Below are 115,343 nucleotides of genomic sequence, written 5' to 3'. Positions count from 1 at the left end.
TGAAATGAATGGAGTAGACAATCTCACCATTGTGAGACTCTCAAGTGAAGAATTTGTTGAAGCGATGTCTGGCGTCAGAGAGTTTCGTCGCTTGAGCTCTATTGATTTGACGAAATATGATTTTTCGACTGTACTAGTTGACCCTCCACGTGCCGGTATTGATGACAAAACACTCGATCTTATTCAGCAATTCGATAGCATTATCTATATTTCATGTAACCCGATTACGCTTGTAGAAAATTTAGAGAGCTTATGTTTAACCCATGAGATTAAACGTGCCGCAGTGTTTGATCAGTTTCCATTTACTGACCATATAGAAAGTGGTGTGTATTTGGAGCGTCGCCTATAAAGGTTGAATGCTACAGATTTCAACGAGAAGCGTACTTTACTGCCCCAAGTTGCACAAATCGAAGTTGAAGTTTGACTCGTTTTGCAGTTTCATCAACACATGGCTTATCCGAATCAAGGGCCTCGGCCCCAGCACTGAACACCAGCTTAACCATCGCCTCGGCCTGCATAGTGGCGATACTTCTGGGTAATTTTAATTGCAATACAATATAGTCACTTAGCTCCTCAATAAAGTGCTGTATTTCTCGGGCAACCGCGGCTCGAAACGCACCAGAGGTGCCTGTATGCTCACGCAACAATAAACGGAATACATTCTTATTATCCGTAATAAACTCCATAAATGTATCAACAGAAATGTCGATTACGCCTCCACCAGCTTCAATTCTTTGTCTAGCTTGTCGCATGAGCTGGCGCAATGCTAAGCCGGCCTCGTCAACCAATGTTAACCCTAATTCATTAATGTCAGTGAAATGCCCATAAAAAGAAGTCGGTGCTATTCCGGCTTCGCGTGCTACTTCACGCAGGCTCATTGCAGATAAACTTTTATCTTCGTTCAATAAACTAAACGCGGCATCAACTATGCGTTGTCTTGTTTGAAGTTTTTGTTCTTGTCTTTTCATATATAACTAGAATACATCAAAAAATGTAATTTTAAGAACTTTATTTCTTGCCAAGTAGGCCAACAAAAGTTAAATTGGCGTACAGTTGTAAGTTCAAATTTAAAGGTATCTCTTGAAAAAACCGCCCCTCATAATTACCAACGTTTTAATTTTTAGTATCCTGACGCTAATTGCATTGGTAGGGACACCAGTTTGGGCACTAACCTACGGTTTCGATTGGTTCGAAGTAGGTGCTGCCATTTTCTTATTCTATTTTACTGGCATGTCGATTACTGCTGGTTATCATCGTCTTTGGTCACATAAAACGTATAGCGCTCATCCTGTTGTGCGATTTATTTTGGCCGTTGGTGGCGCAATGACCGTGCAAAACAGTATTTTACATTGGTCATCTGATCATCGTGTGCACCATAAACACGTTGATGTTAATGATTCGGACCCCTATTCAGCAAAAAGAGGTTTTTGGTTTTCTCATATGGGTTGGATGTTGCGCGAATATCAGGCCACCCATTATGCAGACTACAGTAATTGCAAAGACCTGCAGAAAGAAAAAATAGTTATGTGGCAACATAATTATTACCTACCTATTGTGTTGGTGTCGAATTTTGGTATTACGGCTTTATTGGGTTGGTTCAATGGTGACATCTTAGGCATGATGCTACTCGCTGGTATTACCAGAATTGTGTTAGTTCATCATGTTACCTTTTTCATAAATTCATTAGCTCATATGTGGGGTTCGCGACCTTTTACTGATAAAAATTCAGCCAGAGATAATGGTGTTTTAGCTTTCTTTACGTTCGGAGAGGGTTACCATAATTTCCATCATATATTCGAATATGACTATAGAAATGGCGTGAAATGGTGGCAGTTTGATCCAACCAAATGGATGATAAAAGGCTTATCATTTTTAAAGTTAACGACAAACCTTAGAACGTGTACTGAAGAACGCATTGAAAAGGCTAAATTAGAAATGCAGCTAAAATATGCGCAAGATAAGGCAATACACTTACCAAACGCTGAAGAAATTGTTGCCAAAATTCAACATGAATATGACGTTTTGATGCATCGCATGGTTGAATATTACGCGACTAAAAAGCGCTTGGTGAATATGAAGAAGAAAAACTTAAAGGAAACATATGAGCGCTTAGAGCTTGATTTCAAATATAAAGAATTGAAACAAACGCTCGCTGTTCAAAAGCAGAAATGGCGAATAATGTACTCCTTTTACCTGGAGCCTCAATCAGCTTAATTAACATGATTAATAAAAAAGGATGCTTCAGCATCCTTTTTTATTTCTAAATTATTGCTCGGCCAATAGTTGGCGATATATGCCATACAGAACAAGCCCGAACTAGCGTTTGTTTTGAGACCAGCCGCATCGATAACGCCCTAAAAGCGTAACTGAGTAGTTTGTGAATACAACATTGGCCAAGCCATATCTCCCCAATCTTTGCCCTTGAATTAGTTGTTTACTAGTACATATAGACAAAAAAACCTCCAGTCAGGAGGTTTTTTATATCTTACGAACGCGTTTTTAGTTTTTTGCTAAATATGCGTCTCTGTGTGCCACAACATCAATCGACATTGTTTCAGGATTGAAAGTCATAGTAGCTATTGCTCTATCACTAACGTCGCTGGCTTTTTGAATGACAGCTTCTTCAGCTCGTATGAAGACTAAATTTGATGCTATTTGTTTACTCATACATTCGCTATTTACTTCAAATGTAGTTTTATCCATGCAATTGAACAACTTAGCTTCACCGGACTTTGCGTTCGCAGACATTGCTATCGCAGAAACTGTTATTAACATGATGGCTTTTAAATACTTCATATCAGTTCTCGGTGAGTTAACAGTGTTGTGAGTATATGCATTGATAACCTAAAATTCAAGCGGAATCATATAAATATTACATTTATATTACAGTTAAACGACAAAACAATGAATTATTAGTTCTTTTACGCTATTAATTGACTATTTAATATAATAAACACACTATTACATTAAGACATCAAGACTAGCTCCCAATTAAAAACTACTTTTAGGTATTATCAGAGACAACTTTGTAACTGTTGTACGACAGTACAATACTCTTTCAGATCGTTAAATGCCATTGGCTTAGCAAATTAGGTAATCAGGCACATCATCTTTTCCTAGCTTTAACATTTGGCTAGCTTGGATCCCACTCTCTGCACCTTGGGCAATAGTCATTAATCCGAGTTGCCTTGCGAGGTTAACAATAGCATGTGCAAAGAATAGTTTTCTTGGTCAACAAATTAACTTACTTTGAGAAAGCGATACTATCGGGTTATTCGCATAAAAAACCAGCAATCAATGCTTTTTTTTTTGTTTTATTTGTTTTATTACGTATAAATGTAGCAAGTTATATCAGCATTAAAACATCAGCTATCTTAAATGCCGTCGCCATCACCAAATTCATGTAAGCCACACTCACGCTTCAAGCCAAAGAATCGAGTATCTTGCTCTGTCATGCCTTCTTTTAACGCCGCACTCGTGTGCCAATCACCAATGGATACAAACCCTTTTTCCCACAGAGGATTGTATGGTAATTGATTCGCTTTGAGGTACTCATGCAATTGCTTGTTTGATTGATCGAGTATGGGATGAAATTTAAATTGCTTGCTTTGCTTTTGTAAGACCTTCAGTTTTCCACGCGAATCGGATTGGTCTCTGCGCAAGCCCGCGAACCAAGTTTTGACTTCAAGCTCATCAATTGCACGCTTCATTGGTTCGACTTTATTCAATTTATTATATGTTTCAATACCTTCTACGCCTTGTTCCCATAGTTTTCCATGCCGAGCTTCTTGCCAGCCCGAACTCAACTTAGCACTATACACGTGTAAATTAAGGTTTAACCGCGTCGTCATTTCATCGATGAAGGTATACGTTTCTGGGAATAGGTAACCGGTGTCAGTAAGTACCACAGGAATACCCGGTGCAACCTCATTTAGTAAGTGCAGCATCACTGCTGATTGTGCACCAAAGCTAGATGACACCATGTGATTGCTGGGTAAATTATCTAACGCCCACTCTACCCTCCTTATTAACGACATAGCTTCAAGTGTTTGATTTAACTCAGCGATAAACGTCGTATCAAGATTAAAATCCAGATTGCCTTGAGGCTTTATTTGCTGTGCTAAGTTAGTCATAAAAGTCCTTAGCCGAATCGACGACAGGCGCAATTATGCCCGCTCTAATCACATAATCACCAAACGATTCTTTTTTATTTCTTTCTTTAGACCAACGGCCAATTAACCCATCCAAAAGGCTCATAATTTCAGTGTCGGTGATGTTTTCTTTAAACATCCGAGGAATTCTGGTGCCTTGACGATCACCTCCTATATGGAAGTTATACTTACCCGGCCCTTTACCTACTAAACCTACTTCAGCCAACATTGCCCGACAACAACCATTCGGGCAGCCGGTCACTCTATAAATAATGCTTTCGTCCTGCATTCCATGTTTTGCAAGTAAGCCTTCAATTTCGGTAACTGCGGCAGGTAAATAACGCTCAGCTTCAGCCATAGCCAATGGACAAGTAGGTAAAGACACGCAAGCCATTGAGTCTTTACGCTGATTCGATACGCTTGCTTGCATCAAACCATGCGTAATAGCTAAGGCTTCTATTGTTGCTTTCTGTTCCGCAGATACACCAGCGATAATTAAATTTTGATTAGCAGTTAGCCTAAAATCACCTTTATGTATTTTTGCAATTTCGGCACAGCCTGTCTTTAGTGTTTTACCTGGGTAATCTAAAATTCGCCCGTTTTCAATGAATAGCGTTAAGTGATGCTTACCATCGATGCCGTCAACCCATCCAAAACGATCCCCACGGCTGGTAAACTCATATGCCTTGCTTGGTTCAAATTTCAAGCCCGCACGACGCTCTACTTCCGCTTTAAAGTTTTCAACACCAACGCGCTCAATAGTATATTTCGTTTTTGCATTTTTACGATTAACTCTATTACCCCAATCGCGCTGGGTTGATAACACAGCTTCGGCAACATCTAATGTTTTATGTAACGCAATAAAACCAAAATCATCAGCTTTACGCGGAAACGTTGTATGATCGCCGTGGGTCATTGCCAAACCACCACCTACAAGCACGTTGAAACCAATAAGTTCGCCCTTTTCTGCAATAGCAACGAAGTTCAAATCGTTAGCGTGCACATCCACATCATTTTGAGGTGGTATAACAACGGTTGTTTTAAATTTACGTGGCAGATAGTTTTTGCCCAAAATAGGTTCATCTTCTTGGGTTGACTCCACCTTTTCACCGTTTAGCCAAATTTCAGCATAGGCATTGGTCTTAGGCAATAAATGCTCACTGATTTTAGTCGCCCAATCCCAAGCTTGTTTATGTACTTGGGATTCAACGGGGTTTGATGTGCACAGTACGTTGCGGTTAACATCTCCCGCTGTTGCAATAGAGTCAATACCCGCTTTGTGCAGGGTTTGATGCATCAATTTCATATTTGGCTTTAGCACACCGTGAAACTGAAAAGTTTGACGAGTGGTTAAGCGAATACTGCCATAAATCGTGTAGTCACCTGCAAACTTATCAATAACCAACCATTGCTCAGGTTTAATAACGCCGCCTGGTAATCGAGCTCGCAACATCACGTTATGCAGAGGCTCTAGCCTTTGCTTCATTCTCTCTGCACGAATATCACGATCATCTTGTTGGTACATTCCATGGAAGCGAATGAGTTGGAAGTTGTCCGCTGTAAATCCACCCGTTACGTCGTCTTTCAAATCATCGGTAATCGTGCCGCGAAGTAAACTACTCTGACCTTTTAATCGCTCGTTATCAGACAGTTTACCTTCAACTTTGAACTTGCTGTCATCACTCATTAATAAACATCCTTCTGATAACGCTTTGATTTACGTAAATTTGTTAGGTATTCTTTTGCTTGCGTAGCCGTTTTATCGCCGTGTTCGGCAACTAAGGCCAATAGTGTTGATTCGACATCTTTGGCCATTCTTAAAGCGTCACCACAAATGTAGACGTGTGCGCCTTGTTCTAGCCATTCAAATACTTCTTTACCATTTTCTTTTAATCTGTCTTGGACATAAATTTTAGTCGCTTGATCACGCGAAAACGCTAAACTTATTTTGCTTAACAACCCTGACTTTAAGTAGCGCTGCCATTCAGTTTGATAAAGAAAATCCTGGGTAAAATTAGGATTACCGAAAAACAACCAGTTTTTACCTTCGGCTTCTGTCGCATCCCTTTCTTGCAAGAAAGCTCTAAATGGCGCTATGCCTGTGCCGGGGCCAATCATAATAATTGGCGTGTTTGGATCAGTTGGAAGCCTAAAGTTATCATTGTTTTCAACGTAAACATTCAGATTGTCGCCTTCTTCCAAACGAGTTGAAAGAAACCCTGACGCACCGCCCTGATGAGTATAACCGTTAGCTTCGTATTCAACATGAGCGACCGTTATATGCACCTCATCCTCAACTTCTGCTTGGCTTGATGCGATTGAATAGAGTCTTGGCACAATAGGTCTAAGCGCGTCAACTAGGGCTTGAGCAGCTATTTTTGTTGGATACTTTTCAACAATATCGACAATTTGAGAGACTGATAAATACTCTCTTAGTGCGGCCTTATCTGTCATTAAGGTAGCCAATTCTGCATGACCCGTGGTGACTTGATACGATTTCACAAAGCCTGGATAACTTAAGGTTAATTCTAATTTATTGATCAGAGCATCTAGCAGCGTAAGCTCCAGATCTGCCACCATTACTTTATCCTCAGCGCTTGTTGACGTGGCCAATAGTAAACGCCGTGCAACAGCTTCATCATTGCTAAACCAAACACCTAAGGCATCACCTGGCTTATAAACAATGCCACTGTCCTCTAAAGAAATTTCGATATGACGAATGTCTTTGACTGAATCACGTCCCGTTATCTTCAAGCCTGCACTTAAATTAGCAACAAACGGGTTTTTCTTGCTGTAAAGAGATTCAGCGACCGCGTTGGCAGCCGGTGTTAAGTTAATTATTTGTGCGGTTACGACTGGCGTTAGTTCATCTTTCAACTTAGCATTTAACGATGTAGTCCAGTCAGCCACAGCAGAGTCGTAATCGACGTCACAATCTAGCCTTTCAACTAACGCCGTTGCGCCAAGCGTAAGCAAACGAGTTTCGAAGTCTTTGCCTGTTTGGCAGAAAAATTCGTAACTAGTATCTCCTAATCCCACGACAGCAAATTTTAGATTAGGTAATTTAGGGGCTTTTTTACTGGCTAAAAATTCAAATAACTCTACTGCATCATCAGGCGCATCGCCCTCACCGTGAGTGCTCACAATAACAACAAGATGAGTTTCATTTTTCAACTGTCTTGGTTTGTAGTCAGCCATGCTTACCACATTTGCTTGGTAACCTTGTTCAAGTGCAGAGGCTTTGTAGTTGTTAGCAACACCTTTTGAGTTGCCGGTTTGCGAGCCATACAGGATCGTCAACGTGGACGTGGAAGCGGCATGATTTGTTGTTTCAATTGAGCTTGGCATTGGCAGTGCGCTTGCTGAACCAACTAAGCCAGCTAAAAAGCCACTTGCCCAGATAAGCTGCTCTTTATTTAAAGATGAAGCGGCACTCGAAAGCGACTGAAGTTGCTGTTCCGTTAATGCTGAAAAATTGTTGTTGCCGTTATTTGATGTCATTTATAGTTAACCTTAGCTAGTACACGACTAAGGTTAACTACTTTCTATCATAACTTGAAAGAATTAAATCAGATTTTTTATTACTTTTTGGACTTAAAAAAAAGCAAATAAAATGGTCTTTTTTAAAAATCGAATTCTAGTCCCACAAATACACCGGAAAACTCTAGGTTTGAATAGAGATTGTCTACGTCTTCAAGTTCTATTGTCATTGCTCTATAACCCGCTTGCAAGGTCATATCTAAAGCTAATGTTTCCACGAAACTGTAGGTTACTGCTGCTTGGAAGTCAGAGGCAGTATTATCGTCGATTGCTAAAAAACTACCTTCTGCATACAAGCCTAAGCCAGTGAAAGGTAAGCCAAGTTCAATTTTTGCGTAACCCATTGGGATAACACCAGAGAAATCTTCCGACGTCATCCTATTACCAGTGGCCTCAGAAACCAGAATAGTGCCATCGACATACTTACCATTAATACCAACATCAATACTAACTAGGTCATTATCAAGAATTTCATAATATAAAATGAAATCAGTGGCTGTCATTTCAAATTCAGTATTTAAGTTTGTAGTGGCATCATACAAGATATCGTTAAATTCGAACGATGTCGCAAGTGTCGTAATACCTGTCGTGTCCAACATTGTTCTACTTATTTTAATATTTGGTATAATTGGCACCGGATGTTCTAGTGCAACATAAAAGGAGCCATTTGTTTTATCATCAAAAGTAAAGTCAGTAAGCGACGATCCTTCATTCGAAAAACCACCCTCTACGCCCATATTCCATGCCTGCGCTCCAACATAAGCGCCTAGTAACGTATCAGCCTGCACTGGGGCAACGACTGTTGCAGCGAGTAAAGCACAAGCCAAAAGTGACTTTTTCATATTTTATCCTTGATTTAGTAGTTCTGATAATTCGATTAAAGCAGCATTCGCCCTTGAAATATAGTTCGCCATTACTAACGAGTGATTAGCTAACATACCAAAGCCGTCTCCATTTAGTATAACGGGCGTATACACAGTTTCTTGAGTTGCTTCTAATTCACGAATAATTTGACGCAAACTTATGGTTGCATTTTTATTTTCTAAAACATCTCTAAAATCAACTTCTATCGCCTTCAAAAAATGCAACAGAGCCCAACTTGCCCCGCGCGCTTCATAAAAATTATCATCTAACTTAAACCAACTGGTCTTGTTTCTAACAACAGGGTTTTGCGGCGTTGACTGCCTCGCCTCTGGGTCGCCGGCGAGTTCAGTGTTAATAACATCGGAACCGACGCTGGCACTTAATTTTTGTGACAAACTTCCGAGCCTTTTTTCAACCTGCTTTAACCAATCACGCAAATTGTCTGCTCGAGCATAAAACTGGGTATTCACACTGTCAATATTGCCAAGTTCAGCTTGATATAAATAGAGTTGCTCGATGGCTTTTTCATATCGAGATTCAGAGGAAGGCAAGATCCAGCGATTGCTATCATTATTATAATAAGGTTGTGCCTGCACCAATTGTGGACTTTCAATTGACTGCGACTGAGAGCGACTAAAATCTTTGCGCATCGAAAGCGCGAGGTCTCGACTCATTTCTAAAACGCCAAATTCCCATGCAGGGATATTGTCCATGAAAATACCCGGTGGTAGTACATCGTTAGTAATGTATCCGCCGTTTTTGTACAGCATCATCTCAGTGACTTTAATCAGTGTAGATGTTGTTGTGTAGCCCGTCACCATTTGATGACCCTTTTGGGCCGCCATGTCCTGTGCATTCTGGCGCACATTAAATGTATCTGGCGCAAAACTCCACCAAAAACCAAGCAATACAAACAACAGTACGATAATGGAGATGCCCGCAGAAACTGTTTTAGTCGAAAAAAACTGTGTCATAAATATCCTTTGACGTTTGTTAACCTGAGCCGAAACACCGACAGCCGGTTAATTAAACGGCTGAAAATAAAAACTAGGCCCCTAGAGCTTGTATTGTACAAGCGTACCTACTTGTATCGCAACAAAAGGATTGCTAAAACGTAAGCTAATGCTGTTGGAAAAGTTAAAAATATCATACTTATAATAGCACCGACTCTAACCCATAGCGGGTCGATACCTAGATATTTTGCCAAACCAGCACAAACCCCAGAAATAATAGCGCGGTTAGCGTCTCTGAATAGCCTTTTATCATTGATAACTGTTTTCATTGTAAGTGCCTCTTTTGTTGGTAAATTCTTCGCGCTGTTAAAATATTTAGAACAACTCTGGAGCGCATTGCCGTAACTGCTTTAGCTTTGGCCGGATGTAATTAGCTTGAAATGCTCAAGGCATATCACAACCGTTGCGCTACCTATGTAAAATAGGATAGGTGTTACTAGCAAACCGATAAGGTTGATGTGACTTAACATAACTCTCTCCTTGGTAAACAAAAAAATAGCGAAGCAACTAATCTGAAGATTTGTCTTCGCTATTTTCGGTAACAATTGATTCTGTAGACTTCGCATTCGCTGTTGTGTCTGCGATGTCGGTAATTGTTACGTGCGTTGCCGGAGTAGATGGGTCGACAGCCTTTGCAAAAGTTAAGTTATAAGCTGAAGTCAAAATTGATTTCTGAACTTCTTGATTAATTTCTGTTTTTGCAGTGCTCATTGCTTGGCTAACTATGTTTGATAAAACCTTATTAACTTGCAATTCATTTGCTTGTAATGAACCAGTTAACGCGATAGCAGCAACGAATAATGTAGTTAGGCCTGTTTTTTTCATGGACATGATATTTTCCTCAAAATTTAAAAATTATTGGCTACGTATACTGCTACGGAACCTTAAGTTAAGTGCCTTTACGGCAACGACACTCAGCTATAGCTATTGTTGTGCCAACTTTTAGAAAATATAATTTATTGTTTAATATCATATGCATAATGAATTCACATGCAATAGTGCAGACAATTCACAGATGTAATGAAGTGATGACTGGTTAAATTAACCAGTCGAGTTGGTAAAATTAACCAAATATTAAGCTTGTGTGTTTACGTTATTAAGAAAGCAAAGAAATAAGCGTATTAACTTTCGATTTTGCTCTCTCTAAACTCGCGTGCTTTGGTTTGTGCTTGCAGTACTTGTTCGTAAGCATGCAGCAAAAGATCCGTGGAAACGTCTTTCTGTGTGCCATTTTGACTTAAGTAACGACGCCAAATGCGACCACCGGCTTGTCCTTGAAACAGACCTAAAACGTGTCTTGCAATGTGCCAAACTTTTGAACCTTGTGCAACTTGGCCTTTGATGTAGGCCGTCATTTTTGCGACCACTTCTTCTCTTGTTATAGCGACACCTGTATCGCCATAAAGTAAAGAGTCAACATTGCTTAAGATGTAAGGGTTTGAATAAATTTCACGCCCCATCATTACACCATCAATGAGTTTCAAATGTTGTTGAGAATCCTCAAGTGTGGTTATTCCGCCATTAATAGAAATGTGTAACTGGGAAAACTCTTTTTTTAAATCATAAACTCGCTGATAATTTAGTGGTGGAATATCTCGGTTTTCTTTTGGACTCAGGCCTTGCAACCATGCTTTGCGGGCATGAATAATAAAATGCTCGCATCCGCCCTCAGCAACAAGAGAGACGAAACGACTCAAACCTTTATAGTCATCCATATCGTCTATACCAATGCGGCATTTAACTGTGACCGGAATAGAAACAGCAGATTGCATCGCTGAAACGCATTCAGCAACCGTTTCAGGCATTGCCATTAAACAAGCTCCGAAACTACCGTTTTTAACCCGATCTGACGGGCAACCAATATTAATATTCACCTCGTCGTAACCGCGCTGCTCGGCAATACTAGCGCAATGCGCCATTGCTTCGGGGTCACTACCACCTAACTGCAATATCACGGGATGTTCTTCTTTGTTGTAGCCTAAATAATCACCCTTGCCATGAATGATCGCTCCAGTGGTCACCATTTCGGTGTACAACACGGTATGTTTTGAGAGTAAACGAAGAAAGAATCGACAGTGGCGATCAGTCCAATCAAGCATTGGGGCTACAGAAAAACGATGGTCAAGTGGGTTAGTCGTGTTATTCAATTTAAACTCATGTTGTATATAATATTTTCAAACTAAATGTCTGACGCGACATTTCTCCCTTTAATTCCTCGTCTTGACCCTCTTGCGGTCCGATTTTTTAATTGCAGGAATTAAGCATGACATATAATAGCATTACCAGGCCACTAATGAGAAATACCGCTGTTTACAACTCATGGAATAAGAGCAAAATTAAACGCAGACTATTCCAGCTTAAAATAATTATTCGCTGCAAAATAAGGGAGTCTTTTTTCAACGCTATAACCCGTAAATAAATCGTTGAAAAGTGCTTTTAGATCTGCATTATTTTTCACCGCACTTCCCTTATAATAGCTGTGTTCACTATCTACTTCATGGGCCTCCGTTACATCAATATAAACCGCATGTTCACTGTTGAGACTTTTCAAATAATGTCCCAGACGCGCTCTTTGTTCTTTGCCCGGTTTTACCCGTGACGCTTTTAGTGCTGCATCATTCTCGTTAATAACAACATGAATACGGTTGCGAACATCTATTTTGTCTAACCAATTCGCGTGGTTCTTATTATTGGTATCGGCGGCAACTAGATTTATATTGTCAAACACTAATTCTGACGTTGCGTTATCACTGGTCATTAATGAATGTTTGAGCAGATAATTCCCCATACTGTGGCACAGCAGGTTTATTTTGACCTTACAGGCTTTGTCTACCAGATTGCTATACAAGGCGGCTGCAGCCATTGGATTATCTTTATCCTTATATTTTTGTTGGACGCTTTGCCTGATTGATTTTACGTTAGCGTCAGAAAGTGCAGTATGAAAGAACTGAATTTTTTCAACAAATCGGTTAAACGCACCGGAGGAGGCCCTTGCATCTGCCTTGTCACTCAAGTATGAAGCCGTGCCTGAAATAGCACCTCCACCATTAGCTGGCCAAGTAAAAGGGACCACGATTACCTTGTATAATGCCTCCAACTCCGTTGCTGCTTTCAGCACGTCATCTATATCGTTATTGTATCCGTGTACGAAAAATAGAACCGCCTTGTTTTCTACTTTTGCTCTCTTAAATACGTTACATGCAACTTGCAGTGAACCATACCAATCAGCCTTAATGTCGAAATTGAGATGATGTTCTTTATTTAGTTGGCTCACCTGTTCTTGCGTTAATTTGTTGTCTATTTCAAAGACTTTCCATTTGTTGTTTACTTTGTTTAATTCAAGCATTCTGAGTTCATTTGGGCCTGCTGGGCTTGGAGTATGGCCAAATACTTTTGTAGTTCTGCCTTTTCCAATGACGCGGTTAGTGACTACGTACATATACAATTCCTTCTGTTATCAGTGAATATATTTGTTCACTTTTTAAGCATAGTTAATTTTTCGACCGATGCCAGTTGGATAAGAGGTTATTCTAAATGTGTTTTAGTTAGCAGATTGCTATACAAGGCGGCTACTAACGCTTAAACGCGAGCGATATGATGCGCCAGAGCCGTTGAAAATGAGGCCTTTTGGAATAATATTAAAAGTGCGTTTAACCATGGCATCAAAAGCATTAAAAACATTAAAAACGATAAACAAGCTCAACAGCAGCTAAGGTCCATCGCTCCGATTCTTGCGTTACAAAACGAGGCACTGAAACTAGAGGTATCCATGCAGATCCATTTACGGTTTGAACTTTAGCGTACGCATGTAAACCTTCAAACACCGTCCAATTTATTCCCAGTTCACGAGCGCTTGAAGTTCGTGACTCATTGGCTAAGCTCCATCCTACTGGACGTAACATTTCACTAGCGTCATAACCGTCGTTATATGGATCGTGAAGGTGTGTCCATTGGCCAGTTAATTTCAGATCATTTTTTAATGTAAGTTGAAATTCGGTGAAGTAGCCGCCGGTCCGACTATTGACGAGAGAGGACTGATTACCGCTGTTTGAGTAATAACTAGCAGTGTCAATATCACTTAAAGAATCGACCGCACAACTTGCAGTCGAAATAAGAAATAATGGAAGTAGGCAACCTAGTTTGATTTTCATTTTGCACACTAATAATGATTAAAAAACGATCTACATAGTACCTTACTTCTGCCGGCCTAAAGCCTAAAATGGGTATTCTTGAGGTCGATTTGATATCAAATTAAATACGCAAAATAATCCGGATTTTATTCACCTGCAAACAAACGTGTCGCGTGAAAATATAAGTGTTCATCAATGAAACTGCTGATGAAGAAGTAGCTATGGTCATAGCCCGAACGCATATTAAGCGTTAGATGATAATCGGACATTTGTGCCACCTTAATTAAGTTATTAGGTTGTAGTTGGTCTTCCAGAAAATTGTCGTCCGTTCCTTGATCAATTAAAATTGGGATGTGCTTTGAAGCATTTTGTAAAAGATGACAAGCATCGTATTGCAACCAAGTCTGCTGGTCGTCACCAAGATAATGCGTAAACGCTTTTTGGCCCCAAGCACAGTTTACCGGATTACAAATTGGACTAAATGCAGAAATAGAAGTGAACACATCAGGATTTTTCAAACCAATAATAAGAGCACCATGCCCACCCATTGATTGACCTGATATTGCTGAATTTTTATTAACAAAAAACGATTGTTGAACACCAGGAAGCAGCTCATTTAGGATGTAGTCATACATATTAAAATGGGTTGACCATGGTGCTTGTGTTGCATTCAGATAAAAACCTGCACCTAAGCCAAAGTCATAAGCACTGTCTGGATCGTCAGGTACATCTTCTCCGCGCGGGCTCGTGTCGGGAGAAACAATGGCAATTCCTAGCTCAGCAGCGGCTCTGAAAGCGCCCGCCTTCTGCATAAAATTTTGGTCATTGCAGGTAAGCCCAGACAACCAATATAACACTGGAACTCTCTGTGCTTCTTTGCCTTTACCCAAAGCTATTGGCGGTAAAAAAATAGCAAAGGTCATTTCACACTTATTAGCGTCAGAGTAATGACTATATTGCGCATGTTCGCCGCCGAATACTTTATTCGAAGATAGTTTTTTCATCGCCGTTTCCCTTATATTTTTGGGCTAGGTTGAAAGTGCACAACCGAGCGAATGCTCTTACCTTCATGCATTAAATCAAAGGCTTGGTTGATGTTTTCAATGGGTAGGTTATGGGTAATAAAGTCATCTAAGACGATTTCGCCTTTAAGGTACTTTTCAACATAATCGGGTAACTCACTGCGACCTTTAACACCGCCAAACGCAGTACCTCTCCATACTCTTCCGGTTACTAATTGAAAAGGTCGTGTACTAATTTCTTGACCAGCCCCTGCTACACCGATAATAACCGACTCACCCCAGCCTTTGTGGCAGCACTCAAGAGCGCTTCGCATAACGTCTACATTGCCGATGCATTCAAATGAAAAGTCAACGCCACCATCAGTTAACTCAACAATATATTCTTGAATAGGTTTATCCACTTTCTTTGGATTAATACAGTCGGTTGCACCTAACTTTCGAGCCAATTCAAATTTGCTTTCATTGATGTCGATAACCAGAATTCTTGACGCCTTAGCCATGACTGCGCCAATTATGGCTGATAAACCAATCCCACCCATACCAAAGATAGCAACGGTGTCACCCTCTTGAACTTTGGCTGTGTTCATAACAGCACCAATACCGGTGGTAACACCGCAACCAAATAAACAGACTTCGTCCAGTGCCGCTTTCTTATTCACTTTGGCTAGTGAAATTTCAGGTAATACGGTGTATTCAGAAAAAGTAGAACACCCCATGTAGTGATAAAGAGGCTTGCCATCCTTATAGAAGCGAGATGTGCCGTCGGGCATGACGCCTTTACCTTGAGTTTCTCTAATTTTTTGACAAAGATTCGTTTTTCCTGATAAACAAAACTTACATTCTCCACATTCCGGAGTATAAAGAGGAATAACATGATCACCTACCGAAACACTTGTTACACCCTCGCCTACTTGCTCAACAATACCACCGCCTTCATGTCCTAATACGACTGGAAACAAACCTTCAGGATCCTCTCCCGATAGTGTGAATGCGTCGGTATGACAAACACCACTAGCAACTATCTTCACTAGCACTTCACCCGCTTTAGGCAGCATCACGTCAATTTCTTCCATTACCAGCGGTTGTTTAGGGCCCCACGCCACCGCTGCTTTAGATTTGATAAATTTTTGTTCCATGAGCTTTCCTTAATAGCAACTTTCGATACGTATAGTATTAAGTCTTTGCGGATTAAGATCAAACCTAATTGTAAAGCCAAGCGCTGTACAAAAATAAAGCAAACGCGCCATAAACGAGTATAAATCGATATAAAACTGTCGCAATCTCTTGATCTCGATACTCAAAGGATTAATATCAATGTGCGTAAAGTATTCGATTTGCGCTCATATTTACCGCGGTTTAGAGGAAGGGATTTTGTTATTAAAAAGTTAGTAAGCCATTCCCCTGCGCATTCAGAATCTGTTTTTTCAGCAGGCATACTTTTGTTTGGTCTCGGTTTTGGTATTATCGGAGCCCTAACCAACTACTTCCTAAGTATTCCTTTCTACGGCTATTTTTCACTTTATTTCGGTCAAATATTAGTTCTTTTGTGTCTTGTGGCACGAGGACTCAATGCTGGCATCATTGCCTCAGTAATTTCAGCAATAGCATTAGCAGTAAAACTAGACGACCCATTCTTATTTATTATATTAGTCAGTGAAACGTTTGCCGTTCACATGATGTTGCGCAATGGCAAAACGTTATTATTAGCGGATGTCATTTATTGGCTATTTATTGGAGTGCCGCTAACGTTGCTATTGCTGATGATAACAAGTGCAACCTCATCAGAATTACTAATCATTTCAGGCTTAACATTAAGTATTAACGGCATATTTGGAGCTTCTTTAGCAGCTCTTATTTATTCCTTTATGCCCATCAAAAACGTGTATAAAAAATACAGAGGAAAGCCGCCAAAGTTGGCAACCGTGATTTTTTCGCTTTGCATGTTGACGGTCACATTACCCACAATTATTATTTCCTTAATTTTTACTTGGCAAAATATAGATCAAAAGGAACAAGAGATAGCGAACACGCTCACACGACAGGGCGAACAAATCATGTATGTCGTAGATGCGTTTGTTGACAGCCATTTAGCCACTGTAAACACGTTTGCAACCACGTTTCCCAATTCTGGTTTTTCGCTCCCTGTGCAGACTGTTTTAGATGCTACTGCATTTTACGAATACGTCATTACTGATAAAAATAATATGATTCTATTCGCGTCACCAAAGCTTGAATTAGTGACATTGTCGCAATTTAGCTATCAGCCGAGTAAAAACTTACTAATAGACAAGATACCAGAACTCACTTTTCAGAATAATAAATACCTCTATTACCAGTCCATAACCCAGCATGAATGGACAATCACCGTGCTAACTTCTCCGAACATTGTCACCCAAGTTATCTCAAAAAACTTTTATATATTAGCTGCATGCTTATTTATTACTTTTGTTGTCTTTGCAATTATTGCGAACCAATTAAGTAAACGAATAACCCTACCTCTAGTTAATTTGGCAAACCATTTTAATGACAGTTCGGCTTCGGAAGATATGGTAAGCGAGGCTGAGATTAGTGATGAAATGAAGAAGGTCACCGATAAGTTAATTAACTCTCGTGAAATAATGTTGAATTTTCAACAGCATTTGAGCTTGCAAGTACAAGATAAAACGAAACAACTGACGACGTTAAACAATCAATTATATAATTTAGCGCAAAAAGACGGACTCACTAACTTGCTAAATCGAAGTGGCTTTGATGACCTTGCTAACACCACTTTTCGTAATTGCGTGCGTAATCACATTCCCTTGTCGATGGTGCTCATTGATATTGATGATTTCAAACAAATCAACGATACCTATGGCCACCCTTTTGGTGATACTTGCATTATTTCTATCTCTAAAACCTTTAACCGTTTTTGCAAACGTACCACTGATTTACTGGGTCGATATGGAGGCGAAGAATTCATTATTTTGCTGAGTGGTGGAAATATTGAAGAACATCATGAGTTGACCAAAAGAATTCACCGTGCCGTACAAAAAACAAAAGTAAGCAGCGAAGATATTGTTGTAAGAATGACCATTAGTATTGGTGTTAGTAGCATGGGCAGCAACTATGGGATGAGCTTCGAAGGATTAGTAAAATCGGCGGACGAACAACTGTATAAAAGCAAACGTACCGGCAAAAATAAAATCTCAATATATTCCCAGTAGCAATAAACACACTTACCAACTGTAACCCCCTAATTGATTTAATGTAAATTGTGCAAAATATAGACTTTTAATCTGAATAAGACTAGTGTTGTTACATAAATTGAATTAAAAACAATCAAGCTATTAGATGCTCAATATGATTGAAAAGCGGACTCAAGAAAGTATATTGCAAGGATTGCTGTTTGGTGTTTTTGCGGCCATTGCTAACTTGTTTTTATCAATTCCTATTTATGGTGCGCTAAGTCTATCTTGGGGCATGGGCCTGTGCATTTATGTATTGATTAGTTTTGGGATCAGAGCGTCCATCATTACTCTCGCATTCAGTATTATTTCAATGTACATATTGGACCAATCGCTCGCAGATATTGGTATAAGTCTCGCCGAGTTTATTACTATTGCATACCTTATCCATAAACGCTTTTTTGTTGTTATCGCCTCTCTTTGTTTTTGGTTATTTATTGGTAGTCCACTTTTCTGGCTATATTTAAACAGCTTTTCAAGCGCCGGCAATAGTCAAGAATTCAGCTTTATATTTGCCGCTATGCAAGGATTAAATGGACTATTTAATAGTTCGTTAGCCGCATTGTTGTATTTATTGACGCCTACAAGATGGATTTCTGAACGCATAAACTTAGTCAACAAAAGCCTATCGTCTAATATATTTGCATTAAGTGCGCTCACCTTGATTTTACCTCTCGTTACCATCTCCTTTGTGTTGGTTAGCACCGCAAGTATGCGCAATGAAGAACAGCTAATTAAAATATTGAGAGCTCAAGCCACTAGCGTTAGTTTAGCAACAGAACGTTTTATAGATGAACACTATGCGTTTGTAAATCAGTTGGCCAGAACATTGTCGAGGATCTCAGATGAGGATGCTAGAAAAAACATTTTGGTAGATGCGCAATCTAATTACCCTAACTTTTATAATCTGACTTTTATTAGATCTGACGGCTACACCAGCTTTTTTGCGCCAACTAAATATAATGAAGAAGTGAAAAATTTGCCAGAAAATCTCAGGTTTGTGGACGACCGCAATTACTTCATTCATGCTCGCGACAAAAAAACGCCCTTTATTTCTAATGCGATGATGAGTAGAGGTATCATTGCAGCCCCCATGATTGCTATGTCGAGTCCGATAATCATCGATGGTGAATTTGAAGGTGCTCTGCTCGGTGCAATGAACCTACAATTTATAACGAAGTTACATGAAAGAATGAAATCATCTCTGCTAACAGATTACGTCATCATCACGGACAAAGAAGACCGAGTAATTTACGCTTCATCTCCAACAAACTTGAATAATTTAGAAAAACACGTCGTTAACATTGGCAAAAGCAAGTTCACACCAGACTTTCCAGTACTATCTATCAACGGTAAAAATCATCCTTATCACTTGGCAAAGAACAGCTTTGATTGGAAAATTTATATCATTAAGCAACCCGCCGAACTCGTGCAACTATTCAGTCATCATATTTTGGTACTAGCGGCTACTGTCGTCAGTATTATTTTATTATTTCTATTTATAGCGCATAAGCTAGCTAAACAAATTACCGCGCCCCTTGTTAAGTTATTAAAGAATAGTTCTGAGAGTTACATTTCTAATTTTGAAAATACACAAGGAGCGACATCCAGCCAAGAAATTAATGAAGTTGCCGCTAAACTTAGAAAATCTCATAATTTATTACGTGACTTTGAGGGGCAATTGCAGCAACAGGTCACTGAAAAAACCACTCAATTAGAGCAGATGAATTTGCAACTTGCCGCCCAAGCAAGAGAAGATGGATTGACACAACTTCTTAATCGCAGTGGATTCGATGAGATTGCTTACAATGCAATTAAAACAAATCAACGCCTGCATCAGCCGATTAGTTTAGCGCTAATTGATATCGACCACTTCAAACTCATTAATGATAGTTATGGTCATTTAGTTGGTGATGAATGTCTCAAAGCATTCGCAGAATTAATGCAAGATAATTGTAAACGTGAAACCGATATCATTGGCCGCTATGGGGGCGAAGAATTCATTATATTGATGTCGGGTAAAGACGTTAGATCACACCATCAACTGATACATAATATTCGCCTACAAACGCAAAATATGTTGTTGAACTTTAAAGACTTGCAAACCCCTGTGAAGTTTACCATCAGTATAGGTATATGCAGTTTATTAGGAAATAGTTTATTGAGCTTGCATGAAGTGATCAATATAGCTGATGAGGAATTATATAAATGCAAACACAACGGACGTAATCAATTGTCTATCGTCACGATTGACGCCGAGTAGTTTTTTATACTTTGGATTAGATGCTTGCCAATAAATTTACGCTTTATTTGTTTCGGCACAAAGCCTGTGTTCGTATATACTTATCTCCATAAATTAAATAACACTAGGTCGTGCCCGCATTGCTTTCCTTCATAAACGGCTGTATTTCAGCATTCTGCTACTTTATTAATACCGTCTTCTGGGTTTTACCTATCGTAATTTTATCCTTGTTAAAGGTAATACCAATCAAATCTTGGCAAAAGCTAGTCTCTTTTCCGCTCGATGGCTGCGCAACGGCGTGGATAAGTATCAACAATATAAATCAAAATATATTTTCCAGAACTTGCTTTGAGATTAAGGGTCTGGAGGGGCTAACTACAAAAGAATGGTATTTGGTTATTTCAAACCATCAATCTTGGGTTGATATTTTAGTGCTGCAGCGCGTCTTTAATCGTAGGATCCCATTTTTAAAATTTTTCCTCAAAAAAGAACTTATTTGGGTGCCTTTTATAGGAATTGCGTGGTGGGCGCTAGACTTTCCGTTTATGCGTCGATACAGCCGAGCGTTTTTAAATAAAAATCCACATTTGAAAGGGAAGGATTTAGAAACCACTAAAAAAGCATGTGAAAAATTTCAACATAAGCCTGTTAGCGTGATGAACTTCATTGAAGGTACACGCTTTACTGAACAAAAACGGCATAAAACAGGTGGGGTATACTCCAAGCTTCTACTTCCCAAAGCGGGTGGTATCGCCTTCGTATTAAGTGCTATGGGCAAACAATTAACTCGACTCGTTGACGTTACAATTCACTACCCTAGTGGAGCGCCCACTTACTGGGATTTCGTTACTGGGAAAGTAGCTACAATAAACATTAGTATCAAAACAGTATTAATTGAAGACTTATTTAACAAAGGCATTTTTTCAGCAGCTTATTTTGACGATCCTGCGCAAAAACAAGTGTTTCAAGAATGGCTAAATCAGATGTGGCGAGAGAAAAACATGGAGCTGGAGTTTATGGAGCAAAACAACAAATGAAGTCGTTAAAATCATATTTTATTTTTCCAATCCATTTTGTATTACAAATGACTAATTTGGGTTTTTGGGGAATGATGATTTTTTGTTTCGGTATTATGCGCTTCATTATTCCAATTAACATTGTTAGTAAATTATTATTACGGCTGATGCATTTTTTCTATTTTACATTTAGTATTTTTAGCGTTGGAATGATTAAATTTTTTAATAAGGTAAATATTGAAGTAAAAGTGGATGAGGAACTTAGCAAATACAAATGGTATTTAATTATCGCTAATCATATTAGTTATTTAGATATTATATTACTCATTCGTTTTTGTGCAGAACATACCTCCCCACCAAAATTCTTCCTTAAAAAAGAGCTCATTTGGCTTCCTTTTGTCGGTATTGCTGCTTGGGCTTTAGATATGCCTTTTATGCGCCGGTACACGCAGGATTTTGTGCAAAAAAACCCGCATTTAAGAGGCACTGATATCGAAACAACTCGACAATCTTGTGCTAAATTTTTAGATAGTCCAACATCCGTTATTAACTTTGTTGAAGGTACACGTTTTTCACAGGCTAAAGCCCAAGAACGTAAGAGTCCCTTTTCAAATTTGCTGCGTCCAAAAGCGGGTGGGATCGCTTTCACACTTGCATCAATGGGCGAACAATTTAGCAACTTACTGGACATTACGCTTGCTTATCCACAGAATGCCGATCACCCGATGCGCGATATGTTAAGCGGCGACATGACTCATATTGTAATCGATGTCAGTGTTCACCCTGTGCACAAGAAGATAATTGGCGATTACTTTAATAACTCAGGCTTTAGGGAAAACTTCCAAGTTTGGCTCAATGAGCTTTGGGTCAATAAAAACCAGCGCATAAAAACCTGGATGAAAGGATAAAAGGCACAATAGAATGAATTATGTAATGACGGTTTTATCCTCAATTTTCACATCAACTGCGCCAGTAACAGAGGGTGTCACAGAGCCTATGCGCAGCCAAGTCGTTGCTGATTTTGTCGAGTTATTGATTGAAGCAGGTCAATATCTAGGAATGAAGTTAGAGCTTGGCAGTATTTCATATCAATTATTTGCGTTAGGTAGCATTTTTGCTGTGGCGATTATTGCATTTCTAATTGTTAAGTTTATCCTGCATTTTAAAGTACTAAGGTTCGTTGCTAAATCCAGTAATACATGGGACGACTGCTTACTAGAAGCCGGTGTCTTTAGACGTCTTGCTAGGATTGTCCCGGGCATTATTGTGTACTCTACATACAGTTTGTTTTTTGGGCCCGAAGAAAAGATATATAGCTTGTTGGCAAACCTGAGTGCCATTTACCTTCTATTTACCGTGTGGAGAACCTTAAGTGCCTCATTAACAGCAATAGAGAGCATTTACAGCAAAAGTCAGCTGGCTAAAAAAGCTCCTATTACCGGCTTTATTCAAGTCGCCAAACTACTCTTCACGCTTATTCTCATATTTTTAATCTTGTCGTTATTACTGGGTAAAAGTCCGGTGTTTTTATTATCAGGACTAACTGCTATTGCCGCAGTATTGGTTCTAATTTTCAGAGACACCATTTTGGGCTTTGTTGCTGGCATCCAAATTGCCGCAAACAGAATGTTCAATACAGGAGATTGGATTGCGATGCCTAAATATGAAGTTGATGGTGAAATACTTGAAATTGGATTAAACGTAGTCAAAATCCAAAACTGGGATAAAACAATATCGACGCTTCCTACTTACGCACTCACCACTGATGCAGTAAAAAACTGGCGCGGGATGATGGAATCTGGTGGTAGAAGAATAAAGCGAGCGGTATACATTGATATTCATTCTGTCGGGTTTGCCGATGCTGAGCTGTTGGATGAATGGGAAAGTATGAAATTACTAAACGGTTATTTAAAAGCTAAGAAGCAAGAATTGGTGGACGACAGAAAACTAAAAGACATAGCAGAGACTGATATTCTGAACTGCCGACGACTAACTAATTTAGGTACATTTAGAGCTTATTTAGCTGCCTATCTGAAGGGTCATGAATTCGTAAACCAAGATTTAATTTGTATGGTAAGGCAGTTACCGCCCACCGAAATTGGTATTCCATTGGAAATCTATTGCTTTAGTAAAGAAAAAGGTTGGGTAATCTATGAACGTATTCAGTCTGATATTTTTGACCACGTATTGGCAATAATGCCTGTTTTCAAATTACGTGCCTATCAGCGTATTTCTAGCAATAACGAACAGCCACAAAAAAAAGCGCCTTAGCGCGTTTTTTTATTTTTGTATCACTCTTTTAATTCGTCTTTTGCCCACAATTACAGCGAGTGTGAAAGCCGGACTTCTCAACCGCAGTTCATATCAAGCCGCTGCGTAAGCTAACAATAGTGTTATCGCCAAGCCTGACAAACCCATGAATCCATATTCAATTTTCTCACGAAGTCCTTCTGCACCTGTTTTACCAGTCAAGAACGCCATAACGATACAGGATAATCCTAAAACTAGCGCTACTGCAGTTGCACCAAATAAAAAGCCGCTAAGTATATCGTTCATAAAATTCCTAATTTGAAAGCCGAAAACGCGTATATTATGCACTAATCTGCAAAAATGTCACATCCTACACACTGGTTTTGTACTAAAGTTGATCTTGGTCAATATCACTAACTATTAGGTAAAAAACTAATTTAAATAGTAATTCATGTCTTACTTTAGAATTTAAAAAAACATAAGCAATTGACTTTTATATTAATTTTAAACTGGGAACAATCTTTGCATTTCGCACTCATATAAACTCAAAACACGTTAATCGTTTTCGAATTAGATTGAAGAAAACGATTATGAAGAGCTTATGAATAAAAATACGCATACCTATAATAAAGAATGCTAATTACAGAGTGACCTGTCAGCTTTTAATAGCGATATTTATAAACAGCGACTAAACTATAGCTTCACCAAAAGGATTACCCGAAATGAAAAAAGTAATGGCGACTACAATCAGTCTTTGTGCTTTAACAGCCTTCAATGTTGGCGCTAGTCAATATCGTTCAAACCAATGCGATATTAATTTAAATGGTGAGATACGCTTTGCAGAAAAGACACTAACGGTTAAAACAAAAGCAGATGATGAAGTAAAAATCACTGATAGTTACTTGGTCTATTTGAATGCTGAAAAATTACTACTTTCACCAGAAGAAACAACCTGGATTAAACACTACTACGACAGCGTTGAACAAAGCATTCCGCAAGCAATGACGGTAGCCGCTGAGGGTATGAAAATTGCAAACTATGCAGTTAGCGAAGTTTTACGAGAATTTTTAGGAGCTGAAAGTAAAGTTGCATCGCAACTGGAAATCAAGCTGGACGATTTATATGGAAAATTGAAAGATCATGTTTATCAAAATCCTAATTCACTCACGTTCGACTCGGCAAAACTGGAAAATGAGTTAGGTATTGGACCAAACTTCGAAAATGAAGTTGATCTGATAGTCTCCGATGTGATGGAAAATGCAATGGGTGAATTTTTGGTTCAAATGGGTACAAGTATGCTAAATGGCGAAGGCTCAATGGCATCATTTGAACAACGTATGAAAAAAATGAGCAAAGACATTGAAACCAAAGTCGAGAGCCAAACTAAAAACATTGAACAAGAAGCGAAAAAACTGTGTGAGATGCTAACGACGATTGATGATTCTGAAAGCAAAGTGCAAACAATTAAAGGCCTTGGCAACGTCGATATTGTGACTAAAAATAAGAATGCGTAAACATATTATCATTGGACTGGGCTGGTTAGGCAGTCCGCTAGCAATGCATTTTTTGAGTGCAGGTCTGGCGGTCTGCGGAACCACACGTAATTCAGAAAAAGCTAAATTCCTGGCCAGTAAAGGTATTCAAACTCTCTTATTTGACCTATATAAAAACGACATAACAGCAATTCCTTGCGATATTTTTCAAGACGCTAATGTGATAATTAATATCCCACCGGGTCGCAAAGATTTTGAACCTACCTTGTTTATTGAGCGCATGAAATCGCTATTCGATTATGTGCTTCTGCACCATGCACAACATATCTGTTTTATTAGCACGACATCAGTATTTGGTGCACTAGAGGGGCGAATTAACAATGATTCAGCGTTAGTTCCTAATACACCCTCAGGGAATGCTCATGTTGAACTAGAATTATATCTAAAGGACATAGCGATAGCATCTGCCACTAAACCTCAGGGCGATGCTATTAAGGCGTGTTTAGTCACCCCCCAGGATACTGAGTCGACGAGTGCCATTGGCTTTAGTTGTTCTGTGCTTCGTCTTGCAGGCTTAGTTGGAAAAGACAGACATCCTATTACCACTTTATCGCAGAAATCGAATATTGCATTGGGTAGCAATCCGGTTAACCTAATCCACCAGCAAGATGTCATTCAGGTGATTTGTGCCATATTGCAAGATGCAGAACAAAGGAAACATAATAGTCATTCATTGGAAACGACAAATGGTCAACTTGAAAGCAATTTTTATGCAGCCAATTTATGTAGTTTAGAACACCCAACGAGAGAAGAATACTATACATGGTGCGCGCAACAAAAAGGCATTCGCAATCCTCAATTTACGCCTGATACAAGAGAGTTCGTCAATGGAAAATGGATTGATGCTGAACAAACAATAAGCCAACTACAGTTAAAATTGCATTATCCAAGCCCTTATAACATGCTCGAATAATCACGGAGGTGGGCTTTAATCAGCCAACTCCCAACAAAATCAGTGCCTTTTGCATAGATTAGGCATGTGCTTACTTTTCTGAAATTCATAACTAGCGAAGCGAACGGATTTTATGGTTTTTATGGTTTTTATGGTTTTTATAAAAAGTGTTCGAAAGTCATTAATTGGCCATCATAAATTTACAGATCAGTATAGATAAAATTGGTTTTCTGCTTCGCCACATCACCATGCTGATTACTAATCACAATGTTAAAGTCTGTGACATCCTCAGCTAAATATTTGGGATCTATCGCAACGGTAATGGGTTGTCTTAATTGCAGGCTTGCGTTCACTGTTACATTGGTATCGCCAATAATGTAACCATGCGGCAAACCGTCCAAACTTATTTTATAGCGCTGTATAGTTTGTCCTTTATTTCGCACCACTACGTTATAAACATTGAGGATCTCACCTGAAAACGTTTCATTATATAATGTATTTCGATCGCGAATAATGCCTACGTCTAGTGTCTTCCTCGCAAAAACATCAAAAACAAGTGCACCTGACATAATAATTAGCACAACAAAATATGCAATCACGTTAGGCCTGATAATAGACGGTGGTGTGCCATTCAATGTGCTTTCTGAGGTGAAGGAGATCAAGCCAACAGGGTAATTCATTTTAGACATTACATCGTTGCAGGCATCTACACATGCTCCGCAATTTATACATTCATATTGCAGACCATTTCGAATATCGATACCTGTTGGGCAAACTTGTACGCACAAATTACAATCAATGCAGTCGCCAAGTCCTTTGTCATTATACTCTGTTTGACTTAGCTTTTTTGATCGGGGTCCTCGGCCTTCACCTCGCGCTTTGTCATAAGTTACGGTGTAAGTGTCTTTATCAAACATAGCCGACTGAAACCGAGCATAAGGGCAAATGTGCGTGCACATTATTTCACGCATCCATCCCGCGTTTGCATAAGTGCAGAACATAAAAAGCACAACGTAAAATAGCGGCCAAAAGGAGAGGTTAAACGTGAAAAAGTCATTAAAAAGCTCCCATATAGACATAAAGTAGCCAACAAATGTCAATGAAGTAACGAGCGCAATGCACAACCACAAAAAGTGTTTACTTGTTTTTTTGCTTAACTTGGCAATGCTAGCGTTCTGCTTGTCTAGATGAATACGTTTATGTCTAGATCCCTCTACGAACTCTTCAACCCACACGAATAGAAACGTAAATACGGTTTGTGGGCACATAAACCCGCACCAAACTCGGCCGAAAATGACAGTAATAAAAAATAGTGCGAAAGCAGCAATAATGAACAGCCATGCAAAGATTGTTAGATCTTGTGGCCATAGTGATAAATTGAAAAGATGGAAACGCTGCTCTACAAAATCAAGTAAGACTGCCTGTTGGTCGTTATAGGTGAGCCACGGTATTAGTAAAAACAGACTGAGAAATAATATTCCAACATACCGGCGACAACGTTCAATTACACCTTTAACCGCTCTAATATATATCTTATTATTTACGCTTGAGGATGCTGATTTAGTATCTGCTTCATGAATGTTGACGATGGGAATACTGTCTTGCTTTTTCATGTTCTTTTTATGACTCCTCAGATATATTTTTACTCTATAAATTATAGATACAAAAAATTATGGTTACAGGTATAGTTTGTAATATTATTATGGGTATAGAAATCGAGGGAGCTTAGGTGAAGCAGACAAAATACGGCGATTTAGTTCAATACATAGAAAACGATATCATGACGGGTATATTACAACCTGGACACAAATTATTATCGATTACTCGCTTAAGTGAACATTTCGCGGTCTCAAAAAATACCGTGATACGCGCATTACATTTACTTGAATCAAGAGATAAAATTGAGGCTAGGCCTAAAAGTGGTTTTTTCGTAAAACATCAGGTTCATCGAGAGCAACCCACTGCGCCTTCATTTCATAATATCGAACCTTCAAGAGTATTGGTTCCTGAACTTTTTCAAGACATTATGCTGAGGGGGTCTGCCTTTGATATTATGCCTAACGATGTGCTTCCACCACCTCATGCTCTAATGTGCAAATTACATCGCAATATTAATAAAGCCATTCGTACACAAGCGACTCAAAGAGCAATGTATTACGACGAACCATTAGGTTTATATGCACTGCGAGAAGAGTTAAGAGAACATTACTCTAGTGCCGGTGTCAGTATCTCAAGCACTGACGTGTGTATAACGTCAGGATGTCAGCACGCATTGTTTTTAGGGCTGACAGCAACATGCGTTAAAGGAAACAATGTGGTGATAGAAAGTCCGGGGTTCTATGGCGTTGTTCAACTGCTTGAGGAATTGGGATTAAACGCAATTGAATTGCCAAGCCATAGTGTTTCTGGAGTTGATATTAATGTATTACGGGAAACATTGGACAAATATAAAATCACAGCCTGTGTTGTAAGTCCTGCGTTTGCTACTCCCTCTGGCTCTTGCATGAGCGAGGACAATAAGAAGGCACTTATCCAATTAGCTAATAAAAATGACTTTGCCATTATAGAAGATGATATTTATGGTGACCTAGGCTTTACTTCGCGACCGAAACCCATAAAAGCATTTGATACCGAGGAACGAGTAATTTTATGCAGTTCTTTTTCGAAAACGCTGTCTAGAGATTTAAGAATTGGATGGGTAATGGGAGCCCGATGGCAATCAAAAATTAAAAAATTGAAGTTGGTGAGTAACCTCGCTTGCAGTCAGGCAATGCAAGCGGCGCTTGCTAGGTTCATGCAAGATGGAGACTACAAAAGGCACCTTGCTTATAAAAGAGGCACCTTGTTAGTGCAAAGAGATCAACTTGTGCAAGCACTTAACAAATATTGGAAAGGTGAACTTAAATTCACTATACCTAATGGCGGGCTAACTGTTTGGTTGGAACTTGATTCAGCGATAAATACGGGTGATTTATACAATGCTGCGGCCACTCAAAACATTATAATAGCGCCAGGGGCCCTATTTAGTCTTGCACCAAACTTCACTCACTTTATGCGTTTAAGTTTTAACCATCCAACTTTAGGAAATAGAGAAAAAGCAATTGCCAAATTGAGTTCAATGGTTTTTAAAAATCTAATAAGGTGATTGTCCAAATCCCTGGAGATCAGCCATATTAAGAGTTGGTGTTCCTTCAAAATAACGAGAATAGATCTGTCGCTGATTTTTTTCCACACGACATCGGTCTTTTTCTGAGCCATGGCTTTTATATACACAACGATCTATTCAAAAAGGTTTATCAATTTATGCACTATTCCATCATTATTCCTGCTTACAATGAAGAAGAACTATTGCCTAAAACTTTGGAAGCAATTAATAAAGCAATGGCAGGTATTGGTCGTTACTCTGGTGAGGTTGTTGTTACGAACAATAATTCTACCGACCGAACTGCAGAAATTGCTTGTGAATATGGGGCTAAGGTGGTTTTTGAATCTTTTCAGCAAATTTCAAGAAGCCGCAATGTTGCTGCAATAGCAGCAAAAGGTAAATACCTTATTTTTACAGATGCAGACACGATTATAAGTCGCGAACTGATTGAAAAGAGTTTGGACTTAATGGCTTCTGGGGATGTTTGCGCAGGTGGAGCACTTGTAGAATTTATTAACTCTGACTTGCAAACTAAAAAGTTAAGCAAATGGTGGAATGTATTTACCAGAAAAATGAAAGTCGCTTGCGGAGCTTATATTTTTTGCCATAAAAAAGACTTCATAGAAGTTGGCGGCTTTAACGAAAAAATTTATGCTAGTGAAGAAATCTGGTTTGGTCGAAAACTTAAAAAGTTAGCCCGCAAGCGCCATCAGAAATTTATAATAGTGTCGATACCAATACAAACATCAGCCAGAAAAATGGAATGGTTTAGTCCGTGGCAATTATTTTGGCAGGTCCTTCCAATGATATTTTGTCCATGGCTGGTGCGCAGTAAACGATTTTGCGATTTATGGTATAAGCGCCCAGAAATAAAAGAAAAAAAATAACACTTTAGTTCCCTATAGCTGCATAGATACGCCATCAGGAAAATGCAGAGCACAGCGTTAATGCGTCTCCGAAAAACTAGATCCGTGTACTAATGTGAGGCTACGAATTCAGCTGCATGCTCAATACGTGTAGTTTCATACTTTAATACAATTGCGCCGTTTGCGCTTACCCGCAAGTAGCAGTGGCTCTTTAAATGCCTTCGCACATAAAAAAACCTGAACATTAAGTGCTATTGTTCAGGTTTTTCTGACACTTTTTTACTCCACTATATGCATATTAAAAACAGCGCTTTAGATTAAAAAAGCTCAGTCAGCAAGGACACGCCAAAGTATTTTACTGCCACCGTATTAACAAAAATAACCAATAGGATGACCGGAATGAAAGTGCCTACCGAGAGATTTACATAGCGCTCAAATAAGCTCTTTTTGAACTTAGGTGCACCTTTGTCCAACTCTGCATTAAAGTTATGCTTTTTCCAACGGTACATAACAAAAATACAGATCAAGAACCCATTTAAGGGCAAGATGGTGTCGTAGAACACGTCGTAAACTACCGTGAAAAACGAGTTATCATTACCTGCATAGGTAATGAAGTTGGTAAAAAACTCAGAATGGCCAAACGACAGAGCACACATTACTGAAAATATGATCAACAACGAACCACAAATAAGGAGCGATGGTTTTCTTGCAAAACCCTGCTCACTCATTAGCGATGCGACGGGAACTTCAAAAATAGAAACCAATGAGGTAATTGCAGCAAAAAATACTAACAAAAAGAAAATACTAGCAACCGCGCTTGCTCCTACATAACCAATACTGGTTTGTAATTCTAAAAATATTTGCGGTAAATATGAGAAGATCATGCTTACCGAAGACTCACTTAGATCTTCCGGATTAATCTCTGGGTTAAACGAGAAGATTGCTGGCAATATCATTAATCCAGCAGTAAAAGCGACGGCCGTGTCAGTCAATGCAACTAACTTCGCAGACGTCGGTACATCAGCTTTGCTGTCGATATAACTTCCATAGGTAATCATAATCCCCATTCCTAAAGACAGCGAGAAAAAAGCTTGAGACAGCGCACCATTAACAACTGAAGCATCAATTTTAGAGAAATCAGGTATCAAGTAGAATTCAACACCTGCCATCGCGTTGTCGCGCGTTAGAACAAAAATAACCAGTACTATCAACATAAAAAAGAGTGCAGGCATGAGGATTTTAGCCGCTTTTTCGATACCCTGTTTAACCCCTCCTTGCAAGATGAGATAAACCACCAGCAGCACGCCAATCATATAAACAAAGATACTGTTGCCGCTAATGAATGCGCCAAAGGTGTCCGCATTAGCTAACTCGTCTAGGTTTCCGATCATTGATTGCAGCAAGTAACCGAATATCCATACGGTAATCACCAGGTAGAAAACCGCAATCATGAAAGGCGTAATTACCGACAACCAGCCGGCTATGCGCCATCCACCTGAGCGGTTGGACAGTGAGGAATAAGCTCCTAATGGATCTTTTTGACTATTTCTACCAACCGACATTTCGGCAAGCATAACAGGGAGACAGATGAAAACCACGAAGATGGCATACATTAACAGAAAAGCACCACCGCCGTTTTTAGCAGCACCAACGGGAAAACCAACAAGGTTACCAATACCAACCGCAGAACCTGCCGCAGCAAGAATAAAACCGAGTTTTGAGCCAAATTGCTCTCTTGAACCACTCATCATTAATCCTTCTTTTTATTTTTGTTTTTATGATGTTTAGCGGCAGATATTAACAGTCTATTTACAAAAAGTCTTGAGCTTAACGCAATAAAAATAGCCGGTTAAAACCGGCTATTGTAAATACGTCAGGTTCCATGCAATCAATTACCAGGGGATAGTTTCACCCTTCCAGTCTAAATAAAATGGGCTTTCTTCTGAATGTAGATTTTTGCATATGGTCAAAAGTTGACTAACTGTGAACTCGGGGGTAAATAATTTACCAGGTTTTACATTTGCTTGGAACGGTTTAGACAAGCCAGTATCCACAGTTCCCGGATGATAGCAAAGTAAACTCGTGTTGGGAGCTCGACGTTTATATTCAACAGCAGCCGTTTTCACTAGCATATTTAGCGCGGCCTTAGATGCTCTATATCCATACCAACCACCTAACGCGTTTTCACTAATACTGCCAACCCGCGCACTAAAGAAGACAATTTTTGCTCCTTGTTTATCAACAACATTGGCTAAGTTTTGTAGCCAAATTGCAGGCAAAATACTGTTAACACGAAAGTATTCTATGAGTTGTCTTTCATGGATATCCTCCAAGCGTTTTTCTGGTTTTAATGTCACAACATCGTCAGTACCTGCTGAGATTGACTGTTGATGCAAAATCCCGGTGGTGCATATAACTAGGCTGAGTTTAATCCCCTGTTCTTTTAACTCACTGACGAAGCTTTTTACAGCAACTTCATTTGCTGTATCCATGACTTTGTGGATAACCTGCGTTGCAGTTGTTGTACTATCGAGGGTGTAAGCCGCTTCGCTACGAGACAGCGTAAAAATCACATCAAATTGTTGCTGGGCACTTAACTGATTAACCACTTCTCTGCCGATCCCGCCATTTGCACCGATAATAAGTGCATAATTTTTTTCGCTTACTGTTTGTTGCATGCTAATCCTTCAATTCTGTTCGATAATGTTATTCGTCGACACGTTTACCACTGCGCTATTATTTTAAATTGCAGCGATTACTCTCGCATCTTTCTTTTCCTGTCAACCAATATGAGATTTTGTATCTGTGTTTAGCAAACACCAAGTAAAGTTTATCCGCAAACCATCTGATCACCGGCCAGCGAAGCGGCGCATATAACCAACTAACACCCACCAAACTCCATGCTTTGTGCGTAACATCGAGTCCAGTAATCATGGTGCCGTCATCTAATTGCCCGTGGATACGCGCGTTTAGCTCCTGCAAACATAAATTGGGATAACGCTGTGGAAAATCCGGTAAGGAAATATCCTCAAAGATAATATTCTTATCTTTGTCACGCTTTATCAGATGAGTCATTTCTTTTTCGCACAATGGACATAATCCATCATAAAAGAGCGTAAATGCCATGCTTGCCTCGTTTATTTACTTCTATAAATCTTGTACGTAAATTAGTTAGGAATAGATGACTTGAGATTTGGTCTAGATAATTTGGTCTAGATAGTCACACCTAATTTGGCCAACACATGAAATACGCACGCAATAGGACAAATCACAGGGTAAATCATCAATTAACTGCCAATCAAATCGGGTGGAGGATGGTCTTGGTGTTTAGAAACCGCATTTAATACCGTAGAAGCCACAACAACCGCTGATTACGCGATTCAAACCGACAATCCAAGAGTTGAAGTCGTTTGTAACCTTGGTGTCCTAGTCAAACCAACTATTATCAATTTTTATTTTAAACAGCAATGGCGCCATTTTCAAATATCGATATTTATCCTCAGGGCAGACAATATTTTTATGATAATTCATTTTCCATGGGTCATTGACCATCCATACATAATCATTCACAACAGTCACACCTTCAATTGAAGCATTGTTCATTACATGAGTGGCTTTACATGTCGTTTCAGTTGTATTTTGAGTCATAACCGAAGGGGCAGAAAATGCGAGTTTTATACGTTTTGTTGGCTTCTTTTTAGCTAAGTCTATGATCCATAGTTCATTATCGTTGCGTGCTACTGCCAACAAATAACCTTGGCTACTGGATGTCGGATAAAACACATCCATTGCGTTGATAGGATGGTTACCGTTCTCAAAACTAGGTAGCAATAGTTCGCTATCACGCACTTGGGCGAAACCTGACTCTTGCCAAAAACTATCACCTACGCTTATTTCAAAGACTCTTGGTTGTTTATTGATGTCTCGTTCTAATCCCAATAATAATCGATTATCCTTGGTGAATGTTAACCCTTCTATGCCATCATTTGGGAAATCACCAACGCCAGCTGCAGGCGGAAATTGAACTGGACGCACATGCGTTACTTCTAACTTTTCATCGTTAACTTGCAAGCGTACCAGCAGTGTCGGATAGACTGTAGAGCCGGTTTTTGCATATTGTTGCTGACATGTTTCGCTAAGTTGCTCTGAACGGCTGGCATCTTCAGTCACAAATATCCACGCTCCGTCTTCACCTGCGATTGGTGCAAGTCCTTCGTAATCGGGTTTGTTAGCTAGGTAGTCAAAAAAACAACTGCGCTTAACCCGCTCACTAAATACACTTGGTCCGAATTTGTTAACTATTTGACTATCTTTCATCGAAATCTGGTGCAATCTTAGTACTTGACTTATATCTGCACTTGCATCGGATAATGAGTACAAATATCCGTTCTCGTATTTCAGTCCTGACGTTTGCGGATTTAACATCACATCACCATCGAGATCAATAATCCAGCTTCCCAATAAAGGCGTAATAGCAGGAGGAGTAACAACAGAAGTAGCGTCAGTTTTTTCTGGCGCGCAACCAATGCAGAAAGTTATCATTATCGAAACCACAACTATCGTTATTAGCTTTTTCATTGTATGTCCTTTTAACTATATTGATTTTGATTAATAAACAAACTGTGCGAAGTATACATGCTGTACGCAAACTTATTTACCATAATTTACGTAGTATTTAGTGTTAAACTTGTTTGTATAGATTATCTTTAATCAACATAATCTATACAATTATACTTTCAAAGGCTACGGCAGTGGCCGACGCAAGGGAATACGAGAAACTTGACAGAATTACTCCCCACAGTCATCGCAGGTCCTATTTTACGTCATACTGATAACCAGCGTATCGTTTGGTGGCTGGTGACTTCAGTCGCAATTGATATAAAACCATTGTTAGCTGATGCACATAACAAGGTAATCGAATTGCAAAATGCAAAAGCGACGCAAGAAACATTTTGTGTCGGCAAGCGCGCATTCATTCAGTTAATTAGCGTAGAAGCAACCACCAAAAAAGCATTAATTCAATCAGGTGTTTTATATCATTACGATTTATTAGATGATCTGGGAAGTATCTTAAAAGATATGCCTCACTTGGTTTATGAAGGCCATCAACGACCCAACTTTCGATTTAATCAACATTTGACCAAAGTCACACACGGTTCTTGCCGCAAACCCCATTTTCATGGTCAAGACGCCCTACCACAACTAGACAATTTAGTCGCCGATGAGCTAACTAATAAAGTTAATGCATCAAAAACTAGCGAGACAACAAGCATAAACCGCCCCGATTTAATGCTAATGACCGGAGACCAAGTATATGTTGATGATGTCGCAGGGCCAATGTTATATGCAATTCATCAAGTCATTTTATTGCTGGGACTACACAACGAACGATTCGAAGGTGCCACCGTTGATGATTTAATAGCACTGATAGAGCATGAACATGGTTTTTACCAAAGGGAATTGTTATTACCCGCAGTTGAAGCTAATGAGAAGCTTACCAAAGCATTTTTCGCCGCCAAGCGCAAACCCGTATTTACCTCAGTAAATGCCAAAAATCATCTTATAGCACTTAGCGAAATGTTAGCAATGTACCTGTTGACTTGGTCGCCATTACTGTGGCGATTTGTTGATTTGAATAAGTCAGGGTTAAATCAAGATAAACGAGGGACTTATAACAAGGAAAAACAGTATATAGAGTCATTTCAAGAAGGCTTGCCGAAAGTTCATCGAGCCCTTGCTCATGTCCCAAGCTACATGATGTTCGATGATCATGATGTTACTGACGACTGGAATCTAACCCGAGGCTGGGAACAACAAGTTTATGGGAATCCTTTTTCAAAGCGAATCATTGGCAACGCTATTACTGCCTACTTTTTATGCCAAGGTTGTGGTAACCCTAGAGCAAAATTAGGAGCCTTATTCAATGAATTCAGTAACGTATTCTCAATAGGCGCGTTTACAGAAAACGCTCCCGAGACCGGCAATCTGGGGGTTTATAGCGCTTCACATAGCGAACTTATCGACACCTTATTTGCGTTTGACCAATGGCATTATGAACTAGCAACAACCCCCCCAGTGCACGTACTCGACACCAGGACTCAGCGTTGGCGCTCCGAGTCATCGCTGAATAAGCCATCCGGGCTGATGGACTGGGAAGCGTTATGCGAACTACAACAATCTATCATCGGCAAAGAAGCAGTTATCATGGTTTCGCCCGCACCGGTATATGGTGTAAAGTTTATAGAAACGATACAAAAAGTATTTACTATTTTTGGTGGTGCACTAGTCGTGGATGCGGAAAACTGGATGGCACACAGAGGCACCGCCAGTGTAATGCTGAATATATTCAGACATATTAAAACCCCACCAAACTTTATTATTTTATCGGGGGATGTCCACTATTCTTTTGTTTACGATGTGGGCTTGCGTTTTCGCCGAAACAGTCCGCACATTACCCAATTCACTAGTAGTGGATTACACAATGAATTCCCACCAAGCCTGCTAAAGTGGTTTGACCGCTTAAATAGGTGGTTTTACGGTCATCGCTCACCACTCAACTGGTTGACAAAGCGTCGGAACATGTCAGTTAGACAACGAGAACCGATTGATCACAGCGGTACGTTAGTCAATAGTTGCAATATTGGAGTGCTAACCATGAATCATGATGCAAGTCAGGTAGACTGCGCACTTTTATGCAGTGATGGTAGCTATATCAGCTTTTCAGAAACCAAGACCCGATTTAAAGCGCAAGCAAGGCTAGAAGCAGAATCACTCACCAAGGCAGAAACAAAGTAATGAATTTAGCAACAAAGCAAATTGCCATTTTTTATGGTTCAACAACCTGCTATACAGAAATGGCGAGTGAGAAAATACAATCTGAATTGGAGGCTATGACCCGCGAACAAGGTATCCAAGCCACTATAAGCATGTTTGACATTAAACAACATACTCTGGAAAAATCAACCCAGTACGATTTAGTGCTGTATGGCATTTCAACTTGGGATTTTGGTGAATTACAAGAAGACTGGGAATCAACTTGGGATGATATAAAAACACTGAATTTGGCAAGCAAGACGGTCGCTATTTTCGGCTTAGGTGACCAGCTCGGCTACGCCGATTGGTTTCAAGACGCCTTGGGAATGTTGCATGATGAATTGATAGTACTGGATTGCGATATTATTGGTTATTGGCCCAATCAAGGCTATGAGTTTACAGCGTCCAAAGCGCTAACCGAAGATGGTGACTTTTTTGTCGGCTTATCGTTAGACGATGAAAATCAGTATGATCTAACTGATGCGCGGGTGAAACAATGGTGTTCACAGATTATAGAAGAGTGGACTGAAGCTTAACCTCGTTGATTAAGGTAAGCGCCAATCCATTTATTCAGTTGTTGTACTTTTCAAATTAAACGCAGCTAGGTTATCCTTGCTGCTCCGGATTGAGAATTCTAACTTCACGTTGAGGGAATGGAATGTCGATACCGTGCTCTTTTAGTGTTTCAAGAATAGTCAGCATTAAGTCACCGCCAACACGGTTTTTACCATCATCAACGCCTAACATCCAAAATTCCACGAACATGTTGATGCCTGAATCGCCAAAACTATCTATTTCACAATCAGGGCGTTCTTCAAAAGGCACCTCTTCACCACTGATAACTTGCGGATGTTTAGAAACCGCAATTTTTATAATTTCAACCATACTGCGCACATCTGTTGCGTAGGGTACCGAAAAGTCGACGCGATAACGTTGCTTCGGATCTTTATGTGTCCAGTTAACTAAAAGGTCTGAAATAAATTTTTCATTGGGTACCAGAATATCTTTGCCATCATAGGTTTCAATGACTGCATAGCGCATTCTAAATTCGCGTACGAAGCCTTTTTGACCATCGCCTAATTCAACAAAATCACCAACAGTTAAGGAGCGATCAAGGAGAATTATAATACCCGATATAAAATTAGAAGCGATAGACTGCAAGCCTAAACCGATGCCAACACCGACAGCGCCACCGAACACTGCAAGCGTTGTCAGGTTGATACCCATTACATTTAATAAGAGCAATATAATAATACAAAATAACGTGACTTCGAATAACTTCGAAAACACCTCTTTAGTCGGTATATCTAGACTCTCTTGACGCTTTATGACGGCCTTACCAAAACTTCTTGACACGCGACCAAGCCAGAACAGAAAACCACCGAAAACCAGGACTCTTACTACGCCGTAGGCAGAAATATCGACATTCCCGACCTTAATTGATATTTCTTCCAAGGCTCTTATTATAACCGGCAACGACCCGATCAAATGCAAAAATAAAATAGGTAAACCAACCCATCTAAATAAAGATGCGGCATAGTAATGGGTAACGAATGCACGAATAATTGAGTTAAAAAACAACAATATCGCGAGAGACAACGCCACTTGTATTACCCACGGTGAATATTCAAAGTTTTCAACCGTTTTACGCGAAATTTGTAACAGAAAAATAGCAATAAGTGGAAATAAAACACCGCCAATTCTAAACGCAAATTTGCGGATTGGATGAGCTTGTTCATCAGGTTCATTGCACAGTATTGCAATGCTATGGCGCACTTTATACGCAATCGCAAATGCAACACTGTAAATAATAATCAGCATCGCTAACTGCACGTAAGTTTGTGTGCTTGATAGCAGCTCAAATCCTTTTTGATAATTACCATTAATGAAGGTTAAAACTGACGAATAATCCATAGCGAGACTTCCTTTGCAAAATTGTCTGAAATGATACGAGAACAGAGCTTTTTAGGGCATGCTTGCACAAGAGCAAACTGATGCCAATATATTTTTACATTTGGCATCAGAAATAAAAATTAAAAAATGATAACCTTTGTAGGTCCCCGAGTATAAAGATAAACGCCATGGATACCCTAGTAAAAATTGAAGCTAATGAATCAAACTAAATCACAACAAGGCGAGAACAAAAATAAAAAAGGTAGACTTTATAATCAATTCTATCGAAATGGTGACGAACACCGAGGGGGGGCCGATGTTAATTTTCAAGATATACTGCGCTTATTTCGATTCCGCTCAATTGAAATTGGTAAGTGGGTAACGCAAGAAGAAAAAAGAATAGCGGCAAATCTATTTTTTGATGCCCTGTGCGACCTAATGGATATATTGCAGGTGCCTGAAAATGTGATTTCTCTAAATGGTACTTTATCGTTAGGGTTTGGAGTTGGCGGACAGAAACACGCAAGTGCACATTACAACAGTGCAAAAAAACAACTATCTCTTGCCAAGAATGCCGGTGCCGGCGCCTTAGCTCACGAATGGTTTCACGCTTTTGACCATTACATTGCAAGTAAAATGTTCGCGGTGTCTGGGAGTAATCTTTTCGCTTCAGAAATTTGGCTACATGAAAATGCGCAGTTGAATGAGCATGCATTGAACAATCAGTTGGCGCTTTGTTTCAAACATATTTTTTTACAAAATAATGGCGCTGAGCCAAGCGAATTGATGCAAAAAAGTATTTTCGTTGACCATAAGCTAAAAAGTTTTTACTACGCACGGCCCCAAGAAGTTGCCGCGAGAGCTTTTGAAGCCTGTATCCAGCATCATTCGATTAAAAATGCTTTTTTAGTACAAGGGACTAAACAAAGTGCCGAAGCTAAGTTAGGTATTTATCCTAATGGTGAACAATTAAGCAATATAGCAGCTCAAATGGCAACTTATTTCAATTGGTTGGGTAAAGCCCTTGATCATAGCCTTCCTGACGAGTAAAGTTGTCGTAAGTAAAATCAATAAATTACTCGTTTTCGCGGGGCTAGCCCTAATATGAAGAAGTAATTGAGAGAGTAAACGCCTTTTTTTGTTAAATTCGTTTACAAAACTCTATGCTTTTTCTATTAAGCCATTATACTATAAAGAATTGCTATAGAGCAGAATTAGAAGGACTGAGTGTAAAGATGAAAAGAAAAAAACATACTTCCGGTGATGATGACGCAGCAGTAGACATGACGCCAATGTTGGACATCGTGTTTATTATGTTGATATTCTTCATCGTAACGACGACATTCTCATCTGAGAAAGGCTTGAGCCCAACTCGTCCGCCGAAGAGCGATACGCCAAACCCACCGAGTAAGTCATTGTCTATTAGAATTGACGCATCTGGTCAAATTCTCATGGCTGGTCGTATTGTCGACATTCGTCGAGTAGTTGCAAATGCGCAAACTTACTTAGCGAACAATGATACTGATAGTGCTGCTATTCAAGCGGATGAAGACACTGAACATGGGGTTGTTGTAAGCGTAATGGATCAAGTCAAATTGGCTGGCATTTCGAAAATATCGGTACTAGTTAAAGAAGATTAATCTTAGGTTACTGTATAAAGTTTAAAAACGCTGCTTAGTGCAGCGTTTTTTTTTGCTTAAAATTGCGGATTATTCCTTTGGTAGAACCGTCTTCTCAGCCAAGGCTTTCTTTTCGGCAGTAGAATCTTGATAAAGCGTATAAAAGATACTGAGTAGATTAGTAATATTAAACACAGTACCGAATATGCTGCCAACCATAATTGCGTAAGTTAAACCCAAGATTTCAGCCAGGATAAACCATTGACGGATCCTCTTCGCACTCGTCAACGAAATTGACCCTACCGTAAAAATAAGCGATGACGCATAAGCGATTATAATCGTCCAACTGTGATCGAGCCAAAACAGTTCGAAAAAGAAGAAACCAAGATTAGCTGTAACAAAAGTGATTAGTACCGTTAGGCCGCGATACTTAGTAGCAACAATATTACGAATACAAGCGAGCATACAGCCAATACCGGCAGCCATTGCACCTAGCAAAAAAAAGTGAATGCTAACGCTTAAAAGTGCGATAGCAGATATAACGCGATATCGATTGATATCACTTTGTCTGTACCCAATAAAATTAAAAACAACGGCTATTGCGCCAAAAATTTCTGCTACTGGTAGCATGTGTTCTCCGTAAATTACTTGTTAACCCACTATTGGGGTAGAACGAGAAACACAGCTAGAAGTATGTAGAATAAGCAACAAAACATTATTGGAACGAAGATTGGGTTTCAAACCAGTCATCGTATGACAGTATAATATGTTCATCCATATGATCAGCCGGATAAGCAAATAATCCAAACTGATTACCCTTGTGATGCGATATGACAACTGCCAACTTCGGCATATCAGACATATTTTGATGAAACGGATCCCAAAGCGGGATTAGATACTTGTCGACACGGATCAAAGGCACGCGAACGCCATTGATCAGCTTCCATTCGTCAGCTACTGGATTGGGAATGCATGCGTACACGCAATGAAAAGGGATTTTAATTTGCACCCCGTCCCACCAAAACTGCTCAATTCTTATATTTTCTATCAGTGTTTCAACATCTGTTGGAATAGCTGTAGCCATAACGAATTGCCTCCGAGAACTTCATAAAGGGACACAAACAGTATGTCCCTATTTAGGTTATCAATGCAAACTAAGATTAACTTTAGCTAAAATTCGGCGCGAGTATAATAATTATCCTTCTACACCACCAGCCCTATTTCAGAAAACTTGAAGTTGCATCATCTGATAAGCCACTTGATTCGCACTTACCGGCCGATATTTAGCTAAAGATCCAAGCATGATTGGAGAAAGTAATTTAACGATGCCAATACCCACACTTTCTGCTATACGTTTTTGAGTTCGATATCCTAATAAAAAGCTTGGTCGGACGGCCGCTGCATTATCTAATTGCGGCATTCGAAGTATCGCATTCTCTAATTCGCCTTTAACTTTTAAATAAAAACTTCTACTTTTAGCATTAGCACCAACCGAGGAAATCCAAACAAAGCTTTTAGCACGTTGCGCTCTGGTCAATTGCGCTGCAACATGCACAAACTGAAAATCTACACGCCGAAAATTAGACTGTGAGCCAGCCTGTTTAATGGTTGTACCTAAACAACAATAAACATGTTCAACTGAAAAGTAACCTTGATAATCTTGTAATTCCTCAAAATCGATTACAATAGCTTGGATTTTATTTAGTGGGTCGTGATACTGCGCTTTAGACAAAGGCGAGCGCACCAAACAAGTCACTTGGGAATAGCGTTCGTCCTGACACAATTGATTTACCAGTGCTTTGCCAACTAAACCTGACGCGCCAAGCACCAGTGCTTTGTATTTTGCAGTCATATTTTCCCTAGGTTGTGATACCCTTTTCAATTACTAAAACAATAATAATCTAAACGAAGATCAATTCATTATGAACAGACTAATCATTACTTTAGCTTGCGCGTTTGGGTTCAACTTAACCTCAAATGCAAATGCTGAGAACCTCACCATTGAGCGCATTCATCAGTCACCCTCATTATCAGGCAGTGCACCAATAAACATTCAAATATCACCCGATGGCCAACGAGTGACATTCCTGAGAGGCAAAACGGCCAATTACAATCGCTATGATCTGTGGGAATATCACATCCCTACCGGGAAAACACAAATTCTATTTGATTCGGACGATTTACATACCGGTCCTGAATTTTTATCGGATGAGGAGAAAGCCCGCCGCGAGCGGTTGCGTGTTTATGGTAGTGGTATTATTACTTACGATTGGTCAAACGACAGCAGTGCATTGATCTTCCCATTAGCAGGCGATGTCTACTACTTTAAAATTGGTGACAAAAAAGCAAAACGTCTATTGGAAACTGATGCTTTTGAAACCGATATTAAGTTTTCACCTAACGGAAATTTCATTTCCTATATTCGTGAACAAAATTTATATGTTATGAATGTAGAAACAGGTAAAGAGCAAGCTATCACAACAAAAGGTGGTGGCAATATTAAATACGGCATGGCGGAATTTGTTGCGCAAGAGGAAATGAGTCGTATGACTGGCTATTGGTGGTCTAAGGATGAAAAACACATCGCCTTTACCAAAGTCGATGAGGGCCCCGTGGATGAGATTGTGCGCTCAGAAATATATGCGGATTCCATCCGTACTATTGAGCAGAAGTATCCTAAAGCTGGCACAAATAATGTGCACATTGAACTTGCCATTGCCAACCTCAATAACGGTCAAGTACGTTGGGTAGATTTAGGCGACAATAAAGATATTTACTTAGCGCGTGCTCAGTGGATGAATGAATCAACACTGACTTATCAAACGCAGTCTCGCGATCAGCAAGTCCTTAACTTAAATGCCATTAATATTGACAATGGCGAGCAAAGAACGTTGTTGCAAGAAACCAGTAATACTTGGGTTAACTTGAATTTTGATTTAGGTTTTTTGTCAGATAACGAACATTTCGTATGGGCATCAGAACGCGACGGTTTTAAACACCTGTACTTATATCGCAATAGTGGCGAACTAGTTCGTCAAATCACTAATGGCGACTGGGTTGTTGAGGGCGTTAATGCGATTGACGAAACCAAAGGAATCATTTATTTTCAGGGACGCAAAGACACACCACTTGAAAGCCATATCTACTCAGTTGCACTAGACGGCTCTAACATCACTCGATTGAGTGATGCGGACCAATTCCATAGCGCGACATTCAGCTCTGACGCTTCGGTATATGTAGATTCACATTCAACCGCGAACACTCCCGCTCAAGTCAGCCTGCACAAATCTGACGGCAGCATGATCACCTGGCTTGACGAAAATAAAGTAGACCAAAACCACCCGCTATATGATTTTACCGACGATTGGGTTAAACCTGAATTTGGCAGCATAAAAGCGCAAGATGGCAGCGACCTGCAATATCGCCTTTATAAACCCACCAAATTGAAAGGCAAACATCCAGTTATTGTTTATTTGTACGGCGGGCCTCATGCACAAATGGTCACCAACAGCTGGGGTGGTGATCGTGGTTTATTAATGCAGTACTGGGTCAATAAAGGTTACGTTGTATTTACCCTTGATAATCGCGGGTCTTATAACCGAGGCAAAGCTTTTGAGGATCCTTTATTTAAGAAAATGGGCTTTGTTGAAGTTGATGATCAGATAACCGGTGTGAGATTTTTACGCACATTAAGTTATGTAGATCCTCAAAGAATCGGGGTACATGGTCACAGTTACGGTGGCTATCTGACCCTAATGGCGATGTTCAAAGGAGGCGATTATTTCGCCGCTGGAGTTGCAGGCGCACCGGTAACAGATTGGCGTTTGTATGATACTCATTATACAGAACGTTATATGGGCAATCCAAAAACTGATGACCAAGCTTATACTGACTCGTCGGTATTCCCGTACGCAAAGAATTTAAAAGGTGACTTGCTCATCTACCATGGTATGGCTGATGACAATGTATTATTTACACATAGCACGATGCTGTATAAACATTTGCAAGACTTAGCGTTGCCATTTGAGGTAATGGACTACCCAGGCAAAAAACATAGTATTCGAGGTAAAAATACAGGTATTCATTTGTATAAGACCATCACTAACTTCTTTGATAAGCATTTACAGCCAGTCAATACTGACGAGTAGTCGCTTTTACCAACAACATATTGGTACTACAGACATGTGCTTTACGATGCGCCTTCAAATACTGAAAGCGCATTTTTTATGCGCTAAACATCATATTGGCAAGCGTCTTTTGAACATCTTGCGATAAACCTGCTTTCAATTTAGTTTCTATCGGTTGTGATTGTCCTGAAACCCATATTTTAAGGTCGCAGTCCATATCGAAGTGACCTGCAGTTTCAACTTTCACTTGGGTAATTGCTCGATACGGCACGGACAGATAATCGACTTTTTTTCCAGTTATACCTTGTTTGTCTATAAATATGAGTCTTTTGTCAGTAAAAACAAATAAATCACGGACCATCTTATAAGCTTCTACTACCCTTTCTGACTCCGATAGTATGGGTGACAGCTCTTCAGTTACCGCTGAAAGATCAACTTTTGAAGCATTACCTAGTAATCTATCTAACAAACCCATTTTGGCATCCCTTATTCAAAACTATAGATACGGTATTTTTCTTTGACAATAGCAAGTTTTGAATAATTTGCCAGTATTTCAGGGCCGCGGTGCGCTTTCGCTGTGCATACACATATTGTGTTTATTTTTATGCGAACCCTTCATATCAAAACAAGATACGTTTAAACTGGGTGTAGACTAAGTCAATTTATTTTCGTACAAGGATATTTATTAGATGGTATCAATAGCTGACATAGAGGCAGCCCAATCACGCATCAGTAGTATAGTAAAACAGACACCAATATTTGAATCACGCTTACTGAATCATTGGCTAGGTCATCAAATTTACTTTAAAGCGGAGTGTTTGCAGCGAACGGGGGCATTTAAACTGCGCGGCGCAACCAATATTTTAGCTAAGTTACATGAGCAAGGCGAATTGCCGCAACGCGTTGTGGCTAATTCATCAGGCAATCATGCACAAGCGGTTGCATTTGCCTGTGCGCAATTTGGTATTCCAGTTTCAATTTATTGTGCCGACACTATTTCGCCAATTAAAGCTGCCGCAACCGAGTTTTATGGTGCAAAAATCAACCGATTTGCCAGCAGAGAAGAGGCTGATTTAGCGGTTGAGGAAGCGGGTGGTGAAGAAGGAACCCTATGGATCCCGCCTTTTAATCATCCCGATATCATTGCAGGTCAAGGCACTGTTACATTGGAAGCTTTGCAGCAATTGGCGGAGACTGGTGTTGAACCTGATGCCGTATTTGCTCCTTGTGGCGGCGGTGGTTTATTATCTGGGGCTATTATTGCAACAAACGCGCGCTTGCCCAATGCTGAAGTTGTGGGTGCTGAGCCGTTGAATGCAAATGATGCTGCTCGAAGTCTACAAAGTGGTAAGATTGAGCGCTTAGACGGCATACCAAATACATTAGCTGATGGCGCAGCGACACCTGCGATAGGTGAGCATACGTTTGAGATATTAAAAACCGTCGATGATTTTTATGAGGTAGAAGAAGAACAGATAGCATATTGGACGCAATGGCTGCATCATCTATTAAAGTTACATATAGAGCCGACCTGTGCTATGACAATGGCTGCCGTTGCAGCTTGGTTAAATGATAAACCACCTAACCAGAAGGTGCTAGTGTTGTTGTCAGGAGGCAATATCAGTCAGGCATCAATGCTAAAAATATGGCAACAGGATTATCTGACACAACCCCCTATAATGAATCCAAACGCTTAACTTGTTATACACACTATAAAATTGATATCAAAAGGATATGAAATGAACTCAATGCATAAAATACGGTTTTCAATAACACTCTTAGTGCTGGTGTTAACTTCAACTTCAGCCTTCTCACTTACGTTTATAGAAAACGTAAAGGGCTATACATTAAACCAACAAGGCAAGTTAATCACATTTTCCAATATTGCGTTTGAAGACGAATTTATTGTCGGCATGGATCTCGCCCAAGAACCGGGAGGTATTGTCACCAAAATAAATGGCGAAGGCCGCGTAATGTTGCCTGGTTTAATAGATGCTCACGGCCATATTTTAGGCTTAGGTCAAAACCTACTGGAAATTGATTTACGAGGAAGCCAAACTGAAGACGAAGCCGTTAAGCGTGTTTTGGAGTTTGTAAGCGCAAACTCACTATTGACAATAAGGTCAAAGAAAGAAGACACACGATGGCTAATCGGTCGAGGCTGGAATCAAGTTTTGTGGCCAACAAAAGCATTCCCAAATAAAGCGAGTTTAGATTCTGCAATAAAGGATCGCCCAGTCGTTTTATCCAGAGTTGATGGACATGCTGTTTGGGTCAATAGTGCGGCATTGAAATTGGCAGGCATCGATGCCAACACCCCTTCACCCGCTGGCGGCGAAATAGTAAAAGATAAAAATGGACAGCCTACTGGTGTGTTAATAGATAACGCCGAATACTTGGTAACCAAATTAATTCCAAAGGCGGATGTTGAGCAATTATCTGCGCAACTGAACGCTGCATCTGAACATTTATTATCGTTGGGCATTACTAGTGTGCACGATGCCGGTATTAGCAAACAAGTATATGACTTCTATCAGCAACAAGCACAAACAGGGCAGCTGAGGTTTCGGATTTACGCGATGATCTCTGCTACTGATCCACAAATTAGTGATATGTTAACAAAGGGACATATCAACACAGCAGACGACATGCTAAGCATTAGAAGCGTCAAAGCTTATGGCGATGGTGCTTTAGGAAGTCGGGGTGCTGCATTAATTGAGCCTTATTCTGATGACAAACATAATCACGGTCTACTAGTCACTCCACAAGAAAGCTTGCCGAGTTTATTTTCACAAGTACTCGCCGCCAATTTTCAGCTTAACTTTCATGCGATTGGAGACAGAGCAAACAGGCTGGCATTGCAGCAGTTTGCTAAAACCTTCAAAATATACCCTGAAAACACTGAGCGTCATCGCATTGAACACGCCCAAGTCGTTGCCGTTGAAGATATTCCTTTATTCAAAGAACTAGGTATTATTCCCTCTATGCAGCCCACTCACGCGACTAGCGATATGAATATGGCGGAAGATCGCATTGGCAAGGTTCGTTTAAAAGGAGCTTATGCTTGGAAAACCTTCTTAGAACAGGGTTCAAGAGTTGCATTCGGCTCTGACTTCCCAGTAGAACTTGCTAACGCATTTCACGGACTGCATGCAGCAGTGACACGCCAAACCCCAGAGAACGAACCAAAAATGGGTTGGATCCCTGAAGAAAAAGTGTCTATTGAAGATGCGCTTCGTGGCTTTACATTAGATGCAGCTTACGCCGCTTTTCAAGATGACAAACTTGGAACACTGGAAATAGGTAAGCGAGCCGACTTTATATTTATCGACAGAGATATATTTAAGCGTCCAGCTTCAGACATTCGAGATACCCAAGTATTAGAAACCTGGATAAATGGGCAACAAGTGTTTTCTAAATCACTGTAGGGGCGATTAACAGCGCAGAGTCATAAAGCGACAACCAGCAACGGCATTAATGCCCGTTGGTGTTGCAGACTCTGCAAAACCGAACTTCTCATAGCAAGCAATCGCGATTGTATTCTCGCTATATACGAATAAAGACACTTCTTTTAAATCGATTTGCTGTTGCGCATTCTCAATTAATTCTGACAACAACCGTCTCGCGAGTCCTCTTCCCCTGAAGTTAGGATTGATCGCGAGCCGAGCCAAATGCGCGCGCCCCTTTATCATTTGAATTTGGCCGAAACCAATAATATTTGTATGCTGGTTAAGAACAAATGAGTGGTATTGGCCTGTTCTTATATGAAGTGCTAACTGATTAGCGGTGCAGGGGTAAACAATATTGGGGCCAGCCCATTGACGAACGAATTTACTGACCTGTGATGCAGAGACTAATTTTATACCAACAAACCAATCAGCGACAGCCACAAAATCATCTTTTGCAGCTGTCTTTAGTTCGAGATCCGAACCTACTTGTATATCGTTCTTATCCATCGTTCTTCAGTGATAAAGTTCCATGACCAGTTTTTCCACTTTTCTTCAAGACCAGCTTCAACTAAATCATCTTCACTTATACCGGCTGCCTTTTTTGCTTGAACATAGGCATAGGTTTGCTTGATCATATCAAGAAAGCGCACGTAATCGGCCTTGTTAGCCAGCGCACCGTGTCCTGGAATAACTTTAGTGTCATCGCTAATCATGCCCAACAAAGTCTCAACTGCGGCAATGTAGCCAGCAACGGACCCACCTGAATCTAAATCAATAAAGGGAAACCAATCTTTAAAAAATAAATCACCTGTATGCATTACATCAGGTTGCTCAAACCAAACGGCGCTATCGCCATCTGTATGCGCATTGGCCAGATGGAATACATGCACCGTGTCACCATTCATGTGAAACTTAACGCCTTTTTCATACGTCACAACAGGAAGCATTGCTGGGTCGGTTTCTTCACCTGATGACAAACGAACGCGTACATTTTCATGAGCGAAAATCGTGGCATTTTTATGCTTACTAAAAAATGCATTAGAGCCGGTGTGATCGCCGTGAAAATGAGTATTAATAACGTAGCGTGTTTGTTCTTTACTGATGTCAGCTAAGCTTGCCGCAATTTTATCGGCTAAATCGGCATATTGATTATCCACAATTAACAAGCCATCCGGTCCTGCAGAAACAGCGATATTGCCGCCTGCTCCCACTAACATATACACAGAACCCCCAACCGCTTGGGCTTTGACTTCGACATCATCGAAGCGACCTTGCGATAATGCCGTGGATGCTACAAAACCAACAAGCGACAGCGCTAAGAGGCTTTTCCAAATTATTTTTTTCATGTATTAATCCTTAGTGTTTATTTTTATATAGCCCGTTACCACATTCTTTTTTAACCCGTAGTTCGACAAAGCAGCCTTCGATAATTAATTAGGTCTCTGCGACAAACGCAAACCGCGATATTGCTTGGCCGTTAACGTCTACGGTTTCAGTAAACATGGCCAAAGGACGAACCCATAAACCACGCTCACCATAAGTTGGCCTGTATACGACCAGCTCTGTTTCATCTTCAGAATGTGTTGCAACACCGATGACTTCATAAGTGTTGCCTTTATAGTGTTTATATAATCCGGTTTTCAAATCGATACCTATAAGTAAGTGTTTACAAACACGTTAACCGGCGCACCGGTTGGTTTACCATGTTGCCAATCAAGATCCTCTATACCACTGCCTGCAATATCGACATGCGTGAACGGCAAAGGCAGTTCTGAATTGGCTTCATGTTTATCCAAACCAGAAGCGATCGTCAAAAATGCCATTGGAAATTGATGGCCTCGCATTGTCGTAACCGAAGGTCCATTGTTCGACGATATGACATCATCTGCTTTTGTCCTTGGTTTAACAAAGTCAAAATCTTCACGACGCGACAATGATTGCTCTACCTGATCAGCGCATAATTCGCCATGAGCAAACAGTTTTTGGGCAATACCTTGGTCTCGGGCCGGTTTATTTTCGACCAGTGCAGTGTAAGGTCCCAGCGCAATGGCTGCATGGCCTGTTAATGTTGCAACAGAAAACAGTTCAGGGTTAATCGCATTGACTGCATCTTCGCGCAAATGTGAAAGTAAATCGGCGAGTAGCATTCTACCTTCAGCATCAGTATTGCCAACTCTTACTCTAATACCTGCGTGGCTGGTAATAATTTCGTCTGGGATGAATGCATCTGCGCCAATACTGTTTCGCACAGCGCCAAGCTCGGCAATGACCTTAATGCCTTTGGGAGCAAGTAATGAAAGTGTTTTCATAAAACCTGCAACGCCTGCGGCGCCGCCTTTATCACGGCTCATGCCCGCCATGTGACCGTTGACCTTTAAGTCTGCACCACCAGTATCGAAGGTAATACCCTTGCCGGCGAATAATAGTGTCTTAGTTACTTCACCAACCGGTTCGTAAACCATACGAATAATACGTGGACGGTGTCTTTTGACTTCAATTGAGGCTCTGGCCACCGCATGCAAAAGTGGGTATTCATGTCTAATTTGGGCATCATCGGTGATAACGCTAATGCTAACATTCGAGCCTTTGAATGCGTCAACACAGTAATCAGCAAAGCCCGGTGGTGCCATGCGTTCGGGTTCTGTACCACAGAGGTCGCGAGCAAGTCGTTTCCCGGCTTCTAACGCATTTAAGCGCTGAACATCAATATTGCCCTCACTTTCAATCAAGCCGACGCAATGGATAGGCTCTATGACATCTTCATCCAATGCTTCTCTTGCCTCAAGTGGTTGCCATAAGCCTTGGCACAGCCCCAGATAAGCGGCCTCAATAGCATTTTCAAATTGTGCTGTTTGATTGGCAGTTAGACCCGCTAAATTAATTTCTAGTAGTGGCTTACGGATACCCGAATCAATAATCATTTGAGCGGTATGTCGCGCTGCATCAAAAATTCGACGAACGTCGTCATAATCTCGAGTTAATTGACCGACAGGAACTTGCAACAATCTTTTTCCAGCTACATCTGCAGCTACGAGTGTTGCAGTTATACCAACGCGTTCATCTATTGATTGATGCTGCTCTAAAATTGTTTGAATATGAGGATAATGCAGACTTGATAGTGTGTTACTTATCAGCACGTAGGCATCATAAGTAGTACTTAATTGTGACGTGTTTGTTTCTAAAACTGCTTTAGGAAAAGGCATTTATGTCTCCGTTAGGATTTGCATACTGAAAAAAATACATTTCTACGTTCACACCAGAAGTATATTTCTCGCATATCTTATTATTATTATTATTATTATTATTATTATTATTATTATTATTATTATTATTTTTGCAAAGTATAGGGTTTATTCGACACTAAACAAGGGCAAATCCAATTGATCGGTATTCAAATTGTCCATCAATGATACGTGAAGGCCAACCAAACGGACTTTTTTCCCTTCTCCCCGAACAAATGCTTTGGCTAATAGCTCGATTAATAACTGTTCATTAACTACTTGCGATTGTTGTTCAACCGTTGTTTGTTGGAAGTCGTCAAACTTTAGCTTTACACCCACTGATTTAATTGGGCTATGTTTTTTTATACCAATTCTCTCGCATAACTTAGGCAGAAGCCGAATAACAACCTCTTTGCATTGATCTAAGCTGACAAGATCGGCATCTAAAGTTCTCTCAACACCAATTGACTTTCGTTTTCTATTAGTCGAAAGCCTTCGTTCATCAATTGCGTGTGCTCTTTTCCACAGTGATGCACCAAATTTACCGAAATATTTATGCAACTTTTCAATCGGAAATGATCGAATATCCTCACACTTGTAAAGCCCTAAGTTATTTAATTTTTCGAGTGTCACCTTACCCACTCCTGGAATTTTTTTTAATGGAAGGCCTTTCACAAATTCATCTAATTGTGTTGGGGTTATAACGCAAATACCGTTCGGTTTGTTTTCATCACTAGCAACTTTAGCCACAAATTTGATGGGAGCAACACCCGCTGATGCAGTTAGTCCAGTCTCTTCAAATATGGTACGTCGAATATCTTCAGCTATATAGGTAGCACTGCCACCAAATAAATCACTTTCGGTTACATCTAAAAAGGCTTCATCTAACGAAAGTGGCTCTATTTCATCGGTATAACGTAAATATATTGCTTTTATTTGCTCTGACACTTTTACATACTCATCCATTCTACCTTTTACTAACACGAGGTTTGGACAAAGTCGTAGAGCCGTTGCTGTTGCCATAGCCGAACGCACACCAAATTTTCTTGCGGGATAATTACAGGTAGCAATGACTCCGCGGCGGTCGGCACTGCCGCCAATAGCTATTGGTTTATGCTGTAATGTTGGATCATCTCGCATTTCGACGGCCGCATAAAAGCAATCCATGTCGACATGAATAAACTTACGCATTGAATAAACTTAACATCAGCATAATATGGACCTTCAATTGAACAGCCTGTATATAAAAACAGTATAAAACAATATTTGGCATTTACCAATCAATCATCGGCTTGTTTGATGTCTCCATTGACATCATTAAGCAAGTTTTAGTTGGTAATAGAGTGTGGGAAGAAACGCTAAAATCAGAGATATTGATTTTTAGATATGTTTAACATTAAGATCGCGAAAAGATAAAAAAAAGCGTTATTTTAAAGAGATCGTTGTAGGATTTACAAACTGCTATAACAAAGTAGACCTTCAATATCGCTGTAGATAATTAAAATAAAAGGCTACTCAGAAATCAAAGAATTTGATTATCCTGCCATTCTTTTATTTTTATCTGTCTTTTCTCTTCTCTTTCCATTCTGGCTTTTTTTCTATCACAGGGTTCTGGGCAGTCACAAGCTTTAGATATACCCAAAGCCCCTAAACCTCCGCAACTGCCGGCTATTGTTTTTCTTTGTAAAATAAAACCAATAGCCATGGCCGGTACCATCAATAAGAAAAGTGCAAATGCTAATATAAATGTACTCACGTTAACCTCTTAAAATTTCAATCTATTACGATATGAACCTACAAGACGATTGTATGCTCAACATATGAATAACTAATTTTGTTGTATATCCCTGATGAACATGGGTGAGGCATATTCTATAAAATCATCACCTTGCTTCATGATCATAAAAACAGCTAAGTCATTTCTTTGTGCAAGCTCTTTGGCTTTTTCTGCGCCCATTACATTTAACGCAGTTGCTAAACCGTCGGCAGTCATCGATGATGCATGTACTACGGTTACTGACACTAAATTATGAGTAATCGGATATCCTGTTGTTGGTTCAATCAAATGCGAATAACGGATCCCATCTTGTTCAAAGTAATTGCGGTAATTACCTGAGGTCGCCACCGCATTATTACCAATACTTATAATCTTTTGTATCGCCCGCTCATTACTTATCGGCTTTTCAATGGCAATACGCCAGTCGCTTCCATTTGCTTTTTTGCCAGCGACTCTCATTTCACCACCAATTTCGACAAGATAATCGTTTATTTGCCTTCCTTCAATGATATCAGCTACAACGTCAACACCATACCCTTTTGCTATCGTCGATAAGTCGATATATAACTTAGAGTGTAATTTCGTTACAACGCCTGAGTTCAATTCAAACTTATCAATACCAACAAAGTCTTCGATTTCTAGTAATTGTGATTTAGTTGGAATAACCTCGGCTCGTTTATCTGGCCCAAAGCCCCACAAGTTGACTAAAGGACCTACGGTCACATCTAAACTACCACCACTTAGATTATGCAGTCTGATGGCTTCTGTTAGCACATATTCGGTTTGTTCGGAAATCGCAAAAGGTTGTCCGGCTTCAGCTTCATTTAGCTTTGATAATTCTGAATCTGGGTCGTATGTCGACATCAAAGCGTTAACCTGTATTAGCGCGTCATCTATTTCGCCTTGAAGCGCTTTTACGTCTATGGGTGTTTCGGGTCGTTTAACAACCTTTATCGAGTAGGTGGTGCCCATGGTTTGCCCTGAAATAATAATTTCAGTGGGTTTGCTTGGCGCACAAGAAACGATGAATAATAACAAAAAGGGGAGTAAGAATTTCAATGCTATCCTCGCGATTTACAAATTGATAAGCACCCAATATGAACTAAATTCTTATTATGTGCTAGGCGACTTAACGTTGCAGTAGATTATACATGAATTTTTGATGATATAAAAAAAATGGCTAAAATATAAAGACATAGCGCGTAACAAAAACCAAAGAATAATTACCCTCTTGGCCTCTAGTAAATTTCTACTAGACAAGCATGTCTTGTGTGGGCTGATTGCATCACGAACATCGTGTTTGAAAGACAAAAAAGCGCCCTTGAGGCGCCTAATCTAGTCTTCTGCTTGGATGTTACAAATTAACCACCGAAATCGTCCAGCATGATGTTTTCATCTTCTACACCGAGTTCTTTAAGCATGTTGATTACTGCTGCGTTCATCATAGGTGGACCACACATATAGAACTCACAGTCTTCAGGTGCTGGATGGGTTTTCAAATAGTTTTCCAACAATACATTGTGAATAAACCCCGTATCGCCAGTCCAGTTATCTTCTGGTTGTGGGTCAGACAATGCAACGTGCCATTCAAAGTTGTCATTTTCTTTCGCCAACATATCGAAATCCTCTACATAAAACATTTCACGTGACGATCGAGCACCATACCAGAACGTTATCTTGCGAGGTGTTTTTAGTCTACGGAGTTGGTCGAATATGTGTGAACGCATTGGCGCCATGCCAGCACCGCCGCCGACAAACACCATTTCGGCATCTGTCTCTTTAGCATAGAATTCGCCGAAAGGACCAGATATGGTGACTTTGTCACCTGCTTTCAAAGACCATATAAATGAAGACATTTTACCAGCAGGCAAGCTTAGGTTCTTGGGTGGCGGCGTAGCAATACGCACGTTCAACAAAATAATACCTTCTTCTTCTGGGTAGTTTGCCATTGAGTAAGCACGAATAGTTTCTTCGTCACATTTTGACTCAACATCAAAGAAACCAAAATGTTCCCAGTCTTTACGATATTCAGCAGGCACATCAAAGTCTTTATACTTTATGTGATGAGGTGGCGCCTCAATTTGGATATATCCACCTGCTTTGAACGGAACACTTTCGCCGTCAGGAATACCTAGCTTAAGCTCTTTGATGAAAGTTGCTTCGTTACTGTTCGAAAGAACGTCGCATTCCCATTTCTTGATACCAAACACGTCTTCAGGTAATTTAATATCCATGTCTTGTTTGATTGATACTTGGCAAGACAAACGGCAGCCTTGCTTAGCCTCCCGCTTCGAAATATGATCAAGCTCAGTGGGCAATATTTCACCACCACCTGATTTAATATCAACAGTACACTGACCGCAAGAACCACCACCACCGCATGCTGAAGATACAAAAATGCCCGAGTCAGCTAACGCGCCCAGTAACTTGCCACCTGGAGAGGTGGTAATTGTTTTAGATGGATCGCCATTAATAGTGATTACAACATCACCTTCAGGCACTAATTTCGATTTCGCAAACATGATAATGAACACTAACGCTAATACAATAGCGATAAACATGCCTACACCGAGATAGATTTCAGTTGGATTCATTTTATCTATTCTCCTATTCGCTTTACAGCGAAATACCTGTGAATGATTGGAAGCCCAATGCCATTAAACCAGCGATCATAAACACAGAACCTAATCCGCGAATACCATCAGGCATATCGGCATACTTTAATTTTTCACGTATCGCAGCAAGCAAGATAATGGCCATTGCCCAACCTGCTCCACTGCCAATGCCGTATACGATACTTTCGGTGAAGTTGTATTCGCGTTGGACCGCAAACGCAACACCACCGAATATGGCACAGTTTACGGTGATAAGCGGCAAGAAGATCCCCAACGCGTTATATAAAGCGGGGAAAAACTTGTCAAGTGTCATTTCCAGTATCTGAACCAAAGCAGCAATTACACCGATAAAGGTCAAGAAACTTAAGAAACTAAGGTCGGCATCTGGGAAGCCAGCCCAATCTAGAGCACCAGGGGCAAGAATATTTACAAATATAACTTGGTTAACAGGTACTGAAATGCCCAATACCACGATAACGGCAACACCCAAACCCATTGATGTCTTTACTTTCTTTGATACGGCTAAAAAAGTACACATACCTAGGAACAATGACAATGCCATGTTCTCAATAAATACTGCTCTGATGAATAATGCTGCATAATGTTCCATGATTATTCCTTAGGCTCCACTTGTTCTGGACGAATAGTACGAATAAACCAAATCATACCGCCGATCAGGAAGAAAGAGCTAAATGGGAGTATCAACAGACCATTACCTTGATACCAGCCACCATTAGTAACCAGCGGCAATATTTCAAACCCAAGAAGGGTACCAAAACCCGCTAACTCTTTGATTGTACCAATAACAATCAGAATAAATGAATATCCCAAACCGTTACCAATACCGTCTAAGAAGCTCATCAGAGGAGGCGACTTCATCGCGTAAGCCTCGGCGCGTCCCATTACGATACAGTTTGTAATGATCAGACCGACAAATACTGACAACTGCTTAGAAATTTCGTAAGAGTAAGCTTTCAATATTTGGTCAACCACAATTACCAATGACGCGATAATAGTCATCTGAATAATAATACGCACGCTTGACGGTATTTGATTTCGTATAAGTGAAATAAACAAACTAGAAAACGCGGTTACTGCGGTTAATGCCAACGACATTACCAATGCGGTTTCTAGTTTTGTTGTAATTGCCAATGCAGAACAAATACCAAGTACATGCAAAGCAATCGGGTTACTGTCTAAAATTGGCCCAAACAGGGCTTGTTTCATTTCTTTAGTGTCAGCCATTGTGGTCCCTTATGATTTCCAAGATTGCTTTTTAAGATAATTACCATAGCCATTATCACTAGCCCAATACTCCAACGTATTTTCTACCCCATTGCTGGTTAGTGTGGCACCTGACAGCGCATCAACCGCATACTGGTTATCTCGGTTATCGCCTTTGTTAACTTCAATAGCCACGTTACCGTTCTTGAAAAGCTGTTTACCATTCCACTTAGCCTGCCATTCTGGGTTTTGAATCTCACCACCCAATCCCGGCGTTTCTTTGTGTTGATAAAAAATCAATTCGCGAATCGTGTGACCATCACTGTCAAGCGCTAGGAAACCGAACATTAAGTCCCATAGACCACTACCATGAACCGGCAGAATGATGCGTGATACAACGCCGTCGTCATCTTTAATTAAGAAGATGCTGGCAACGTTAGCACGCCTAGAGAAACCAGCGGGACTACCTTCTGCTTTCGTACTCGTTTCTGGGGCTTTAGAAACTCTTCCATACATATCGTAAGGTTTTGACTCACCTTCAGCAGGATTAGCGACATATTCACCAGTTGTTAGATTAACGAAACGCTCTACGACTCTTGCATCATAAACAATGCCAATTTCTTTTTTTGTTTTAGCTTCGCCAAGCAGACCTGCCGCAGCCAAAATATTTGATTGTCTATCGAGTGCGGCGTTAGCTTGCTGTAATTCACGCAAGCCAACGGCGGCTCCCGATACAATAATTGAACAAACTAAACAAACAGCAACGACAACACCGACTGTTTTACCTAACGTTTCTTTTTTAGCCGACACGTGCAACCCTCCGCTTTATATTGCTTTGCGCCACGAAATAATCGAATAATGGCGCCCACAAGTTAGCAAATAATATGGCTAGCATTATCCCTTCAGGGAATGCCGGATTAATAACCCGAATCAACACTGTCATCAAACCGATGAAGAAGCCATAAAACCACTTTCCTTGGTTAGTAAATGAGGCCGACACTGGGTCAGTTGCCATAAAGAACATACCAAACGCTAATCCGCCTATAACGAAGTGCCAGTAGAAGGGCATTGCGTAAATTGATGTTGGGTCGCTGGCAAAAAAGTTAAGCAATGTGCTAAAGAATATGACGCCGAGACCCACGCCTGAAACAATACGCCAGCTTGCAATACCCAAATAAATAATGAAAAGCCCGCCTACCATAATCAGTAAACTAGAGACCTCTCCTACAGAGCCTGGAATATTGCCTATGAATGAATTCATCCATAAGTCGGCTTCACTTATTGTTTGATTAACCAAGTTACCTGATGCATCTAATACTTGCATAGAAGCAAAGTTAACCGAATCTCCAAAGTTCATGGTTTGATTCGCAGCGTTGCTGAGCCAAGTCGCGCCAGAATATCCATCCGCTAATTGAGCCGCAATCCAGGGTTGATCACCAGAAATTTGAGCTGGATAGGCGAAGTATAAGAAAGCACGACCGGATAAGGCTGGATTTAGGAAGTTTCGGCCTGTGCCACCAAAGATCTCTTTAGCAATAACAATACCGAAGGTAATGCCTAGAGCAACTTGCCATAAAGGAATAGTTGATGGCAATGTCAATGCAAATAAGACTGAGGTTACAAAGAAACCCTCATTAATTTCATGTTTTCTAACTGACGCAAATAATACTTCCCAGAACCCGCCAACAATAAAAGTTGTTGCATAAATAGGAACAAAAAAGCACGCACCGTAAAGTAACATCGAGAATATGCCAGCATCACCGGTTAGCGTTCCACCTAATGCCGAAAATAAACCAGCCTGCCAACCATCGTACAACGCACCACCGGCCTCGATAGCATAAGATGCTTGCACACCGACATTGTACATACCATAAAACATGGCTGGGAATGTTGCCATCCACACCATGATCATGATGCGTTTTAAATCGATACTGTCTTTAACGTGCGTATTCGCGACGTTTACTTTACCCGGTGTGTAGAAGATAGTCGCAGCAGCTTCGTAAAGTGCATAAAACTTGTCGTATTTACCACCTGGTTCAAAATCAGGTTCAATTTTTTCTAAATAAACTTTTAATCCCATGACTTAACCCTCTTCTTCAATCTTGGTCAAACATTCACGCAACACTGGACCATAATTATATTTACCAGGGCATACGTAGGTACATAGCGACAAATCTTCTTCATCCAATTCCAGAGCACCTAAGCTACTTGCACCGTCACTATCACCCGACAATAGGTCGCGCAACAGCAGGGTAGGAATGATGTCTAAAGGCATTATACGTTCATAGTTACCGATTGGCACCATAGAACGATCAGAACCATTCGTTGTAGTTGTCATGTTGAAAAGTTTTTTGGGTGACAAATGACCTAGATAAGCCCGCGTCACAGAGTGTTGATTTGAGCCTGGCTTAGCCCAACCAAACAACTTCTTTTCTTTATCTTCAACCAAAAGCGATATTTGGTTGTGATAACGACCAACATAGGCTTGAGGACCTTGTGCCGTAGTACCATTCAAAATGGAGCCTGAAATAACTCTAACAGGACCATCAATTTTCTGATCAACAACGAGTTCATCAATGCTTGCACCCAATACAGTGCTCACTAATTTAGGCGATTTTGCTGCAGGACCGGCAATTGATAACACTTTAGTTGTGTCTAACTTACCTGTTTTAAGCAACGATCCGATAGCAATAACGTCTTGATAACCCACGTGCCAAACGAACTTTTTCATACCAACGGGATCAAGATGATGAATATGAGTACCCACAAGACCTGCAGGATGCGGCCCTGCAAACTCGTTGACATCAACAATAGCATCGCCAGTGTGAATATCTGCACCGGGCGCTTTACTCACAAACACTTTACCGTCGGTTAGTTTAGCTAATACTTTCAAACCAAAAGCAAAGTATTCTTTGCGACCAGCAATGATAATTTGCGGGTCGCCTGCCAACGGATTAGTGTCCATTGCAGAAACAAAAATTGAGGAAGGTGTTGAGCCAACTGCAGGATTTTTGCTATATGGACGAGTTCTAATAGCTGTCCAAGAACCTGATTCGACTAGAAGTTCGCTTATCGCAGAACGTTCAGCTGTTGCAAGTGAAGCATCATCAAATGTCGGAAAGGTTATTTCATCATCACCTTTAAGCTTAATAACCACTGACTGCAAAATACGTTTTGCACCCCGATTTACCTCGATAACTTCGCCCGCAGCAGGAGCCGTAAATTTTACACCGGGATTTTTTTTGTCTTCAAAAAGCAACTGCCCTTTTTTAACCGCATCACCTACCTGAACATGCATCGTGGGACGCATGCCGTTATATTCTTCCCCCAGGATGGCGACTCGGGTTACAGTTGGCCCTGGATGGACCTTCTGCTCCGGCGCGCCTTCAATAGGAAGATCTAAGCCTTTCTTGATTTTTATCATACGTAATTGACTACTCTAATTTAAAATACCAATTTTAATCAGCCTGTCTGCCTGAAAGCCGATTAAAATTTATATCTTGTTTGTATTATTGACCAAGTTATTGCTGTGATAATACCACTAGGTCAGTTAACTCAATCCCTTACTGCTACGCAAAATCTAAAATGCTACACCCGCTCCGATAAAGCTTTCACATAACGAAGTGAGTAGTGCCTGTAAGAAGGTCTACGCTCATCCGTGGTTTATTATTATTATGTGTAAACTCAAAATCACTGAGATGGTATTGTAAAGAAAACAAACTTCTGTTTTTGCAACTAGAAATGTGACAAGCGGATTTTAGCATTAATGAATGTGAAAATGCTATGTTATTAATACCAAAAACTGCAATTTAATTGTTGTATTGTGAACAAAATTTTCCACTTCGCAATCTAACGAAGCTAACATTTACTCATGCGGAGCCTATGATAGCTTCAAATCTGAGGATTCCTATACTCGCTAAGCAAATGCTATACCAAACATCGCTCTTTGGACCATAATTACGACCAAGTTACTACATGGTTAACATCGGCTTCGTAATCAACACCTTGAATGTCAAACCCAAAAAGAGTTAAGAATTCGTGGTGATAACCGGCATAATCACTTAATGCATGGAAATTTTCTTGAGTCACCTTATCCCACAATGCCTTTATTTTAGCCTGAGTTGCATTATTGGTTTCTTTGTCTTCCATATGATAACGATGCATATTATCCATTGCAGGATTGGATGCATAAAGGCAACGAGTGTAAAGACCCTCTATTTGCTCAATGCAACCTTCGTGCGTGCCTTCTTCTTTCATCACTTTGTAAATTAGAGATATATATAAAGGCATAACCGGAATAGCAGAGCTTGCCTGAGTAACTAAGGCCTTCAAAGAAGATACGTTTGCACTCACATTATTAGCGTTTAATTTAGCGATAATAGCCGACGCGGCGCGATCTAAATCTTCTTTCGCCAAACCGATCGTTGCCTGTCCGTAAATAGGCCAAGTAAGTTCTTTGCCAATATAAGTGTAGGCTGTTGTTTTCGCGTTTTCTGATACCACACCAGCGTCATTCAACATGACTAACCAACGCTCCCAGTCTTCCCCTCCCATAACTTTTACAGTCTGGTCGATTTCGTCCTGATTAGCCGGTTCAAGCGTTATTTCATGAACTTTATCTTTGTCAGTATCGTAAGTTTTGGTGGTGTAACCTTGACCCACAGGCTTTAGTGTGGATTTATAAACTTCGCCAGTATCTGGATCGGTTCTTCTTGGAGACGCTAAACTGTAGATAATCAGGTCAACTGAGCCTAAGTCTTTCTTTATTTTATCAATAACGGCTATTTTCATATTATCGGAGAACGCATCACCATTCATCGTTTCAGCATACAAGCCAGCCGTTTTTGCTTGGTCATGAAAAGCCGCCGTATTATACCAACCGGCCGTGCCTGTTTTGCGATCTGTAGGCTCTTTTTCAAAACAGATACCAAGGGTTTTTGCAGCATAGCCAAATGCAGAAGTAATTCGAGAAGCTAATCCATACCCAGTAGAACATCCAATTACCAGTACATTTTTGGGACCAGCAAGTTCAGACTTGGCCTTTACGTCTTGTGACTTTACATAGTTGATTTGGTTTTCAACACTCTTTGCACAACCCGCAGGGTGAGCATTGGTACAAATAAAACCTCTAATTTTTGGCTTAATGACCATAATAACTTCCTTTTTTATCACGCATAAAAAACGCGCGATTGATTAATTGGCTAATTTAGTAGTGCTTGTAGCCCAGCATTCTACTCAAAATTAGCGGTTATATCTAACAAACGCGCGCATTCTAGTGCCATTCGGTTAATAAACAAATCAGATCAGATAGAAAATCTATTCTCTATTTTCATAATACTCTTGCTCTGACACTTTGTGATAGGCTTTTACTTCTTGAAAAAAAGCATCATACGATGCGTAAATTCGATCAAAGTCTGCATCGTTTGCACGCTCTTGCTTAATCACTTTTGCTGTTGCCACTTTTAATGCTTCAAGCACATCTTTAGGCAGTGCGCGCAGTTGCGTGCCATACTCCACGAGTTGTTTCAGTGCTTTCGGGTTTCTGGCTGTATATTCATCTAGCATGTCTTGATTTGTCGCTCGTGTGGCTACTTCGACTATTTTTTGTAAGTCTGTTGGTAACGCATCAAATGCCGCTTTGTTAACAATAAATTCAAGCAATGTTCCAGGCTCATGCCAACCGCTGTGATAGTAATACGTTGCCGCTTTGTGCAGGCCAAAAGCCAAATCGTTGTATGGGCCAACCCACTCAGTTGCATCTATCACACCGGTTTGCAACGCCGTAAACAACTCACCGCCAGTAAGCGTTATGGGTAAACCACCAACTTCTTTAAACACGTCCCCACCCAAGCCAGGAATACGCATTTTTAGGCCTTGGAAATCTTCTAAACTATTAATTTCTTTTTTAAACCAACCTGCCATCTGAGTACCCGAACTGCCGCCGGCGAATGGAATAACGCCATAAGGCGCATATAGCTCGCGCCATAATTCCATGCCTCCGCCGTAATGCAGCCAAGCATTCATTTCTGTCGCATTCATGCCAAATGGAATGGCACTAAAAATTGGCGCAGCTGGCATTTTACCTTTCCAGTAATATGCGCCTGCGTGACCCATTTCGACACTACCACCAGACACTGCATCAAATACTTCGAACCCGGGAACTAGCTCCCCAGCGCCATAAACTCTCACTTCCAAGCGACCACCAGACATCTCGTTCACATATTCTGCGAAGGTCTCTGGTCCTTTACCTAAGCCTGGGAAATTTTTCGGCCATGAGGTAACAAGCTTCCACTTTATGCTTTCAACAGGCGCTTTAACGACTGCGGTTGAGGTATTTTCTTCACTTTTACCGCTACAAGAAGCAATCGCGAACATAGCCGCAGCAGCAAATAGTAAACTAAGCGATTTTTTCATTTTTTTCTCCTTTCAAATAAGATTAGTTGGCGCCATAAAGGACTGAAGGCAACCATGTGATAATACCTGGCCAAATTGCCATTAGAATCAACAAACAAAGCTGAATGATAATAAATGGGATCACGCCTTTATAAATTTGTTCTGTCTTGACAGTATCGGACGTGACACCTCGAAGATAAAACAATGCAAAACCGAAAGGTGGTGTTAAAAAACTGGTCTGCAAGTTGACTGCAATCATAATGCCTAACCAGATAGGATCGAGCCCCATCATAAGTAAAATAGGTGCAATAATTGGGACTACTACAAAGGTGATCTCAATAAAATCGAGAATAAAGCCAAGAAGAAAAATAACCACCATTACTAACAACACAGCGGTAAATACGCCGCCAGGTAAATCGGCAAAGAATGCTTGTAAAAGCTCTTCACCGCCAAAACCACGAAACACGAGGGAAAATATCGATGCACCAATTAGGATTAAGAAAACCATTGATGTGATTTTGGTGGTTTCCCGCACCACATATTTGGTATTCTCACCATTGATTTTCTTCTTCAATAACGCCAGAAAAACGGAACCAATAGCGCCAACAGCGGCAGCTTCTGTGGGTGTTGCTTTGCCCGTTAATATCGCCCCTAATACAGCAATAATCAGCAATAACGGAGGCAGTAACGCAAGAAGAAGTGATTTTAAGTTAGCGTGCTCACTTTCTTGGCCATGCGCTGGCACTTGCGACGGGCTAAACTTACTGACAGCCCATAAATAAAGTAAGTAAAAAATAACCAGAATAAACCCCGGAACAATAGCACCGACAAATAAGTCGCCTACAGAGACACTGTCGGGCGAAAATATTCCCATATCAAGCTGTGCTTTTTGATATGCACTAGATAACACATCGCCCAATAGAACGAGTGCGATAGAAGGCGGAATAATTTGCCCTAACGTACCCGTTGCACAAATAGTTCCCGTAGCTAGAGAGGGCGAATAACCTCGTTTCAGCATAGTGGGCAATGAAAGTAAGCCCATTGTTACTACTGTAGCACCAACAATACCAGTACTGGCTGCTAGTAACATACCGACTAATACAACCGATACACCGAGGCCCGTTTTAAAGCGACCCAATAAACCTGACATTGCGACTAACAGGTCTTCCGCAATTTTGGAGCGCTCGAGCACAACACCCATAAAAACAAATAGCGGAACCGCAATAAGAGTTTGATTTTTCACAATACCGAATAAACGGCTTGGTGTTGCTAGCAAATAACTACCGTCAAACACGCCAAAGAAAATACCAATGCCAGCGAAAACTAGGGATGTGCCAGCAAGAGTCAATGCGACAGGGTAACCAATCAACAAGAACAAACAAACCACAAGAAACAGGACCAGAGAGAGAATTTCCATTATTTGGACACGCCAGCCAATATTAAGCTTTGTTTAATCGCCTCTGATACACCCTGCAAAAACATGGTAAATGAAAATAATAAAATGAACGACTTCAACACATACAAAAAAGGAAGACCGCCAGACTCCATAGAACCTTCGAGCGTTTGCCATGATTCGAATACGTAATGCCAACTAACAACAGTAATAAAAATCATCACCGGCAATAGCAAAAATAATGTGCCGACTAGATTAACCAGTGCTTTTCGCCGATGACTAAAGCCTCGATAAAATACATCAACACGAACATGACCATCATGTTGCAGGGTGTAAGCACTACCAAGCAAAAAAACGGCGGCATGCAGATAAACAACTGACTCTTGCATGGCTATCCAGCCAAGATTAAAGCCGTAGCGTAAAACCACCACGGCGAAAGTAACTGCAGCCATTAAGAAAGTAAAATAACTAACACATTCGCCTATTCTTTTATTAATGACGTCAATTGTTGCTGATACGGATGAAACTGCGCCGACTAACGACATGGCATACCCTCGCCTATTGGCCATTCTTTAATAAAATGTTAATGAACGTATTCTGGCACATATAAACACCTGACGTTAAGTATTTTTTGACTTGATAGAGTGATCTACAAGCACACTTTGCAAACCTATTCGAAGAAAATATGAGTGCTTATTTTAAACCAATGACGGCTTGATCCAAAAGCAAGTTAATATAATAGAAATTAAGATCTCAAAAGAGAGAATTATACTGTTCCTATATTGTTAAAAAACTAATAAGCGTTTTTATCAACAAATCCTTTAAATATGGTCACTGTAATAATTTTCATGTCCAACCAAACTGACCAGCGGTGAATATACTCCAGATCATATTCGACTCGTTTAACCATTTTATTAACGGTTTCTGTCTCTCCTCTGAAACCGTTAATTTGCGCCCAGCCGGTAATCCCAGGTTTGACTTTGTGTCGCAGCATGTATCCTTCAATCAACTTGCGATACTGCTCATTATGCGCAACGGCATGCGGACGAGGACCAACGATCGACATTCTGCCTTGCAATACATTAAAAAACTGAGGGAGTTCGTCTAAAGACCGGCGACGCAGAAACGCACCAAACGGGGTCACTCGTTTATCATCCACTGTTACTTGTTCTACCTTTTCCCCATTATCTTCAGTGAGCATCGATCGAAACTTATAAATTTTTATTTGACGACCGTCTAAGCCATAACGATTTTGTTTAAAAATTATGGGACCTGTTGAGGTCGCTTTTATGCCGATGGCGATGAATAACATTGGTATTGCTATTAACACTAAAATGCAAGCACTAAGAATGAGGTCTTCAGCTCGTTTTAATACATTATTAGCACCTTGAAAAGGAGTATCAAATACACTGAGAGTCTGTACGGAGCCAACGGTTTGCCATCTTGCATTTAACAGATTATAAATAAAGAAATTTGGAATAATATAAACGCTACAGGTGGTATCACTGCAGCGATTTAGTATATCCATAATTCTATTTTCAGCGCTCATGGGCATTGCGATATAAATGAAATCAATTTCACCTCTATTGGCAGCTTCTAACGCAGCTTCAATAGTGCCAACCACATGGCTTTGCAATTCATCCGGTAATCGACTGGCTTCTCTATCATCAAAAATACCTTTTAAACGAATACCGAGATGTTCATTCTCAGTAATTTGTTGGGATAAATTATAACCCGAAGGAGTTGCGCCAATAATCGCGGCATAACGAGAATTACGACCTTTTTTACGCAAAACAAACAGGAACTCACGAAACACGATACGCCAAGCAGACAAAGCAGGATAGGTAGCAATCAGCCACATTAGTATTGTTATTTCACCGTAGGCAGCTAATGTGGGGAAAAAGTACGCAAACGCTATAATACCGATGCCGGTTATTGTCCAAGCAATAGATGTATATTTAATCAGCAGGGTGGTTGACTGTGTTCGCCAAGATCTATATAAATCGAGTCCTTCTGCCGTGACGTTAAAACCGATGATGCCAACAAATAGTAAAATCATACTTGAGGGTTCAATATCAACTCGGCGAAAAATCAGGATTAGAAAGTAGAGCAGCGCAATAGTAACAAGATCGACAAGCCGATACAGAGTAGAAAAACTACTCTTGTTCGATTGAATAACTCCTGCACCTCTGTATCTACCTGTTTTTGTTGTTTTTTTCATTCTCACCCTTGCACAACGATTGACAATACCTTATTTAACTTATTTATTTGCCGCAATATAAGGTGTTTTTTTAGTTTAGCGATGCTGTTTTTTGCTTTTACAATTTTGCAGAAAACAAACAAGCTCAGATTTATTACTTAATATATCACGGTCACCTTGAATAAAAATTAACAACATAGTCGCAGCAGATACATTACGAATAATTTAAGGTGGTTAGTATTTGTTCATTGTTTTGGACATAACGGATAGGATACAATACTATTTGCTTCGTTGTCCTTGCCCGCAAGCATCTGTATTAAATTTAACAACAGATGACCTGCAAACGGCTGATAATAAACGATAGAAGTGGTGTTTCTTAAGACAGCTAAGAACTTAAAAACGAGATAAACACAGCGTTAATTTTTATTTATTTGGATTGCATAAATAACAAAGAGTTACACCAAAAGGGACAAAGGGATGAAAGTATTAAAAGTTACCTCCGTGATTATGTTGGTAATTGGCAGCATAAGTGTCAGTGCACAACAGTTTCAAAATCCAGCAAGTGTGGAGTTCGGTAGTTTCGACATCACTCCAACTGTCGATTTTGGCTTGCGTTATGACGATAACGTCATTCGCTCAAACGTGAATAAAATAAACAGTTGGTCGCAAATAATTTCACCACAAGTATTTATGTTAGACACCTTTGGAGAAAGCCAAGTTCGAGTTGGTTATCGTTTGCGCAACGAGCGGTTTTTTAGTAGTTCAGAAGACAACTACACTGATCACTTTTTCAATGCCGCCGTTGATTTTGAGCTTAATTCACGCAACCGGTTCGATATAGGTATCGACTTCATCGATGGTCACGAGGACCGAGGTACTGGCTTCTCAATTGGTAATGCCGAACCATTGACTAGCCCTGATAGCTATAAACAAAGCGAATTCGATATGCTGTATTCGCATGGTGCTTTTAATGCCGACGGCCGTTTGGATATTAACTTCAATATTACTAATCGCGATTACGATATAGATACACCGCAGTATCGCGCACGTGATAGAGCATTCACGAATGTAGGTGGTACATTCTTTTATCGTATTGGCGCGGTTACTGACGCTACTTTTGATATTATTTATAGAGATGTTAATTACAAATTTGACTCAAATGCATTGTCGCCATTAGACAGTAAACAAGTTTCTTACCTTGTTGGTCTAGAGTGGGAGGCAACCGCTCGAACCTCTGGTTTTGCTAAAATCGGTTATCAAGAAAAGAACTTTGACTCGCCTTTGCGCGAGGATTTTGAAGGCATAGACTGGGCCGCTGGTATTTTGTGGGAACCTGTTACATATTCAACAGTCAACTTCACCGCAAGCAACGATACGGATGAAACAAATGGTGAAGGCAACTTTATTCGAGGCCGCGATTACGCAGTAGAATGGCGCCATGATTGGATAGCCGACAAATTGAGGAGCGCAACTTCCTATACTTGGGGTACTGACCGTTATGAAGGTCAAATAAGTGATATGGGTATTCGTGAAGATGATTTAGTTAGATTTAGAGCCTCTTTGTACTATCAGTTTCGTCGTTATATGAACATCGAAGTAGGTTATATTTACGACGAACGTGAAAGCAACCGAACTGCCATTGAATACGACCGAAATCAGTTTATAATCAGCGCATTATTTACGTTATAGTGGTTAAAAAATGAGGCATTTATGACGTTGAAGCGACCATCACTAGTACGATATTTAACGCTGCTTGTTGTTTATATTTTTGTTGTCTGTGCAACTGCGCAGGCTCAAAGCAACGCTGACTTAGGCCAATATAGATTGGGTTCAGGTGACGTAGTAAAGATAACGGTATTTGGTCAAGAGGACTTGTCTGTGCAAACGCGATTATCAAATATCGGTGCTATTAATTACCCCTTCCTCGGTGACATTAATTTGGTTGGACTTACGGTCAACGAAGTTGAGAGTAAAATTGATACCGGCCTGCGTGGCGATTACTTAGTGAACCCGTCAGTATTTGTCACTGTGCTTGAATATCGGCCGTTCTTTATTGATGGTGCTGTGAATCGCCCCGGTGGCTACCCATATCAACCCGGTTTGTCAGTAAATAAAGCAGCAGCATTGGCTGGCGGTTTTACTGAACGTGCGTCACGAGAAAAAATTATCATCGTTAGGAAAATTACCGGTGTTGAAACTACCATTGAAGCTGCTGCCTCAGACGTCATATTGCCCGGCGATATCGTGACTGTGCAAGAACGCTTTTTCTAACTATAGAGACCTATATGGCGTCGCGCACAAACGAGCAAATTGAAGCAAAACTAAATGATTCGGATATCATCGACTTTGGTCAGTATTGGGGCACTGTTAGAAGTTACCTGTGGCGTATTCTCGGCTTAGCCTTTTTGCTGACCATATTAGCTTCGCTCATCGTGTTATCTATGACACCTCGCTACATTGCAACAGCGTCCCTTCTGATTGAGGCAGAGCAAGCTAATGTGCTCTCTATTGAAGAAGTTTATGGGTTGGATTCAAGTAGAAAAGAATATTTTGAAACACAGTACGAAATACTACGCTCTCGCCATATCGCTGGAAAAGTAGTTGATGAACTTAATTTATACGACAACGATCTCTATAATTTAGATATTATCAAAGCGAATAGAAGCGGTTTCGTTGAGTATGTTGATGCAGTCCTGGATTTTTTAAAAAATACATTACCATTTTTACCGCAACAACTTGAAGAAGTAAAAAGCGAACAAGAGCTACTTTTGGCAAGACGCTCTTATGCCATATCCCAGGTAATGGAATTTTCAAGTATTGCTCCGCTAAGAAACACGCAGGTAGTAAATATCTCCTTTGAAAGTTCTGACCGTAAACTCGCTTCAGTTGTAGCAAATACCTTATCTGACGTGTACATCGAAAACTACTTGGAAAGTAAATTGGATATGACCGCAAAGGCAACAACTTGGCTAAACGAAAGTTTACAAGGCTTACGCACAAAGCTAGATACGGCTGAAAAAAGCCTAGCTGAATTTTACGAGCGTGAGCAACTCGTTGACATCGACGGTGTAGTAGGCTTGGCATCGGAGCAACTTCAGCAGCTAAGTGACCAACTTATTGATGCACAAGTAATGCTGCAAAGAAACAGTATTATTTACCAGCAAGTCAATCAGTCCGGAGCCGACTTCTCGTTACTCTCTAGCTTGCCAGAAGTGCTAAACCATCCTTCAATTCAAAATATCAAACGAGAAGAAGTAGTGGCCGAAAGTAAAGTGTCCGAACTTAAAGAAGTATACGGCCCGAAACACCCAATAATGATTGCAGCTAATGCCGAGCTTAATTCAATTAAAAATAGTACTCGTAACCAAATTACGGCTTTAATATCAGGGATCACTACCGAATTTCGCACAGCTGAAAACAAAGTTGCTGCGCTTAATAAAGACGTTGAGGCTGCAAAGAGTGAGTTTCGTAAATTATCTAGCTTAGAAAATCAACGTAAAACACTACAACGTGATGTTGATACCAACCAGCAATTATATAATTCGTTCTTTACGCGTTTAAAAGAAACCGACCAGCTAGGCGGTTTTGAATCGGCAAATGCGCGAGTACTCGATGCAGCAACATTTCCTGAGGATCCTGCAAAACCTAAGAAAGGTTTAATTATCGCTGCTGCTTTTGTGATGAGTTTAGCTTTAGGTGTATTCTTAGCACTGTCGCTCGAGGCACTCAATAGTGGTATTCGGTCAGTTGATGATGTTGAGCGAAAACTAGGTCAACGTATGCTGGGTATCATCCCATGGCAGACGCATAAAAAAAATCAAAGCCTACCATTACGTCATTTTTTCGACAACAAGCATCATATGTTTAGCGAATCAGTAAGAACCTTGAGAACAAGCCTACAGTTATTGAATTTAGATAAGCCTTCGCAAACGGTATTGGTCACTTCTAGCGTGCCTCGTGAGGGTAAGAGTACCGTTTCAATTAACTTAGCGTTTGCCATGGGCCAACTTAGCAAAGTATTGCTTCTTGATACCGACTTACGCCGTCCTACTCTCGCTAAACAATTCGACTTACCCGGTTTTCAACCCGGACTTTCAAATTTAATTGCGGGTACTCATACGCTTGAAGAATGTATTGTGACCGATCAAAAATCAGGCATTGATTTAATTTGTGCAGGCAGTGTGCCACCTAATCCACAAGAACTACTTGCCTCTGAACAATTCAAGATATTGATGGCAACGCTCAAAACCAAATACGAGCATATTATTGTTGATAGTGCGCCAACTCAAGCAGTAAGTGACGCTGTTATTGTCTCTAAGGTTTGTGACTCAGTGGTTTACGTAGTCCGAAGCGACAGTACTAGCTATAAAATAATCAATAACGGTTTATCTCGCTTTATGCAGATTGGACATAGAGTTGATGGTGTTGTGTTAAACCAAGTTGACTTGAAAAAGGCCAAAAAGACCGGCGAATATTCCGGCTTTTACGACCAATACGGATACCAGAGCTATCCAACGGATACACACAAATCGTGATTGACCTACACAGCCATATATTGCCAGGAATTGATGATGGCGCTAAAACGCTTGAAGATGCCGTCGCTATGGCCAAGCATTCCTTTGAATTTGGCGTAACACACATGGTATGTACTCCGCATATTCATCAAGGTGTATTTGACAACAATCTAGCTACTATTACATCCGCTTTTGAACAATTAGTGTTGGCACTTAAAGAACAACAAGTGCCTCTAAAATTGGCCTTTAGTTGCGAAGTCAGAGTCACTCCAGACATACTGCCGTGGGTAAATGCAAAGTCTTTGCCTTTTATAGGTGAATGGGAGGGTAAACAAGCGCTTTTATTAGAATTGCCTCATAGCCATATTCCCCCGGGCGTAGAAAATTTAGTGCGCTGGTTATTTAAGAACAACATTCAGACCATCATTCCTCATCCTGAACGCAATCGCGATATTATTGCCGACTACAATAAAATACACATGCTAAAACGCATTGGTTGTTTGTTTCAAGTCACTGCTGGTGCTTTTATAGGGCGCTTTAATGAAAAAGTACAACTGGTCGCAGAGCGTTTGCTTGCCGATGACCTCATCACCTATGTTGCCTCCGATATGCATAACTTGCATCGTCGGCCTAATGATATGTTGGCCTGCAAACAAGCGATTATGCAGATAGCCGACAGCGACACTGCAAACGCGCTGGTTTATGATGTACCATCAACGATTTCTAGGAACCTAAATTGGCAGTAAATCTTTTGATGAATAGAGCAAAAAAAATATCGTGCAAACAAAACTAACTCAACAGATTAGCTATGCCCTGCTTACGTGTCGAAAATACCTTTTTGTGTTTGCATTTGGTCTTATCTCGCTGCTTGGTTTATACAATGCAACTAACTATGGCTTGGCTAATTTACATTTTTACTCTGCACAAAATGCCGTTTTAGCATGGCACGCAAATAATCAACTAGACAATGAAGAAAGCTACAACAACGCTGCTCAGTCTGCATATAAAGCTAGAAATCAACATCCAGCGCATCCGTTATATACCGATCTTTCTGCGCAAATATATGAATGGGGTGTTATTGGTGGTTATGAAGATGCGTCCGTCGCACTTGCAATCTCAAAAGAATTGTATATAAAAGCAACTAAAATGCGACCGACTTGGCCGGTAACTTATGCCTCCCTTGCGATGAATAAGTGGCGTTCAAATGAATTTGATGCCGAATTGCTTAATTACTTAACATTAGCCAATAAATACGGTCCAAAAAAAGCAGAAGTAAATATATTATTTGTAGAAATGGGCTTGGCTTTGTATCAGAATAATAAGCCATTTTATACCGAACTCAGGCCATATATAAAACAACGCATATCACAGGGCATTCGTAATTCTCAAAGCCAGACCAGAGTATTAGCTGCTATTGAGCATTATGGTGCCAAAAGAACAGTATGCCGATGGATGAGAGAGTCCGGCACCGCGGTAAGTAACAGCATCATAAAGTGCGTTAAAAGTTAATTCAGCGACTACTGCGAACCCTTCGAGGCCGTTGTAGCTGTAAACTACTTATAATCACACTTAAACTGATGAATATGACAAAATAACTCGCATTAGCAAACGCTTGCAATGGAAAATCGACTGTCATATGCAGTAGCATTCCTATTATCACCATGCAACACGCAAATGACGTACCTTTGAAAATTGAACTGCGCCGGTGTCGCATCGCCCTTGCTGACTTATAGAATGCAAAGCTTACTAAGAAAGCGAGAATGCTAATACTTGGAACGCCATACTCTATAGTCATTTGCAAAAAATCGTTATGAGCTTGGTCATAAAAAGCATCAACGTCGGTTGTTTTATAAGCTGGAAAGGTACTGTAAAAGCTTCCGGCTCCGGTGCCTGTAATCGGAAAATCAAGCACCATAGGCAGAGCATCTCGTATCACCTCATCCCTACTTTCTTGTTGTAGTGATGTTTCGGCCAAACGCTGCTGTACTTTTTCTAATCCAAACCAAGTGCTTACAATAAGAAGATCAATAACAAACATACTCATTATCAAGATTGTTAGGCCTTTACTTCGTTGTCTCACTAAAAACAGCGTCATTAAGCCCACTATAGTCATAGCAACAAAAAATGCCGTATTGCCCATTCTTGAACGAGACATAACTAGGGCGATAACCATAATGACTAGGCTAATGCGGATAAGCGCTTTACTGCTTAACATTGCAGTAGCGATTGAGCGCATCCAATCCTTGGGAGAATTCATCTGGTCTTTTTGTAAACTGGCGACCATCAATCCAATACCAGCCGCTAAACACATCATTAAGAAATTAGCGTAATGATTTTTATAAACAAAGCTTCCCGTTGCTGACTCGTTAACATCTAAGCCAAACACCAAACTCTGCGGTGCACTTAACAATATTTCCAGCGCACCATAAATAGCTTGGATCGTGCCGGCCGCAACCATAGTAGTTAGCAGAAGCTTGATGCGTTTTTCACTATCGACAAGCAGCAACGTACAGATAAATAAACAAAAGTACGCAAGAAGTTTCAAGAAACTAATGCCCGTTTGCCCTGGGTCAAGCGAAAAATAGAAAGTGGACACATGCGCCACTGCCTGCATTTCGTGCGCTTTAGGTGAAATTAAGGCAACTAAAAATTCAGGCATTGGAATGATTTGCAAACCAGCAAGAATGATAAACGCACCCCATACACATACGATTTTTAGGTGTTTTCCCAAACCTAAGTGGCTATCCCCCCTAAAATGCACGGCACACCCCATTGAAAGAGCGAATATAAGTATTTGGAAGAAGCTCCAAGCCCAAGGCCTATTTGCTCCAAGCGGAATCGGTAGCAAAAAAACGATAGCCAATAAGACATAAAATAAAAAGTTAGATGTTTTGCTACGCACTGTTTTTATTATTCTTTTATTATATTAAAAAATACAAAAAAGCCCCTAAACTAAGGGGCTTTTAAAGTGAATATCTTTAAAATTAGTTATCAGTAAAAACTAATTTGTTGACGCTGTTGTGTCACCACCACCAGTGCCACCCGAACCGATCCCCACACCTACAGGCTCTATAGGCTCAGGCGCTGGGCCTCTAGCAGGAGATAACGAGATGCTGGATGGGTCCGCGCCGGCTTGCAATGCGGCAATGAATGCATCGTCTGGGTTAATGGAGCCAGTTAAAGTAGCACCATCTAATACCTCTTGTGCAAAATCAGGATATAACACAATACCCAAAGTAATCACTTCGATGACCCTGTCTGGACTTTCTTCGATAAGCGTTTTAGTTACTTCGATTAAGCTGTTCACAATTACCATTTCACGATAGAACGCATTCGAAAGACTAACGTTAAACGCAATCGCTGATTTTGCTTCAGGAGGAAGCGTTGTATCTTCTTCTGTCATTGAACTATCAATTGCACCAGAAATAGCTAACGGAACCGTACTTCCCGTGCCCATTAATTTAACCACAACATCGTGCAGACGGTTACCCGGTTGCACTTCATCTCCGAACAAACTAACAGTATTAACTGGCTGTGCTAAGACAGAGAAAGCGCTCAAAGAAAGAAGCACTGCATATGTGATAAAACGACGCATTTTAGAATTCCTTAGTTTTTTAGGTATTCCTTACCTATGGATGCAATGTTAAATAGCATTGGTCATTAAAGCAACACAATAATCATTAGTAAAACCAATCAACTGCAAGATCCATGCTATTTAATATTAGTTCTAGTTATTATTCGCCCTTGGTGCGCCAATAAAATAGCCTTGTTGATAGTCTATTCCTGCTTTTTTCAGCCAGTCAGACTCTTCGATACTCTCTACCATTTCTGCAATGATTTTGATGTTCAAACCGTGCGCAATAGAAACTAATGATTGCACAAACAATTGGTTATCGGGCTCGTTTTGAATATGTCGAATAAAGCGCCCGTCGAGTTTTAAGTAATCGGGGCGAATATCTCGCAAATGAGTTATACCAGCGAGCTGAGCACCGAAGCGTTCAACCGTAATTTTCACTCCCAATTGCTTCAGCTTTTTCACGAAACCTGATAATTGATTGACATCATTGACCAATGCTCTTTCTGGAATTTCGAGTACTAATTTAGCGCAAATGTCGCTATTTTGGGGCAGTTTCAACAATAACCATGCTTGAAATTTAGGATCCAACATCGAAATTCGAGATATATTAATACCCACAGCACCTTCTGCTGAGGGTATTTTTAATAACGCTGCAGTTAAAATCATTTGATCTAGCTTGTCAGCATAGTCGAGTCTTACTGATGCTGGCACCAATTGAGCCATCGGCAACAATTCACTGGATGAACGATTCGGCAAGCGCGCGAACCATTCTTCATACAACACGTCACCGGCTTTTGAAACAATGGGTTGCTTGGCAAAATCAGCAGTGCCTATTTCAATTAATTTTTGAATTTTTTCACGCCATGCCTGATTTCCTTGGACTACATTGAGGTTTGACGCCAACTGCCAACGACGTGAAGCGGTGCTAGCAATAGCCAATGCACTGTCTACTTTTTCCATTGTCGCTTTTAAGTCATTACCACATACAAATTCAGTCGCACCGATGTGCGCGGTTCCTTGCTCGTACTCGGTCTTTTCTAGGCTTAAAAAGAGCGTTGCCAGTGCCTCTAACAGTTCGATGCACTGTTTTTTAGAGCAGTCTTCGACTACTAACGAAAAATCAGCACCATTTAAACGATATAAATTAAATTGCGAAAACGATCGTGAGGAGACGTTCTTGATAGCATCACAAACACTCAATAAGTAGCGGTCACCGACTTCAGCGCCAAAGCCATTATTGACTTGGGCCAAGCTACTGCAACGAATAATTAACAAAAAACCTTGAGAATGTTGTTCCGAGTCCGTTAATATTTGTCTTAGTGACAGTTCAAAAGCCCGTCTGTTGCCTACTTTGGTTAGTGAATCTGAATACGCAAACTCACGGTATTTCTCTGATTGCTCACTTAACTGTGTGAACATTTTGGATAACTTCTCAGACATGCGGTTGACCGCATTTACACAAATACTTAGCTCCGGCGTATGTGGTACGTTTTTAACCACCCCAAAATTTTTGTTACTTATCGCCTCCACCTGCGTTACTACGTCAATTAGAGGACGAGTAATCAATCGAACCATAGCCCACACAAACATCAAAGCTAATATAAAAATCGCGACTATAACCCAGAAGGTCTCAACTGTATTACGCCATAATTGTTCATATCCGAAGCCGGGGTTACTGGTTACTTGCAGCGTTCCAGCAATTTGCCAGCCGGTGTTCAAATTGGTAACTGCAACGGGCGCCTTTATTATAAACATATCAATAAACCACTCAGGTACTGATTGCATTGCTTCAGGATTGTTTTTATCTAATATAATCACACCGCCTGGTTCGGTCAATCGAATAGACTGGTAGTAGCCTCTGTCAAAAATAGCATTTGTCATGGTTTCAATAATAGGGATATTAGCTTCATCACCAACATATGGCGTAATCGATAACCCTAAAGAAGTCGCTGTGTCTTGGGCATGCGACGCTAATTGTTGCTGAATAAAGTCACGAGTATTATTAACGTTGACCCAAAGAGTGCCTATGAACACTAAAAATAGTATAACAAAAAAACCAATTCCGAATTGTTTCGCTAACGACATGCGTTACTTCCTTCCTTAAAACACGCTGCGCAGTGGGAAATGTGCAACTTTTTCAAAATTATAATGATAAGCAAGGCGACTAATACCCCTGCTTCATTCGTTCAGTTAAGTCCTGCCACAAGCTATTGTTGTTTTTAGATTGTAACTGTCTGCCTTGGCCTTTTGATTTTGCGCGCCACAAGCCATCACCATTAAAGCTGTATATGGGAATTAAATCACGTCTTTGTGTTGCAGGTAATATACGTCTATTTATATTGTCCAAAACCAATGGTACAGACACCGGTGTTTCATAGTATGCCAGTACCATATGTGCTTGGCGAGGTCTTGTGGCAGTAACATACATTAGACGTAGTTTTTCACTTGCCACACCCAGTTCAATCAAGCTGAAGTATTTTGCAATAGTGAAGTCTTCACAATCACCCCCGTTGGTGCCTAGAAACTCAATAGGTGTTGCCCAGTAGTCATTCTTGCCCCAATGCTGCTTGTCGTCTACAAAATCTATTTTATTAAAAAAACTATTTATTTCGTAGAGTTGGCTATCTACAGACTGGTTTTTTTGCTGCTCGAGGATAAGTTGCCAAGCGCGCACTCTTGCCACTGCGTCCTGGTTATAGCGAGTTTTGACGAGGTTAAAGAACTTTTCGGTAAAGGTTATTTCGGCTACAGCGAAGCCTCCCGACAGAAACAGTAGGATAATAAGACACAAAAAGTGCAAACTATATTTTTTAGTCGTCACAAATGTCCTTGATAATTATGCTGTACTCTTGCGACCAATATAACTATTTCAATATATAGCAATCCACATCACTCAGGGTTATATTCATTTTTATTGAATATTTGTCTCAGCTGATAATTAAACCTTAATTATTCAATCAACGGTATTCTGTTATTCTATACATGCGAATATAAAAGCATGCTCTTACATCTAAAACAAACTATGCGATGCGGTAAACATGTGAGATATGGGCTCTGCAGTATGAAAATGTGAAGGAAATAATATCAAAATTTTTGGACGTGGCGGAAAAGAATGGAATTAATCAAAAACCAACACATTGTTTTCGTTATCAATTCACTCGAAGGTGGCGGTGCCGAAAAGGTGATATGTGATTGGTTAACTGAAATGGAGCCGGTTTTTACGCAAAGCCGCTCAAAAGTCACATTGCTATTGCTTGACGATTTGCCTGAAGCCAACGTTGTCCCAAACTACGTTAATAAGCAGACGTTAGACTCTAAAGGTAAGCTATTCTCAAGCTATACCTGCCTAAAGAAAACCCTTATGACAAATAAGCCAGACATCATATTTAGTTTTTTAAACAGAAGTAACGTGCTTTGCAGCCTTATTGGTAGGCAACTAGATATACCTGCAATTATCAGCGAGAGATCCAACACATCACAACACTTCGGCAATTCTTTAAAAGGTAAGTTTAGTAAACTAATTGTTCGCATTGTTTATTCTAGAGCGAGCAGAATAATCGCAGTGTCTGAGGGCGTTCGCCTCGATCTTATTGCTAACTTTTGCATTCAGAGTGACCGCTGTACAACACTGCAGAATGCATACAATAAAGACAAATTAATTGAAAAATCAAACCTAGAGATCGAAGCAGAAATACCCGAAAACGGCTTTATTATTGCAATTGGAAGGTTACATTTAGTTAAAAACTTTGAGTTATTAATTAACGCTTATGCCCAGAGCAATATCAACATCCCTCTATTGATATTGGGTGAGGGTCCATTGCGAAAGAAACTTCAAAAGCAAATAGATTCATTGAATTGTACGAATAAAATTTTTCTAAAAGGCTATCAAGTAAATCCTTATCCTTATATTAAAAATGCAGCGTATATGGTTTCTACCTCAAATGCGGAAGGTTTTCCGAACGCTATTGCAGAAGCGCTTTGCTTGGGTACGCCTATTGTTGCGACGAATTGCGAATCAGGCCCTGCCGAGATATTAGCTGACGATGTTTATTTTACAACCATGGACGCCGAAATTGTTAAATATGGAGTGCTTTGCAAGCCCAAGTCGATAAATGCGGTAAAAAGTGGTTTACGTTTAATGACAAAAATTGACAAGACTGCAGCTTATCGGCAAACATTGCAGACTCGGGCCCAACAGTATTCGTTTGACAACGTTAGAGCCACCTTAATAGCTGAGATCAATCGCTTGGTAAAATCTAAATGATATTCGAAATTACAAAAATATTACTCACTGTTATTTCGTTTTTTATTTTAGTGAAAGGTATAAAAAATTCGCCAAACAAGTACGTTCAATTCTTACTAATTGCATTTTGGTTAAGGTTTTTTTTGGGTGCATTTCATGAATTTACCTATGTCCCAGTAATCGGGCCATTTTCGCTCACCGCCTTCTTTTCAATACTCGTCGCTGCAATGGGACTTTTGTTGATCCCTAAGCGAACGCTGTTTCTGAAACAGTTAATGCTACTTTACGTATTTTTCGCGACGATTTTTTTAAGCGCCGCATATAATGGGCTCTGGACAGGTTTTATTATCGTATTAGTCAAATGGCTTTATTTTTTAGTGATCACCTGTTGTCTTTATCTTGCGTTAAATAAAAGTGGAATAACAGCAACATTTAAACCACTGTTAATCGCCTTTTTCTTGCCTATTTCATTGCAAATTGCATCGGTATTTCTAGGGGCGAGAAAAGCAACCGATAATGAAGGCCTCGCGTTTAGCTATATTGGAGGCTACTTTCATGAATCCGCTTTTTCTATGATCCTAGTCACATTTTTAGTCGTTTTAAGCCTGTTAAAAAAACAAGATGTCAGATCCCAAACGTTATTATTCCTAATCGGCGCTATCGGTATATTGTTAACCAATTACAGAACCGCTATCATCGCAGCATTACCTGTTTTACTTATTTTCTTTTTTAGCAAAGCGGAATCGAAAATAGAACAAAAATATCGTCCGTATTTTATTCTTCTATTTGGTTTTGCGTCGTTATTTTTACTTTCTTTATTCTTCACATTTAATCAGGAAAGATTTGCCGATATCGGATCTGTTTTAGGCAGTATTGAAGATTTGATCAAAGCGCCATTTTATTACACTGAAATAGAAAAAGACTTATTTTCTGCGCGAATTTATATTTGGTCTCAATATCTGTCGGCGTTTTTCGAGGCAGACACTTGGACGCATATTTTTGGATTTGGTCCCGAGTCGTACGAAGGTATATTTGAAAAATATGCGCATAACACATTTGTTTCGTTTCTATATGAATATGGCTATCTCGGATCCAGTGTTTTTATCCTGTTTAATATTCTCTTATTAAAAAATGCTTTTTTATTAAGAAATAAACAAATTTCCTCAAGAATATTTTATTCTCTTATTGGTTTTTTAATTCTAAACTTAGCAACGATGCCTTTATGGGCCTTAGAGGGAATGATTATCTATGCAATGTTAATTAGCGTCATTTTTTCGAAAAAAATTGTCGAACGTGTTTAACGTATTTATAACCCAACATTTTATTCATGGTCGCTATTGCCTTAGTTGCCGTTTCAGTTGCCGTTTCAGTTGCACAGTGTCAGGATTTGAATAAGTCGTGTTTTCTAAGGCGAGGGGAATAGATTGAAAGTGTGTGCTGTAGGACTCAGAGGGATCCCCGAAATAATGGGCGGAATAGAAACTCACTGCGAACAACTATATACAGAACTATCTAACGAAGTAGAGGATATCGTGATATTAGCGAGGTCGCCCTACGTTAAGAAACCGTTTAAATTTAAAAAGAACGTGAGCATTATTCCGGTTTTTGCTATCAGAAATAAAATACTAGAAACGTTTCTACATACTCTTATTTGTATTTTTTATGCCCGATTAATTATCAAACCCGATGTACTGCATATTCATGGAATTGGTCCGGCTCTGTTTACTCCATTTGCCAAGCTACTTGGCCTAAAAGTCTTAGTCACTCATCATGGGGCCGACTATAATAGAAAGAAATGGAACTGGTTTGCAAAAAGAATACTTTTTCTTGGTGAATATTTAGCCATTCGATATGCCAATGTTATTGTCGTCGTGGGAGCAACGCTAACTCATAAATTAAAGGCTCAATATCCATCTCAAGCGCATAAAATAAAGTTCATTCCCAATGGTTGCCCTCTTTTATTTTTAGATTGCGATATAGGCAATATCAGTATTCCCTCAGATATAAACGTTGAAGCGGGGAAATATATTCTTTTTGTTGGTCGACTTGTGCCAGAGAAAGGCGTTCACGATTTAATTGATGCATTTTCTATCGCTGCTCTAAGTGACGTGAAATTACTTATTGTAGGTGGAGCAGATTTCAACGATAAATATTCAAAAGAACTGCTAAATTTGGCTACCGAAACAATTATTTTTGCGGGAAGAAGGACCGGAAAGGATTTACTCGCCATTTATCATTCGGCGAAGTTGTTTGTTCTTCCATCCTATCATGAAGGCCTGCCGATTGCTGCTTTGGAAGCATTGAGCTTAAGTGTGCCTATTTTGCTTAGTAATATTTCACCGCATCTTGATATCGGTTTACATACCGACAATTATTTTGAAATTGGAAATACACATGAGTTAGCGAGATTGCTAAATTCCCCCGAACCCGCAACAATAGATAGCGACCTTATTGTGAGAAAGTACAATTGGTCAAACATTGCAAAAAATACAAAACTCTTACTAGAGAAGTGCAATGAATAGTAAATTAACGGCCTATTTTTACCCGTTCGAGCACGATAATCAATTTATTGGGAAAAACCAAAATGCGCTTCGAGATTTAGGTTTTCGCATTTGCAGAGTAACGACCTTAATGTCACTGCGTGCTTTATCTAATCGACGTAATAATATCACTGTACTCAACTGGGTTGAGGACCAAAAATATCGACGTTCTTATTCGTTCTTAAAAGCATATGCGGTTTTCTTTGGATTTTTGGGATTAATTCTTGTGTCAAAAATTGTGTCAAAAAAGGTGGTTTGGATAAAACATAATTTAAAGCCCCATAATGCTTCTGGTTACGCTATTTGTCATCGATTAACTTGTGTCTGGTTTCAGATATTAAATATCAAGCCAATTGGATTAGAGGAATACTACGGTGCAAAAACGTTAAAACATCCTCTATACGTTGAAGACGCAGATATAACGCAAAATATAGCGCTGTCAACAGAGCCTGATAAACCGCCTACAGTGCTCTTTTTTGGAGCCATTAAGCCTTATAAGAACCTTCATATTGCATTGGCACATTGGCCAACCAATTTACCATTGAAGATCCGAGGCAAGGTACAATCTGCGTCTTATGAGCAGCAATTAACAAGTATCATCGAAAATAGAAAACTCAAGGTTGATTGGAAAAACGAACTTATTAGTGATGCAGAACTCAACACTAATTTAAAAAATAGTGATTTCGTACTTTTACCTCATGCTGATGGGTCTATGATTAGTTCAGGGTCTTTTTACCATGGGATAAGCCTGGGTTGTAATATTATTTGCTTCGACAGTGTGTTCGCTAGACATAAAACAAAGCAATTTCCGTTTACGCATATATTTAACCCAAAAACACTTAGTGTTGAGTGGTTGCAAAGCAGGAAAATCCTGCGCGAGGAAGTACTAAAAATCGTTCTCAAGAATTATGGAAAACAACAACTCGTTAATAGTTGGAAAAGCATTTTATCGATAGCCTAATCCCCGCTACTAGTTAATTTTTTAGTTAGCATGGCCACCAATATAGAAGCGTCAAGCAAGCTTATATTGACAACAACCTTAATTCGAAATGCTGCTCGGTCATAACATCAACGATAACTACCCAGTCATTTTTGATATTACTATAAATAACAATCTGATATTATGAGCACATAAATCTTACAACACTTTCAGATGTTCATGTCTACCTGTCTTAGTGAAGTTCAAGAAAATATTAGTATTTCAGTAGTTATCATTAGCTGTGAAAGGCCTGACTATTTAAAGCTGGCTGTGCACAGCGTTTTGAGGCAAATACATCAGCCCGCCGAAATAATTATTATCGACGATTGCTCCAAAGCTAACTATCAGTCTACCTTACAAAGTTTTAGCGATGAACGTATTATATATCATCGTTCTGAACAACGTTGCGGCGCAAACTCATCCAGGAATAAGGGAATAGAGCTATCCAGCGGCAAGGTCCTTGCGTTTTTGGACGATGACGACATTTGGAATGAAACCTTCTTAAAACAACATTACACCGAATACCTGAATAATGCGGAGGCCGTTCTTTGCGGTTACAGCGTGCTTGGTAATCCATCGAAACAGCAAATTAATTTACAAATAAAAGTCACCGAAGATGAGCTTCGCAAGGGGAACACTTTTTGTGGCATGAGCGGTTTTAGTGCGTTGAGAGATATTTTGCTTGAAATACAATTTGATAATAATTTAAACAACGGTCAAGACTGGGATTTATTTGTAAGAATTACCCAACAAAAACGACGGTTTGTAAATATTCCTATGCCACTTTTTCAATATAGAAAAGACCTAGCAGATGGTATAACGTCAAAAGCAAAAACAATGACCTTTACTGATTCGAGAATTCGATTGGCCTCGGCATACAAGCATAGAGAATGGTTAGGAGAAAGTAACTTTCGTCAACGCGTTGCGGATCAGCTATTGAGTTTTATCGTTAAAAAGCAAAATAAACTGCAATGGCTCTTTGCATCAATTAAATTAGCCGGCTTTCTAGCAACGTTTATAGCATTGAAAAAAAAATTAGTAAATTCATCATAAAGGTCAATTAGTGTCATTAAAAAGAAAGACAGCAAGCGGTTCAATATGGAACTTTCTAACTACCTTTGCAGCTAATATCGTAGACTTTGCGGTGTTTGCAATACTTGCTCGACTGTTGTCGATAGAAGATTTTGGCTTGTTAGCTTTATGTTTGTTAGTCATTGAGCTTGCAAATATTTTTACAAATGTTGGCGTAAATCAAAATCTGATACAAAGATATAAATGGGATAATACATTCGCTTCAAGCACATTCGTTTTTATTGGTCTGTTGTCTCTTTTTATTAGTCTCCTAGTTGGTCTTGTGGGGGCTCCACTGGGACTGTACTTGCATTCTGAAACTGCATTTTATATTTTACTTACATTATCGATAGTTCCTTTTTTGGTTGGTCTTCAATCGGTTTTTGCGGCTAAATTAGAAAGAGAGTTTAGAAACAAACGAATTACCGTAATCCGAGCGACATCCTCAATTTTCAGCGGTTTATTAGCCATTGTTTTGGCATTTACCGGCTTTGGCATTTGGTCTCTAGTTATTGCTCGCTTATGGCAGAGTTTAATGACCTTGTTTGGCTTTTTTGTATTCGCCCACTTTAGGCCAACATTGACAATTAAAAGAGAGCATACCTTAGAATTATATGCATTTTGTCTACCGTTAATGTGGATTGCAGTGTTGAATTACTTAAACAAAAAAGCAGCCAACTTGTATACAGGTTTTATTTTGGGCACGGTCGACTTTGCGTTAATCTCGGTTGCTAGCAAAGGTTATGAAGTGTTATCACAATCAAGCATATCACCCATTAATAAAATGGTGGTTCCGGTGCTATCCAGAGTTGATGAAGAAACCAGAATCGACGCTTTCTACAAAATATTGGGCGTCACTTCCATTTTTGTCTTACCTGCATTTTTAGGATTAGGGGCTATTGCTCCGCAATTTATTGAGCTTGCTTTTGGAGAGAAATTCTTGCCCAGTGCAAGCTTATTAACAATAACAACATCGATAATATTAGCCAATGTGCTAGTTTGGTTTTTACCCAATTTACTCATCTCGATTGCGCAAACAAAAGCAGCGCTGAGATTAAATTTGATCAATGTTTCGAGCATTTTGATAGTGGGTATAGCAACAGTGTGGTTTGGCGTGGAAGTGATGCTAATTAGCATTACAATTGCTAGCTACTTGACCGTACCCTTAAAGGTTGGCGTAGCCCAGCGGCATATAAATATTAAGTTGAGTATGATGATAAAAATAATTGCTCCAGCAGCGATTTCCTCCTGTGTCATGTTTATGTGTATAAAACTAACTGCTAGCAATCTTCAATTATTAACATCAAGTCTGCCCCTAGAATTACTTTTCAATATATTCATTGGAGGGATTACATACACATTGATGCTAGTGATATTCTTTTTTAATACATCTAGGAAAATGGTTTTAGAATTCAAAAACATCTTCAACAAAAACTGAAATGACAGCGCTATCTAATTGCAGTTTAAGTGCCTTACCTATAACCAATTATTTAGTCCCAAAGTGGATTTAGTTGACGAATACCCCAACTAAATGTAACAGCTAAGTTACTTGCAAAATTTAGACGTACGGTCGCCTTTTTGTAGCCATCGCTTTTGTAGATCACACTTCTTAATATCTTGATTAGTAAAATATTTATAATAGGTAGTCACTACAACTTTCATGTATAAAACTTGTCAGCTTTTTTTACACTTTTTTTATTTAAAAGTTTAAATTCTGAAAATACTATTTAAGTACCTGTAAAATATAGTAAAAAATATATGGCTCGTTTTTTGCTGTATGGATTGTAGTAAGTGATTTAGAGACAAAATTGTTGATTATTTACCATGCTATTTCCAATGTTTGTAATTCATAGCCCAAGTTTGTCATTCACTTTAATATTTGATGGCTAAGCTTTGATTTGCTAAAAAAATAAATAAAAAATAAAGGTATTAATAAAATGAAATTTTTGAAAAATATTAGTGCGATTGCTGTATTTTTATGTGTGTGTAGCAGTGCGTCAGCGAGTGTCATTTTTTCCGATAACTTTGACCGTAATAATAGCAATAATGTCGGTAACGGTTGGTCTGAATATGAGGATGATAATAATGATGTTGCCATTCGCAGTGGCGTTCTCCGATTGAGAGATACCATATGGTTGAGTTGGGTCGATGCCGCTGCTTCAAACAATGCTTCAACAATTGGATATGATGATATCTACTTAGACTTTGAATGGGCAGCTTCTATGAATACTGAATGGACAGATACCTTGCATGTTAGTTGGAATGATGGCTCTGGTTGGGACGATATTTGGTCAACAAATTTGGGTGGGTCTAGTTTCGCATCAGTATCCCTCGGTGCAATATTAGGTGCTAGTAACTTAGCTAACCTACAGATTTCTTTTTGGACGAATGTTAGTCGATACAATGAATCTGCTTACATTGATAATGTGGTACTAAGAGGAACACCAACAAGCGTTTCTAACCCTTCTTCAATCGCATTGTTAGGTCTTGGTCTTCTGGGCTTAGGTCTTGCAAGTCGTAAAAAATCTGCCTAATTGTTTACAATTTGTTGACGACTGATTGGTCGTCAACAGCTAATGTGTCTGGCTGTTAAAAAAACAAGCCCCGCAGCCTTTCACAGCTATATAGATAATTCGCTTCTGGGTTAAAAAAGACGAAACTTACAAAGCGCGAAACTGATAACAGAACTCGTAACTGAAAGTGATTTTCTCTCACAGTGGTCGACTCTATAGTAAAGTCATTTGCAGAAAATGGTCCACGTCACCAAGTCTATGCTAAAAATGTAGCCAAAGCTAATGCAGCCTAGCATTCAACTTAGTTCTAACACGGCCAAGCTCAATAAGCGACGTTATCACTCATTGTTTTAAATTAAAGATAGTGCATAAATTAAACGCACAATACGGACAATCTAATTTTCAAACACTTCGATTCAGTTGTTTCAAAATACGCTCAATCGAAATTACATGCTCGTCTTTATCCCCTAAAGCTTGCAATGCCTCAGCTAATTGGAATACATAATCTCGGTTGTGCCCGCTCGGGCCTGAACAACGATGAATTTGGAGGGCGATTTCGTGTTCTGATGCATCCCCTAAAAAAGCAGCATTATCTTCATGCGCAATATAGACTACTCCTTTTTTATATTCAGCATTCTTGATATTTTCAGATTTAAGTCCCTTGAAATAAATATCTACCTCGTAACGTAAATAGCCATTTTTTTCCCGATAATCGAGATGTTCAAAAACATCTTGGGTGACCTTATAAGCCATTCCCGAACATTCATCCAATGCTGATTGGATCAAGGTAACAACGCGCCCCGGTCGTTGCGGTGTGCCGCGATGATCGTCGCTACCTTGCCAGAATCGACGTTGCCAACCTATAATGCTAGCTGGGGCTTTTTCAATAAATGGAAAGTCCACTTTATAAATCAGCGAGCCATAGCCAAAAAGCCAGATTTCATCGAAATCGTGGAAAGATTGCCGTTGTTTATTTTGGCTTATAGTATTAACAGACATGATATTCTCTATACCCGTTTACCGTTTCTAAAGACACGTCTTGTTCAACACGGCGCTTAATCCTCTCCAATCTTCTAAATCTTGATCGGGTTTCTCTTTGCGAAAGCGTGCATAAAGTTCAATACCTTTCTGGTCTTCTTTAATATCAACCTGTACGCCCTTTTCCCGTAAAAACGCTTCGCTACCTTGTGCGTTAGTCACATCGCCCACTACTACGCGACTGAAGCCTCTCATGTATAGAAGCGAAGCACATACCGCGCAGGGGCTGAGGCTGCTATAGATAGTCGTGTTACTAAAGTCGATTCGACCAGCATCACGAATAGCAGCCGTTTCACCATGATTATAAGGATGATCTTCTTGAACGAGGGTGTTATGTCCCTTTCCAACAATTTTTTTTGTCGAATTATCCACTATCACTGCACCGATTGGGCAGCCACTTTCGTCGTAACTTTTTTGCGCAAGTAATACGGCAATGCGCATATAGTCATTATCACTAAGCCTTTTCGCAACATCATCATCCATTAACATCGATAGACTTTTAGTTGGCATGTGAGCAATCGTTCTTAATGCCGCTTCAGTAATTTTTACTTGTTTGTTTAGAAGAGTTTTCATATTAATTAGCGATAACCCGTGTGCGTAGCTAAATTCATGGTGCGCAGATTAATGCACATATAGGATAAAGAGAATAGTACGTATATCTGATCTATTCAATAGGTGCTGGCTATAATGACTTATAAGCTATCGAACTGATTGTAGGACCCGGTTTAAATAGGGGTGAGAAAGCGTTATGCTGGAAGTAGATGTAAGAGTAAGCCTGAGCGCAATCAGCATCAAATAATTTTGGAGAATTAAAAAGTGAACGTAAAGGAAAAAAGTCGGCATCAGCCCACAACGGACAATGTCGTGACGCTTGACGATCTTGCAAAGCTCGCAAACTACTCGCTCATGGACACTCTCAACTGCGACCCAGATGCGAAAGCAAGCGGTGTTGACCATGAACCACGACAAGTCTTCACTGGCCATTATGTTCCAGTCAAACCCACCCCAATTGATGAACCCGAGTATATCGCTCACAGCAAAGACCTTTTTCGCGAACTTGGCTTCGCCGACAGCATGGCGCAATCGACCGACTTCGTGCGGATGTTCTCCGGCGATACTTCGGACGCTCCACAGCCTATACGCAAAGTCGGTTGGGCGAGTGGGTACGCACTTTCCATCTACGGCACAGAGTACGTTCAGCAATGTCCATTCCAAACCGGCAACGGCTATGGAGACGGTCGCGCAATTTCCGTACTTGAAGCCGTCATCAAAAATCAACGCTGGGAAATGCAGCTAAAAGGGGCTGGCCGCACACCATATTGCCGCGGCGCGGATGGTCGCGCAGTGCTTCGGTCTAGTATCAGGGAGTTTCTAGCCCAAGAGCACATGCATTCGCTTGCAGTACCAACCTCGCGATCTCTAAGCTTGTACGTTTCCAAAACAGAGAAGGTCAAGCGGCCGTGGTACTCAGAAGGCTCGCGCTCTATAGATCCTGACATGCTTATATTGGAGCCTGTCGCTATATCGACGCGTGTTGCACCTTCATTTATTCGAGTAGGTCAACTGGAGCTCTTCGGTCGCCGTGCTCGCAAGAATAAACATCCCAAAGCGATGGAAGAGCTCGAGAAGATTGTGTTGCACTTGATTGATCGTGAATACAGCGACGCCATCGACCACAATCTAACTACCGCAGAAAAAGTGGTGTCACTGGCGAACCAGTTCCGCAGTCGTCTCACAAGGCTCGTAGCCAACTGGGTCCGAGTCGGTTTCTGCCAAGGCAACTTCAACAGCGACAACTGCGCGGCCGGTGGCTTCACACTAGATTACGGTCCATTCGGTTTCATTGATGTGTTCAATCCGCAATATCAGTCATGGACAGGGGGCGGACAGCATTACTCATTCCTCAACCAGCCAGTAGCAGCGCAGCGCAACTTCGATATGTTTTGTGCAGCATTGCAGCCCTTGCTAGCATCGCATGAAAACTATCAGCAACAGCTCGATGAGATTCAAAGCGGCTTTTCAACAGTGATGCAGGCACACATCGAGAAGATGTGGGCTGCTAAACTCGGACTTGAAACTTTTGACTCAGCGCTGTTCAATGAGCTGGAAACGCTGATGGCGCAAACGCCTGTCGATTACACCATCTTCTTCCGCGAGCTTTCAACAGTACCTGACGATATTGGTCCACTTAAAAAAAGTTTCTACAGGCACTCTGAAGAAATTGAAAGACACTGGTCGCAATGGCTGGCAACATGGAAATCACTCGTCAGCGGCACCAATACTGCCTCACATCACTCTCGCGAGGAGCTCTCAAGGAAGATGAAACTGGTTAACCCAAAATACAGTTTGAGAGAGTGGTTTGTTGTGCCTGCATATCAGCAAGCGAGTAAAGGGAATTACGCGCTAGTTAGAGAACTCCAAGAAGTTATGACACAGCCATACGCCGAGCAATCCAAAGACATAGAGGAGAAATACTATCGGCTAAAACCTGCTGAGTTTTTTGCGCTTGGTGGATTGTCGCACTATAGTTGCTCGTCGTGATTTTTACAAAACTATTCGGCTAGGGCCACGGGAACGCGGGCGGCCTGCTCGCCGCCTGCTCTGCAGACATCAGCCGTATAGCGACCTAATAGATGCACCCCCCATGTTGTCGAGATCACGACTAAAGCCCCCACCGCTTGATGCAGAACCGCAAAATATATATTTACGCCAGTCAATACAGTCGCAATACCTAACAACATCTGAGCAATATATGCACTATGGATTGCTATCGATGCTTTTGCAGACTGCACGCGTATGCGCCACGCTAAAACAATCAGAAAAGTAACCGTCACCCAAGCCCATGAACGGTGAATAAAGTGGATTACAATGGGATCATTATTAAGCTGTGTCCACAGATTACCACTCCAATCTATTACTGACGGTATAAGAGAACCATACATCAGGGGCCATGTGTTAGAAACATAGCCTGCATTTAAGCCTGCCGTATAAGCCCCAAATAACAATTGCACAAACAAAATAACAAAAACCAGTAGACCGAAAATAGTCAGTTTTGATTTTCTACTTTGACCGCTAGCAAGTTGACGAAGATCCAAAGCCGTCCAGAAAAGCGCGCCTAAAATAAGAAGTGCTGTCAGCAAATGTGTCGCTAAACGAAAATGGCTAACATCTGTACGCTGCGTCAAACCGGACGTCACCATCCACCAACCAATCACTCCCTGCATGCCTCCTAACACTAGCAGTATAGTCAGTCGCAAGCCATAGCCTTGTGGTATCGCACGTTTGAATGCAAACCAAGCAAATGGCAGAGCAAAAGCAAGACCAATCAGTCGCCCCCAGAGGCGATGGATCCATTCCCAAAAATAGATGAACTTAAAATCTACCAAGGTCATGCCTGCGGGGCCGTTTATCTGGATGTATTCCGGGATCTGTTTATACTTCTCGAACTCTGATAACCATGCCGCTTCACTCAGGGGTAGCAAAGCACCTGTTATGAGCTTCCACTCTGTAATTGAAAGCCCTGATTCGGTAAGTCGCGTAATACCGCCAACAACGACCATAATGAAAACAAGAAAGGCAACAAAATGTAGCCAGTTAGAAATAGCTATCGGTTGCTTTATGTGTCGAATATTATCATCTATTCCGTAGGTCATAGTCGGCTTGGTAGTATTCAAAGGAATAAGTATAACAATATTCACTTGGTGTACAAATAACAGTTGAATAATTAACATCAATATCATCGCACAGTGACTTAATTAATGTAGACGCTTTCATTAGGATTAATCTAAAGACATAAAAAAAGGGCTAGTAAAACTGGCCCCTCTCGAATCAATTACAAAAACGCTACGCCCTAACCTGTCCTATACCATTAACCAAATACTTCTCAGTGGTTAATGATTCCAAGCCCATTGGTCCGTAGGCATGCAACTTAGTAGTCGCTATACCAATTTCAGCACCTAAACCAAGTTGGCTGCCATCAGAAAAACGTGATGATGCATTCACCATGACCACCGACGAATCAACGGTACGTTGAAAGCGTTTAGCTGTAAGTTCGTTTTTAGTGCAAATCACTTCCGTATGATTACTACCAAAACGTGCAATGTGTTCCATAGCAGCTTCTACAGAAGGCACAATACGCACGGCTATTTCTAAATCAAGATACTCTTCACCAAAACCATCGGTTTTAATTACCGTTGCGTTGTTGAAGTACTTACTTGAGTTTTCACAGCTATTCACTTTTACAGAATGCTCTTCTAGAATGGCACCCGCAATACTCAAAAACTCTTTAGCAATGTCTTCATGTACCAGTAGACCCTCAAGTGCATTGCATACACCGGTTCTCTGAGTTTTACCATTTACCAATAAATTAATAGCCGTTTCAATGTCAGCATCTTTGTCTATGTACAAATGGCATACACCTTTAAAATGCTGAATAACGGGTATTTTACTGTTTTCAGTAACGTAATTAATTAGACCTTCACCACCGCGCGGTATAATTACATCAATATAGTCTTTTTGTTCCATAAGTTCTTGCATCAGAGCTCTGTCAGCGTTCGGCACGACCGAGATTAGCTCTCTAGGTAAGTCATGTTTTTGAAGTACATTCTGCAAAATATTAGCAATGTATAAGCTTGAAGCCAACGCTTCTTTACCACCACGCAAAATAGCCGCGTTACCTGATTTAAAACACAAACCGGCTGCATCTGCTGTCACGTTTGGACGTGCTTCAAAAATCATACAAACCACGCCTAATGGCACTCTCATTTTTCTAATTTGTAAACCATTAGGGCGAGTACCTAAATCTCTTTCAACGCCAACAGGATCAGGCAATATTGCCACTGTTTCGAGTCCTTCAGCCATTGCTTCAATACGCTCTTGATCCAAAGTGAGCCTATCTATCATGGCATCTGACAAGCTGTTATTTTTAGCATTAACCAAGTCCTTGCCGTTCTCCTCAATGATCCCTGTTGTATTATCGCGCAACGATTTAGCCATATCAAGGAGTACTGCGTTTTTAACTATCTCGTCTAAAACTGAGAGAATTTGTGCTGCTTGCGCTGCTTTCTGTGATAACTCTTTAATTAAACTCATTCGTCCTCCAATAGGGCTATGTTGCTGTCGGATATTATTGGGCCAGTGGTGTCTTGAAACTTATTGGCAAAATCTTGATCATCTTGTTCGGTAATAAAACTCAATAAACAACTACTATAATTTGACTTTGCTTTTGCAAGTCTAGTGCCGTCGTCTTTTCTCACCAAAATAGTGTCACCGACCGCAAAGTCGCCATTCACAGCAATTATTTCGCTGCTAGTAAGTTGTTCACTGTCACCGTCGAGTTCCGCATTAAAGTCGTTTTCAACGACCAGTTCACCTTGTGCGGTGGATGTATGTGTCATCCAATGTAAATGGTCATTCATGGGCTTTTTATCTGGTGAAAAGTGAGTCCCTGGATTTTTACCATTTAGCAATGTATTAAATGTTTGCACGGTAAAACCGTTAACAACGTAGGTGTCAATACCGTGAGCAACGGCTTTCTCAGCTGCTTGTATTTTAGTTTTCATGCCACCCGTGCCCACGGCACTTGTTGCGCCGCCCGCCATTGAAAAAATTTCGTCAGTGATATCTGGAACACTTGCGATTAATTTAGCGTCGGGATTCTCATGTGGATTACTATCGTAAAGGCCATCGACATCAGAACAAATAATAAGCGTGTCTGCGTCTGCTGCTGCTGCTACCATCGCGGATAAGTTATCATTGTCGCCAACCTTTAGTTTGTCGGTCGTTACTGTGTCGTTTTCATTTAAGATGGGCAATATGCCGTTTTCAAGCAAACTGAAAATCGTCTCTTTAATGCTGACATAACGCTCTCGATCTCTTAGATCACCATGGGTAACCAAGATTTGAGCTGTTGGGAAGTCAAATAATCTGTCCCACGTTGCCATCATTTCCATTTGACCAGCTGCTGCCATTGCTTTTTTCACAGCGATCGACGGCTTGGTGTTTTCTTCTTGTGCATTGAATAAATGCGCGCCTGCGGCCACTGAGCCTGATGATACCAATACCACTTCAATTCCCATTGCCTTGCAGCGCACTACAAATTGGGCAATGCCTAATAAATAATGACTACTGCAACCGTTTTGGTTGGGCGCAATTAATGCACTTCCAACCTTTATAACGATCCGCTTCCAACTAACTAAACTTTCTTGTGTTTCCAAAATTAGTAACTCTTTTTTTATAGAGCAGCACTCACGTTATCTATGCTGCTACGTTGCGAAAATAATAACCGAGTTCGCTCAAGTCGACGCTGCGGCTAAAGCTATTGGACTAATCCAATAAGCTAGATAGAACTTAATGTGGTTTTAGATGCCATAGGGATTAGGGCATCGTGCTTTTAAGCAGTCACGTTGGGAAGTGTGCGCCGCCAAATGCAGGGGAATGCATATGTACAGGTTGAACAGAATTGCTGCCCTTTTTGAAATGGGTCATCGTTGTGTTGTGACCATTTTTCGTAACCATAATATTTAAATCGAACTCAAGTAATTAGAAATCTAACTATATTGTGCACTATTTTGGGTGCAAAAAGCAAATTTAAGTGCTTTTAAATGGCTAGACTCACCGTTTATATCACATTTCTCTATAAAAAATAGCTAGATATCAAACTATATTTCGTTATTATCGGATGAATTTAAGACAACTTTAAACATATAAAACCCGTTTAATCTACAAAATCGATGAAAACCCCTTTTTTCGATAGTGTTCTAATTAATAACAATAAACTATAAAGAAACTAGAGAGGCCGTTACAAGAGATGAGCATTGTTGATTGATTTACACAAGTCCAGTGCAGCAATTGATATGTATTCTAAGAAGATGATCGATGATTAGAGCTTCGTCAACCTACAACTTCTGGTTGTATAAAAAAAGGAAGCAAAATTGCTTCCTTTTGTTTGGTATAACTTATTATCTACTAAATCACGCTATTGAACACGCAAGCCGTCATTAGTCAATAATGACTACGCAATAATATCCAATAATTCAATATCAAACACTAATGTGCTAAATGGACCTATTGCACCACCAGCACCTTGCTCACCGTAAGCTAGATCATGAGGTACATATAAACGCCATTTTGAACCAACTGGCATCATTGTTAGTGCTTCAGTCCAACCTTTGATAACGCCACCTACTGGAAATTCAGCTGGTTGGCCACGGTCATATGAACTATCAAAAACGTCGCCGTTAATAAGCGTACCATGATAGTGAGTGCGGACTGTAGATGCTGCAGTAGGCATGTCGCCATTACCTGCAGTTAACACTTCGTATTGCAAACCAGATTCAGTGGTGACGACGTCTTCGCGCTGGGCATTCTCTTCTAAGAACTTAATGCCTTCTTCAACGGCGCCAGCAAATTGTTCTTGTTTAGCCGCTTGCATGCGTTCGTGAATTTCGGTGAATGCCGCACGTAAATCGTTGTTATCTACTTGCGACTGGGCACGGTTAAAGCCGTCAGTTAAACCGGTTAATACTGTTTCTACATCTAGTCCGTCGAACGGGTTTGAGGCAAGTTGCTCACCCATTTGATAACCAATACCGTAACTTGCTTGTGATTCTACTGTTGAATACTTATCTGACACAGGGTCTCCAAAATAGTAATTTTATGATAGGAATTGTATATGCATATTTCGAGTGCATGCTAACACATTCTATAAAACTTTAAAATTCGCCGCTTATGCCAACAAGCATTAACTTATAAATCTTAGAATTAGACTTTAGACACAATGAGAAGTATCTTGTGATCATGGGTTTTTATTTAAGGAAAACAGGAAATATGAATGATTCGTTCGACGCACAATTAAAAGATACTGTACGTTATTTGGGTGCAACACTTGGCGAAACTATTGAAGCTGAATTAGGCCGCGAATGGTTACAAAAAATCGAGCAAATCAGACTGGATGGTCGCGACTCATATGCTGATGTTACCCAAAGCACAGACAACCTTACCGCCTTGTTTTCAAGTTTAGACAACCAATCTTTATTGACCATTGGCCGAGCGTTTGCTCAGTTTTTGAACTTAGCAAATATTGCAGAACAAGAATACAATAGTGCTAATCAGCGAGATGAATCGTTGGCTAAGTCACTCGAAAAAATTAAGACCATGGGTGCGAATAAGGAAAAAGTGCTCGCCGCTATTAAAAATCTAAATATTGATTTAGTTCTAACCGCTCACCCTACCGAAGTAACACGCCGGACTCTGATCCATAAACACAGGCAATTAGCGGCCCAATTAGAAGCACTTCATGTAAGTGATTTGAGCGACAGAGCGCGTCAGAGAATTAAAACCCGCATTGCCGCATTGATAAGTCAAGCATGGCACACCGAAGAAATTCGCTCAGTGCGGCCAACGCCGGTCGATGAAGCCCGTTGGGGATTTTCTGTTATAGAAAACTCACTTTGGGAAGCGGTACCAGAATTTTTGCGCGAATTAGAAGAGTATCTTCAGTCCGAATTCGATATTACCTTGCCATTAGATGCTAAAGCGGTTCAATTTAGCTCTTGGATGGGTGGTGATCGCGACGGTAATCCTTTTGTCACATCAAAAGTGACCGAAGAAGTTCTTATGCTTGCTCGACGTCGAGCTGCCAAGTTGTTCTCATTAGATATGGACCAGTTGTATATAGAACTATCCATGAATGACTGTAATGACAAACTGCGCGAGATGGTTGGCGATGCAAAAGAACCCTACCGAGCGGCACTTAGAAATATTGGCAACAAATTAGAAAAAACCAGTAGTAACCTCCTCCCTATAGAAGAATGGGTATTCGATAACGACGAGTTATTAATACCGCTATTGGCCTGTTATGAATCATTGCATAAATGCGGTATGGGCGTGATTGCAGAAGGCGCGCTGAAAGACACTATTCGCCGAGTACACAGCTTTGGCGTGAATTTATTAAAACTCGATATTCGTCAAGATTCAGATCGCCACGCGGATGTATTCAGCGAACTAACACGCTATCTCGGACTAGGTGATTATGCTCAATGGAGTGAAGAAGATAAGCAAGCATTTTTACTGCGTGAACTTAGCTCTAAACGTCCACTGATCCCAAGAAATTGGAAACCCAGCGAAGACGTACAAGAAGTAATGGATACTTGCGACGTTATTTCTCGCCACAGTCAACAAAGCTTTGGTATTTATATTATATCGATGGCACGAGAAGCTTCTGATGTCATGGCTGTGCAGTTGTTATTGAAAGAAGCAGGAGTGAGCTGGCCAATGCCAGTCGCACCGCTATTTGAAACTCTTGATGACTTAAACAACTCACCAAAAGTAATGCGCAATCTACTTGAAATAGATTGGTATAGAGGCTACATCAAGGGCCGCCAGTTTGTGATGATTGGGTATTCTGATTCAGCTAAAGACGCAGGCTCACTAGCTGCGGGCTGGGCGCAATACGAATCACAAGAAGCTTTGGTGGCATTGGCCGAAGAAAAGTCAGTCATTTTAACTTTGTTTCACGGTCGTGGTGGCACTATCGGTCGCGGTGGTTTACCAGCAAAGGCTGCTATTCACTCGCAACCTCCGGGTTCATTAACCGGCGGTTTCAGAGTGACAGAGCAAGGTGAAACTATTCGCTATAAATTTGGTATGCCGCAACTAGCAAAACGTAGTTTATCCATTTATGCTGCTGCTGTTGTTGAAGCGATGTTATCTCCACCACCTGCTCCTAAGCCTGTGTGGCGTGAAACTATCACCAAAATGGCTGCAAAAGCACGTGACAATTACCGTGGCGTTGTAAGGGAAGATCCTGAATTTGTTCCCTACTTCCGTGCTGCTACTCCGGAACAAGAACTGGGTAAGTTGCCATTGGGAAGCCGCCCAGCAAAACGTAATCCAAATGGTGGCATTGAAAGCTTGCGTGCTATTCCATGGATATTTGCATGGGCACAAACGCGCATGGTATTGCCGTCTTGGCTAGGTGTGATGAAAGCTGTTGAAAGTGTTATTAGCGAAGGCAATGAAGAAGTTGTCCAGGACATGATCAATAATTGGCCATTCTTTAATTCCAGATTATCGATGCTCGATATGGTCTTTAAAAAAGCGGAACCTCATATCAGTGCTGCTTACGATACTCGTTTAGTGCCCGACAATCTGAAACATTTCGGCGAAGGTTTGCGCGCAGAACTTAAAGAAAGTATCGCATCAATTTTGCGTATTCTTGATCACACCGACATGATGGAAGATGACCCCCATGGCAAGTTATCAATGGAAATTCGTGGTGGATACCTTGAACCATTGCATTATTTACAAATAGAACTGTTGGAGAGAATTCGTAAAGAAGGTTCTTCTGACTACAATGACAATGACACCGCGACCCTAGAAATGGCAATGATGGTGACTATTACAGGTATTGCTATTGGTTTACGTAATACGGGTTAAATTGTTTGCAGTTGCACTGCAATAAACGATGCAAGATTGTCAATTTGATGTTTGCCGCATGAAGACTCAGAAGTAACCATATACATTATGAAATAGGCCGCAAAAGCGGCCTATACTTTTGTTTGGCTTTTAAATACCAAGACTGTAGCCATAATAGCAACACCGATAGTTAAACTAAAACTATACTCCCCACCCATCAAAAAACCAACAGAGTAAGCCGGTGTGCATATTCCTATGACCCAAATATAGGTCGATTTTGACTTCCCCAGTAACAAATATAATGGGAACACTAGACTGTAAAAGAACAAAAAACTTTTATACAGGGTTTCTTCTAGCGGTAAATCGCCCCATGGAATGATAGTGTCTTTAACCAGTGTTAATAACCCAACTGCAATCACTGAAAACGCCCCTATTGTGCTAACTAACAGAGAAGGCTTGAGATACTGCTGAGTACTTAACTCGCTACAATGCGCTGCGATAGTAAATGCGATTTGCAGAATCAAGAAACCAATCACAGGATAAATAATAGCCGCGGGTATTGCTTGATTAAAGAACACGTCACCTAAGCTGCCCGCATAACAAAATACAAATCCGAGCAAGGTCAAAAATAATATACCAAAACCGATAGTAAAACTTAACTTGGGATTACTACTGTCGCGGTAAGCGCGATGAAAGGTAATATCTAAATACGGCGAAAATATAAAGCCAATGGCAAGCGGAAGCAAAGTATGCGGCCAGTAGCCTCTTGCACTAAGGTCGACAGGCGGCCAATCACTGCCCAAAAAGCCGATAAATAAACCAATCGATAGGAGGTAAAATGCCAAGGCCCAATAGGTAATAACGCCTTTACTGTGGTAAATGACAAACGCAATGGCCAGCACTGCAGCCAGTAACATAGGTTGATCTACAGCAACACCAAGCCACGCTACAAAAAACAATTGGTAGGCTATGGTTACATACGAGAAAACTGCAATCGCGGGCTTATGCTTGTTTTCAAAGGTTTGCTGCTGCGCACGCTGTTTGAAGTAGTACCCCATTGATATTGCACCGCCCACATTAAAGACAGTGAAAGCGGCTAGCGCTGGCCAACCGTAATCACGGCCCAGTATTAACGGGAAAAATCCACCCAGACACCATAACCATGAGCAGGCTAAATAGAAACTGTATTGTAATGTCGTTGACAAGATTACGTACCCACAGGCCACATATGAAAGCTGATGGTACCCGAACCAATGCGTCGGGTGGCTTTATTTTTGTTAGTTCTGAACACTTTGATCGTCATCTCAATATTGAATTTACCACCCGCCTTGATTTTCTCAGCCAGTTCCTCTAAATCAACAGATGCTTTGTACATAATTGCGTCGATACTCGGTAATAAAAAGCGGTAGTTCAAGCGAGTGCAAATCATACGATATTCGCCCTTGGTCAACATAAACAGATAAGAACCAGCCGCGAGTTCTGAGTTACCCAAGATGGCGCCGCCAGATATTGTGCCATACCAATTCACGTTCATGCGCCGTTTGGGTAAGATCGCGTAGTAATCGTCTTCGACGAAATTCATTTTTAGGCCACTTTTGAACACAAAAGGCATAAAGAAGAAACTAAGAAGTTTGTTAAAAAACCGACTCTTTATCGACAGGCGATTAAAATATTTTTCTAACTTGGGTGGTAATGGAATAGCCATGGATAACCTAAAAACGAATCAATAAAATTAACGAATAAACCGCACTCATATAACGAAGCGCTATCTTAACAGTCGCCGGCAACGATGTTTAGTTATATTCACGCAGACTGTCGCTCACTGTTCTTAGATATGTTTCAGTTGTGCATCAGCCCAGGCTAAACCCGCAGTAAAGGTTTCGAACACCTGAAAGGGCACAGGGCTAGGTTGCACTTTAAAAATTAAGCCCAGCATATTCCTTAAAAAGCTATTCGGAGTTACGTAGGCCACACCTTGGCAATAGCCCTCGATTAGCTTTTTATTCTGTCGTAACCACTGGGCTTGCTTTAATTGGTATCGCGGGTTCAAGTCAAGCGCTCGGCGAGCATCAAATACCAAAGCGATTTTTTCCTTGGCCGCATAGCTCTCTTCTAAACCTTTAAGGTAGGCATCAAAGTTTTTCGCGTTAGCCTTTTCACCGGTAAACTCAATAATAATTAGTGGCGCTTTTGCGCGATGAAACTCTGCGTACATAATCAAAAATCCGCTCTATTTTATGTGCGTAATATTATCGCCTAATGCTAGTTAAATCTACAAAATACGGTTTTGTATAGTTAATATGATGGCTTATTTTGAAGGCTTGTTTGATTTAACCTTGAGTTTCAAATCTTAACTGTGGATTGCGATAGATTACCAATATATTGCAGTATTTTTGTGCAGAATGGTTCTGTTCTTAGGGTAGTTTAAGTCGAAAAAGGTATTTAGAACCGGCTAAAAGAAAAACGCTGTAGGATTATGTTGACGATACCTTTGTTTGTTAAGAAAAACAAAGGTATCGCTGCTTTAAACAAATCCTAATCTTGATGAACGATAAATCTTGTTCGCTCATCAAGCCTTAATTTTTGCTCAGCATGTTGTGCTGATTAACTATCCTTAAATTGTTTCCCACCATGTTTTGAAAACTATCAAATCTACTGGCTTCATCTAAGTCTTCAAGACTGGCTTCTATATTGCCCAGAACATAATGCATCATTGCACGATTATTGTAAGAAATAGCGGAAGCTTTTCCTGTGTTAACTGCCGCATGGCAATATTGGTTTGCCTGTGCCATGTCTTTAATGGCTAAGGTCGCTACGCACAGATTGTCTAGAAGTGGTTTACGTAAAGACGCGATTGTAATCTTGGCTAAAGTCGCTTTGCTTTTACGGATCCCTTGTTCAAATTTACCTGCTTCAATTTCTCGCACACCGATGACTTCAGCGACGCTGGTTTTCACCATCAGTTGTGAATCTGCAGTTACATCAATTGCTGAAGCTTGGCTTAGTGGCATTATCATCAGCATGGCTAAGACGGCTGGAGAGAATGTTTTGATTGCTATTTTCATCATGTTCTACCTTTTATGCTTGAACGGGTGGTTAACGCTAACCGTTAGTGATTCATGTCTGTTGATTCACGCTTACTTCTGCGACTTGCTTGCACCGCAAGTATTTCAACAGTATGGTTAGCCATTAGGAAAAACTCCTGAGGAACAACAGATAAAAAGCCGATGAAATTGTGATGAAAAACCGATATTGGTGTTTATCGGCTAAAATACTAAGGTGATAATTAAGTGGGATCAGATAATTGACTGAACAAGTGCTACCTGAGAATGGTTATTTTCGTTTAGGTGACTACTGCGTTGATGTGGGCGATCATAGAGTATTTTATGATGACCAAAGCCGTCACCTAGAGCCTAAAGCCATGCATGTGCTTTATCAGCTTGCTTTATGTGCTGGCGAGACCGTTAGTCGACAAGAATTAATGGACCAAGTATGGCATGGGCGCGTGGTGATAGACGATGCCCTCACACGAATCATCTCGCAGCTTCGCCTAAACTTCAACGATAGTAAAACTCGGCAAATAATCCAAACGGTCCCTAAAAAAGGTTACCGCCTATCGGCAGATATCACTTGGCTAAGCAGACAAGAATTTATTAAGCTCAGCACAAAAAATAGTGCAGCATCAGGCTTAACCTCACCCTTTAATAAACTTAAAGTGGCGGCAATTATAATGTCGGGTTTACTACTTTCTCTACTAATATTTGCTTTATTACCGGAAACTTCCGAGCAACAGGGATCGACACCTGAGGTGCTGACTCAAGATATTAAAAAAAATAGTACAACCACAGAAACGACTATCGCATTTTTACCATGGCGTAATCTTACCGGCGATGAGCGTAATGACTATCTGGCGGAGATGCTTCCAGAGGAGCTGTCAATTACTTTGGCCAAGTCAGATAAGGTTACCGTGTTGGCGCATTATTCTGCTCTTGCCCTTGCCGACGAAAACAGTGCTGTAAATTCATTAGTTGAGCAGTTAAACCTTGAGTATTGGGTAGAAGGCAGCATTACTGAAGCCAATGAGCGTATTCGATTCTTAGTGCGCTTGGTCGAAAAACAGAGTAAAAACGTGGTTTGGTCACAAGTGTATGAAGATGACATGCAACAACTGCTAACATTAAACACTAGGATCGTCTCAGATATTAATGCACAATTATTCGGACAAAACACACAAACAAATTTCACAAGCGCATCCGACAGCGTGGATATCAATGCTTACCGCGCCTATCTTCAGGGAAACTACTGGTGGATGAATGGAAAAACCAGCGAGTGGTTTTCCCGAGCCGAAGCATCGTTCTTAAGAGCAACTGAACTGGCACCAAATTTTGCCGCGGCATATGGCAGTTTAGCTTTTATCTACGCGAGATATAATTATCATGATATCTACATGGGCAAGACTGTTGCTGTTACAAAAGCCACTGCGGCTATTGATAAAGCCTTACAACTTGATCCTAATGACATTAACGCCCTTCTTGCTGGCGCCTTATTATCTATTGAAGACTTGGCGTTTGACGCCGCGCAGCAATTGATCGATAAAGTGTTGAGTGTTGACGCCGCAAACACCAGAGGCCTATATGTTTATTCAGAGTTAGCCTTGGCTAAGAATCAGTTTGACGTGGCGCTGACTTATGCTGATAAGGCGCTGCAGATAGATGCTCTATCGCCGTGGCTAAATGTAAACAAAGCCATTGTGCACTTTTGGCGTAATGAGATGACCAAAGCACTGGCAGCAGTCGATCACGCCATCAATATTGATAGCAATTACACTTGGGCTTATGTATGGAAGGCTAAAATACTAAATCAAATGGGACAGGTTTCAGAAGCTATTGAGGCAATGAGAACCTGTTTACAAATTGACGATGGCTCTCCAGTAAATAGCATTTACTTGGCACTGCTATACAACAAGGCCGGCATGCCTGAGCAAGCTGATAGATGGTTTGCACATACCGCGTCGCTATATGGCGATTCCCCCGACGCCAGGTTTTGGCAAAGCTACTTAAGCTTTATTGAACACGAAGAAGACCCTGATATTGTGCGACAACTAATCAATCAGGTCACCATTAAAACCACTCGATTTTTTAGTTTAGTACCATTGCAAAATGCCTTGCTATCATCTCGGCCCTTGTTGATAGAGCAAGCCCTGCCAAAGCTATTATCGCTTATTGAGCGTCCAAATCAATTGGGTTTTTGGGTTAACTATCATAATCAGTACAATGCTTACGCCGCATTAGTATTAATGCAGCAGCTAGATGGCGCAGAATATGAGCAACAACTGGACTTACTAAATACTCAAATTAAGGTATTTGAGCGTAAAGTGGTTTTGCGACTGCGAGCAGATCTCAATTTGAAGGCACAATAAATAGATAGAGACAGCACAAGCGTTAATTATTAATGATTATCGATTGTTCAAGAACACCAGAACCCGACAGCAAGGACCTTTACATTAAATTTCGCTAATAATATCGACTTCATATAAGAGTAGAGCAGATCAACTGCCCTACTCTGCTTTATCAAAAGCTTGCCCCTATTTTGCGATTAGATACCTGTAGTACTCTCAAGGAAAGTCGTATTTGAGTATCGGAGTTACTCTCCATTTTAATTTCAGCATCATAATCGATAACTCGCTCTCATTTTCTACCTAGCTTTTATATTAGCGACCATGTCGCCTCTATTTTTGATAAGTAATCTTTCCGCCTACAATGGTCATTAGGTTTTCTGATGTCAAAATATCTGCTTCTGGAACCGTAAGCCAATCTCGGTCAAATATTGTAAAATCAGCGTATTTGCCGACTTCTACGGAGCCACGAATATCTTCTTGAAATGCACCGTAAGCAGGCCAAATAGTGAACATCTTAAGGGCTGTTTCGCGGTTTACTGCGAGTTCCGGATGCCATCCTTCTCCTGATGTTCCATCGAGCCTTTTACGAGCGATAGCCGCGTAAAACTCAATACGTGGATCACCAAGTTCCACTGGCGCGTCAGATCCCCCAAGTATCATCAATCCGCGATCAACCAATTGCTGCCATGGGTAAGCATAACCAAGACGGTCCGGACCAAGTCTATCTGGTGCAAAGTTAAGATCACCTATGCCGTGACTTGGTTGCATAGATGGAAGAATACCTAGACTAACAAGGCGTGCTTGGTCTTGGGCAGGAATAATTTGTACATGTTCGAGTCTCCATCTTGGGTCAGCCACCGCCCATTCAGATTTGGGCACAGCATTGAACGCTTCTTCATACCAATCCAATACTGACCGAACGGCCCGATCCCCAATTACGTGGGTTTGGATCTGAATACCATTACGTAATGCCTCACGTAAAATCGGGTCAAGGTCATCTTTCGTGGTGCGGTTCATAAATCCGTTATGTTGGGCATCTGTATAATTTTCAAGAAGCGCTGCACCTCGCGAACCAAGAGTGCCATCGATATAAACTTTAATACCGCGTAAATCGAACATATTGTCGGGCGTTGTCTCGCGTCCACGCTTAAGCATTGTTGCCGCCTCTATAACATTTGCCGCCGCGTAAATACGCGTAGACATATTTCCTTCTGCGTGGATCTCTTTTATTATCTCAACGTTAACGTAAGGCATGCCAGCGTCTTGAGTATTTGTCCAGCCAACCTTGGCGTTCTCATACATTCCTTGTACCAAACTGTCTTTTTTATATTCGCGTGTTTTTGGCGGGATAATATCTCGGAAAATATCCATTGCCGAAGCGAGAATATAGCCGTTGGGGGTGCCGTCTGCGTTACGCTCAAACTTGCCTCCAACTGGGTCAGGAGAATCTTTAGTAATACCTGCAAGCTCGAGTGCTTTGGAATTAACAAGCGCTGACACGCCGTCCGCGCGTGGCATAAATAGAGGCTTATCCGAGGTAAATGGATCCACGTCATGTTTGCTAAGGAATCTTTGTTCATCTATCCATTCTCGTTCAATCCAGCCGCGCCCTTGAACCCATTCATTTACAGGTACTTTTATTGAGAAGGCTTTAATGGCGTCCACGGTTTCTTTCAGTGACTTAATACCAAAAAGACTTAACGTTTTTGGACGCTGTCCAACACCTTCCACGTGTTGGTGACTATCGGTAAAACCTGCGTATACATATTTCCCGGCCATGTTCATTATCTGTGCACCACCGCACATGTAGTTGACAGCCTCGGCGTTTGTTCCCACAAATATAATTTTATCGCCCAGTACTGCTGTCGCTTCAGCTGTCCACTGCGCGTCGTTTGCAGTGTAAATTTTGGTATTGTAAAGCACCATATCAGCACGAATGCATTCTGAAAGCGTTGCTGATGCATTAACATCATTCTTAGTACAAGACACCAACATCAAACTAAACCCCAGTACACTAAGTAATTTAAGGTTATTTTTAATCAACAAATTTTCCTCCTACTGACCTATTTTGTAAATAACAATAATCTGATGTCGATCCAAATTTATGCATTTTGCGTTTAGATCCGCTAAGTATAGAAAACATACAGGCAAAAATAAACGGCTTCAACATTAACGTGCTCGACCACTTTAAAGTTTCTAAGTAAAATTGAGCTCTTTATTGGTGCAATTAGTCCATTACAGTGCATTTCATCCAATGCATACATAATTTAAAGCTGCACTTTATTATATAATCAATTGATTTATATGCAGAAAATACAAAATAAAAAGTTGGCAAAAATAATGCTTTAATTATAGAGCTGTGCCCTTAGTTGTGGCGACCTTGCAGTTTCAAATACTGTCTTAAATTTAAAGTAATAACATGAATGACACAAATAGAGGCTGATAAGCAATCAAAACTTATTTGGCTCCGTTGAACACTATTACTAGGTTATATAATTCGCCAAGACCATTGTCTTGGCACTACGATGGCTTTTTAGCTTATTACGCTAATAAATAGAGAAAAAACATGATGATAATGTCCCACAAAAAAAATAAGCTTAAGAAGAAGAGTGAAATTGCGATGGCGATTTCAGTTGCATTGATGGCTACAATGCCAATTCAAGCATCGGCACAAGAAGAAAGTACCATCGAGAAAGTCATTGTAACAGGAACTAGGATGATGGACCGTTCGGCGGCTGATTCACCTGTCCCTGTAGATATAATAAGTGGCGATGAATTGCGTATAAACTCTTCGTCCGACATTCAAGATATGTTGCGTACGGCAGTCCCTTCTTTCGACATTAACACCCAACCAATAAGTGACGCAGCAACGATTGTAAGACCAGCAAACCTGCGCGGACTCTCTCCGGATAACGTCTTAGTGTTAGTAAACGGAAAACGTCGTCACAGAGGTTCTATAATTTCTTTCCTTGGTGGTGGTATTTCTGATGGAGCTCAAGGGGTCGATATATCTGCAATCCCATCAATGGCAATAAAACAGGTTGAAGTGCTGCGAGATGGTGCATCTTCACAGTATGGTTCAGATGCTATCGCAGGTGTCATTAACTTTATCTTAAAAGATAATTCAGAGGGCTTTGAAGTTTCAGCACGCTATGGCTCAACTTATGAGGGTGACGGTAATAACTATACGATATCCGCAAACGCCGGATTACCCCTCGGTGATAGTGGTTTTGTAAACTTGACCGCCGAAATAAAGGATGTTGAAGGTACAATAAGGTCGGTTGTGCGAGACGATGTTGCGGGTATGGTTTCTGCCGGTTACACGCCAGCTTTTGATTTTCAAACAATTAATAATTACACAGGCGATGTCCCACAATACTGGGGCCAACCGGATGTGGAGGGCGACGTAAAGTTGTTTATCAACTCGGCATTCGAAATTAGTGAGGTTGCAGAAATTTATATGTTTGGTAACTACGGTGAAAGAGAAGTCACCGGTGGTTTCTTTTACCGTAACCCCGTGACTGATGGAAGTCAGCGTGGAGGCGTTTACCGAGGTCCAAGAGTTGATCCATTAACTGGTCTTGCTGACCCTGATGGAGTTCACTCTGTATTAGTAGGTGACCTTGATGGTCTTGGTGTTGGTGGTTCTTGTATTGCAGGTATCCCTATTGGTGGCGAAGGCAATGTGTTCCCTGATCCAAATTTTCTTGCACAGGTAGCTGCTGACGATAACTGTTTCTCATTTATTAACACTATTCCAGGTGGATTTGTGCCTAGGTTCGGTGGTAATAACGAAGATATGGCTATTGCTGTCGGTATTCGTGGCGAACTTAAGATAGGCACCGGTTTATTTTATGATGCGAGTGCTCAGCGCGGTTCGAACAGAACCGATTTCTTCATTCGAAATACCATTAATGCGTCTCTTGGTCCTGCCACGCCTAGAGATTTCGTGCCCGGTGGTCAGGAACAAACTGAAACCCAGTTTAAGCTAGACTTCGTGTATCGGATTGATGCTGGTCTCGAATCGGACGTAAACATCGCTTTTGGTACAGAATATAGAGAAGAAGAGTTTGACCTGTTTGCTGGTGACGAAGCCTCTTACGCACTTGGTCCATTAGCTAGTCAGGGCTTTTCATCAAGCTCGAATGGCTTCGGTGGTTTTCCAGCAGATACATCTGCATCTCAAGACAGTACGGCTTTTTATATTGATATTGAAGCTGACATTACCGAAAAGGTAACGCTTGCAGTTGCTCTCAGAGCTGAAGATTTTAGTGAATTTGGAAATACTACAGATTATAAAATTGCCGGTATTTACCATTTCAGTGATGACTTTAGAATTCGTGGAGCGATCTCTTCTGGATTCCACGCTCCTACAGCGGGTCAAGCAAATATAACAAATGTAACTACGCAAAACGTTCAGGGCGTACTTGTCGATCAAGGTACGTTGCCGCTTTCTTCGGCAGCAGGGCAGTTAGCTTCTAACTTTATAGAGAGTGCAGGAAATGGCCGACCAGAACTTGGAACCGAGGATGCACAAAACTTTGCAATTGGTGTCGGCTTTAACCTCGCAGGTTCAACTTGGACGATTGATTACTACAATATTGAGTTAACCGACCGAGTTGCTCTTGGTGCTAATGTAGACTTTCTTGAAGCACTCACATTTGCTGCTCCATCAGGATCTAACTTCGCAACAGTATCCGAGGCGCTGACGAGCTTAGATGCACAAGGTATTATCGATCGTCAGCAATTTGTTGGGCTAGATGATCTATCACAATTTAGATTTTTCTCTAACAGCTTTGGCACCACAACCACAGGCATAGATGTTGTTGGTAATATTTCCTTTGATTTGTGGGGTGGTGATTCTAGGGTCACCGTTGCAGCCAACTATAACAAGACCGAAGTAGATAGTGTTGGAACAGTCAATCCTATCGGCGCAGGGCGAGTTGCAGCAATTGAGGATTTACTACCTAATACGCGAGCTAACGTATCGTGGTCGCACACCGAAGGGAATATCAGAACATTATTACGCGCAAATTATTATGGCGGATGGGATGATACTGGAAATGGTGTAAATGGAATTGGTGCACAAGTGCTAATTGATGCGCAAGTTGCCTATCAATTCAGCGAACAGCTCGAATTTGTGCTCGGGGCAGATAATCTTCTTGATGCCTACCCTGAAAAGAATCCTGGTGCAGGAGGTTCAGGGCAGTTGTATTCAGAGTCAAGTCCATTTGGTTTTAATGGCGGCTCTTGGTACTTGCAAGCTCGATTCACCTACTAAGTAATCCAGTTATATTGTGGTAAAGCCGCTCGCATAAAAACGAGTGGCTTTTTTTTGACCAACGAAGCTAATACACCCGTCAGCTTGAAAGAAACCTGAATCACCCTGATTGGGTACGGCTAAAGTCATCGGGGTAGCGGGATCGAAGGCAACGGTCAGACGGATTATGAACGGCAGCCAGATTGCAATAAAAACCACGCCGGTAAGTTCGATGAATGGAAGCGATACAGTTCTGATCATATGCTGCTGTGCACCGATTACAAAGACGAAAAAGCAAGGGCTTTTCTTGATGACTTTGAAATATTTAGCTCCGTCGTTATCAATTTACAAAAAGGCAACATGTCCAAAGAATTACCCGTGGTAGGAGCCTACTTCTTTAAATCAGAATCTTTATTCAAAGCCTTTGTCGAAAACCGCAGAACTGGTGGTTTTTTCAACAAGCAAGATATGGATCTTACTCGGTGATTGGTCCAACTGGAGATAAAGGCGGTTACCGGGAAAAATAATTCCATGAATATGTTCACTTTTTAATGCATTCGGTTATACCTATTCGATATGCCTCTTGGTATAACAAAGGTCTTGCCGAATTATTCTCAACCATGATCATTCGAGACGAGTTCGTGTGTATAGGCTTGGCTAACAATCCATTTTGTGACCCTTGGCGCTCACAACGGTTTTCCTAGTTATTGTAGAAATACCGCCAAATTTTTACAGTTACAAAATCAAGGGGTTTCTGCAGAACAAGCTTTCAAACTAAGTTTAGAAATATCAATGAACGATTTCACCAAAGAAGTGAAGAAATACTCCCAAATAAATAATCGAGAAGGAAACAGTGTCCATCCCGGCGAATGGGCTGACGAGGTAAAAGCGCTACTTGCGCTAGTAGAAGCAAAAAAGGCATAGAGCTTAGAATATATGGCCCATCGAAACATTTGGGTAGCGTATAATTTTAAGTAGTGCTAAAGTTAGTAACCATTGATGATTCACCGTTATTAAGCTGCAAAGTTAAAGAGGTAGTCGTATTGGCCAGCCATTCGTTATTAAATAGGCTATTTCATAACGAAATAGGACGCCCCACTTTTCATATATTCATCAAATACATCGCTCTGACTATGCTGATAATATATCCGATTGCATCTATCCAAGCATTCTTTTTTTATGATGATACTTCCCCTACTTTTTTTCTTGCGCCCACTTTAGCTTCCCTAATTATCGGCTCATTGCTAGCCAACGCAGCACTGCTTAAGTATCAACTACAACATAAGAGCGAACAATTTCGCGCAATTGCAGATTTAGCACAAGAGTTCACCTATTTGCGCTCAACTGATGGCCTCTATGAATATATATCTCCATCCTGCATTGATTTGACAGGTTATGACCAACAGACGTTTTATGACACGCCTAATTTAATGAATCAGCTTATCCATCCAGATGATATCACTATCTGGAAGCGTCATATGCACAGCGTAAATAACAATGGTACCCCTGAGTCTTTTGACCTACGTTTACTATCAAAAGATGGCTCAACTGTTTGGTTCAATCATACCTGTATGCCCGTCAGTGATAAGGAGAATCAACAGATAGGTGTGCGCTCAACCAATCTTGATATAACTAAACGTAAAAAAATAGAGGAAAAACTCAGCTATCAGTCATCACATGACGATTTAACTGGGCTGTTCAATCGCCGAGAATTTAAACGTCTCATTCAAGAAATGCTTACAAGTAACGTGCATGATAAAACAGAACATGCACTGTGCTATATCGACCTTGACCAGTTCAAAGTGGTTAATGATACCTGTGGGCATGCGGCCGGCGATGAAATGCTCCGTCAACTGAGCGTTGTGCTAAAAAAGGTTATTCGAGCAAGCGATACTCTAGCGCGCTTGGGCGGTGACGAGTTTGGCATATTAATGACAAACTGCGCAATTGAAGATGCATATCAGATTGCATCTCTTTTACAGACAGAAATTCAAAATTATTATTTTCAATTTGAAGAGCACAGGTTCCGAGTGACTGGGAGTATCGGTTTAGTGCCTATAGTAGGCCGCGGAAGTACGTTGACTGGTTTACTAAAAGACGCCGATGCTGCATGTTACATGGCGAAGGATTCTGGACGTAATCGTATTCATGTATATCATATTGATGATGAAGATTTAACTCAACGACACAGTGAAATGCAATGGGTTAAACGCATTCAGCAGGCACTAATCGAAGATCGATTCTGTCTCTATGCGCAGAGTATCGAGTCACTTAACAACAGCGATAAAATGCATTATGAACTGCTTATTAGAATGCAAGATGAGCACGGTCGAATCGTTCCCCCCGGTGCGTTTTTGCCAGCGGCAGAACGTTACAATCTAATTGTTCAAGTCGATCGGTGGGTGATAGATAATGCCTTTCGTTTACTGGAGGAAAATCCACGTATTCTGGACGAAGTTGATTTCATTTCAATTAACCTCTCTGGCCATTCGTTAACTGATGTGGGCGTGTTAGATTTTATTATTTCAAAATTGAAGCAGTATAGCGTAGATGGGAATAGATTTTGTTTTGAAATAACAGAAACAGCGGCTATCTCACATCTTTTATTGGCTGAAAATTTCATCATCGAGCTTAAAAAGTTTGGTTGTCGGTTTGCTTTAGATGATTTTGGTAGTGGGCTTTCATCCTTTGGCTATTTGAAAAATCTACCCGTGGATTACCTCAAAATAGACGGTGTTTTTGTTAAAGATATGATGGAAGATAAAATAGACTACGCTATGGTCAAAGCAATTAATCAAATTGGTCATATCATGGGAATGCAAACCATCGCAGAATTCGTTGAGCATGATAAAACTAAACATATGCTAAAAGAAATGGGAGTTGATTATGCGCAAGGTTACGCCATTCATAAACCTCAACCTTTTCATGAGATACTTAAGTTGACCTTAAATAATGTAAGCGATAGTTAATTTAACTACCGAAACATGTCAAACAGTCACTTATTCCCGTTTTTCTTCTGCGATGTGTTTTACTTTTATATAGTCGCGATGAGATATATATAGCAAATCCGCGATTTTCCGAATCATTGCTTCTTCGTATTTGTCTAAATTATCATCAACAAATGCTACTTTCCACATCAGACTCAGTAAGTTTACTTTTTGATCATATTCATAATTATCGTTGATCATGGATGTGAATGGATGCATCGAAGTTGTGTCTTTACTTGCCTGATTACTGCGCTCAAATAACTCATCCAGCTTTTCATCTGATAACTCAAATAGTGCCTGTAGCAGCTGTTTTATCTTGTCTTTTTCAAGCTTCGACTGCTCAAAATCAGCACCAGAAACTTCCATCAACAGCAAAGCACAAGCCTGTTCTAGACTATACTTCTGTTCGGCATCGGTGCTTTTTGCAGCATTAAAGGTGAGTTCGTTTTGAAAGAATTCTTTTAGTTTATTTAACATGCCATGTCCTTTAAGAGTAGTTTAAAGTAGTCATACATTTCGAACTTACTACTTCTTGAATGTCCTGAAGCTGAAACAGCAGTAAATATCTGCATATTCACTCCAAGTAAGTAACTGTATATGAAAATATAAGCCAATTGGTTTTTTTAGGATGATATGTTAATAGATTAATTGACAGACTAATGCTGAAAAACAACAAAAAAGCCGGCAACATTAAACAGTGTTAGCCAGCTTATTATACCTTAACTGATATTTACAGCAGCACTTAACCGTTAACGAAATCAACACCCATTTTGATATCGCCACGCAAGCCTTCTAACATTGTGTTTTTAGCGTTTTCTTCGAAATCGCTTAAATCACCATACGGTAAAATCTCTTCAACACCATTTATGCCTAAGCGCACTGGGTGAGCGAAGAATGCAGCGTCATCAGATCCATCTACTTGCACATAAGCGTATTCAACGACCGCTTCGCCTTGCATTGCAGCAACAAGCGACAAACAAAAACGTGCAGCGGCTTGGCCCATAGACAAAGTAGCAGAACCACCGCCAGCCTTAGCTTCAACAACTTCAGTACCGGCATTTTGAATACGCGTAGTTAAACTTGCTACTTCTTCATCAGTGAAGCTTACGCCGTCAACTTGTGAAAGAAGTGGAAGAATAGTTGTACCAGAGTGGCCACCAATAACAGGAACATGAATTTCATTTGTTTTCAAACCCTTAAGGTTTGCAATAAATGTTTCTGAGCGGATAACATCTAATGTAGTTACACCAAACAATTTATTTTTGTCGTAAACGCCTTTCGCTTTTAGGACTTCAGCAGCAATAGCGACCGTCGTATTTACCGGGTTAGTAATAACGCCGATACAGGCTTTTGGACAATTATCAGCAACTGCTTCTATAAGGTTTTTAACGATACCAGCATTAATGTTGAACAAATCAGAACGGTCCATACCCGGCTTTCTGGGAACGCCAGCAGGTATTAAAACAATATCGCAACCCGTCAATGCTTCAGCTAGGTCATCTTTACCATGACCAGAAACGGCAACATCAGTTGGGATGTGGCTCAAATCAACAGCAACACCCGGAACAACCGGTGAAACGTCATACAATGCTAGCTCAGAGCCAGCAGGTAATTGTGTTTTCAATAACAATGATAATGCTTGACCGATACCACCAGCGGCGCCTAATACAGCTACCTTCATAAAATTCTCCTGTTAATAAAAGCGTTTAATTGCGGGCGTCACAATAATCTATATACGTTAAGATCTCAATCACCCTATGGTCTTATCCTCGTTTTTTGCGCTTAAGCTCACAATAAATTAACAAACCCAACAATTCATCAACATCTTTTAATCACATTCGTTTGCGAAAAGGGTGCCGCTGATGCAAAATACGCCAAGATAAAACACAAGGCTTTACCCAATATGTCATCAAGCAAGCAAGACGCCCTAGTAAAATCATTTAGAGAGCTGTTAAAAACCGAAAGTTACGGTTCCCAGGGTGAAATTGTTAATGCGTTAAAAGAGGCGGGGTTTGATAATATAAGCCAATCAAAAGTGTCTCGCATGCTAAGTAAGTTTGGCGCAGTGCGCACTCGAAATGCGCGCGGTGACATGGTTTACTGCCTACCACCTGAACTAGGTATGCCTACGGCTAAAAGCCCGCTCAAACAACTTGTGTTAGATATCGTTCATAACAACGTAATGGTGATTATTCGAACTAGCCCAGGCGCGGCACAATTGATTGCCAGGTTACTTGATTCATTGAGCCATACCGATGGGGTTCTTGGTACAATCGCAGGCGATGACACTATTTTCATCGCCCCCGCTGACATTACCCAAATTGAAGATCTTCGCCAGCGCGTTGAAGACCTATTTGAGAGTGTCTAAGCCTATCGCATAAAGTGCGTTTTTCTTAAGACCATAGTGCGCAGCAGTTAATGCGGCTGCTTTTTTTAGCGGTAATTCTGTGGCCAACAGAGCCAACAACCCTAATGCTTCTTGCGATACGCCTTCCGATTGCAAGTTATTAGGGCAGTAAATCATCAGTACAAATTCACCTTTTTGGTGAACTGGATCCGCGTCCAACCACACTAGAACATCTGCGGCACTGCCCTGCTTATAAGTTTCGAAGGTTTTACTTATCTCTTTAGCTAATACAATTTCATGGTCGTCTTGTAAGCTTTCATTGCAAGCTGCAATAGTATCTCGAATACGCCTAGGCGCTTCATAAAATATCGTTGTGCACCCAGAGTTAGTAAGTGATTTGAGAACATTGGCTTTGGCTTGTTGCTTCACTGGCAAAAAACCATGAAAGGTAAATTTATCAGTTGGTAAGCCAGATGCGCTCAGCGCTGTAGTTAAAGCGCATGGACCAGGCAAAGCAATAATAGGTATTCCCTTTTCTCTGCAATCGCGAACAAAAATAAAACCAGGATCGCTGATCAAAGGAGTACCTGCATCAGAAACTAATGCAATATTTTTACCCTCAATAAGTTTAGAGGTCAATTGATTCGAGCGAGCGGCTTCATTATGGTCATGCATTGAGATAGTCGAGGTGCCAATAGAATAGTGGGATAACAGGCGTGAGGTGTGCCGAGTATCCTCTGCCGCTATTAAATCAACGTGTTTTAATACATCAATCGCACGAGAGCTAATATCAGACAAATTACCTATGGGCGTAGGAACAATATAAAGCGTTCCTGATGTGTTCGTAACCTGCATTTTTATTTTTTCCCAATGTTGTCTGTACATTGCTAATATTACACTAAATTAAACAGCAACTTTTACACTTTCTACACCTACTTTAGGACAGAATATGTGAAAGTAGATAGATATTTGCCTGAGCTTAAGTAAACTATCAATATCCTAGTCATTTGAGAGCGCTTGTGAACGTATTTTCTAATTTACGCACCTATTTGAGTGTTGCATTCATTTTATTGTTTTTGGCAAGTTGTGCCAGTCAAACAAAAATAGCAAGTCAAAAGCCTGTTGAAAAAGAAACAAAGGCCTCTAGAGACGTCATTTTAAACAGTGCAGAAGCCGCATTACAAGAGGCTAATATTGAATGGCAGAAAAACAACGATATAAATCAACGAAACAACTTACTGTTAGGTGCAGCTCAACACTTTCAAACAGGTAGAGAGTGTCGTCGTACCGATATTATTATTGCAAATATCGAATCTTTTTTAGAAGATCCACTGCAGCAACAATATTCGTTATTATTAAAAGCAGAGTGCGCGCTTATTCAACATTATGCATCGGGCTTGTCCGCGGAGCTGGTTAAAACCCCAATCGATACGATGATCTCATGGCTTACACCCATTACTGAAAATCAATTTTTGGCGCGTAAAGAAGTTGTTATTGCACATTTGGCGGCACTGCATGAGCGCTGGGATTTAGCTGCTAATGTGCTAAGCCAACAATTGAGCGCAGATAGCCCGTTAAATAAGTCAACAGAGCATATTTTGTGGCAGTGGTTTTTAAAGTCATCGAAAGATGCGCAAAATACGATGGGTAGCAACAGCGTATTTATGCGCCCGTATTTGGCCCTAGCTAACATTCTAGAAGATGAAAGCTTAACCGACTCAAGTAGACAACAAGCGATTGGTTTTTGGCGACTACAACACCCAACGCATCCTCTTTCTATTGACTTGCCAAATGGGGTCACAGGATATCTTGCTCAATCATTAAA

The 115,343-nt window shown here is 40.5% G+C and carries 101 protein-coding genes (2 of these 101 cut by a window edge); 39 read left to right on the top strand and 62 right to left on the bottom strand.

The features are described 5' to 3' along the window. Positions 1–349, top strand: the 3' portion of a protein-coding gene (trmA, locus tag G399_RS0106300) for a tRNA (uridine(54)-C5)-methyltransferase TrmA (RefSeq protein WP_006011937.1). It extends 746 nt beyond the left edge of the window; the window shows 349 of its 1,095 coding nt (coding positions 747–1,095); the start codon falls outside the window, past its left edge; its stop codon occupies positions 347–349. A gap of 19 nt (positions 350–368) precedes the next feature. Here trmA and fabR read toward each other — a convergent pair whose 3' ends face one another. Then, positions 369–968 (bottom strand): HTH-type transcriptional repressor FabR, encoded by a 600-nt coding sequence (fabR, locus tag G399_RS0106295; protein ID WP_006011936.1) that lies wholly within the window; start codon positions 966–968, stop codon positions 369–371. A gap of 112 nt (positions 969–1,080) precedes the next feature. Here fabR and G399_RS0106290 point away from each other — a divergent pair, with 112 nt between their 5' ends. Then, entirely contained in the window at positions 1,081–2,214 is a 1,134-nt protein-coding gene (locus G399_RS0106290) for a fatty acid desaturase (RefSeq protein WP_006011935.1), read from the top strand. Positions 2,215–2,499: 285 nt separating this feature from the next. Here the strand turns inward: G399_RS0106290 and G399_RS0106285 are convergent, their stop codons facing one another. From G399_RS0106285 to G399_RS0106210, 13 genes are all read right to left on the bottom strand, one after another. Continuing rightward, positions 2,500–2,796 carry a hypothetical protein gene (locus tag G399_RS0106285; RefSeq protein WP_006011934.1) on the bottom strand — a complete coding sequence of 99 codons (297 nt, stop codon included), beginning with the start codon at positions 2,794–2,796 and terminating at the stop codon, positions 2,500–2,502. A gap of 578 nt (positions 2,797–3,374) precedes the next feature. Then, positions 3,375–4,133 (bottom strand): phosphoadenylyl-sulfate reductase, encoded by a 759-nt coding sequence (locus tag G399_RS0106270; protein ID WP_006011933.1) that lies wholly within the window; start codon positions 4,131–4,133, stop codon positions 3,375–3,377. After that, complete coding sequence (gene cysI / locus G399_RS0106265) at positions 4,126–5,838, bottom strand: assimilatory sulfite reductase (NADPH) hemoprotein subunit (protein ID WP_006011932.1); 1,713 nt, start codon at positions 5,836–5,838, stop codon at positions 4,126–4,128. The genes G399_RS0106270 and cysI overlap by 8 nt, the downstream gene beginning before the upstream one ends. Further along, the gene (locus G399_RS0106260; protein WP_006011930.1) at positions 5,838–7,652 is read right to left on the bottom strand and encodes an assimilatory sulfite reductase (NADPH) flavoprotein subunit; all 1,815 of its coding nucleotides are present in this window, start codon (positions 7,650–7,652) and stop codon (positions 5,838–5,840) included. The genes cysI and G399_RS0106260 overlap by 1 nt, the downstream gene beginning before the upstream one ends. A gap of 122 nt (positions 7,653–7,774) precedes the next feature. Then, complete coding sequence (locus G399_RS0106255; RefSeq protein ID WP_006011927.1) at positions 7,775–8,533, bottom strand: TIGR04219 family outer membrane beta-barrel protein; 759 nt, start codon at positions 8,531–8,533, stop codon at positions 7,775–7,777. 3 nt (positions 8,534–8,536) lie between these two features. Continuing rightward, a complete protein-coding gene (locus tag G399_RS0106250) occupies positions 8,537–9,529 on the bottom strand; it encodes a DUF2333 family protein (RefSeq protein WP_006011926.1) in 993 nt (330 codons plus the stop codon). A gap of 107 nt (positions 9,530–9,636) precedes the next feature. Next, a complete protein-coding gene (locus G399_RS0106245) occupies positions 9,637–9,837 on the bottom strand; it encodes a PspC domain-containing protein (protein WP_006011924.1) in 201 nt (66 codons plus the stop codon). 238 nt (positions 9,838–10,075) lie between these two features. Further along, positions 10,076–10,399 (bottom strand): hypothetical protein, encoded by a 324-nt coding sequence (locus tag G399_RS0106240; protein ID WP_006011921.1) that lies wholly within the window; start codon positions 10,397–10,399, stop codon positions 10,076–10,078. Positions 10,400–10,689: 290 nt separating this feature from the next. Next, positions 10,690–11,715 carry a tRNA dihydrouridine(20/20a) synthase DusA gene (dusA, locus tag G399_RS0106235; protein WP_026843523.1) on the bottom strand — a complete coding sequence of 342 codons (1,026 nt, stop codon included), beginning with the start codon at positions 11,713–11,715 and terminating at the stop codon, positions 10,690–10,692. Between the two features lie 200 nt (positions 11,716–11,915). Further along, positions 11,916–13,007 (bottom strand): alpha/beta hydrolase, encoded by a 1,092-nt coding sequence (locus tag G399_RS0106230; RefSeq protein ID WP_006011916.1) that lies wholly within the window; start codon positions 13,005–13,007, stop codon positions 11,916–11,918. 241 nt (positions 13,008–13,248) lie between these two features. Next, positions 13,249–13,719, bottom strand: a complete 471-nt coding sequence (locus G399_RS0106220) for a hypothetical protein (RefSeq protein ID WP_006011911.1) — start codon at positions 13,717–13,719, stop codon at positions 13,249–13,251. Positions 13,720–13,844: 125 nt separating this feature from the next. After that, positions 13,845–14,702, bottom strand: a complete 858-nt coding sequence (fghA, locus tag G399_RS0106215) for an S-formylglutathione hydrolase (protein WP_006011909.1) — start codon at positions 14,700–14,702, stop codon at positions 13,845–13,847. Positions 14,703–14,713: 11 nt separating this feature from the next. Beyond that, positions 14,714–15,856: an S-(hydroxymethyl)glutathione dehydrogenase/class III alcohol dehydrogenase gene (locus G399_RS0106210; protein WP_006011907.1), complete on the bottom strand. Its 1,143-nt coding sequence runs from the start codon at positions 15,854–15,856 to the stop codon at positions 14,714–14,716. A gap of 180 nt (positions 15,857–16,036) precedes the next feature. On the opposite strand from G399_RS0106210, the gene G399_RS0106205 reads away from it, so the two are divergent. The 5 genes from G399_RS0106205 (at position 16,037) to G399_RS0106185 (ending at position 23,476) form a co-directional block, all read left to right on the top strand. Beyond that, entirely contained in the window at positions 16,037–17,926 is a 1,890-nt protein-coding gene (locus G399_RS0106205) for a diguanylate cyclase (RefSeq protein WP_006011904.1), read from the top strand. A gap of 136 nt (positions 17,927–18,062) precedes the next feature. Continuing rightward, on the top strand, positions 18,063–20,210 hold the full coding sequence (locus G399_RS0106200; protein ID WP_226988973.1) for a sensor domain-containing diguanylate cyclase: 2,148 nt from the start codon (positions 18,063–18,065) through the stop codon (positions 20,208–20,210). Positions 20,211–20,320: 110 nt separating this feature from the next. Then, complete coding sequence (locus G399_RS0106195; RefSeq protein WP_425304070.1) at positions 20,321–21,226, top strand: acyltransferase; 906 nt, start codon at positions 20,321–20,323, stop codon at positions 21,224–21,226. Further along, positions 21,223–22,113: an acyltransferase gene (locus tag G399_RS0106190; RefSeq protein ID WP_006011897.1), complete on the top strand. Its 891-nt coding sequence runs from the start codon at positions 21,223–21,225 to the stop codon at positions 22,111–22,113. Before G399_RS0106195 ends, G399_RS0106190 begins: the two co-directional genes overlap by 4 nt. Before the next feature lie 13 nt (positions 22,114–22,126). Continuing rightward, positions 22,127–23,476, top strand: coding sequence for a mechanosensitive ion channel family protein (locus G399_RS0106185; RefSeq protein ID WP_006011895.1), 1,350 nt, complete (start codon positions 22,127–22,129; stop codon positions 23,474–23,476). Positions 23,477–23,569: 93 nt separating this feature from the next. Here G399_RS0106185 and G399_RS0106180 read toward each other — a convergent pair whose 3' ends face one another. Further along, positions 23,570–23,761 carry a hypothetical protein gene (locus tag G399_RS0106180; protein WP_006011893.1) on the bottom strand — a complete coding sequence of 64 codons (192 nt, stop codon included), beginning with the start codon at positions 23,759–23,761 and terminating at the stop codon, positions 23,570–23,572. Between the two features lie 416 nt (positions 23,762–24,177). Here G399_RS0106180 and G399_RS0106175 point away from each other — a divergent pair, with 416 nt between their 5' ends. After that, the gene (locus G399_RS0106175; RefSeq protein ID WP_006011891.1) at positions 24,178–24,969 is read left to right on the top strand and encodes a YggN family protein; all 792 of its coding nucleotides are present in this window, start codon (positions 24,178–24,180) and stop codon (positions 24,967–24,969) included. Continuing rightward, a complete protein-coding gene (locus G399_RS0106170) occupies positions 24,962–25,921 on the top strand; it encodes an NAD(P)-binding domain-containing protein (RefSeq protein ID WP_006011889.1) in 960 nt (319 codons plus the stop codon). Before G399_RS0106175 ends, G399_RS0106170 begins: the two co-directional genes overlap by 8 nt. A gap of 179 nt (positions 25,922–26,100) precedes the next feature. Here G399_RS0106170 and ccoG read toward each other — a convergent pair whose 3' ends face one another. Further along, the gene (gene ccoG, locus G399_RS0106165) at positions 26,101–27,513 is read right to left on the bottom strand and encodes a cytochrome c oxidase accessory protein CcoG (protein ID WP_006011886.1); all 1,413 of its coding nucleotides are present in this window, start codon (positions 27,511–27,513) and stop codon (positions 26,101–26,103) included. 116 nt (positions 27,514–27,629) lie between these two features. Here ccoG and G399_RS0106160 point away from each other — a divergent pair, with 116 nt between their 5' ends. Both G399_RS0106160 and G399_RS0106155 read left to right on the top strand, forming a co-directional pair. Continuing rightward, positions 27,630–29,045, top strand: a complete 1,416-nt coding sequence (locus G399_RS0106160; RefSeq protein WP_006011883.1) for an aminotransferase-like domain-containing protein — start codon at positions 27,630–27,632, stop codon at positions 29,043–29,045. Between the two features lie 38 nt (positions 29,046–29,083). Continuing rightward, positions 29,084–29,932 (top strand): glycosyltransferase, encoded by an 849-nt coding sequence (locus G399_RS0106155; protein ID WP_148277414.1) that lies wholly within the window; start codon positions 29,084–29,086, stop codon positions 29,930–29,932. Between the two features lie 296 nt (positions 29,933–30,228). Here the strand turns inward: G399_RS0106155 and G399_RS0106150 are convergent, their stop codons facing one another. The 4 genes from G399_RS0106150 to G399_RS0106135 form a co-directional block, all read right to left on the bottom strand. After that, positions 30,229–31,659, bottom strand: coding sequence for a sodium-dependent transporter (locus tag G399_RS0106150; RefSeq protein WP_006011879.1), 1,431 nt, complete (start codon positions 31,657–31,659; stop codon positions 30,229–30,231). A gap of 144 nt (positions 31,660–31,803) precedes the next feature. Next, positions 31,804–32,589: an SDR family NAD(P)-dependent oxidoreductase gene (locus G399_RS0106145; protein ID WP_006011877.1), complete on the bottom strand. Its 786-nt coding sequence runs from the start codon at positions 32,587–32,589 to the stop codon at positions 31,804–31,806. Between the two features lie 58 nt (positions 32,590–32,647). After that, a complete protein-coding gene (locus G399_RS0106140) occupies positions 32,648–33,037 on the bottom strand; it encodes a thiol-disulfide oxidoreductase DCC family protein (RefSeq protein WP_006011874.1) in 390 nt (129 codons plus the stop codon). A gap of 300 nt (positions 33,038–33,337) precedes the next feature. Then, a complete protein-coding gene (locus tag G399_RS0106135) occupies positions 33,338–34,489 on the bottom strand; it encodes a hypothetical protein (protein ID WP_006011871.1) in 1,152 nt (383 codons plus the stop codon). A gap of 201 nt (positions 34,490–34,690) precedes the next feature. Between G399_RS0106135 and G399_RS0106130 the strand changes: the two genes are divergently transcribed. Together G399_RS0106130 and fldB are read left to right on the top strand one after the other, a co-directional pair. Then, positions 34,691–36,706, top strand: a complete 2,016-nt coding sequence (locus G399_RS0106130) for a metallophosphoesterase family protein (RefSeq protein ID WP_006011869.1) — start codon at positions 34,691–34,693, stop codon at positions 36,704–36,706. Beyond that, positions 36,706–37,260 (top strand): flavodoxin FldB, encoded by a 555-nt coding sequence (gene fldB, locus G399_RS0106125; protein ID WP_006011868.1) that lies wholly within the window; start codon positions 36,706–36,708, stop codon positions 37,258–37,260. The genes G399_RS0106130 and fldB overlap by 1 nt, the downstream gene beginning before the upstream one ends. Positions 37,261–37,330: 70 nt before the next feature. Here fldB and G399_RS0106120 read toward each other — a convergent pair whose 3' ends face one another. Then, positions 37,331–38,638 (bottom strand): mechanosensitive ion channel family protein, encoded by a 1,308-nt coding sequence (locus G399_RS0106120; RefSeq protein ID WP_006011866.1) that lies wholly within the window; start codon positions 38,636–38,638, stop codon positions 37,331–37,333. Between the two features lie 195 nt (positions 38,639–38,833). On the opposite strand from G399_RS0106120, the gene G399_RS0106115 reads away from it, so the two are divergent. Next, positions 38,834–39,667, top strand: coding sequence for a CLCA_X family protein (locus G399_RS0106115; RefSeq protein WP_034896359.1), 834 nt, complete (start codon positions 38,834–38,836; stop codon positions 39,665–39,667). Between the two features lie 185 nt (positions 39,668–39,852). Next, positions 39,853–40,257: an ExbD/TolR family protein gene (locus G399_RS0106110; RefSeq protein ID WP_006011861.1), complete on the top strand. Its 405-nt coding sequence runs from the start codon at positions 39,853–39,855 to the stop codon at positions 40,255–40,257. 69 nt (positions 40,258–40,326) lie between these two features. Here G399_RS0106110 and G399_RS0106105 read toward each other — a convergent pair whose 3' ends face one another. The 3 genes from G399_RS0106105 to G399_RS0106095 all read right to left on the bottom strand — a co-directional run bounded on the left by G399_RS0106105 (position 40,327) and on the right by G399_RS0106095 (position 42,088). Beyond that, complete coding sequence (locus G399_RS0106105) at positions 40,327–40,866, bottom strand: YgjV family protein (protein ID WP_006011858.1); 540 nt, start codon at positions 40,864–40,866, stop codon at positions 40,327–40,329. Between the two features lie 85 nt (positions 40,867–40,951). Beyond that, positions 40,952–41,320 carry a hypothetical protein gene (locus G399_RS0106100; RefSeq protein ID WP_006011855.1) on the bottom strand — a complete coding sequence of 123 codons (369 nt, stop codon included), beginning with the start codon at positions 41,318–41,320 and terminating at the stop codon, positions 40,952–40,954. A 138-nt stretch (positions 41,321–41,458) separates the two neighbouring features. Further along, a complete protein-coding gene (locus G399_RS0106095) occupies positions 41,459–42,088 on the bottom strand; it encodes an NAD(P)H-binding protein (protein WP_006011852.1) in 630 nt (209 codons plus the stop codon). A 70-nt stretch (positions 42,089–42,158) separates the two neighbouring features. Here G399_RS0106095 and G399_RS0106090 point away from each other — a divergent pair, with 70 nt between their 5' ends. After that, the gene (locus G399_RS0106090; RefSeq protein WP_006011850.1) at positions 42,159–44,384 is read left to right on the top strand and encodes a S9 family peptidase; all 2,226 of its coding nucleotides are present in this window, start codon (positions 42,159–42,161) and stop codon (positions 44,382–44,384) included. 76 nt (positions 44,385–44,460) lie between these two features. Here G399_RS0106090 and G399_RS0106085 read toward each other — a convergent pair whose 3' ends face one another. Next, positions 44,461–44,838, bottom strand: coding sequence for a PH domain-containing protein (locus G399_RS0106085; RefSeq protein ID WP_006011848.1), 378 nt, complete (start codon positions 44,836–44,838; stop codon positions 44,461–44,463). Between the two features lie 214 nt (positions 44,839–45,052). Here G399_RS0106085 and G399_RS0106080 point away from each other — a divergent pair, with 214 nt between their 5' ends. Together G399_RS0106080 and G399_RS0106075 are read left to right on the top strand one after the other, a co-directional pair. Further along, the gene (locus tag G399_RS0106080) at positions 45,053–46,060 is read left to right on the top strand and encodes a serine/threonine dehydratase (RefSeq protein ID WP_006011846.1); all 1,008 of its coding nucleotides are present in this window, start codon (positions 45,053–45,055) and stop codon (positions 46,058–46,060) included. A 42-nt stretch (positions 46,061–46,102) separates the two neighbouring features. Next, positions 46,103–47,791 (top strand): amidohydrolase, encoded by a 1,689-nt coding sequence (locus G399_RS0106075; RefSeq protein WP_006011843.1) that lies wholly within the window; start codon positions 46,103–46,105, stop codon positions 47,789–47,791. Between the two features lie 6 nt (positions 47,792–47,797). On the opposite strand, the gene G399_RS0106070 is transcribed toward G399_RS0106075, so the two are convergent. From G399_RS0106070 to G399_RS0105985, 18 genes are all read right to left on the bottom strand, one after another. Next, a complete protein-coding gene (locus G399_RS0106070) occupies positions 47,798–48,319 on the bottom strand; it encodes a GNAT family N-acetyltransferase (RefSeq protein ID WP_006011841.1) in 522 nt (173 codons plus the stop codon). Then, positions 48,295–49,158 carry an MBL fold metallo-hydrolase gene (locus tag G399_RS0106065; RefSeq protein WP_006011839.1) on the bottom strand — a complete coding sequence of 288 codons (864 nt, stop codon included), beginning with the start codon at positions 49,156–49,158 and terminating at the stop codon, positions 48,295–48,297. The genes G399_RS0106070 and G399_RS0106065 overlap by 25 nt, the downstream gene beginning before the upstream one ends. A gap of 88 nt (positions 49,159–49,246) precedes the next feature. Next, positions 49,247–49,456, bottom strand: coding sequence for a DUF1653 domain-containing protein (locus G399_RS0106060; protein ID WP_006011837.1), 210 nt, complete (start codon positions 49,454–49,456; stop codon positions 49,247–49,249). A gap of 8 nt (positions 49,457–49,464) precedes the next feature. Beyond that, the gene (locus G399_RS0106055) at positions 49,465–51,015 is read right to left on the bottom strand and encodes a M17 family metallopeptidase (RefSeq protein ID WP_006011835.1); all 1,551 of its coding nucleotides are present in this window, start codon (positions 51,013–51,015) and stop codon (positions 49,465–49,467) included. A 147-nt stretch (positions 51,016–51,162) separates the two neighbouring features. Beyond that, on the bottom strand, positions 51,163–52,224 hold the full coding sequence (dinB, locus tag G399_RS0106050) for a DNA polymerase IV (protein ID WP_006011832.1): 1,062 nt from the start codon (positions 52,222–52,224) through the stop codon (positions 51,163–51,165). Positions 52,225–52,555: 331 nt separating this feature from the next. Continuing rightward, complete coding sequence (gene nqrM, locus G399_RS0106045; RefSeq protein WP_026843520.1) at positions 52,556–52,789, bottom strand: (Na+)-NQR maturation NqrM; 234 nt, start codon at positions 52,787–52,789, stop codon at positions 52,556–52,558. Between the two features lie 72 nt (positions 52,790–52,861). Beyond that, positions 52,862–53,869, bottom strand: coding sequence for an FAD:protein FMN transferase (locus G399_RS0106040; protein WP_226988972.1), 1,008 nt, complete (start codon positions 53,867–53,869; stop codon positions 52,862–52,864). Positions 53,870–54,171: 302 nt separating this feature from the next. Next, on the bottom strand, positions 54,172–55,404 hold the full coding sequence (gene nqrF, locus G399_RS0106035; RefSeq protein WP_006011825.1) for an NADH:ubiquinone reductase (Na(+)-transporting) subunit F: 1,233 nt from the start codon (positions 55,402–55,404) through the stop codon (positions 54,172–54,174). 22 nt (positions 55,405–55,426) lie between these two features. Beyond that, complete coding sequence (nqrE, locus tag G399_RS0106030) at positions 55,427–56,035, bottom strand: NADH:ubiquinone reductase (Na(+)-transporting) subunit E (RefSeq protein ID WP_006011824.1); 609 nt, start codon at positions 56,033–56,035, stop codon at positions 55,427–55,429. Positions 56,036–56,037: 2 nt separating this feature from the next. Beyond that, complete coding sequence (locus tag G399_RS0106025; RefSeq protein ID WP_006011822.1) at positions 56,038–56,670, bottom strand: NADH:ubiquinone reductase (Na(+)-transporting) subunit D; 633 nt, start codon at positions 56,668–56,670, stop codon at positions 56,038–56,040. Between the two features lie 9 nt (positions 56,671–56,679). Further along, the gene (locus G399_RS0106020) at positions 56,680–57,459 is read right to left on the bottom strand and encodes a Na(+)-translocating NADH-quinone reductase subunit C (RefSeq protein WP_006011820.1); all 780 of its coding nucleotides are present in this window, start codon (positions 57,457–57,459) and stop codon (positions 56,680–56,682) included. Further along, positions 57,449–58,729 (bottom strand): NADH:ubiquinone reductase (Na(+)-transporting) subunit B, encoded by a 1,281-nt coding sequence (locus tag G399_RS0106015; protein ID WP_006011818.1) that lies wholly within the window; start codon positions 58,727–58,729, stop codon positions 57,449–57,451. Before G399_RS0106015 ends, G399_RS0106020 begins: the two co-directional genes overlap by 11 nt. A 3-nt stretch (positions 58,730–58,732) precedes the next feature. Next, positions 58,733–60,073, bottom strand: a complete 1,341-nt coding sequence (locus G399_RS0106010; RefSeq protein ID WP_006011816.1) for a Na(+)-translocating NADH-quinone reductase subunit A — start codon at positions 60,071–60,073, stop codon at positions 58,733–58,735. A gap of 533 nt (positions 60,074–60,606) precedes the next feature. Then, on the bottom strand, positions 60,607–61,800 hold the full coding sequence (gene fabV / locus G399_RS0106005; RefSeq protein ID WP_006011814.1) for an enoyl-ACP reductase FabV: 1,194 nt from the start codon (positions 61,798–61,800) through the stop codon (positions 60,607–60,609). Positions 61,801–61,965: 165 nt separating this feature from the next. Continuing rightward, positions 61,966–63,063: a TRAP transporter substrate-binding protein gene (locus G399_RS0106000; protein WP_006011813.1), complete on the bottom strand. Its 1,098-nt coding sequence runs from the start codon at positions 63,061–63,063 to the stop codon at positions 61,966–61,968. A gap of 22 nt (positions 63,064–63,085) precedes the next feature. Then, entirely contained in the window at positions 63,086–64,459 is a 1,374-nt protein-coding gene (locus G399_RS0105995; protein ID WP_026843518.1) for a TRAP transporter large permease, read from the bottom strand. After that, positions 64,459–64,980 (bottom strand): TRAP transporter small permease subunit, encoded by a 522-nt coding sequence (locus tag G399_RS0105990; RefSeq protein ID WP_006011811.1) that lies wholly within the window; start codon positions 64,978–64,980, stop codon positions 64,459–64,461. The genes G399_RS0105995 and G399_RS0105990 overlap by 1 nt, the downstream gene beginning before the upstream one ends. 248 nt (positions 64,981–65,228) lie before the next feature. Beyond that, positions 65,229–66,656, bottom strand: coding sequence for an undecaprenyl-phosphate glucose phosphotransferase (locus tag G399_RS0105985; protein WP_006011810.1), 1,428 nt, complete (start codon positions 66,654–66,656; stop codon positions 65,229–65,231). Positions 66,657–67,112: 456 nt separating this feature from the next. On the opposite strand from G399_RS0105985, the gene G399_RS0105980 reads away from it, so the two are divergent. The 5 genes from G399_RS0105980 to G399_RS0105960 are packed head-to-tail and all read left to right on the top strand — an operon-like array spanning position 67,113 to position 72,658. Next, complete coding sequence (locus G399_RS0105980) at positions 67,113–68,324, top strand: outer membrane beta-barrel protein (RefSeq protein WP_006011808.1); 1,212 nt, start codon at positions 67,113–67,115, stop codon at positions 68,322–68,324. A gap of 21 nt (positions 68,325–68,345) precedes the next feature. After that, positions 68,346–68,906: a polysaccharide biosynthesis/export family protein gene (locus tag G399_RS0105975; RefSeq protein WP_006011806.1), complete on the top strand. Its 561-nt coding sequence runs from the start codon at positions 68,346–68,348 to the stop codon at positions 68,904–68,906. A gap of 14 nt (positions 68,907–68,920) precedes the next feature. Beyond that, on the top strand, positions 68,921–71,170 hold the full coding sequence (locus G399_RS0105970; protein ID WP_006011804.1) for a GumC family protein: 2,250 nt from the start codon (positions 68,921–68,923) through the stop codon (positions 71,168–71,170). Next, positions 71,167–71,895, top strand: coding sequence for a tyrosine-protein phosphatase (locus G399_RS0105965; protein WP_006011802.1), 729 nt, complete (start codon positions 71,167–71,169; stop codon positions 71,893–71,895). The genes G399_RS0105970 and G399_RS0105965 overlap by 4 nt, the downstream gene beginning before the upstream one ends. Before the next feature lie 31 nt (positions 71,896–71,926). Continuing rightward, on the top strand, positions 71,927–72,658 hold the full coding sequence (locus G399_RS0105960; protein WP_006011800.1) for a VpsP family polysaccharide biosynthesis protein: 732 nt from the start codon (positions 71,927–71,929) through the stop codon (positions 72,656–72,658). Position 72,659: 1 nt separating this feature from the next. Here G399_RS0105960 and G399_RS0105955 read toward each other — a convergent pair whose 3' ends face one another. The 4 genes from G399_RS0105955 to G399_RS0105940 all read right to left on the bottom strand — a co-directional run bounded on the left by G399_RS0105955 (position 72,660) and on the right by G399_RS0105940 (position 77,547). Beyond that, entirely contained in the window at positions 72,660–74,051 is a 1,392-nt protein-coding gene (locus G399_RS0105955) for an O-antigen ligase family protein (RefSeq protein WP_006011799.1), read from the bottom strand. A gap of 99 nt (positions 74,052–74,150) precedes the next feature. After that, positions 74,151–74,744, bottom strand: a complete 594-nt coding sequence (locus G399_RS20255; protein ID WP_006011798.1) for a hypothetical protein — start codon at positions 74,742–74,744, stop codon at positions 74,151–74,153. Positions 74,745–74,876: 132 nt separating this feature from the next. Continuing rightward, positions 74,877–76,811: a bifunctional diguanylate cyclase/phosphodiesterase gene (locus G399_RS0105945; protein WP_006011797.1), complete on the bottom strand. Its 1,935-nt coding sequence runs from the start codon at positions 76,809–76,811 to the stop codon at positions 74,877–74,879. A 79-nt stretch (positions 76,812–76,890) separates the two neighbouring features. Then, the gene (locus tag G399_RS0105940) at positions 76,891–77,547 is read right to left on the bottom strand and encodes a transglutaminase-like cysteine peptidase (RefSeq protein WP_006011796.1); all 657 of its coding nucleotides are present in this window, start codon (positions 77,545–77,547) and stop codon (positions 76,891–76,893) included. Between the two features lie 291 nt (positions 77,548–77,838). Between G399_RS0105940 and G399_RS0105935 the strand changes: the two genes are divergently transcribed. The 7 genes from G399_RS0105935 to G399_RS0105905 all read left to right on the top strand — a co-directional run bounded on the left by G399_RS0105935 (position 77,839) and on the right by G399_RS0105905 (position 86,093). Continuing rightward, the gene (locus tag G399_RS0105935) at positions 77,839–78,990 is read left to right on the top strand and encodes a glycosyltransferase (RefSeq protein ID WP_006011794.1); all 1,152 of its coding nucleotides are present in this window, start codon (positions 77,839–77,841) and stop codon (positions 78,988–78,990) included. Further along, on the top strand, positions 78,987–80,270 hold the full coding sequence (locus G399_RS20250; RefSeq protein ID WP_006011792.1) for an O-antigen ligase family protein: 1,284 nt from the start codon (positions 78,987–78,989) through the stop codon (positions 80,268–80,270). Before G399_RS0105935 ends, G399_RS20250 begins: the two co-directional genes overlap by 4 nt. Positions 80,271–80,399: 129 nt before the next feature. After that, positions 80,400–81,491 carry a glycosyltransferase family 4 protein gene (locus tag G399_RS0105925; protein ID WP_342339957.1) on the top strand — a complete coding sequence of 364 codons (1,092 nt, stop codon included), beginning with the start codon at positions 80,400–80,402 and terminating at the stop codon, positions 81,489–81,491. Further along, entirely contained in the window at positions 81,484–82,470 is a 987-nt protein-coding gene (locus G399_RS0105920; RefSeq protein ID WP_006011790.1) for a glycosyltransferase family protein, read from the top strand. Before G399_RS0105925 ends, G399_RS0105920 begins: the two co-directional genes overlap by 8 nt. A 198-nt stretch (positions 82,471–82,668) precedes the next feature. Further along, positions 82,669–83,541, top strand: coding sequence for a glycosyltransferase family 2 protein (locus G399_RS0105915; protein WP_006011789.1), 873 nt, complete (start codon positions 82,669–82,671; stop codon positions 83,539–83,541). A 10-nt stretch (positions 83,542–83,551) separates the two neighbouring features. Then, a complete protein-coding gene (locus G399_RS0105910) occupies positions 83,552–84,997 on the top strand; it encodes an oligosaccharide flippase family protein (RefSeq protein ID WP_006011788.1) in 1,446 nt (481 codons plus the stop codon). Positions 84,998–85,496: 499 nt separating this feature from the next. Further along, the gene (locus G399_RS0105905) at positions 85,497–86,093 is read left to right on the top strand and encodes a hypothetical protein (RefSeq protein ID WP_006011784.1); all 597 of its coding nucleotides are present in this window, start codon (positions 85,497–85,499) and stop codon (positions 86,091–86,093) included. 381 nt (positions 86,094–86,474) lie between these two features. On the opposite strand, the gene G399_RS0105900 is transcribed toward G399_RS0105905, so the two are convergent. Together G399_RS0105900 and G399_RS0105895 are read right to left on the bottom strand one after the other, a co-directional pair. After that, positions 86,475–87,071, bottom strand: a complete 597-nt coding sequence (locus G399_RS0105900) for a gamma-glutamylcyclotransferase (RefSeq protein ID WP_006011783.1) — start codon at positions 87,069–87,071, stop codon at positions 86,475–86,477. A gap of 27 nt (positions 87,072–87,098) precedes the next feature. Then, positions 87,099–87,683 (bottom strand): nucleoside deaminase, encoded by a 585-nt coding sequence (locus G399_RS0105895; protein ID WP_006011782.1) that lies wholly within the window; start codon positions 87,681–87,683, stop codon positions 87,099–87,101. 243 nt (positions 87,684–87,926) lie between these two features. Between G399_RS0105895 and G399_RS0105890 the strand changes: the two genes are divergently transcribed. After that, complete coding sequence (locus G399_RS0105890) at positions 87,927–89,651, top strand: protein adenylyltransferase SelO (protein ID WP_006011780.1); 1,725 nt, start codon at positions 87,927–87,929, stop codon at positions 89,649–89,651. Between the two features lie 11 nt (positions 89,652–89,662). On the opposite strand, the gene G399_RS0105885 is transcribed toward G399_RS0105890, so the two are convergent. The 4 genes from G399_RS0105885 to bamJ form a co-directional block, all read right to left on the bottom strand. After that, complete coding sequence (locus G399_RS0105885) at positions 89,663–90,841, bottom strand: COX15/CtaA family protein (protein WP_211229855.1); 1,179 nt, start codon at positions 90,839–90,841, stop codon at positions 89,663–89,665. 112 nt (positions 90,842–90,953) lie between these two features. After that, positions 90,954–92,201 carry a glutamate-5-semialdehyde dehydrogenase gene (locus tag G399_RS0105880; RefSeq protein WP_006011775.1) on the bottom strand — a complete coding sequence of 416 codons (1,248 nt, stop codon included), beginning with the start codon at positions 92,199–92,201 and terminating at the stop codon, positions 90,954–90,956. Next, entirely contained in the window at positions 92,198–93,325 is a 1,128-nt protein-coding gene (gene proB / locus G399_RS0105875) for a glutamate 5-kinase (protein WP_006011774.1), read from the bottom strand. The genes G399_RS0105880 and proB overlap by 4 nt, the downstream gene beginning before the upstream one ends. A 797-nt stretch (positions 93,326–94,122) precedes the next feature. Further along, positions 94,123–94,743 (bottom strand): BamJ family beta-barrel-assembly machinery protein, encoded by a 621-nt coding sequence (gene bamJ, locus G399_RS0105870; RefSeq protein WP_006011773.1) that lies wholly within the window; start codon positions 94,741–94,743, stop codon positions 94,123–94,125. A gap of 194 nt (positions 94,744–94,937) precedes the next feature. Between bamJ and ppc the strand changes: the two genes are divergently transcribed. Beyond that, positions 94,938–97,547: a phosphoenolpyruvate carboxylase gene (ppc, locus tag G399_RS0105865; protein WP_006011772.1), complete on the top strand. Its 2,610-nt coding sequence runs from the start codon at positions 94,938–94,940 to the stop codon at positions 97,545–97,547. 110 nt (positions 97,548–97,657) lie between these two features. Here the strand turns inward: ppc and G399_RS0105855 are convergent, their stop codons facing one another. From G399_RS0105855 to G399_RS0105840, 4 genes are all read right to left on the bottom strand, one after another. Further along, on the bottom strand, positions 97,658–98,731 hold the full coding sequence (locus tag G399_RS0105855) for a hypothetical protein (protein ID WP_006011771.1): 1,074 nt from the start codon (positions 98,729–98,731) through the stop codon (positions 97,658–97,660). A gap of 2 nt (positions 98,732–98,733) precedes the next feature. Then, a complete protein-coding gene (locus G399_RS0105850; protein WP_006011769.1) occupies positions 98,734–99,231 on the bottom strand; it encodes a hypothetical protein in 498 nt (165 codons plus the stop codon). Between the two features lie 123 nt (positions 99,232–99,354). After that, entirely contained in the window at positions 99,355–99,741 is a 387-nt protein-coding gene (locus tag G399_RS0105845) for an STAS/SEC14 domain-containing protein (protein WP_006011767.1), read from the bottom strand. A 361-nt stretch (positions 99,742–100,102) separates the two neighbouring features. Further along, positions 100,103–100,594, bottom strand: a complete 492-nt coding sequence (locus tag G399_RS0105840) for a hypothetical protein (protein ID WP_006011764.1) — start codon at positions 100,592–100,594, stop codon at positions 100,103–100,105. Between the two features lie 236 nt (positions 100,595–100,830). Between G399_RS0105840 and G399_RS0105835 the strand changes: the two genes are divergently transcribed. Continuing rightward, positions 100,831–102,945: a winged helix-turn-helix domain-containing protein gene (locus tag G399_RS0105835; RefSeq protein WP_006011761.1), complete on the top strand. Its 2,115-nt coding sequence runs from the start codon at positions 100,831–100,833 to the stop codon at positions 102,943–102,945. A 309-nt stretch (positions 102,946–103,254) separates the two neighbouring features. Here G399_RS0105835 and G399_RS0105830 read toward each other — a convergent pair whose 3' ends face one another. Beyond that, on the bottom strand, positions 103,255–104,967 hold the full coding sequence (locus G399_RS0105830) for an amidohydrolase (RefSeq protein ID WP_034896390.1): 1,713 nt from the start codon (positions 104,965–104,967) through the stop codon (positions 103,255–103,257). Between the two features lie 523 nt (positions 104,968–105,490). Between G399_RS0105830 and G399_RS0105825 the strand changes: the two genes are divergently transcribed. Continuing rightward, entirely contained in the window at positions 105,491–108,205 is a 2,715-nt protein-coding gene (locus G399_RS0105825) for a TonB-dependent receptor plug domain-containing protein (protein WP_085949247.1), read from the top strand. A gap of 9 nt (positions 108,206–108,214) precedes the next feature. On the opposite strand, the gene G399_RS0105820 is transcribed toward G399_RS0105825, so the two are convergent. Further along, complete coding sequence (locus G399_RS0105820) at positions 108,215–108,445, bottom strand: hypothetical protein (RefSeq protein ID WP_006011752.1); 231 nt, start codon at positions 108,443–108,445, stop codon at positions 108,215–108,217. On the opposite strand from G399_RS0105820, the gene G399_RS0105815 reads away from it, so the two are divergent. The 3 genes from G399_RS0105815 (at position 108,446) to G399_RS0105805 (ending at position 111,153) form a co-directional block, all read left to right on the top strand. Next, complete coding sequence (locus G399_RS0105815) at positions 108,446–108,670, top strand: hypothetical protein (protein WP_006011750.1); 225 nt, start codon at positions 108,446–108,448, stop codon at positions 108,668–108,670. It begins immediately after the preceding gene. A 306-nt stretch (positions 108,671–108,976) separates the two neighbouring features. Further along, complete coding sequence (locus G399_RS22730; protein ID WP_006011748.1) at positions 108,977–109,108, top strand: hypothetical protein; 132 nt, start codon at positions 108,977–108,979, stop codon at positions 109,106–109,108. A gap of 53 nt (positions 109,109–109,161) precedes the next feature. Further along, a complete protein-coding gene (locus G399_RS0105805; RefSeq protein ID WP_154658912.1) occupies positions 109,162–111,153 on the top strand; it encodes a putative bifunctional diguanylate cyclase/phosphodiesterase in 1,992 nt (663 codons plus the stop codon). Between the two features lie 30 nt (positions 111,154–111,183). Here G399_RS0105805 and G399_RS0105800 read toward each other — a convergent pair whose 3' ends face one another. Beyond that, positions 111,184–111,648, bottom strand: a complete 465-nt coding sequence (locus tag G399_RS0105800) for a tellurite resistance TerB family protein (RefSeq protein ID WP_006011744.1) — start codon at positions 111,646–111,648, stop codon at positions 111,184–111,186. A 265-nt stretch (positions 111,649–111,913) separates the two neighbouring features. Next, positions 111,914–112,852 carry a malate dehydrogenase gene (mdh, locus tag G399_RS0105795; RefSeq protein ID WP_006011741.1) on the bottom strand — a complete coding sequence of 313 codons (939 nt, stop codon included), beginning with the start codon at positions 112,850–112,852 and terminating at the stop codon, positions 111,914–111,916. A gap of 222 nt (positions 112,853–113,074) precedes the next feature. On the opposite strand from mdh, the gene argR reads away from it, so the two are divergent. Further along, entirely contained in the window at positions 113,075–113,539 is a 465-nt protein-coding gene (gene argR / locus G399_RS0105790) for a transcriptional regulator ArgR (RefSeq protein WP_006011739.1), read from the top strand. Here the strand turns inward: argR and rsmI are convergent. Further along, positions 113,522–114,373: a 16S rRNA (cytidine(1402)-2'-O)-methyltransferase gene (gene rsmI / locus G399_RS0105785; protein WP_006011737.1), complete on the bottom strand. Its 852-nt coding sequence runs from the start codon at positions 114,371–114,373 to the stop codon at positions 113,522–113,524. The two genes, argR and rsmI, sit on opposite strands and share 18 nt — an antisense overlap. A 164-nt stretch (positions 114,374–114,537) precedes the next feature. On the opposite strand from rsmI, the gene G399_RS0105780 reads away from it, so the two are divergent. Then, positions 114,538–115,343 carry the 5' portion of a penicillin-binding protein activator gene (locus G399_RS0105780; RefSeq protein ID WP_006011735.1) on the top strand. It continues 1,150 nt past the right edge of the window, so 806 of the gene's 1,956 nt are visible here — the first part of the coding sequence; its start codon is at positions 114,538–114,540; its stop codon lies beyond the right edge, outside the window.

Source organism: Brumicola pallidula DSM 14239 = ACAM 615, assembly GCF_000428905.1.
In the GTDB taxonomy this organism is placed as follows: Bacteria; Pseudomonadota; Gammaproteobacteria; order Enterobacterales; family Alteromonadaceae; genus Glaciecola; species Glaciecola pallidula.
Note: the sequence above shows the minus strand (reverse complement) of the source record. Positions and strands in the feature narration are given on the sequence as shown.

Coding starts and splice junctions, on each gene's coding strand:
- fabR (WP_006011936.1), bottom strand. CDS start 968: ATGAAAAGACAAGAACAAAAACTTCAAACAAGACAACGCATAGTTGAT.
- G399_RS0106285 (WP_006011934.1), bottom strand. CDS start 2,796: ATGAAGTATTTAAAAGCCATCATGTTAATAACAGTTTCTGCGATAGCA.
- G399_RS0106270 (WP_006011933.1), bottom strand. CDS start 4,133: ATGACTAACTTAGCACAGCAAATAAAGCCTCAAGGCAATCTGGATTTT.
- cysI (WP_006011932.1), bottom strand. CDS start 5,838: ATGAGTGATGACAGCAAGTTCAAAGTTGAAGGTAAACTGTCTGATAAC.
- G399_RS0106260 (WP_006011930.1), bottom strand. CDS start 7,652: ATGACATCAAATAACGGCAACAACAATTTTTCAGCATTAACGGAACAG.
- G399_RS0106255 (WP_006011927.1), bottom strand. CDS start 8,533: ATGAAAAAGTCACTTTTGGCTTGTGCTTTACTCGCTGCAACAGTCGTT.
- G399_RS0106250 (WP_006011926.1), bottom strand. CDS start 9,529: ATGACACAGTTTTTTTCGACTAAAACAGTTTCTGCGGGCATCTCCATT.
- G399_RS0106245 (WP_006011924.1), bottom strand. CDS start 9,837: ATGAAAACAGTTATCAATGATAAAAGGCTATTCAGAGACGCTAACCGC.
- G399_RS0106240 (WP_006011921.1), bottom strand. CDS start 10,399: ATGTCCATGAAAAAAACAGGCCTAACTACATTATTCGTTGCTGCTATC.
- G399_RS0106230 (WP_006011916.1), bottom strand. CDS start 13,007: ATGTACGTAGTCACTAACCGCGTCATTGGAAAAGGCAGAACTACAAAA.
- G399_RS0106220 (WP_006011911.1), bottom strand. CDS start 13,719: ATGAAAATCAAACTAGGTTGCCTACTTCCATTATTTCTTATTTCGACT.
- fghA (WP_006011909.1), bottom strand. CDS start 14,702: ATGAAAAAACTATCTTCGAATAAAGTATTCGGCGGCGAACATGCGCAA.
- G399_RS0106210 (WP_006011907.1), bottom strand. CDS start 15,856: ATGGAACAAAAATTTATCAAATCTAAAGCAGCGGTGGCGTGGGGCCCT.
- G399_RS0106200 (WP_226988973.1), top strand. CDS start 18,063: ATGATTGAAAAGCGGACTCAAGAAAGTATATTGCAAGGATTGCTGTTT.
- G399_RS0106190 (WP_006011897.1), top strand. CDS start 21,223: ATGAAGTCGTTAAAATCATATTTTATTTTTCCAATCCATTTTGTATTA.
- G399_RS0106185 (WP_006011895.1), top strand. CDS start 22,127: ATGAATTATGTAATGACGGTTTTATCCTCAATTTTCACATCAACTGCG.
- G399_RS0106180 (WP_006011893.1), bottom strand. CDS start 23,761: ATGAACGATATACTTAGCGGCTTTTTATTTGGTGCAACTGCAGTAGCG.
- G399_RS0106175 (WP_006011891.1), top strand. CDS start 24,178: ATGAAAAAAGTAATGGCGACTACAATCAGTCTTTGTGCTTTAACAGCC.
- G399_RS0106170 (WP_006011889.1), top strand. CDS start 24,962: ATGCGTAAACATATTATCATTGGACTGGGCTGGTTAGGCAGTCCGCTA.
- ccoG (WP_006011886.1), bottom strand. CDS start 27,513: ATGAAAAAGCAAGACAGTATTCCCATCGTCAACATTCATGAAGCAGAT.
- G399_RS0106150 (WP_006011879.1), bottom strand. CDS start 31,659: ATGAGTGGTTCAAGAGAGCAATTTGGCTCAAAACTCGGTTTTATTCTT.
- G399_RS0106145 (WP_006011877.1), bottom strand. CDS start 32,589: ATGCAACAAACAGTAAGCGAAAAAAATTATGCACTTATTATCGGTGCA.
- G399_RS0106140 (WP_006011874.1), bottom strand. CDS start 33,037: ATGGCATTTACGCTCTTTTATGATGGATTATGTCCATTGTGCGAAAAA.
- G399_RS0106135 (WP_006011871.1), bottom strand. CDS start 34,489: ATGAAAAAGCTAATAACGATAGTTGTGGTTTCGATAATGATAACTTTC.
- fldB (WP_006011868.1), top strand. CDS start 36,706: ATGAATTTAGCAACAAAGCAAATTGCCATTTTTTATGGTTCAACAACC.
- G399_RS0106120 (WP_006011866.1), bottom strand. CDS start 38,638: ATGGATTATTCGTCAGTTTTAACCTTCATTAATGGTAATTATCAAAAA.
- G399_RS0106115 (WP_034896359.1), top strand. CDS start 38,834: ATGAATCAAACTAAATCACAACAAGGCGAGAACAAAAATAAAAAAGGT.
- G399_RS0106110 (WP_006011861.1), top strand. CDS start 39,853: ATGAAAAGAAAAAAACATACTTCCGGTGATGATGACGCAGCAGTAGAC.
- G399_RS0106105 (WP_006011858.1), bottom strand. CDS start 40,866: ATGCTACCAGTAGCAGAAATTTTTGGCGCAATAGCCGTTGTTTTTAAT.
- G399_RS0106100 (WP_006011855.1), bottom strand. CDS start 41,320: ATGGCTACAGCTATTCCAACAGATGTTGAAACACTGATAGAAAATATA.
- G399_RS0106095 (WP_006011852.1), bottom strand. CDS start 42,088: ATGACTGCAAAATACAAAGCACTGGTGCTTGGCGCGTCAGGTTTAGTT.
- G399_RS0106090 (WP_006011850.1), top strand. CDS start 42,159: ATGAACAGACTAATCATTACTTTAGCTTGCGCGTTTGGGTTCAACTTA.
- G399_RS0106085 (WP_006011848.1), bottom strand. CDS start 44,838: ATGGGTTTGTTAGATAGATTACTAGGTAATGCTTCAAAAGTTGATCTT.
- G399_RS0106080 (WP_006011846.1), top strand. CDS start 45,053: ATGGTATCAATAGCTGACATAGAGGCAGCCCAATCACGCATCAGTAGT.
- G399_RS0106075 (WP_006011843.1), top strand. CDS start 46,103: ATGAACTCAATGCATAAAATACGGTTTTCAATAACACTCTTAGTGCTG.
- G399_RS0106070 (WP_006011841.1), bottom strand. CDS start 48,319: ATGGATAAGAACGATATACAAGTAGGTTCGGATCTCGAACTAAAGACA.
- G399_RS0106065 (WP_006011839.1), bottom strand. CDS start 49,158: ATGAAAAAAATAATTTGGAAAAGCCTCTTAGCGCTGTCGCTTGTTGGT.
- G399_RS0106055 (WP_006011835.1), bottom strand. CDS start 51,015: ATGCCTTTTCCTAAAGCAGTTTTAGAAACAAACACGTCACAATTAAGT.
- dinB (WP_006011832.1), bottom strand. CDS start 52,224: ATGCGTAAGTTTATTCATGTCGACATGGATTGCTTTTATGCGGCCGTC.
- nqrF (WP_006011825.1), bottom strand. CDS start 55,404: ATGAATCCAACTGAAATCTATCTCGGTGTAGGCATGTTTATCGCTATT.
- nqrE (WP_006011824.1), bottom strand. CDS start 56,035: ATGGAACATTATGCAGCATTATTCATCAGAGCAGTATTTATTGAGAAC.
- G399_RS0106025 (WP_006011822.1), bottom strand. CDS start 56,670: ATGGCTGACACTAAAGAAATGAAACAAGCCCTGTTTGGGCCAATTTTA.
- G399_RS0106015 (WP_006011818.1), bottom strand. CDS start 58,729: ATGGGATTAAAAGTTTATTTAGAAAAAATTGAACCTGATTTTGAACCA.
- G399_RS0106010 (WP_006011816.1), bottom strand. CDS start 60,073: ATGATAAAAATCAAGAAAGGCTTAGATCTTCCTATTGAAGGCGCGCCG.
- fabV (WP_006011814.1), bottom strand. CDS start 61,800: ATGGTCATTAAGCCAAAAATTAGAGGTTTTATTTGTACCAATGCTCAC.
- G399_RS0106000 (WP_006011813.1), bottom strand. CDS start 63,063: ATGAAAAAATCGCTTAGTTTACTATTTGCTGCTGCGGCTATGTTCGCG.
- G399_RS0105995 (WP_026843518.1), bottom strand. CDS start 64,459: ATGGAAATTCTCTCTCTGGTCCTGTTTCTTGTGGTTTGTTTGTTCTTG.
- G399_RS0105990 (WP_006011811.1), bottom strand. CDS start 64,980: ATGTCGTTAGTCGGCGCAGTTTCATCCGTATCAGCAACAATTGACGTC.
- G399_RS0105985 (WP_006011810.1), bottom strand. CDS start 66,656: ATGAAAAAAACAACAAAAACAGGTAGATACAGAGGTGCAGGAGTTATT.
- G399_RS0105980 (WP_006011808.1), top strand. CDS start 67,113: ATGAAAGTATTAAAAGTTACCTCCGTGATTATGTTGGTAATTGGCAGC.
- G399_RS0105975 (WP_006011806.1), top strand. CDS start 68,346: ATGACGTTGAAGCGACCATCACTAGTACGATATTTAACGCTGCTTGTT.
- G399_RS0105970 (WP_006011804.1), top strand. CDS start 68,921: ATGGCGTCGCGCACAAACGAGCAAATTGAAGCAAAACTAAATGATTCG.
- G399_RS20255 (WP_006011798.1), bottom strand. CDS start 74,744: ATGCGTCGTTTTATCACATATGCAGTGCTTCTTTCTTTGAGCGCTTTC.
- G399_RS0105945 (WP_006011797.1), bottom strand. CDS start 76,811: ATGTCGTTAGCGAAACAATTCGGAATTGGTTTTTTTGTTATACTATTT.
- G399_RS0105935 (WP_006011794.1), top strand. CDS start 77,839: ATGGAATTAATCAAAAACCAACACATTGTTTTCGTTATCAATTCACTC.
- G399_RS20250 (WP_006011792.1), top strand. CDS start 78,987: ATGATATTCGAAATTACAAAAATATTACTCACTGTTATTTCGTTTTTT.
- G399_RS0105920 (WP_006011790.1), top strand. CDS start 81,484: ATGAATAGTAAATTAACGGCCTATTTTTACCCGTTCGAGCACGATAAT.
- G399_RS0105915 (WP_006011789.1), top strand. CDS start 82,669: ATGTCTACCTGTCTTAGTGAAGTTCAAGAAAATATTAGTATTTCAGTA.
- G399_RS0105905 (WP_006011784.1), top strand. CDS start 85,497: ATGAAATTTTTGAAAAATATTAGTGCGATTGCTGTATTTTTATGTGTG.
- G399_RS0105900 (WP_006011783.1), bottom strand. CDS start 87,071: ATGTCTGTTAATACTATAAGCCAAAATAAACAACGGCAATCTTTCCAC.
- G399_RS0105895 (WP_006011782.1), bottom strand. CDS start 87,683: ATGAAAACTCTTCTAAACAAACAAGTAAAAATTACTGAAGCGGCATTA.
- G399_RS0105885 (WP_211229855.1), bottom strand. CDS start 90,841: ATGTTAATTATTCAACTGTTATTTGTACACCAAGTGAATATTGTTATA.
- G399_RS0105880 (WP_006011775.1), bottom strand. CDS start 92,201: ATGAGTTTAATTAAAGAGTTATCACAGAAAGCAGCGCAAGCAGCACAA.
- ppc (WP_006011772.1), top strand. CDS start 94,938: ATGAATGATTCGTTCGACGCACAATTAAAAGATACTGTACGTTATTTG.
- G399_RS0105850 (WP_006011769.1), bottom strand. CDS start 99,231: ATGGCTATTCCATTACCACCCAAGTTAGAAAAATATTTTAATCGCCTG.
- G399_RS0105845 (WP_006011767.1), bottom strand. CDS start 99,741: ATGTACGCAGAGTTTCATCGCGCAAAAGCGCCACTAATTATTATTGAG.
- G399_RS0105840 (WP_006011764.1), bottom strand. CDS start 100,594: ATGATGAAAATAGCAATCAAAACATTCTCTCCAGCCGTCTTAGCCATG.
- G399_RS0105825 (WP_085949247.1), top strand. CDS start 105,491: ATGATGATAATGTCCCACAAAAAAAATAAGCTTAAGAAGAAGAGTGAA.
- G399_RS0105820 (WP_006011752.1), bottom strand. CDS start 108,445: ATGATCAGAACTGTATCGCTTCCATTCATCGAACTTACCGGCGTGGTT.
- G399_RS0105815 (WP_006011750.1), top strand. CDS start 108,446: ATGCTGCTGTGCACCGATTACAAAGACGAAAAAGCAAGGGCTTTTCTT.
- G399_RS22730 (WP_006011748.1), top strand. CDS start 108,977: ATGAACGATTTCACCAAAGAAGTGAAGAAATACTCCCAAATAAATAAT.
- G399_RS0105800 (WP_006011744.1), bottom strand. CDS start 111,648: ATGTTAAATAAACTAAAAGAATTCTTTCAAAACGAACTCACCTTTAAT.
- mdh (WP_006011741.1), bottom strand. CDS start 112,852: ATGAAGGTAGCTGTATTAGGCGCCGCTGGTGGTATCGGTCAAGCATTA.
- argR (WP_006011739.1), top strand. CDS start 113,075: ATGTCATCAAGCAAGCAAGACGCCCTAGTAAAATCATTTAGAGAGCTG.
- rsmI (WP_006011737.1), bottom strand. CDS start 114,373: ATGCAGGTTACGAACACATCAGGAACGCTTTATATTGTTCCTACGCCC.